The 108,502-nt window shown below is 44.8% G+C and carries 154 protein-coding genes and 11 pseudogenes (2 of these 165 cut by a window edge); 90 read left to right on the top strand and 75 right to left on the bottom strand.

Annotated elements, in window-relative coordinates; all coding sequences use genetic code 11:
* The 15 genes and pseudogenes from RS881_RS56020 to RS881_RS55950 form a co-directional block, all read right to left on the bottom strand.
* Positions 1-906 carry the 5' portion of a TonB-dependent receptor gene (locus RS881_RS56020; RefSeq protein WP_315818723.1) on the bottom strand. The gene continues 63 nt to the left of window position 1, outside the view, so 906 of the gene's 969 nt are visible here — the first part of the coding sequence; its start codon is at positions 904-906; the stop codon falls past the left edge of the window.
* Positions 907-988: 82 nt separating this feature from the next.
* Entirely contained in the window at positions 989-2,515 is a 1,527-nt protein-coding gene (locus tag RS881_RS56015) for a serine hydrolase (protein ID WP_315818722.1), read from the bottom strand.
* 20 nt (positions 2,516-2,535) lie between these two features.
* On the bottom strand, positions 2,536-2,760 hold the full coding sequence (locus RS881_RS56010; RefSeq protein ID WP_315818721.1) for a hypothetical protein: 225 nt from the start codon (positions 2,758-2,760) through the stop codon (positions 2,536-2,538).
* Positions 2,761-2,980: 220 nt separating this feature from the next.
* Positions 2,981-3,961 (bottom strand): DUF4097 family beta strand repeat-containing protein, encoded by a 981-nt coding sequence (locus RS881_RS56005; RefSeq protein WP_315818720.1) that lies wholly within the window; start codon positions 3,959-3,961, stop codon positions 2,981-2,983.
* Positions 3,962-3,999: 38 nt separating this feature from the next.
* Complete coding sequence (locus RS881_RS56000) at positions 4,000-4,164, bottom strand: hypothetical protein (protein WP_315818719.1); 165 nt, start codon at positions 4,162-4,164, stop codon at positions 4,000-4,002.
* Between the two features lie 10 nt (positions 4,165-4,174).
* Positions 4,175-4,546 carry a hypothetical protein gene (locus RS881_RS55995; protein WP_315818718.1) on the bottom strand — a complete coding sequence of 124 codons (372 nt, stop codon included), beginning with the start codon at positions 4,544-4,546 and terminating at the stop codon, positions 4,175-4,177.
* Positions 4,547-4,687: 141 nt separating this feature from the next.
* On the bottom strand, positions 4,688-4,930 hold the full coding sequence (locus RS881_RS55990; RefSeq protein ID WP_315818717.1) for a hypothetical protein: 243 nt from the start codon (positions 4,928-4,930) through the stop codon (positions 4,688-4,690).
* Positions 4,923-5,171 (bottom strand): RNA polymerase sigma factor, encoded by a 249-nt coding sequence (locus RS881_RS55985; protein ID WP_315818716.1) that lies wholly within the window; start codon positions 5,169-5,171, stop codon positions 4,923-4,925. Before RS881_RS55985 ends, RS881_RS55990 begins: the two co-directional genes overlap by 8 nt.
* Positions 5,164-5,442, bottom strand: coding sequence for an RNA polymerase sigma factor (locus tag RS881_RS55980; protein WP_315818715.1), 279 nt, complete (start codon positions 5,440-5,442; stop codon positions 5,164-5,166). The genes RS881_RS55985 and RS881_RS55980 overlap by 8 nt, the downstream gene beginning before the upstream one ends.
* A gap of 501 nt (positions 5,443-5,943) precedes the next feature.
* The gene (locus tag RS881_RS61325) at positions 5,944-6,135 is read right to left on the bottom strand and encodes an aldo/keto reductase (RefSeq protein ID WP_350340359.1); all 192 of its coding nucleotides are present in this window, start codon (positions 6,133-6,135) and stop codon (positions 5,944-5,946) included.
* 47 nt (positions 6,136-6,182) lie between these two features.
* Complete coding sequence (locus RS881_RS55975) at positions 6,183-6,944, bottom strand: aldo/keto reductase (protein ID WP_315818714.1); 762 nt, start codon at positions 6,942-6,944, stop codon at positions 6,183-6,185.
* A gap of 89 nt (positions 6,945-7,033) precedes the next feature.
* Positions 7,034-7,411, bottom strand: a complete 378-nt coding sequence (lptC, locus tag RS881_RS55970) for an LPS export ABC transporter periplasmic protein LptC (RefSeq protein ID WP_315818713.1) — start codon at positions 7,409-7,411, stop codon at positions 7,034-7,036.
* A gap of 203 nt (positions 7,412-7,614) precedes the next feature.
* Positions 7,615-8,915: pseudogene (bamG, locus tag RS881_RS55965) on the bottom strand (beta-barrel assembly machine protein BamG).
* 66 nt (positions 8,916-8,981) lie between these two features.
* A complete protein-coding gene (locus RS881_RS55955; RefSeq protein WP_315818710.1) occupies positions 8,982-9,638 on the bottom strand; it encodes a type III pantothenate kinase in 657 nt (218 codons plus the stop codon).
* A gap of 147 nt (positions 9,639-9,785) precedes the next feature.
* Complete coding sequence (locus tag RS881_RS55950; RefSeq protein ID WP_315818709.1) at positions 9,786-10,436, bottom strand: LON peptidase substrate-binding domain-containing protein; 651 nt, start codon at positions 10,434-10,436, stop codon at positions 9,786-9,788.
* A gap of 89 nt (positions 10,437-10,525) precedes the next feature.
* Here RS881_RS55950 and RS881_RS55945 point away from each other — a divergent pair, with 89 nt between their 5' ends.
* The 18 genes from RS881_RS55945 (at position 10,526) to rpiB (ending at position 20,002) form a co-directional block, all read left to right on the top strand.
* On the top strand, positions 10,526-11,068 hold the full coding sequence (locus tag RS881_RS55945; protein ID WP_315818708.1) for a glycosyltransferase family 2 protein: 543 nt from the start codon (positions 10,526-10,528) through the stop codon (positions 11,066-11,068).
* Between the two features lie 52 nt (positions 11,069-11,120).
* The gene (locus RS881_RS55940) at positions 11,121-11,300 is read left to right on the top strand and encodes a hypothetical protein (RefSeq protein WP_315818707.1); all 180 of its coding nucleotides are present in this window, start codon (positions 11,121-11,123) and stop codon (positions 11,298-11,300) included.
* A 103-nt stretch (positions 11,301-11,403) separates the two neighbouring features.
* Positions 11,404-11,967, top strand: a complete 564-nt coding sequence (locus tag RS881_RS55935; protein ID WP_315818706.1) for a glycosyltransferase family protein — start codon at positions 11,404-11,406, stop codon at positions 11,965-11,967.
* Positions 11,968-11,978: 11 nt separating this feature from the next.
* Positions 11,979-12,335, top strand: coding sequence for a hypothetical protein (locus tag RS881_RS55930; protein WP_315818705.1), 357 nt, complete (start codon positions 11,979-11,981; stop codon positions 12,333-12,335).
* Positions 12,336-12,379: 44 nt separating this feature from the next.
* Positions 12,380-12,985 (top strand): methylmalonyl Co-A mutase-associated GTPase MeaB, encoded by a 606-nt coding sequence (gene meaB, locus RS881_RS55925; protein WP_315818704.1) that lies wholly within the window; start codon positions 12,380-12,382, stop codon positions 12,983-12,985.
* Positions 12,985-13,134: a hypothetical protein gene (locus RS881_RS55920; RefSeq protein ID WP_315818703.1), complete on the top strand. Its 150-nt coding sequence runs from the start codon at positions 12,985-12,987 to the stop codon at positions 13,132-13,134. The genes meaB and RS881_RS55920 overlap by 1 nt, the downstream gene beginning before the upstream one ends.
* Before the next feature lie 239 nt (positions 13,135-13,373).
* Positions 13,374-13,577, top strand: a complete 204-nt coding sequence (locus tag RS881_RS55915) for a hypothetical protein (protein WP_315818702.1) — start codon at positions 13,374-13,376, stop codon at positions 13,575-13,577.
* 34 nt (positions 13,578-13,611) lie between these two features.
* Positions 13,612-13,998, top strand: coding sequence for a hypothetical protein (locus tag RS881_RS55910; protein ID WP_315818701.1), 387 nt, complete (start codon positions 13,612-13,614; stop codon positions 13,996-13,998).
* Between the two features lie 16 nt (positions 13,999-14,014).
* Entirely contained in the window at positions 14,015-14,674 is a 660-nt protein-coding gene (locus RS881_RS55905; protein WP_315818700.1) for a hypothetical protein, read from the top strand.
* Between the two features lie 362 nt (positions 14,675-15,036).
* Complete coding sequence (locus RS881_RS55900) at positions 15,037-15,438, top strand: histidine kinase (protein ID WP_315818699.1); 402 nt, start codon at positions 15,037-15,039, stop codon at positions 15,436-15,438.
* Positions 15,408-15,725 (top strand): LytS family sensor histidine kinase, encoded by a 318-nt coding sequence (locus tag RS881_RS55895; protein ID WP_315818698.1) that lies wholly within the window; start codon positions 15,408-15,410, stop codon positions 15,723-15,725. The genes RS881_RS55900 and RS881_RS55895 overlap by 31 nt, the downstream gene beginning before the upstream one ends.
* Entirely contained in the window at positions 15,722-15,955 is a 234-nt protein-coding gene (locus tag RS881_RS55890) for a hypothetical protein (protein WP_315818697.1), read from the top strand. Before RS881_RS55895 ends, RS881_RS55890 begins: the two co-directional genes overlap by 4 nt.
* A complete protein-coding gene (locus RS881_RS55885; protein ID WP_315824942.1) occupies positions 15,856-16,353 on the top strand; it encodes a LytR/AlgR family response regulator transcription factor in 498 nt (165 codons plus the stop codon). The genes RS881_RS55890 and RS881_RS55885 overlap by 100 nt, the downstream gene beginning before the upstream one ends.
* 255 nt (positions 16,354-16,608) lie before the next feature.
* Positions 16,609-17,190 carry a guanylate kinase gene (gmk, locus tag RS881_RS55880; RefSeq protein ID WP_315818696.1) on the top strand — a complete coding sequence of 194 codons (582 nt, stop codon included), beginning with the start codon at positions 16,609-16,611 and terminating at the stop codon, positions 17,188-17,190.
* A 199-nt stretch (positions 17,191-17,389) separates the two neighbouring features.
* Entirely contained in the window at positions 17,390-18,526 is a 1,137-nt protein-coding gene (locus RS881_RS55875) for a hemolysin family protein (RefSeq protein WP_315818695.1), read from the top strand.
* 89 nt (positions 18,527-18,615) lie between these two features.
* Positions 18,616-19,203, top strand: coding sequence for a twin-arginine translocase subunit TatC (locus tag RS881_RS55870; RefSeq protein WP_350340054.1), 588 nt, complete (start codon positions 18,616-18,618; stop codon positions 19,201-19,203).
* Positions 19,204-19,214: 11 nt separating this feature from the next.
* Complete coding sequence (gene tatC / locus RS881_RS61320) at positions 19,215-19,514, top strand: twin-arginine translocase subunit TatC (protein WP_350340053.1); 300 nt, start codon at positions 19,215-19,217, stop codon at positions 19,512-19,514.
* 32 nt (positions 19,515-19,546) lie between these two features.
* Complete coding sequence (rpiB, locus tag RS881_RS55860; protein WP_315818694.1) at positions 19,547-20,002, top strand: ribose 5-phosphate isomerase B; 456 nt, start codon at positions 19,547-19,549, stop codon at positions 20,000-20,002.
* A gap of 93 nt (positions 20,003-20,095) precedes the next feature.
* On the opposite strand, the gene RS881_RS55855 is transcribed toward rpiB, so the two are convergent.
* From RS881_RS55855 to RS881_RS55840, 4 genes are all read right to left on the bottom strand, one after another.
* Positions 20,096-20,596, bottom strand: a complete 501-nt coding sequence (locus RS881_RS55855; RefSeq protein ID WP_315818693.1) for a deoxyhypusine synthase family protein — start codon at positions 20,594-20,596, stop codon at positions 20,096-20,098.
* Positions 20,597-20,607: 11 nt separating this feature from the next.
* Positions 20,608-21,069 carry a deoxyhypusine synthase family protein gene (locus RS881_RS55850; RefSeq protein WP_315818692.1) on the bottom strand — a complete coding sequence of 154 codons (462 nt, stop codon included), beginning with the start codon at positions 21,067-21,069 and terminating at the stop codon, positions 20,608-20,610.
* 107 nt (positions 21,070-21,176) lie between these two features.
* Positions 21,177-21,629: a hypothetical protein gene (locus RS881_RS55845; protein ID WP_315818691.1), complete on the bottom strand. Its 453-nt coding sequence runs from the start codon at positions 21,627-21,629 to the stop codon at positions 21,177-21,179.
* 166 nt (positions 21,630-21,795) lie between these two features.
* A complete protein-coding gene (locus RS881_RS55840) occupies positions 21,796-22,164 on the bottom strand; it encodes a hypothetical protein (RefSeq protein WP_315818690.1) in 369 nt (122 codons plus the stop codon).
* A gap of 473 nt (positions 22,165-22,637) precedes the next feature.
* Between RS881_RS55840 and RS881_RS55835 the strand changes: the two genes are divergently transcribed.
* The 7 genes and pseudogenes from RS881_RS55835 (at position 22,638) to RS881_RS55810 (ending at position 26,511) form a co-directional block, all read left to right on the top strand.
* Positions 22,638-23,186 (top strand): acyl carrier protein phosphodiesterase, encoded by a 549-nt coding sequence (locus RS881_RS55835; RefSeq protein ID WP_315818689.1) that lies wholly within the window; start codon positions 22,638-22,640, stop codon positions 23,184-23,186.
* A gap of 238 nt (positions 23,187-23,424) precedes the next feature.
* Positions 23,425-23,781 (top strand): DUF2911 domain-containing protein, encoded by a 357-nt coding sequence (locus tag RS881_RS55830; protein ID WP_315818688.1) that lies wholly within the window; start codon positions 23,425-23,427, stop codon positions 23,779-23,781.
* Positions 23,756-23,997, top strand: a pseudogene (locus tag RS881_RS61315) (DUF2911 domain-containing protein). Before RS881_RS55830 ends, RS881_RS61315 begins: the two are co-directional and overlap by 26 nt.
* Positions 23,998-24,185: 188 nt before the next feature.
* Positions 24,186-24,652 (top strand): annotated as a pseudogene (locus RS881_RS61310) (DUF2911 domain-containing protein).
* A 20-nt stretch (positions 24,653-24,672) separates the two neighbouring features.
* Positions 24,673-24,786, top strand: a complete 114-nt coding sequence (locus RS881_RS62735; protein ID WP_527250369.1) for a hypothetical protein — start codon at positions 24,673-24,675, stop codon at positions 24,784-24,786.
* Positions 24,783-25,607, top strand: a complete 825-nt coding sequence (locus RS881_RS55815; RefSeq protein ID WP_315818685.1) for an asparagine synthetase B family protein — start codon at positions 24,783-24,785, stop codon at positions 25,605-25,607. The genes RS881_RS62735 and RS881_RS55815 overlap by 4 nt, the downstream gene beginning before the upstream one ends.
* Positions 25,544-26,511 (top strand): annotated as a pseudogene (locus tag RS881_RS55810) (asparagine synthase-related protein). The gene RS881_RS55815 and the pseudogene RS881_RS55810 overlap by 64 nt, the downstream one beginning before the upstream one ends.
* A gap of 35 nt (positions 26,512-26,546) precedes the next feature.
* Here RS881_RS55810 and RS881_RS55800 read toward each other — a convergent pair.
* On the bottom strand, positions 26,547-27,110 hold the full coding sequence (locus RS881_RS55800) for a hypothetical protein (RefSeq protein WP_315818683.1): 564 nt from the start codon (positions 27,108-27,110) through the stop codon (positions 26,547-26,549).
* A 237-nt stretch (positions 27,111-27,347) separates the two neighbouring features.
* Between RS881_RS55800 and RS881_RS55795 the strand changes: the two genes are divergently transcribed.
* From RS881_RS55795 to RS881_RS55770, 7 genes and pseudogenes are all read left to right on the top strand, one after another.
* On the top strand, positions 27,348-28,490 hold the full coding sequence (locus RS881_RS55795) for a cystathionine gamma-synthase (RefSeq protein ID WP_315818682.1): 1,143 nt from the start codon (positions 27,348-27,350) through the stop codon (positions 28,488-28,490).
* 10 nt (positions 28,491-28,500) lie between these two features.
* A pseudogene (locus RS881_RS61305) lies at positions 28,501-28,686 on the top strand (LysE family translocator); the annotation flags it as partial.
* Between the two features lie 178 nt (positions 28,687-28,864).
* Positions 28,865-29,134, top strand: a complete 270-nt coding sequence (locus tag RS881_RS55790) for a LysE family translocator (protein WP_315824940.1) — start codon at positions 28,865-28,867, stop codon at positions 29,132-29,134.
* A gap of 31 nt (positions 29,135-29,165) precedes the next feature.
* Positions 29,166-29,672, top strand: coding sequence for a DUF2400 family protein (locus RS881_RS55785; protein ID WP_315818681.1), 507 nt, complete (start codon positions 29,166-29,168; stop codon positions 29,670-29,672).
* Positions 29,673-29,682: 10 nt separating this feature from the next.
* The gene (locus RS881_RS55780; RefSeq protein WP_315818680.1) at positions 29,683-29,943 is read left to right on the top strand and encodes a DUF2400 family protein; all 261 of its coding nucleotides are present in this window, start codon (positions 29,683-29,685) and stop codon (positions 29,941-29,943) included.
* Positions 29,944-29,989: 46 nt separating this feature from the next.
* The gene (locus RS881_RS55775) at positions 29,990-30,145 is read left to right on the top strand and encodes a hypothetical protein (protein ID WP_315818679.1); all 156 of its coding nucleotides are present in this window, start codon (positions 29,990-29,992) and stop codon (positions 30,143-30,145) included.
* 121 nt (positions 30,146-30,266) lie between these two features.
* Positions 30,267-30,443, top strand: coding sequence for a RidA family protein (locus RS881_RS55770; RefSeq protein WP_315818678.1), 177 nt, complete (start codon positions 30,267-30,269; stop codon positions 30,441-30,443).
* A 47-nt stretch (positions 30,444-30,490) separates the two neighbouring features.
* Here RS881_RS55770 and RS881_RS55765 read toward each other — a convergent pair whose 3' ends face one another.
* The 8 genes from RS881_RS55765 to RS881_RS55730 all read right to left on the bottom strand — a co-directional run bounded on the left by RS881_RS55765 (position 30,491) and on the right by RS881_RS55730 (position 36,145).
* Positions 30,491-31,741 carry an outer membrane beta-barrel protein gene (locus RS881_RS55765; RefSeq protein ID WP_315818677.1) on the bottom strand — a complete coding sequence of 417 codons (1,251 nt, stop codon included), beginning with the start codon at positions 31,739-31,741 and terminating at the stop codon, positions 30,491-30,493.
* A complete protein-coding gene (locus tag RS881_RS55760; protein ID WP_315818676.1) occupies positions 31,645-32,865 on the bottom strand; it encodes a hypothetical protein in 1,221 nt (406 codons plus the stop codon). Before RS881_RS55760 ends, RS881_RS55765 begins: the two co-directional genes overlap by 97 nt.
* Positions 32,850-33,308, bottom strand: a complete 459-nt coding sequence (locus RS881_RS55755; RefSeq protein ID WP_315818675.1) for a carboxypeptidase regulatory-like domain-containing protein — start codon at positions 33,306-33,308, stop codon at positions 32,850-32,852. The genes RS881_RS55760 and RS881_RS55755 overlap by 16 nt, the downstream gene beginning before the upstream one ends.
* A 140-nt stretch (positions 33,309-33,448) precedes the next feature.
* A complete protein-coding gene (locus tag RS881_RS55750; protein ID WP_315818674.1) occupies positions 33,449-34,411 on the bottom strand; it encodes a TonB-dependent receptor domain-containing protein in 963 nt (320 codons plus the stop codon).
* A 610-nt stretch (positions 34,412-35,021) separates the two neighbouring features.
* On the bottom strand, positions 35,022-35,300 hold the full coding sequence (locus RS881_RS55745; RefSeq protein WP_315818673.1) for a hypothetical protein: 279 nt from the start codon (positions 35,298-35,300) through the stop codon (positions 35,022-35,024).
* Positions 35,301-35,406: 106 nt separating this feature from the next.
* Positions 35,407-35,658 carry a hypothetical protein gene (locus RS881_RS55740; protein ID WP_315818672.1) on the bottom strand — a complete coding sequence of 84 codons (252 nt, stop codon included), beginning with the start codon at positions 35,656-35,658 and terminating at the stop codon, positions 35,407-35,409.
* Between the two features lie 35 nt (positions 35,659-35,693).
* Positions 35,694-35,903 carry a hypothetical protein gene (locus RS881_RS55735; protein ID WP_315818671.1) on the bottom strand — a complete coding sequence of 70 codons (210 nt, stop codon included), beginning with the start codon at positions 35,901-35,903 and terminating at the stop codon, positions 35,694-35,696.
* Between the two features lie 32 nt (positions 35,904-35,935).
* On the bottom strand, positions 35,936-36,145 hold the full coding sequence (locus RS881_RS55730) for a hypothetical protein (RefSeq protein ID WP_315818670.1): 210 nt from the start codon (positions 36,143-36,145) through the stop codon (positions 35,936-35,938).
* A 210-nt stretch (positions 36,146-36,355) separates the two neighbouring features.
* Between RS881_RS55730 and RS881_RS55725 the strand changes: the two genes are divergently transcribed.
* From RS881_RS55725 to RS881_RS55710, 4 genes are read left to right on the top strand one after another with little or no spacing between them, the layout of a single operon-like run.
* The gene (locus RS881_RS55725) at positions 36,356-36,535 is read left to right on the top strand and encodes a hypothetical protein (RefSeq protein WP_315818669.1); all 180 of its coding nucleotides are present in this window, start codon (positions 36,356-36,358) and stop codon (positions 36,533-36,535) included.
* 16 nt (positions 36,536-36,551) lie between these two features.
* The gene (locus RS881_RS55720) at positions 36,552-36,698 is read left to right on the top strand and encodes a hypothetical protein (RefSeq protein WP_315818668.1); all 147 of its coding nucleotides are present in this window, start codon (positions 36,552-36,554) and stop codon (positions 36,696-36,698) included.
* Complete coding sequence (locus RS881_RS55715) at positions 36,688-36,843, top strand: hypothetical protein (RefSeq protein ID WP_315818667.1); 156 nt, start codon at positions 36,688-36,690, stop codon at positions 36,841-36,843. The genes RS881_RS55720 and RS881_RS55715 overlap by 11 nt, the downstream gene beginning before the upstream one ends.
* A gap of 17 nt (positions 36,844-36,860) precedes the next feature.
* Positions 36,861-37,571, top strand: a complete 711-nt coding sequence (locus RS881_RS55710) for a hypothetical protein (protein WP_315818666.1) — start codon at positions 36,861-36,863, stop codon at positions 37,569-37,571.
* A gap of 97 nt (positions 37,572-37,668) precedes the next feature.
* On the opposite strand, the gene RS881_RS55705 is transcribed toward RS881_RS55710, so the two are convergent.
* From RS881_RS55705 to RS881_RS55680, 6 genes are all read right to left on the bottom strand, one after another.
* Positions 37,669-38,235, bottom strand: a complete 567-nt coding sequence (locus RS881_RS55705; protein ID WP_315818665.1) for a sterol desaturase family protein — start codon at positions 38,233-38,235, stop codon at positions 37,669-37,671.
* Positions 38,236-38,401: 166 nt separating this feature from the next.
* Entirely contained in the window at positions 38,402-38,866 is a 465-nt protein-coding gene (locus RS881_RS55700; protein ID WP_315818664.1) for a polysaccharide deacetylase family protein, read from the bottom strand.
* Positions 38,867-39,044: 178 nt separating this feature from the next.
* Complete coding sequence (locus RS881_RS55695) at positions 39,045-41,018, bottom strand: glycoside hydrolase family 9 protein (RefSeq protein ID WP_315818663.1); 1,974 nt, start codon at positions 41,016-41,018, stop codon at positions 39,045-39,047.
* A 23-nt stretch (positions 41,019-41,041) separates the two neighbouring features.
* Positions 41,042-41,464 carry a hypothetical protein gene (locus RS881_RS55690; RefSeq protein ID WP_315818662.1) on the bottom strand — a complete coding sequence of 141 codons (423 nt, stop codon included), beginning with the start codon at positions 41,462-41,464 and terminating at the stop codon, positions 41,042-41,044.
* Complete coding sequence (locus RS881_RS55685; protein ID WP_315818661.1) at positions 41,461-41,973, bottom strand: serine hydrolase; 513 nt, start codon at positions 41,971-41,973, stop codon at positions 41,461-41,463. Before RS881_RS55685 ends, RS881_RS55690 begins: the two co-directional genes overlap by 4 nt.
* Positions 41,970-42,203 carry a hypothetical protein gene (locus RS881_RS55680; protein ID WP_315818660.1) on the bottom strand — a complete coding sequence of 78 codons (234 nt, stop codon included), beginning with the start codon at positions 42,201-42,203 and terminating at the stop codon, positions 41,970-41,972. The genes RS881_RS55685 and RS881_RS55680 overlap by 4 nt, the downstream gene beginning before the upstream one ends.
* Before the next feature lie 930 nt (positions 42,204-43,133).
* Between RS881_RS55680 and RS881_RS55675 the strand changes: the two genes are divergently transcribed.
* From RS881_RS55675 to RS881_RS55615, 13 genes are all read left to right on the top strand, one after another.
* Positions 43,134-43,316, top strand: coding sequence for a hypothetical protein (locus RS881_RS55675; protein WP_315818659.1), 183 nt, complete (start codon positions 43,134-43,136; stop codon positions 43,314-43,316).
* Between the two features lie 25 nt (positions 43,317-43,341).
* Entirely contained in the window at positions 43,342-43,476 is a 135-nt protein-coding gene (locus RS881_RS55670) for a GreA/GreB family elongation factor (RefSeq protein ID WP_315818658.1), read from the top strand.
* Between the two features lie 109 nt (positions 43,477-43,585).
* A complete protein-coding gene (locus RS881_RS55665; protein WP_315818657.1) occupies positions 43,586-43,972 on the top strand; it encodes a GntR family transcriptional regulator in 387 nt (128 codons plus the stop codon).
* 91 nt (positions 43,973-44,063) lie between these two features.
* The gene (locus RS881_RS55660; RefSeq protein ID WP_315818656.1) at positions 44,064-44,300 is read left to right on the top strand and encodes an aminotransferase class I/II-fold pyridoxal phosphate-dependent enzyme; all 237 of its coding nucleotides are present in this window, start codon (positions 44,064-44,066) and stop codon (positions 44,298-44,300) included.
* Positions 44,301-44,373: 73 nt separating this feature from the next.
* On the top strand, positions 44,374-44,928 hold the full coding sequence (locus tag RS881_RS55655; protein ID WP_315818655.1) for an aminotransferase class I/II-fold pyridoxal phosphate-dependent enzyme: 555 nt from the start codon (positions 44,374-44,376) through the stop codon (positions 44,926-44,928).
* Complete coding sequence (locus RS881_RS55650) at positions 44,913-45,050, top strand: hypothetical protein (RefSeq protein ID WP_315818654.1); 138 nt, start codon at positions 44,913-44,915, stop codon at positions 45,048-45,050. The genes RS881_RS55655 and RS881_RS55650 overlap by 16 nt, the downstream gene beginning before the upstream one ends.
* 75 nt (positions 45,051-45,125) lie before the next feature.
* Positions 45,126-46,430, top strand: a complete 1,305-nt coding sequence (locus RS881_RS55645; RefSeq protein WP_315818653.1) for a DUF3857 domain-containing transglutaminase family protein — start codon at positions 45,126-45,128, stop codon at positions 46,428-46,430.
* Positions 46,431-46,462: 32 nt separating this feature from the next.
* Entirely contained in the window at positions 46,463-46,735 is a 273-nt protein-coding gene (locus tag RS881_RS55640) for a hypothetical protein (RefSeq protein ID WP_315818652.1), read from the top strand.
* 41 nt (positions 46,736-46,776) lie between these two features.
* A complete protein-coding gene (locus RS881_RS55635; protein ID WP_315818651.1) occupies positions 46,777-47,193 on the top strand; it encodes a hypothetical protein in 417 nt (138 codons plus the stop codon).
* 360 nt (positions 47,194-47,553) lie between these two features.
* Entirely contained in the window at positions 47,554-47,769 is a 216-nt protein-coding gene (locus RS881_RS55630; RefSeq protein WP_315818650.1) for a hypothetical protein, read from the top strand.
* A gap of 17 nt (positions 47,770-47,786) precedes the next feature.
* The gene (locus RS881_RS55625; RefSeq protein WP_315818649.1) at positions 47,787-48,962 is read left to right on the top strand and encodes an aldehyde dehydrogenase family protein; all 1,176 of its coding nucleotides are present in this window, start codon (positions 47,787-47,789) and stop codon (positions 48,960-48,962) included.
* Between the two features lie 310 nt (positions 48,963-49,272).
* The gene (locus RS881_RS55620) at positions 49,273-49,665 is read left to right on the top strand and encodes a glutathione peroxidase (RefSeq protein ID WP_315818648.1); all 393 of its coding nucleotides are present in this window, start codon (positions 49,273-49,275) and stop codon (positions 49,663-49,665) included.
* Between the two features lie 19 nt (positions 49,666-49,684).
* Positions 49,685-50,200 (top strand): hypothetical protein, encoded by a 516-nt coding sequence (locus tag RS881_RS55615; protein ID WP_315818647.1) that lies wholly within the window; start codon positions 49,685-49,687, stop codon positions 50,198-50,200.
* 88 nt (positions 50,201-50,288) lie between these two features.
* On the opposite strand, the gene RS881_RS55610 is transcribed toward RS881_RS55615, so the two are convergent.
* Together RS881_RS55610 and dusB are read right to left on the bottom strand one after the other, a co-directional pair.
* Positions 50,289-50,975: a M28 family peptidase gene (locus tag RS881_RS55610; protein ID WP_315818646.1), complete on the bottom strand. Its 687-nt coding sequence runs from the start codon at positions 50,973-50,975 to the stop codon at positions 50,289-50,291.
* 466 nt (positions 50,976-51,441) lie between these two features.
* The gene (dusB, locus tag RS881_RS55605; RefSeq protein WP_315818645.1) at positions 51,442-52,308 is read right to left on the bottom strand and encodes a tRNA dihydrouridine synthase DusB; all 867 of its coding nucleotides are present in this window, start codon (positions 52,306-52,308) and stop codon (positions 51,442-51,444) included.
* A 314-nt stretch (positions 52,309-52,622) separates the two neighbouring features.
* Here dusB and RS881_RS55600 point away from each other — a divergent pair, with 314 nt between their 5' ends.
* The 4 genes and pseudogenes from RS881_RS55600 to RS881_RS55590 all read left to right on the top strand — a co-directional run bounded on the left by RS881_RS55600 (position 52,623) and on the right by RS881_RS55590 (position 54,969).
* Positions 52,623-53,102 carry a CPBP family glutamic-type intramembrane protease gene (locus tag RS881_RS55600; protein ID WP_315818644.1) on the top strand — a complete coding sequence of 160 codons (480 nt, stop codon included), beginning with the start codon at positions 52,623-52,625 and terminating at the stop codon, positions 53,100-53,102.
* A gap of 29 nt (positions 53,103-53,131) precedes the next feature.
* Positions 53,132-53,365, top strand: a pseudogene (locus RS881_RS61300) (hypothetical protein); the annotation flags it as partial.
* 12 nt (positions 53,366-53,377) lie between these two features.
* Complete coding sequence (locus RS881_RS55595) at positions 53,378-54,256, top strand: phosphatidate cytidylyltransferase (RefSeq protein ID WP_315818643.1); 879 nt, start codon at positions 53,378-53,380, stop codon at positions 54,254-54,256.
* 167 nt (positions 54,257-54,423) lie between these two features.
* Positions 54,424-54,969: a phosphatidylserine decarboxylase gene (locus RS881_RS55590; protein WP_315824939.1), complete on the top strand. Its 546-nt coding sequence runs from the start codon at positions 54,424-54,426 to the stop codon at positions 54,967-54,969.
* On the opposite strand, the gene RS881_RS55585 is transcribed toward RS881_RS55590, so the two are convergent.
* Complete coding sequence (locus RS881_RS55585; protein ID WP_315818642.1) at positions 54,966-55,130, bottom strand: HAD hydrolase-like protein; 165 nt, start codon at positions 55,128-55,130, stop codon at positions 54,966-54,968. The two genes, RS881_RS55590 and RS881_RS55585, sit on opposite strands and share 4 nt — an antisense overlap.
* A complete protein-coding gene (locus tag RS881_RS55580) occupies positions 55,117-55,320 on the bottom strand; it encodes an HAD-IA family hydrolase (protein ID WP_315818641.1) in 204 nt (67 codons plus the stop codon). Before RS881_RS55580 ends, RS881_RS55585 begins: the two co-directional genes overlap by 14 nt.
* A gap of 461 nt (positions 55,321-55,781) precedes the next feature.
* Between RS881_RS55580 and RS881_RS55575 the strand changes: the two genes are divergently transcribed.
* Positions 55,782-56,483, top strand: a complete 702-nt coding sequence (locus tag RS881_RS55575) for an SDR family oxidoreductase (RefSeq protein WP_315818640.1) — start codon at positions 55,782-55,784, stop codon at positions 56,481-56,483.
* A 76-nt stretch (positions 56,484-56,559) separates the two neighbouring features.
* Positions 56,560-58,170, top strand: a complete 1,611-nt coding sequence (locus RS881_RS55570) for a BatD family protein (protein ID WP_315818639.1) — start codon at positions 56,560-56,562, stop codon at positions 58,168-58,170.
* 81 nt (positions 58,171-58,251) lie between these two features.
* On the opposite strand, the gene RS881_RS55565 is transcribed toward RS881_RS55570, so the two are convergent.
* From RS881_RS55565 to RS881_RS55530, 8 genes are all read right to left on the bottom strand, one after another.
* Positions 58,252-58,737: a winged helix-turn-helix domain-containing protein gene (locus tag RS881_RS55565; RefSeq protein ID WP_315818638.1), complete on the bottom strand. Its 486-nt coding sequence runs from the start codon at positions 58,735-58,737 to the stop codon at positions 58,252-58,254.
* A complete protein-coding gene (locus RS881_RS55560) occupies positions 58,713-59,069 on the bottom strand; it encodes a response regulator (protein ID WP_315818637.1) in 357 nt (118 codons plus the stop codon). Before RS881_RS55560 ends, RS881_RS55565 begins: the two co-directional genes overlap by 25 nt.
* A gap of 9 nt (positions 59,070-59,078) precedes the next feature.
* Positions 59,079-59,375, bottom strand: coding sequence for a sensor histidine kinase (locus RS881_RS55555; protein ID WP_315818636.1), 297 nt, complete (start codon positions 59,373-59,375; stop codon positions 59,079-59,081).
* A 119-nt stretch (positions 59,376-59,494) separates the two neighbouring features.
* Positions 59,495-60,082 (bottom strand): histidine kinase dimerization/phospho-acceptor domain-containing protein, encoded by a 588-nt coding sequence (locus tag RS881_RS55550; RefSeq protein ID WP_315818635.1) that lies wholly within the window; start codon positions 60,080-60,082, stop codon positions 59,495-59,497.
* Positions 60,083-60,119: 37 nt separating this feature from the next.
* The gene (gene gldH, locus RS881_RS55545) at positions 60,120-60,515 is read right to left on the bottom strand and encodes a gliding motility lipoprotein GldH (protein ID WP_315818634.1); all 396 of its coding nucleotides are present in this window, start codon (positions 60,513-60,515) and stop codon (positions 60,120-60,122) included.
* A gap of 248 nt (positions 60,516-60,763) precedes the next feature.
* Positions 60,764-61,072 carry an endoribonuclease YicC domain-containing protein gene (locus RS881_RS55540; protein ID WP_315818633.1) on the bottom strand — a complete coding sequence of 103 codons (309 nt, stop codon included), beginning with the start codon at positions 61,070-61,072 and terminating at the stop codon, positions 60,764-60,766.
* A gap of 20 nt (positions 61,073-61,092) precedes the next feature.
* On the bottom strand, positions 61,093-61,638 hold the full coding sequence (locus tag RS881_RS55535) for a YicC/YloC family endoribonuclease (RefSeq protein ID WP_315818632.1): 546 nt from the start codon (positions 61,636-61,638) through the stop codon (positions 61,093-61,095).
* Positions 61,639-61,691: 53 nt separating this feature from the next.
* Complete coding sequence (locus RS881_RS55530) at positions 61,692-62,297, bottom strand: pseudouridine synthase (protein ID WP_315818631.1); 606 nt, start codon at positions 62,295-62,297, stop codon at positions 61,692-61,694.
* 331 nt (positions 62,298-62,628) lie between these two features.
* Between RS881_RS55530 and RS881_RS55525 the strand changes: the two genes are divergently transcribed.
* Entirely contained in the window at positions 62,629-63,573 is a 945-nt protein-coding gene (locus tag RS881_RS55525) for a UDP-3-O-(3-hydroxymyristoyl)glucosamine N-acyltransferase (protein WP_315818630.1), read from the top strand.
* A gap of 9 nt (positions 63,574-63,582) precedes the next feature.
* Here the strand turns inward: RS881_RS55525 and RS881_RS55520 are convergent, their stop codons facing one another.
* The 14 genes and pseudogenes from RS881_RS55520 to RS881_RS55460 form a co-directional block, all read right to left on the bottom strand.
* Positions 63,583-64,221: a LytR/AlgR family response regulator transcription factor gene (locus tag RS881_RS55520; RefSeq protein WP_315818629.1), complete on the bottom strand. Its 639-nt coding sequence runs from the start codon at positions 64,219-64,221 to the stop codon at positions 63,583-63,585.
* Positions 64,222-64,328: 107 nt separating this feature from the next.
* On the bottom strand, positions 64,329-64,610 hold the full coding sequence (locus tag RS881_RS55515; protein ID WP_315818628.1) for a hypothetical protein: 282 nt from the start codon (positions 64,608-64,610) through the stop codon (positions 64,329-64,331).
* Positions 64,598-65,980 (bottom strand): sensor histidine kinase, encoded by a 1,383-nt coding sequence (locus RS881_RS55510; protein WP_315818627.1) that lies wholly within the window; start codon positions 65,978-65,980, stop codon positions 64,598-64,600. Before RS881_RS55510 ends, RS881_RS55515 begins: the two co-directional genes overlap by 13 nt.
* Before the next feature lie 485 nt (positions 65,981-66,465).
* Positions 66,466-67,071 (bottom strand): hypothetical protein, encoded by a 606-nt coding sequence (locus tag RS881_RS55505; RefSeq protein ID WP_315825045.1) that lies wholly within the window; start codon positions 67,069-67,071, stop codon positions 66,466-66,468.
* A 12-nt stretch (positions 67,072-67,083) separates the two neighbouring features.
* Positions 67,084-67,317: pseudogene (locus RS881_RS55500) on the bottom strand (hypothetical protein); the annotation flags it as partial.
* Between the two features lie 109 nt (positions 67,318-67,426).
* Positions 67,427-67,810, bottom strand: coding sequence for a hypothetical protein (locus RS881_RS55495; RefSeq protein ID WP_315818626.1), 384 nt, complete (start codon positions 67,808-67,810; stop codon positions 67,427-67,429).
* Complete coding sequence (locus RS881_RS55490) at positions 67,780-68,436, bottom strand: carboxypeptidase-like regulatory domain-containing protein (RefSeq protein ID WP_315818625.1); 657 nt, start codon at positions 68,434-68,436, stop codon at positions 67,780-67,782. The genes RS881_RS55495 and RS881_RS55490 overlap by 31 nt, the downstream gene beginning before the upstream one ends.
* Positions 68,437-68,540: 104 nt before the next feature.
* The gene (locus RS881_RS55485; RefSeq protein WP_315818624.1) at positions 68,541-69,074 is read right to left on the bottom strand and encodes a Rossmann-fold NAD(P)-binding domain-containing protein; all 534 of its coding nucleotides are present in this window, start codon (positions 69,072-69,074) and stop codon (positions 68,541-68,543) included.
* Positions 69,074-69,436 carry an NAD-dependent epimerase/dehydratase family protein gene (locus RS881_RS55480; protein WP_315818623.1) on the bottom strand — a complete coding sequence of 121 codons (363 nt, stop codon included), beginning with the start codon at positions 69,434-69,436 and terminating at the stop codon, positions 69,074-69,076. Before RS881_RS55480 ends, RS881_RS55485 begins: the two co-directional genes overlap by 1 nt.
* On the bottom strand, positions 69,415-69,510 hold the full coding sequence (locus tag RS881_RS61295; RefSeq protein ID WP_350340358.1) for a hypothetical protein: 96 nt from the start codon (positions 69,508-69,510) through the stop codon (positions 69,415-69,417). Before RS881_RS61295 ends, RS881_RS55480 begins: the two co-directional genes overlap by 22 nt.
* Positions 69,511-69,649: 139 nt before the next feature.
* Positions 69,650-69,928: a 3-hydroxyacyl-CoA dehydrogenase family protein gene (locus RS881_RS55475; protein ID WP_315824938.1), complete on the bottom strand. Its 279-nt coding sequence runs from the start codon at positions 69,926-69,928 to the stop codon at positions 69,650-69,652.
* An 84-nt stretch (positions 69,929-70,012) separates the two neighbouring features.
* Positions 70,013-70,458: pseudogene (locus RS881_RS55470) on the bottom strand (3-hydroxyacyl-CoA dehydrogenase family protein); the annotation flags it as partial.
* A 146-nt stretch (positions 70,459-70,604) separates the two neighbouring features.
* Positions 70,605-71,021, bottom strand: coding sequence for a tRNA ligase subunit PheS family protein (locus RS881_RS55465; RefSeq protein WP_315818622.1), 417 nt, complete (start codon positions 71,019-71,021; stop codon positions 70,605-70,607).
* Positions 70,961-71,635: a tRNA ligase subunit PheS family protein gene (locus RS881_RS55460; RefSeq protein ID WP_315818621.1), complete on the bottom strand. Its 675-nt coding sequence runs from the start codon at positions 71,633-71,635 to the stop codon at positions 70,961-70,963. The genes RS881_RS55465 and RS881_RS55460 overlap by 61 nt, the downstream gene beginning before the upstream one ends.
* Before the next feature lie 167 nt (positions 71,636-71,802).
* On the opposite strand from RS881_RS55460, the gene RS881_RS55455 reads away from it, so the two are divergent.
* The 3 genes from RS881_RS55455 (at position 71,803) to dacB (ending at position 74,417) form a co-directional block, all read left to right on the top strand.
* Positions 71,803-72,069, top strand: a complete 267-nt coding sequence (locus tag RS881_RS55455) for a hypothetical protein (protein ID WP_315818620.1) — start codon at positions 71,803-71,805, stop codon at positions 72,067-72,069.
* A gap of 6 nt (positions 72,070-72,075) precedes the next feature.
* Positions 72,076-72,936 carry an arginase family protein gene (locus tag RS881_RS55450; protein ID WP_315818619.1) on the top strand — a complete coding sequence of 287 codons (861 nt, stop codon included), beginning with the start codon at positions 72,076-72,078 and terminating at the stop codon, positions 72,934-72,936.
* Positions 72,937-73,199: 263 nt separating this feature from the next.
* Positions 73,200-74,417: a D-alanyl-D-alanine carboxypeptidase/D-alanyl-D-alanine endopeptidase gene (dacB, locus tag RS881_RS55445; protein WP_315818618.1), complete on the top strand. Its 1,218-nt coding sequence runs from the start codon at positions 73,200-73,202 to the stop codon at positions 74,415-74,417.
* A 109-nt stretch (positions 74,418-74,526) separates the two neighbouring features.
* Here dacB and RS881_RS55440 read toward each other — a convergent pair whose 3' ends face one another.
* The 12 genes from RS881_RS55440 to RS881_RS55390 all read right to left on the bottom strand — a co-directional run bounded on the left by RS881_RS55440 (position 74,527) and on the right by RS881_RS55390 (position 82,275).
* Positions 74,527-75,321, bottom strand: coding sequence for a TIGR00266 family protein (locus RS881_RS55440; protein WP_315818617.1), 795 nt, complete (start codon positions 75,319-75,321; stop codon positions 74,527-74,529).
* A 161-nt stretch (positions 75,322-75,482) separates the two neighbouring features.
* The gene (locus tag RS881_RS55435; RefSeq protein ID WP_315818616.1) at positions 75,483-75,767 is read right to left on the bottom strand and encodes a hypothetical protein; all 285 of its coding nucleotides are present in this window, start codon (positions 75,765-75,767) and stop codon (positions 75,483-75,485) included.
* Positions 75,768-75,804: 37 nt separating this feature from the next.
* On the bottom strand, positions 75,805-77,262 hold the full coding sequence (locus RS881_RS55430) for an efflux RND transporter permease subunit (protein WP_315818615.1): 1,458 nt from the start codon (positions 77,260-77,262) through the stop codon (positions 75,805-75,807).
* A complete protein-coding gene (locus RS881_RS55425) occupies positions 77,145-78,977 on the bottom strand; it encodes an efflux RND transporter permease subunit (protein WP_315818614.1) in 1,833 nt (610 codons plus the stop codon). The genes RS881_RS55430 and RS881_RS55425 overlap by 118 nt, the downstream gene beginning before the upstream one ends.
* Before the next feature lie 180 nt (positions 78,978-79,157).
* Positions 79,158-79,256 carry a hypothetical protein gene (locus tag RS881_RS62475; protein WP_484557610.1) on the bottom strand — a complete coding sequence of 33 codons (99 nt, stop codon included), beginning with the start codon at positions 79,254-79,256 and terminating at the stop codon, positions 79,158-79,160.
* A complete protein-coding gene (locus RS881_RS55420; protein ID WP_315818613.1) occupies positions 79,217-80,104 on the bottom strand; it encodes an efflux RND transporter periplasmic adaptor subunit in 888 nt (295 codons plus the stop codon). The genes RS881_RS62475 and RS881_RS55420 overlap by 40 nt, the downstream gene beginning before the upstream one ends.
* A gap of 11 nt (positions 80,105-80,115) precedes the next feature.
* Positions 80,116-80,310 (bottom strand): hypothetical protein, encoded by a 195-nt coding sequence (locus RS881_RS55415; protein WP_315818612.1) that lies wholly within the window; start codon positions 80,308-80,310, stop codon positions 80,116-80,118.
* Between the two features lie 68 nt (positions 80,311-80,378).
* Positions 80,379-80,648: a TolC family protein gene (locus tag RS881_RS55410; protein ID WP_315818611.1), complete on the bottom strand. Its 270-nt coding sequence runs from the start codon at positions 80,646-80,648 to the stop codon at positions 80,379-80,381.
* On the bottom strand, positions 80,642-81,388 hold the full coding sequence (locus RS881_RS55405; protein WP_315818610.1) for a TolC family protein: 747 nt from the start codon (positions 81,386-81,388) through the stop codon (positions 80,642-80,644). The genes RS881_RS55410 and RS881_RS55405 overlap by 7 nt, the downstream gene beginning before the upstream one ends.
* On the bottom strand, positions 81,376-81,690 hold the full coding sequence (locus RS881_RS55400; RefSeq protein ID WP_315818609.1) for a hypothetical protein: 315 nt from the start codon (positions 81,688-81,690) through the stop codon (positions 81,376-81,378). The genes RS881_RS55405 and RS881_RS55400 overlap by 13 nt, the downstream gene beginning before the upstream one ends.
* Before the next feature lie 10 nt (positions 81,691-81,700).
* Positions 81,701-82,072: a hypothetical protein gene (locus RS881_RS55395; RefSeq protein ID WP_315818608.1), complete on the bottom strand. Its 372-nt coding sequence runs from the start codon at positions 82,070-82,072 to the stop codon at positions 81,701-81,703.
* Positions 82,069-82,275 (bottom strand): TetR/AcrR family transcriptional regulator, encoded by a 207-nt coding sequence (locus tag RS881_RS55390; RefSeq protein WP_315818607.1) that lies wholly within the window; start codon positions 82,273-82,275, stop codon positions 82,069-82,071. Before RS881_RS55390 ends, RS881_RS55395 begins: the two co-directional genes overlap by 4 nt.
* 331 nt (positions 82,276-82,606) lie before the next feature.
* Here RS881_RS55390 and RS881_RS61290 point away from each other — a divergent pair.
* From RS881_RS61290 to RS881_RS55320, 12 genes and pseudogenes are all read left to right on the top strand, one after another.
* Positions 82,607-83,250: pseudogene (locus RS881_RS61290) on the top strand (DUF502 domain-containing protein).
* The gene (locus tag RS881_RS55375; RefSeq protein WP_315818605.1) at positions 83,225-84,307 is read left to right on the top strand and encodes a zinc dependent phospholipase C family protein; all 1,083 of its coding nucleotides are present in this window, start codon (positions 83,225-83,227) and stop codon (positions 84,305-84,307) included. The pseudogene RS881_RS61290 and the gene RS881_RS55375 overlap by 26 nt, the downstream one beginning before the upstream one ends.
* A 146-nt stretch (positions 84,308-84,453) precedes the next feature.
* Entirely contained in the window at positions 84,454-85,539 is a 1,086-nt protein-coding gene (gene serC / locus RS881_RS55370) for a 3-phosphoserine/phosphohydroxythreonine transaminase (RefSeq protein WP_315818604.1), read from the top strand.
* Positions 85,540-85,556: 17 nt separating this feature from the next.
* Positions 85,557-86,785, top strand: a pseudogene (locus RS881_RS55360) (DUF1015 domain-containing protein).
* Between the two features lie 132 nt (positions 86,786-86,917).
* A complete protein-coding gene (locus RS881_RS55355) occupies positions 86,918-88,093 on the top strand; it encodes an IS4 family transposase (protein WP_315818602.1) in 1,176 nt (391 codons plus the stop codon).
* A gap of 453 nt (positions 88,094-88,546) precedes the next feature.
* Positions 88,547-88,840 carry an FG-GAP repeat domain-containing protein gene (locus RS881_RS55350; RefSeq protein WP_315818601.1) on the top strand — a complete coding sequence of 98 codons (294 nt, stop codon included), beginning with the start codon at positions 88,547-88,549 and terminating at the stop codon, positions 88,838-88,840.
* Positions 88,777-89,064: pseudogene (locus RS881_RS55345) on the top strand (hypothetical protein); the annotation flags it as partial. The gene RS881_RS55350 and the pseudogene RS881_RS55345, both read left to right, overlap by 64 nt.
* A complete protein-coding gene (locus RS881_RS55340) occupies positions 89,052-89,663 on the top strand; it encodes an FG-GAP repeat domain-containing protein (protein ID WP_315818600.1) in 612 nt (203 codons plus the stop codon). The pseudogene RS881_RS55345 and the gene RS881_RS55340, both read left to right, overlap by 13 nt.
* Positions 89,624-90,037 (top strand): hypothetical protein, encoded by a 414-nt coding sequence (locus RS881_RS61285; protein WP_350340052.1) that lies wholly within the window; start codon positions 89,624-89,626, stop codon positions 90,035-90,037. The genes RS881_RS55340 and RS881_RS61285 overlap by 40 nt, the downstream gene beginning before the upstream one ends.
* The gene (locus RS881_RS55330; RefSeq protein WP_350340357.1) at positions 89,950-90,558 is read left to right on the top strand and encodes an ASPIC/UnbV domain-containing protein; all 609 of its coding nucleotides are present in this window, start codon (positions 89,950-89,952) and stop codon (positions 90,556-90,558) included. The genes RS881_RS61285 and RS881_RS55330 overlap by 88 nt, the downstream gene beginning before the upstream one ends.
* 177 nt (positions 90,559-90,735) lie before the next feature.
* On the top strand, positions 90,736-91,173 hold the full coding sequence (locus tag RS881_RS55325; RefSeq protein ID WP_315818598.1) for an FG-GAP repeat domain-containing protein: 438 nt from the start codon (positions 90,736-90,738) through the stop codon (positions 91,171-91,173).
* A gap of 291 nt (positions 91,174-91,464) precedes the next feature.
* Entirely contained in the window at positions 91,465-91,797 is a 333-nt protein-coding gene (locus RS881_RS55320; protein WP_315818597.1) for a hypothetical protein, read from the top strand.
* Positions 91,798-91,937: 140 nt separating this feature from the next.
* On the opposite strand, the gene RS881_RS55315 is transcribed toward RS881_RS55320, so the two are convergent.
* The 3 genes from RS881_RS55315 to RS881_RS55305 all read right to left on the bottom strand — a co-directional run bounded on the left by RS881_RS55315 (position 91,938) and on the right by RS881_RS55305 (position 94,455).
* Complete coding sequence (locus tag RS881_RS55315; RefSeq protein ID WP_315818596.1) at positions 91,938-92,669, bottom strand: GyrI-like domain-containing protein; 732 nt, start codon at positions 92,667-92,669, stop codon at positions 91,938-91,940.
* 328 nt (positions 92,670-92,997) lie between these two features.
* A complete protein-coding gene (locus RS881_RS55310) occupies positions 92,998-93,477 on the bottom strand; it encodes a hydrolase (RefSeq protein ID WP_315818595.1) in 480 nt (159 codons plus the stop codon).
* Between the two features lie 99 nt (positions 93,478-93,576).
* Positions 93,577-94,455, bottom strand: a complete 879-nt coding sequence (locus RS881_RS55305) for a hypothetical protein (RefSeq protein ID WP_315818594.1) — start codon at positions 94,453-94,455, stop codon at positions 93,577-93,579.
* Positions 94,456-95,250: 795 nt separating this feature from the next.
* Here RS881_RS55305 and rplM point away from each other — a divergent pair.
* From rplM to RS881_RS55210, 19 genes are all read left to right on the top strand, one after another.
* Positions 95,251-95,694, top strand: a complete 444-nt coding sequence (gene rplM / locus RS881_RS55300) for a 50S ribosomal protein L13 (RefSeq protein ID WP_315818593.1) — start codon at positions 95,251-95,253, stop codon at positions 95,692-95,694.
* A gap of 13 nt (positions 95,695-95,707) precedes the next feature.
* On the top strand, positions 95,708-96,097 hold the full coding sequence (rpsI, locus tag RS881_RS55295) for a 30S ribosomal protein S9 (RefSeq protein ID WP_315818592.1): 390 nt from the start codon (positions 95,708-95,710) through the stop codon (positions 96,095-96,097).
* Positions 96,098-96,210: 113 nt separating this feature from the next.
* A complete protein-coding gene (rpsB, locus tag RS881_RS55290; protein ID WP_315818591.1) occupies positions 96,211-97,110 on the top strand; it encodes a 30S ribosomal protein S2 in 900 nt (299 codons plus the stop codon).
* A gap of 205 nt (positions 97,111-97,315) precedes the next feature.
* A complete protein-coding gene (gene tsf / locus RS881_RS55285) occupies positions 97,316-98,155 on the top strand; it encodes a translation elongation factor Ts (RefSeq protein WP_315818590.1) in 840 nt (279 codons plus the stop codon).
* A 197-nt stretch (positions 98,156-98,352) separates the two neighbouring features.
* The gene (locus tag RS881_RS55280) at positions 98,353-98,784 is read left to right on the top strand and encodes an RNA polymerase sigma factor (protein WP_315818589.1); all 432 of its coding nucleotides are present in this window, start codon (positions 98,353-98,355) and stop codon (positions 98,782-98,784) included.
* A complete protein-coding gene (locus RS881_RS55275; protein ID WP_315824936.1) occupies positions 98,712-98,897 on the top strand; it encodes a sigma factor-like helix-turn-helix DNA-binding protein in 186 nt (61 codons plus the stop codon). The genes RS881_RS55280 and RS881_RS55275 overlap by 73 nt, the downstream gene beginning before the upstream one ends.
* Positions 98,898-98,943: 46 nt before the next feature.
* Complete coding sequence (locus RS881_RS55270) at positions 98,944-99,495, top strand: hypothetical protein (protein WP_315818588.1); 552 nt, start codon at positions 98,944-98,946, stop codon at positions 99,493-99,495.
* On the top strand, positions 99,474-99,839 hold the full coding sequence (locus RS881_RS55265; protein ID WP_315818587.1) for a FecR family protein: 366 nt from the start codon (positions 99,474-99,476) through the stop codon (positions 99,837-99,839). Before RS881_RS55270 ends, RS881_RS55265 begins: the two co-directional genes overlap by 22 nt.
* Positions 99,840-99,978: 139 nt before the next feature.
* A complete protein-coding gene (locus RS881_RS55260; RefSeq protein WP_315818586.1) occupies positions 99,979-100,272 on the top strand; it encodes a hypothetical protein in 294 nt (97 codons plus the stop codon).
* Positions 100,273-100,393: 121 nt separating this feature from the next.
* Positions 100,394-103,381, top strand: coding sequence for a SusC/RagA family TonB-linked outer membrane protein (locus RS881_RS55255; RefSeq protein ID WP_315818585.1), 2,988 nt, complete (start codon positions 100,394-100,396; stop codon positions 103,379-103,381).
* A 17-nt stretch (positions 103,382-103,398) separates the two neighbouring features.
* Entirely contained in the window at positions 103,399-104,931 is a 1,533-nt protein-coding gene (locus RS881_RS55250) for a RagB/SusD family nutrient uptake outer membrane protein (RefSeq protein ID WP_315818584.1), read from the top strand.
* 38 nt (positions 104,932-104,969) lie between these two features.
* Positions 104,970-105,233: a RagB/SusD family nutrient uptake outer membrane protein gene (locus RS881_RS55245; RefSeq protein WP_315818583.1), complete on the top strand. Its 264-nt coding sequence runs from the start codon at positions 104,970-104,972 to the stop codon at positions 105,231-105,233.
* A 54-nt stretch (positions 105,234-105,287) separates the two neighbouring features.
* Entirely contained in the window at positions 105,288-106,166 is an 879-nt protein-coding gene (locus tag RS881_RS55240; protein ID WP_315818582.1) for a fibronectin type III domain-containing protein, read from the top strand.
* Positions 106,167-106,213: 47 nt separating this feature from the next.
* Positions 106,214-106,528 carry a hypothetical protein gene (locus RS881_RS55235; RefSeq protein ID WP_315818581.1) on the top strand — a complete coding sequence of 105 codons (315 nt, stop codon included), beginning with the start codon at positions 106,214-106,216 and terminating at the stop codon, positions 106,526-106,528.
* The gene (locus RS881_RS55230; protein WP_315818580.1) at positions 106,525-106,968 is read left to right on the top strand and encodes a fibronectin type III domain-containing protein; all 444 of its coding nucleotides are present in this window, start codon (positions 106,525-106,527) and stop codon (positions 106,966-106,968) included. Before RS881_RS55235 ends, RS881_RS55230 begins: the two co-directional genes overlap by 4 nt.
* 107 nt (positions 106,969-107,075) lie before the next feature.
* Positions 107,076-107,423 (top strand): hypothetical protein, encoded by a 348-nt coding sequence (locus RS881_RS55225; protein WP_315818579.1) that lies wholly within the window; start codon positions 107,076-107,078, stop codon positions 107,421-107,423.
* A complete protein-coding gene (locus RS881_RS55220) occupies positions 107,417-107,668 on the top strand; it encodes a hypothetical protein (RefSeq protein ID WP_315818578.1) in 252 nt (83 codons plus the stop codon). Before RS881_RS55225 ends, RS881_RS55220 begins: the two co-directional genes overlap by 7 nt.
* Positions 107,662-107,925 carry a T9SS type B sorting domain-containing protein gene (locus RS881_RS55215; RefSeq protein ID WP_315818577.1) on the top strand — a complete coding sequence of 88 codons (264 nt, stop codon included), beginning with the start codon at positions 107,662-107,664 and terminating at the stop codon, positions 107,923-107,925. The genes RS881_RS55220 and RS881_RS55215 overlap by 7 nt, the downstream gene beginning before the upstream one ends.
* Before the next feature lie 9 nt (positions 107,926-107,934).
* A protein-coding gene (locus tag RS881_RS55210) for a PorP/SprF family type IX secretion system membrane protein (RefSeq protein WP_315818576.1) crosses the window boundary here: on the top strand, positions 107,935-108,502 show its 5' portion. Its footprint extends 11 nt past the window's final position; only the first 568 of its 579 coding nucleotides appear in the window; the start codon lies at positions 107,935-107,937; its stop codon lies beyond the right edge, outside the window.

Below are 108,502 nucleotides of genomic sequence, written 5' to 3'. Positions count from 1 at the left end.
GTAAAATGCTATGGGATTGTAAGATTCAGTTTCTGATGCGCCCCTGGTTTTGAACCCATCGACTCTGTTGAGGCCATAATAACCGCTGAAACCCAATTTGCCATATTTGAAGCTGGCATTGGCATTGAGACTTGTATTGCCAATGGTGTTTTGGAAAACACCTATATTGCCATTGTAGCCTACCACTTTTTTCTTTGTGATGATGTTAATGATGCCGCCAACACCTTCGCCATCGTATTTGGCAGAAGGCGTAGTGATCACCTCAATACTTTTAATTAGGTTGGCAGGGAATGACTGCAGGGCCTCTTTCACGTTTTTGGAAAACATGGCGGTTTCTTTTCCGTTGAGTAATACTTTGTAATTACTCTGGCCGTTGAGTTGTACGTTGCCTTCGCCATCTACAGACAGGAAAGGGGTTTTACGTAAAACATCGGTAGCCATTTGTCCTGCATTGGAGGGATCAGCTTCGGCATTGTATATGAGTTTATCTTCTGAATGTTCAATGAGTGGACGGCGAGCGGTTACGGTAACGGCGGCCAAGTTTTGGCTGGAGGCACCTAATTGAATGGTGGGTATCTCAAGGAGGGCTGTGTCGCCGGTAACCTTGAATGGTAAGGATGCTTTTTCGGCAAAGCCGCTGTTGGAAGCGTAGATGATGTACTGGCCGGTATCTACTTTAGTGAATTCAAAACGGCCCTTGTTATCGGTAAAAATATTGCGCAGGGGCTTTTGCTGGTTGTTGATATGGTACAATCCAACAGTAGCAAATGGTAAGGCTTTGGTTTGTGCGCTATCCTGTACAGTGCCTTTGATAGTAATTTGTTTTTGCGCCCATACGGTGCTGGTAAGAGACGCAACGATCAGGCACAGGAATGTCCTGTACAAAGTTTGCTTTGTAAAATTCATGGCTATACTTTAAAGTTTGATGCGTTAGGGGGTAGAACTATTCCGCGATGGATCAATGCCAGGCTTTGGAGCTTGTGCTGTTTTATATAGCTAAATTATATAGTTGGACAATGGATTTGCTGTAATCTTGATCAATTGGCGCAATTGCTTGACGAAAGCGCCTAAGGAATTCTTTTGGCCTCGGTCTTGACCTTACCCTCGAACCAGATAAGTTTATCAAAGAGTCCCGATCTATTTCTTTTAAATTCAACTTTGTTATCCTTTTTAAGGCAGAGAACAGTTGTTCGGTTTCAGGGTAGGTAGTGAGTTTTTCGCTTCCATTTGGTTGTATCACAAGGCCAAGACCTTCTTTGATTATGGTAAGGGTATCACCAGAGGAAAAGACGTACTTTCCTACATATTGTTGCATCAGGCTATCAGGTAATCTGGCGGGCAGCATTGTGGGAATGGTTTGATTGGTTTTGGACCAATAATAAGTGCCAATGCCTACTTTGCCCAAGCCTAACTTATGAAGATTGCCGACTGAATCGCGTAGAAAGTCAACACATAGATAATCTTTATCAAAAAAGAAATTGTCCTTAGCCGAGGCATTGATGGTATACCTGATGCCTCCAGGGCGTTGGAAATAAAGTTGATTACCAACCTCTGTGATAATGATCAATTCATTGTTGACATTGTTGTATACGCCGGCATAGGTTTTCAGCAGCTTGTTGTCGAGTGTAATCTCCTTAAAGCTGTAAGGTTTTTCGATGGCCATGGCGGCCATTAACCGACTAAGGACCCCGATAGGTATTCTGGAATGTGAATTAAAAAGTGCTATTACAAATGCGTCTTCGTCAGGCAGGTAAAGTTCTTCTGAAACGAATCCGCTTACGGCTCCCCCATGCCTATAAGAGCGGCTGCCCTGGATATCTTGAATATGCCAACCATAACCATAAGGACTGTCCTGACCATTTTTCAGTTTAAAGGGGGTAAATGCCCGGTTCATCGTTTCTTTCTTCAGCAATATGTTTGCTTTGATGGCCTGATTCCACCGAAACATGTCTTCGGCGGTTGATTGAATACCACCGGAAGAATAGAGGGTATTCATGCTGCTGATCCTGTCGTTTACGATGCCAATTCTACCATTAATATAGCCTGATGCCTTATTCCTGATGACGGTATCAAGGGTGCAGAAGCAAGTATTGTTCATGCCTGCCGGTGTAAAGATATTTTCCTTCAGGTATTGGGCATAGGGCTTGCCCGATAGTTTTTCTACAATAAACCCCAGGAGGTAATAATTGGCATTATTGTAGTTCCACCGGGTGCCGGCAGAAAATTCAATGGGTTGGTTTTTGTAGCCATCCACCAGTTCATCAGGTGTTTTATTTTTTGCTTTTGGGTCTGGCTCGGAGGCCATGCCCGAAGTATGGGTTAATAAATGCTCAATAGTAACTGTATCAGTCAATACCTGGTAATTGGGCAGGTATTTTCTGATGTCATCTTGCAGTGAAATTTTGCCTTGTTCCACAAGTTGTAAAATGGCTACGGCGGTAAACTGTTTGGTTAAAGAACCAATGTGAAAGACCATATTCTCTTTCATGGACACCTCCAATTCCATATTGGCCATACCAAATGCCTTGCGATAGATTACCTGTCCTTTTTTGCTACCAGTATTACGCCCCCGGGTTCAGCGCTATTGGATTCGGATGCAATGAGCTTATCGAATGTTGCGGTCAACCCGGGTGAATTTGCCTGTGCATTGAGCGGCATTGTGTCTGCCAATAGTTTTTCGCGTGCCTCTGTTGTTTGAGCAAAAGCTGGGAAGGGAAGGCATAGCAATACCCGGTACAAAGCATTCTTTGTAAAAATCATGGCTATACTTTTAAAAGGATGGGGCAAAAGGGGAGCGGTTGGTAGCCGCTCCGATGTGGCTATAGAGTCGGGTTATGGCGAAAAAGCTAGTGAATATTACTTGAAGTCAACAGTGCAGGAATGGCAGGTAAGTTCAATACGTGTATGTTTGCCTTTAGTATCTCCTACGCTGCTGGTAAAATGGCGTGGGGCTACTTCACCAACTCCGGTGGTTCTGCTTTTAAATCCGGGACCATAACCTGCTACAGTGACTTCCTGCAATTTGGAGTTTGTTGTGCCATCGGCATCCTTCTTTTCTTCTTTTTTCTTCTTCTTCCTTTATTACCTCTTTTTGAAAGGGTGCAAATACGGTGGAGTAGTTCCCGATGAAGTCTACATAATAGTTCTTCAGGTTCTTTACGGGTAGTCGCACGTCGCCATATTTGTTGTTGATCTTAATGAGTGATACTTCGGGGCCAATGTTGCGGAACTTAATATCTACATTGTTTCCTTCGAGGTCAAAGCTATTGTTTAGTTGATCGATTTTTATACTGCCATATACTTTTCGGCCGTCAACTTTGTCAATGGCGTCAATAGTGTAACTATCTGCCTGGCTGCGTATGTATAGGTAGCTGCCTTTTTCATATTCAATGGTAGATGATTTGGAGTCCATGTCCAGGTCATTGATGTTTTGGGCCCGGAAAGTGCCATTGGTGAATTCTACTTCGGCTTTGTCGATATTACCCAGGTTGGCATTACAGTAATTACCGGTTAGTTTGAGGTCTTTGATATCCTGGGCATCGAGGGTACCGTTGTTTATTTCGAGCTTGGCTTCATCCACGTTCATACCAATGACTACATCACCATACTTGTTTTCAATGTCGAGCTTACAACCAGTGGGTACCAAAATGGTCATAGTGCGTACTGTTGCGGAAGCTTTAGATGAAAAACCTTTTACGGTTACTTCTTGCAGCCCACCCTGGTAGCCACCGATGCTTTGGGCAGGTGTAGCTGTTTTGGTCCTATGGGTATTGTGTTGTGCATTGACATATACATCATTGAAATAGGTGCCGCCGTTGGTCTTACTTAATTTGAGTGTTAAAGAGCCAGTGAGGATATCCACGCGGTTGCTAAAGGGTTTAATGTTAATACCATACTCTTCAAACCACTCTGCATCGGTTTTGTTTTTGCGACCACCAGCTGTGTCATAGACTAATTCCATTGTTACTTTGACCTTAGACTGATCCCAGCTTTTGATGGCTACTTTACGGGATGCGGTGACGATGCGGATAAGGGAACCTTTTGGGAGGGTACTTCCTGACTGATCTCTTTGGTAAGGGTTTGCTGGGCCTGGGTATTGGCGGTGCCAGCCATGAAGAAGGTGCCTGCCAACAGAAGGGCCGGAAAAAGTTTCTTGTTATTCATGCTTTTGTTTTTACAATTTTAAAAAGGCGGGGTTGGTTCTTTGAATGTCCGGGTAATGTTTGGCCCGGGTGTTCATTTTATTAATCTCTGATTGAAGCTCTTTCAGGAGCCAAAGTTTTTGTTGGTAAAGCTGAATGAGTTTGTCTACTACATTGTCATTCAGGCCATAGAGACGTACATCCTGTTTAACTTTTTTCTCCTCTCCTTCCAGGTCGAGCCATTGTTTTTTAAAGACATGGAAATAGCCTGGGCTTTCGGTATAGATGGGCGTGTTTTCCAGTTTTTTTACCTGATAGTTTATTATAGTAGTGTAGTTGTCTTCTATGGCTTTTAAAGGGGATATGGGTTTGGCATGTTTATTATTTTCTTCCTTTTTGGCCAACCTGGGGACAGTCCTGACATAAGTTTTAGGGGGTATATTTTTTTGCTGGGCTGTTCCTGTATGGACTCGTCATTTGCCGGGTTGAATGCAGTACCAGTAGATGAATCCACCCGGCCAGCCGGCTCCGGGCTTTTACTGTTATTATTGGTGTTGGCGGGTGGTCTGACTGCCATTTCGGGTTTTGCCGAGCGTTGTAACTGGTAGATCAATATGGATATGGCAGCCAGGATAACGGCGGCAGCTATCCATTTGGCCATTAAAGAAACAACGGGTTTTTAGCCACTTTCGTTTCGCGCTGAATATGCTTCCAGACTTGCGGGCGTGGAGGCTTTTCAGTATCCAGCTCATCGCGGTGATCAAAGAGGTATTTTTAAATTCATCCATGACGTACCAATTGTTTTAGTAACCTTTCTTTTAAGAGTTGCCGGGCCCGGTGATACTGGCTTTTGGAAGTAGACAAGGTTATTTCAAGGGCTTCGGCAATTTGCTGGTGGGAGTAGTTTTCAATGACATAGAGGTTGAAAACTTCCCGGCAGCCGCCCGGCAGGCCTTTGATCTCCTGGTGAATTTGTTCAAAACTGATGCCTTGCAACCAATTGTCACCTTCGGCATGGGGATCACTCATATACTCTTCTTCTACAGGTTGCCAGCGTATGCTTTTTTTTTACATGGCGTATACATTCGTTAACGATGATCCGGCGTAGCCAGGGTTCAAACAAGTGTTGTTCCCTTAGCTGGTGTAAACTTTTGAATGCGGTAATGAAAGACTCCTGTAAAATATCTTCGGCATCGGGGCGGGTACCAGTCATCCGTACACAAATACTGAACATTTTCTGCGCAAATTGTTCATAGAGTAAGGTCCGGGCTTCATCATCGCCCTGGCTTGCTTTTCTCACTATTGCCGTTAGTATGTGTGCTATTTTTTCCAATGCCGTTCTGATAATAAGAGGGAGGTACTGTAAAAAGGTTGGAAAGAAAGTTCAACTATTTTTCTGGCCCAAGGTACGAAGGAGGAGTGGCTCTGGGAGCAGGTACCGGGAGCCGGTTGCCAGTAACCGGTTGCCAGGGCATGGCAATAGCCTGGGGCTGGGGGATGATATTTCCCAGATCCCGTTTGTCGAGGATACCAGTTACGGGAAGCCGGGAAAGGGGAGAAGAGGCGCTGGTGTCTATGGAATACGGATGGGAAGGGGGAGGGTCTCTATAAAGTCTCTATAAGGTCTCAATAAGGTCTCGATAAGGGTGCCCAATATTTTGTAGGAAAGTGGCACCGGAAGGAGTGTTGGCGTTGGGGGTTAAAGTACCGCGACTTTGGTATTCAGATAACAAGACAAGCGCTATATATAAGATACGAAAAAAACCGCCTAAAAGCGGGTTTATGATGGTTAGGAACAGGACTATTTTTGGGCATCAGGAAAGCTCCAGGAATGGCTTGTTTTGGAGTATTTTTCGATTTTCTGCATCAAGTCATCGGTGAGTTTGGGTAAAATATCCAGGGCTTTGAGGTTTTCGGTGAGTTGTTCATTTTTGGTGGCGCCCAGGATGGCTGTGGTAACGTGGGGGTTTTTAACGGTCCAGGCGATGGCCAGGGTGGCGAGTGGAACCTCTATTTTCTTAGCCAGCTCGGCCAGTTTTTTTACTTTTTTAATTTGTCGTCCTGCAACCAGCGGTCTTTTAACCAGTCAAACCCGGCAATGGCCATCCGTGAACCATCGGGAATGCCTTCATTGTATTTGCCGGTGAGTAAGCCTGAAGCGAGGGGGCTCCAGATAGTGGTGCCCAGCCCCACCTGCCGAAAAACGGGGGTATAATCCTGTTCCATCCTGAAACGCTCGAACATATTGTATTGTGGCTGTTCCATGGTGGGGCCTATGAGGCAATACTGTTGTGCTACGCGGTGGGCTTCCATAATTTCGGCTGCGCTCCATTGGCTGGTACCCCAATAGAGAATTTTACCTTGTTGTATCAAGTTGTGCATGGTCCAAACCACCTCTTCAATGGGGACGGTAGGGTCGGGACGGTGGCAGAAAAACAGGTCCAGGTAATCTACCTGCAGTCTTTGCAAGGCTTCGTGGCAAGCTTCAAAGAGGTGTTTGCGGCTAAGACCGGTTTGGTTGGGCCGATTTGTTTTTCCCCGCCATCCAAAAATGCTTTGGAGGACAATACATAGGAGGTACGATCCCATTGTTTCTTTTTTGAGAATGCGGCCCATCATCTTCTCGCTTTCGCCAAGGGCATATACTTCGGCATTGTCGAAGAAATTAATCCCATTGTCATAGGCAATGCCCATCAATTCGTCGGCAATGTTGTCGTCTACCTGTTTGTGAAAGGTAACCCAACTGCCAAAGGATAGTACGCTTAGTTCCAGGCCTGAACGACCTAGTTTACGATATTCCATAGAAGATGATTTGAGGGATCAAAAATACGGAATACGAAATACTGGAGATAGCATCCAGGGACCAGAATCCGGAATAGGGAGGCGGGGGATTATTGTATGAACGTGGAGTCGGAGGTCAGAAAACGGCCGGTGGCCTGGTAGAACTCTTTCCAGGTGAGGTTTTGGGCTGCTTTTAATCCTGCGCCGGCGTGAAGGGTTTGGGTGCGTTGGTGAATGCGGGTAGGCACATTGGTATAAAATTCCTGTTTATTCTGATCCCACCAAAGTTCGGAGGTGCGCAAGGTGTCGCCGTTGACCATGCTGATGACGACCACGCTATCGCGGAGCAATACTTTACGTTCGTTTACAAAGTATTTGGCATACCGGGCATCGAGGATGCTTTCAATGCGGGAGGTAGTGTCGTAAAAATCTACATGGAGGGTTTTGGGGAATTCCATATAGGCTGAATCGGTGGTTCTGCGAAGCATAAAGGGGGCGGTGAGTTTGGCTTTTACAATGCCTTTTCACTGAAGTAGCTTTCTATTTGTTTGGCTTCTTCGAGTGTAACCTTTGTTGAAAACAGGTTATCTACGTCCCGTTGGTCATTCTCGCAAGCTGCCAGAACAAAACAGCAGCCCAGGAGAAGGGCTGCTGTACGAAGGAAATATGGTAAAGAATGCCTTTGCATGTATTAATCGTACTTATACTTCTGGAACCAAATATCGCTTAAAGATAATCCAATACCTACACGGAAAAAGCTTTCGCGTACGAGGCTGGTATTGTCGCCGCGGCGGCCAAATTCGAAAACGGCATTGATAACGGAAAATTGGTTGGTATAGGCGGGTTTGCGCATGGGGAGGCCTATGCCTGCCGAAAGGGTCCAGGTGGGTAGTTCCTGATCGACGCGGATATAATCCTTTCCGAATGCAAAGCCGGCGCGGTAGCTTACAAAGTTCCAATAGGATTTACCACCAGAAGGGGTAAGTTGCCCGCCAATCTTCATTTGCCAGGCGTCCTGTACTTTGTCTTTTTCACCAAAAAAGCGGTAATTACTCCATTTTTGTTGGGCATAGTCTACGCCAATCTGCCATTTGCCCAAGCGGTCGAAGAGAACACCGCCGCCAAAGGAAACGGGATAAGTTACATTACCTGCAATATCGTTTTGGCGGTATACGGAGTCAATACTTTGGGGTGCACCACTATTGGTATTGTATTCAAAAGTTTCGCGGATTATATCCTGGTGGCCATTAAATTTAGCCTGGACGTTGCCATAGGCGCCAAAGCGAAGCCAATGTTCTTTATTCAGCCGGGCGGTATATTGCACACCTGCGTTGACCAATAGGCCACCGTAATTGCTTTTGGTTTCGTGGTTGGATTTATAGAAATAAGCCAGGGTATCGAGGATGGCTTTTCGGGTGCTATAGTCTTTAGTACCAAACACATAGCCAATATTCACGCCCACGGTAAGATCTTTGGTGATGGCTACGCCTGTTCCGATATGGGCTTCATAGGCACCGCCATTACCTTCATACAGGGTGCTCACATCAAAAGTGTCGCCGGGAGTACCTAGGTAAAGGCGTTCTCCCTGTCCAATCTTGTAATTGATGCGTGTAAGGGGTCGGAGTCCGAGGTTTAATCCCCATCCACCGCCTTTTTTTAGGGGAAAGCCAGCTGAACGTAAGAAATATTGGGGCTGTAGGACGAGAATTTCCGGGCCGGATTATTGGCGCGTAAAGTCCTGTTTACATATTCTACTCCCAAGTCGAGGGTGGTAGCCTGCAAACGGCCATAGGAGGCGGGATTGATAAAATTGACGGTATTAAAATCGTAGTAAGCTGCAGATACGCCTCCCATACCGCGATTGAGGATATTTTGGCCGGGAACTACATCACCCAGTCCATATCGCGAGTAAGGTGAGTTTTCGGTTTGTGCCTGTGCAAAGGAGAGCCAACATAAGCAGACTATTCCTAACAGATTGATTTTCTTATACATTGTTGTGCTCACTAATGGCATAAAGGCCTTTATAGATTAAATTAGGGTCTGCAAATATCTTGTTTTTCAGATGATAGACAAAAAAGGGTGTATCACCCCGGTTAAGAGGACGTTAAAGTTCTTGTATTTTTCATCATAAAATTCTATTATTCCGTCGATTTCTTTTGCCATTCCAAGGATAACTCCACTCAGGATGTTGGTACGGGTATCGTAGCCAATGAGGGATAGATTCCAGTCTTTTTTGACCAAGGGGAGTTTTGCGGTGAAGGTATTCAGGGATTTAAACCGCATTTCCATGCCGGGTGAGATGGCGCCTCCGATAAATTCATGGAATTTATTGACAAAATTATAGGTGACAGCGGTGCCTAAGCCAATAACCAGGTTATTATTCCCGGGAAAGAGGTGAACGGCGGCTGATACCATGGCCAGGCGGTCGGCCCCAATATCTTCGGGTTTACCTACGGGGGTGGTGACGGGAAGTTTGGACTGATGATCGAGTTTATGGAAACGGGTAGCGGCTTTCAACATGGTTTCCATACCGGGATTGTGGTTGATTACGGAAGACAGGATGGATCTCGATGGCCGATATTGCTGTATCAGCTGTTGGATGGTATCATCCTGGTCGTTTTCCAATACCAGCAGGTCTTTCAGGGTATCCCCTTCAAATACGGCACATTTGAGCCTGGTATTGCCGAAATCAAAGCAAAGCGTTGTTTGGGACATATGGAATGCAAGGATACGGAAGAAAGTCGGAAAGTCGGGAAGACCGGAAGCCGGAAAGTGCGAAAGGCGGGTCCGGAAGGCCGGGTCCTGACGCCGGAATTTTGAAATAAGTCGCCTGCATCAGGAAGGCTGTAGATTGGAGGGCGATTAGATATCGATATCCAGATCGAAAGCCGAAAGGTTGCGAAAATGGCCATTGAGTTTTACTTTTTCTTTCAGTTGTTCCATTTCCATGAGCATGGGTAATACTTTTTGGAGGTGGCGCTTAATATATTCCTGGCGCTGCAATTCTTTCAAGAGTCCCAGGAGTTCATATTCTTCTTCGAGGGAAAGGCCGGCATGGTGGCCTACGTCGTATGTTTGTAACAGTTCTTCAGGTTTTTTGAAATCTTTGCTTATGTTGAGCATGCGGTGCAATTCTTTAACACCGGCAATAACTTTTTGCATGAGTAGGCGATTGCCGGCATCTTCATCATTGTCGGGATAGTTAACGATGGCGCCGCTATAGAGTTTGTCGGGGACGGTTTTGATCACCTCCAGCACGCGAAACACTTTTAGTCCTTGTGTTTTGACATCCATTTCACCATTGTCGTAGGTTTGCACAATATCGGTAAGCTGCACGAGGGTGCCCATTTCCTGTAAACGATTGTTTACCACCGTAGGTATCCCAAAGGGTTTTTTACTTTCAAAAGATTCTGTGATCAGCTGTTTATACCTGGGTTCAAAAATATGGAGGTGTACTTTTTCGCCCGGGAAAACTACAATGCCCAATGGGAAGATGGGAATGAAATTAGTCATGTTACAAAGTAACGAAATCGATCAGCGTTAAAAAGCACAAATCGGCAGTTTGAAATGCCTATTTTTATGATTTTTGTAAAAAGACATGCATGTCATTTTTATCGGTTGTAATTATTACGTTTAACGAGGAAAAAAATATAAAGAGATGCCTGGAAAGTGTTCAGTCTGTGGCTGATGAGGTAATAGTGGTGGATTCTTTGAGTACGGACGGAACGAAAAGGATATGCAATGAGTTTGGGGTGCGTTTTATAGAACAGGCATTTTTGGGTTATATAGAACAGAAAAATTTCGCCCTGGACCAGGCATCTCATGACCTAGTATTGTCTTTGGATGCAGATGAGGCTATCGATGAAGTGCTAAAAGGGGCTATTTTACGGGTGAAACAGGAAGGTGTTGCTGCAGACGGTTATATTATGAGCCGCTGCTCGAATTATTGTGGGAAATGGATCAGGCATGGGACCTGGTACCCGGACAGAAAATTGCGCCTGTTTAACCGACAAAAAGCCCGCTGGGGTGGGGTAAACCCGCATGACAAAATAGTATTGGGCGCCGGTGCCCGGACGGGGCGGTTAGGGGGATATTTTACATTATTCTTATTATACTTTTTCCGAACATATTGCGCAGCTCAATAAATTTACCAGTATACAGGCCAAAGCGATGTATGAGCAGGGTAAAAAGTCTTCGGTGCTGAAGCTGCTGTTGAGCCCGGCAGCTGCCTTTTTATCGGGTTATATTATCAGGAGGGGCTTTATGGATGGAATTGCGGGGTTGATGATTGCCAGGTCGGTATCGTACCAAACCTTTGCTAAATATGCCAAATTGCTGGAATATCAACGTAGTGAGACAAAAGTGAATCCTCAATAGTCAATGGTCAATAGGCAATGGAGTTGCAAGGTTATTAGTTCAATTATTCAGTGGTAGGTAATTTTTAAGATTAGTTGAGATACATTTTAAATGTTATTATTTCATGACGATCAGCGGATTTAGTTTTGTACGAAATGCCACGAAGCTCTATTATCCGGTAAAGGAATCCATTGAATCCATTTTACCGATCGTGGATGAATTTGTTATAGCGCTTGGGAAAGGGGATGCTGATGACCATACCTTAGCGGAAATACAACAAATTAAATCTGAAAAGATCCGGATCGTACATACGGAGTGGGACCTCCAGACGTATACCCATGCTAGTGTATATGCGCAACAAACAGATGTAGCAAAAAATGCCTGTAAGGGCGACTGGTTGTTTTACCTGCAAAGTGACGAAGTGATCCATGAGAAATATTTGCCGTTGATCAGGGCGCGATGTGAGGAATTGCTGGAAGATAGAGAGGTGGAGGGGTTGCTTTTCAAATACCGGCATTTTGGGGGAATTATTCGCGGTATATGGTTTCGCATTCCTGGTATCCCAAAGAGATCCGTATCATTCGTAATGACCCCACTATTCATTCCTGGAAGGATGCGCAATCGTTCAGGCGTATTCCTGATTTTGACGGGAAGAATTATTTCCAGAAGCAAAATACATTTAAGTTAAAAGTGGCCAGTGTGGATGCGATGGTATATCACTATGGCTGGGTAAGGCCGCCACGACTGATGCAGAAGCGAAGAAAGTCTTTTGCTGCTGATATACATGGTGAAGTGAGGGCCGGAGAGATATTTGAAAGTCAGGAGGAAATATTTGATTATGGAACAAGGGCTCGATTACGACCATTCAGGGAAACGCATCCTGTAGTAATGAAAGATTTTATTAAAAAGTTTGATTGGGCCGACCAGATAGGTATTAAACCGCCCCAGGGCATGGAACAAAAGCATGACCGGGTAAAGTACCGGTTATTGACGGCTGTGGAAGAGTCCTTGCTGGGCGGGGAGCAGATTGGGGATTTAAAAACTATTCGTTACTGAAAAGATAAATGATGGGTAGGCAGGCAAATACGAACTGGGAGCAATTGTTACGGGGCATACGGCAGCAGGCTGTAAAAGAAATTGCCAGGGGTATTTCGCTTGTGGAAAATGAGGCAGCGGGTTATGAAGAGTTGTTGTTATCGCTTCCAGTCCTTCACGATACAAAGATCATTGGTATAACAGGGCCGCCGGGAGCCGGAAAAAGTACGTTGGTTGACGCCTTGATCGGTACGGTGAGTAAGGATGGGAAGAAAGTAGGGGTATTGTGTGTTGACCCTTCATCGCCCTTTAACCTGGGTGCTTTGCTTGGCGACAGGATACGGATGAGTGAATGGTACAATGATCCGAATGTGTTTATCCGCTCCTTAGCTACCCGGGGTTCGCTGGGAGGGTTGCATCCTAAGATCATAGAGATCACTGAACTGCTGAAGGCAGCGGACTTTGACTATATAATTGTAGAAACGGTGGGGGTTGGCCAGAGTGAGATTGAAATTGCCGGGCTGGCAGATGTAACAGTGGTGGTAATGGTGCCAGAGGCAGGAGATGAAGTACAAACAATGAAAGCGGGGCTGATGGAGATCGCTGATATTTTTGTGGTCAATAAAGCGGACAGGCCGGATGCGAACCAATTCGTAAAAACCTACGATTAATGCTGGCGCCAGCATTTAATAATCACCAGCGAGAAGTGCCGGTATTTAAAACGGTGGCATCCCAAAAACAGGGTATTGCTGAATTGTATGCCGCTATTAATATATTACTACAAGAGGAAAATGACGATACGAAAAAGCCTGGCTGTTGACAGAAAGGGCTTATTACTTGGTGCAGCAAAAGCGCATGAAAGATGTCCGGAAAGACCTTTTGCAGCAAACGATATTGGAACAGCTGCGGGATGGCAAGTTTAATTTGTACCGATTAGTTGAAGGAATATAGAAGTCTGAAGCCCTCTCTTAATTTTCACCGCTCCATTTAATATGTTTACCGAAATGGTTTTACCGCCCATGCAAGGGTAGGTAGTTTTGACTTATAAAATTATATGTCATGAAAAAGTTATTAACGGTAACGGTATTGGTTGCCATCATTATGCTGAGTGGTTGCCTTTCGGCGGTGCACCCGCTTTTACGGAAAAGGACCTGGAATTTGACCCCAAGCTGGTGGGTTCGTGGCAGGCGGATGGGATTGATGAGGTTTACACTTTTCAACAGGGAACGGCTGAAAGTTTTGAAAGGTTTCCGGAAGAGATAAAAGGGTTGGCCTCAAGGCGTATGTACTTACGGTAATGGGGCGGGAATCGAAAGAGGAAAAGAGGAAATATTATGTATTTCTGGCACGTATTGGAAAACATCAGTACCTGGATTACTATCCGATAGAAACAAAAATGCAAAAGAAGTATGCTGCATTTTACAAATCATCTTATGTAAGGATGCACAGTTTTTTCCGTTTGCTATCAGGTGAATACGGGAATAGCATAAAGATCGGGCAGTTTGCCGACAGCTATCTTCAGAAGCTGATTGAACAGAAGCAGATACGTATCCGGCATGAGAAGAAGATAGATGGCTCTTATGTTATTACTGCCCCAACGGAGGAGTTGCAACAGTATGTGGCTAAGTATGGGGATGTAGATGAAGCCTTCCAGGACAATAAGACTTTTACTAAAATACAATAACACCTAAACCAATTATATGGTAAAGATATTTTTGCTGATCAGTAGTTTCCTGCACCCGGGATTGATACAAGTATCGGGTATTAACAGTCTTCAACCGGTTACTACTTATGAAACCATCGTTGCCGACCAACGTATCACGGGTACATGGACAGCTGGCGAGGAAGAAGTAGTGATTGAAAGATTGCCTAATAGCAAGATCCTTAAAGAAGATGGTAGTAATGAAAGGAAGTTGCCTTTAGGCGAAAACGACAAGGAAGTCAGTTTCTACTCAAAAACTTATGCGGTAACGATTAAACAACATAACATAGCCTATATTATGCTGGGAATGCTTACCCGTATCAATGGCCAGCTATACATGGATATCTTGCCGTTGGGAGCTAAGGACGGAGCAAATGATAGTGGCTTTGAATTTTCCAACTATTACCTGCCTGTTTTCAATATTGCCAGGATCGATTTTACAAAGGATGGCAAATTGTCTATTAACTACCTAAACGGTTCATTTATCAAAGAGCAGGTAATCAATGGAAGGATACGGTTGAAGCATGAAAAAGACCGTGGTTTTGATACTTTTCTGCTCACTGCTTCTTCTTTTGAACTGAGGCAATTCCTGGAAAAGTATGGCCCTGATGAAAGGTTGTATAGTGAGGCGGGTACAACCGTTTTAACCAGAAAATGATAATGGTATGATGGTAAACAAACGTCGCTGGTTCTATCATCCTTTTTCCGGTTAATGCAGCACCTGGTTTTCTGGGTGCTGTCTTTCGTGGTATTTGTGCAGTTATTTAAAACGGGAGTGAGGACCGAAAGGATAGATCTTATTTATACAGGGCTGTTCCATGCCACGATTATTCCTGTGGTTTATATTAATCTGGGAGGGCTGCTTCCACGCCTGGCCAATTATCGTTATTGGCGCTTGTATATGGTAGGGGTTATTTTATTGGTTGTACTGTTTAGTTGGTTGAATTATAGTTTTTCCAGGACTGGTCGAAATACCTGCTGCCCAATTACTTTTTCATATCCTATTTTACGGTTTGGGAAGTGGGGCTTTTTTGTGGTGTACCTTGCTATTACTTCGTTGTTGAAATTGTCGCGGTCATGGTTTGTGGTGAACGATTTGCAACACCGTTTGCTGCAAATGGAAACGGAGAAGGTGCAGATAGAGTTGAAGGCATTGAAAGCGCAGGTAAATCCTCATTTCTTTTTAATACGCTGAATGGTATTTATTCGCTGTCGCTGGATAAAGACGATCGTTTGCCACAAACTGTATTGCAGCTTTCGCACTTGATGCGTTATTTTCTGTATGAATCAGGTGATGACCTGGTGCCGCTGGAAAAAGAATGGCAGGTAATGGAAGATTATATTGCCTTACAGGAAATCCGTTCCAACGAAAAGTTGCAGCTGGAAAAAGGGTGGAAGGAGAGATCAGGGATCAGCGTATAGCTCCGCTCTTATTAATAACTTTCCTGGAAAACGCGTTTAAGCATGGAGCCAAGGGAAATACAGGGAGGGTTCATATCAACCTATTATTGCAGGTATTGCCAAATAAACTCCAATTTGAGGTGCAGAATACACGCGGAAAGGTAGATGAAGTGGCAAATACAGGTTATAAAGGAGTGGGCCTTGAAAATGTACGGCGCAGGTTGGAATTGTTATACCCGGACAGACATGTTTTAATGACGCGGGAAACGGCCGAAGACTTTATTGTTACACTTGAATTGCAGGTATGAGTAACTTGTATAAATGCCTGGTGGTAGAAGATGAACCGCTGGCGCAGAATGTGCTGAAAAATACATTGCCGGTCACCCCCTGCTGGAGCTTGCTGGTATTTGTGGGGATGCCCTGGAAGCACAGAAATGGCTGGCTCGGCAAGATGCTGCTATTGTATTCCTGGATATTAATTTGCCCCGGTTGTCGGGAATCAGTTTTATTAAAAGTCTTTCGCAGCCTCCGTTGGTAATCTTTACAACTGCCTATCCCGAATTTGCTGTTGAAGGGTTTGAGTTGAACGCGGTGGATTACCTGGTGAAGCCTTTTTCCCTGGAACGATTTCTCAAAGCCATTAATAAAGCAATGGAAAAGTTGGAACGAAAGACTCCTGGGGATACAGCTGCCGCCACGTCCATCTTTATTAAGGCCGATAAGAAGGTGTATAAGGTAAACTTTGCGGATATTCTGTATATCGAGGCATTGGACGATTATGTGAAAGTGGTTACGACACAAGGGCATTACCTGGTACATGATACATTAAAAAGCCTGCAGGAGGAATTGCCGGCAGGTTGGTTCATACGGGTGCATAAAAGTTATATCATCGGGGGAATAAAATTGTCTTTATTGAAGGCAATTATATCAAGATAGGTGACTGGGATATCCCCATTGGGGCTTCGTACCGGGAGGAGGTGTTTGCCAGGCTGAAAATATAGCTTGAGGGGCGGAAGGTGGGAAAGTCCGGAAGACAGAAAGTTGAGAAGAGGGTTAGTCAGTTAACCTGGGAAACGGAAAAGCCCGTAAACACCACTGAGCGGCCCTGCCTTGCTTGCTGACTTTCGGACTTTGTTGACTTCCTGACTCTCTTTCCGATTTTTGGCTTTCTTTGCAGCTTTATTTTACGCTATGCCCTTTAATCCAGGCAATAAAATATTAATAATTACTGCACCCTCTGGTGCCGGCAAGACATCGATCACCCGGCATTTGTTGGCGCATTTTCCTCAATTGGCTTTTTCTGTATCTGCGGCTACCCGAGGGGCGCGTGGTAATGAAAAAGATGGTGTGGACTACTATTTTATGGGTGTGGAGGATTTCCAGGAAAAGATTCGCAACCAGCAGTTTGTGGAGTGGGAAATGGTATATGAGGGCAAATATTATGGTACTTTGAAGTCGGAATTAAGCCGGATATGGGGTAACCACCAGGTACCGGTGCTGGATATTGACGTAAAAGGAGCCATTCATGTACAGCAGCAATACCCCAATACAACCCTGTCTGTTTTTATAGAACCTCCTTCCGTAGATGAACTAAAGCGGCGCCTCGAATCGCGGGGTACCGAAACGGCCGAGAGCCTGCAGGCGCGGGTCAACAAAGCCTCTTATGAGATCTCCTTCAAGCATCATTTTCACCATATTGTGATCAATGCCGAGCTGAAAAAGGCACGGGAAGAAGCAATGGGTATTGTGCGGGATTTTCTGGCCTTAAAATAGTAATCTTTCTCAATAAGTTATGTAATCCATCGTTCTTTTTATAAATTCGTATCCCAAGTATGAGTTTAGTTGTCATAATAGCCATTGTGTTAGCGATCTTGTTCGTCGCTTATTTTTCGGGTATCGAAGTGGCGTTCACATCCGCTAACCGGTTGAATATTGAGCTGAAGAAAAACAGGGCTCCAGCAGCAGTTTGTTATTGAGTAGTCTTTTCGAGAATCCCTCTCGTTTTATTGGCGTTAATATTGTTGGGTTTAATTTTTTCCTGGTAGTAGCGGTACTGCTGGGAAGTGCCAGTTGGAATATGGCGATTCCCTGGAAGCGGTTCGACAGTTATGTGATGGCTTACCTGGTGCCGTTGCGAATGTTTCTGGAGATCGTGCTTTCCTGGTTACTGATCATAATTCTGGGTGAGTTTATCCCCAAGGCGATATTCCGGGCAAAGGCTGATAGTTTATTGTCTTTTGCTGCCCGTACGGGATTGCTGGGGTTATGTGACCAGTTGTTTAATTGGGCCAGTGTAACGGCGGTAAAGATCTCGGTATTTGTGCTCAATATCATTTTTGATATGCGCATTGATAAAAAGAAGCCTCCTTTTTCCCGGGCCGACCTGGAGCAGTTCAATACACAGAACAATGAGCATCATAACCAAAGCCAGGACCTGAAGGCGGAGTTGTTTGAAAATGCACTTTCCTTGCCAAAGGTTAAGGTGCGGGAATGTTTGGTACCGCGGAAAGAGATAGAGGCGGTAGATATTAAAACGACTGTGGAAGAGGTGCGCAAAACATTTGTAGATACGAAGCTGAGTAAATTGGTTGTATATGATGGGGATATTGACCATATCCTGGGCTATGTGCACCAGCTGGGGCTTTTTAAAGGGCCAGCCACTATAAAAGACATGTTATTGCCTATTCCGGCTATTCCGGAAAGTATGAGCGCCACGGACTTGATCACGAAGTTCAGCAAAGAGCGGAAGAGTATTGCCTGGGTGGTGGACGAATTTGGTGGTACAGCTGGCATTGTTACCATGGAAGACCTGCTGGAGGAGATCTTTGGGGAAATCAAGGATGAATTTGATGTAGAGGAGTTTGAGGATAAAAGGGTTTCTGAAGACGAGTTTATTTTGAGCGGCAGGCTGGAACTGGATTATTTAAAGGAAAAATATGGGCTTGAGTTTCCCGACCAGGATTCGGAGACCCTCTCTGGTTTTATCATTCAGCAGCATGAAACGATCCCCAAGCTTAGGGAGCGTATTATCATTGGGGATTATGAATTTGACGTCATGAGTGTGAGTGATACCCGAATCGAGACGGTACGGTTAAAGATACTGAAATGACCGTTGTAGCTGACTGGCAACCAGTAATCTACTCAATCACTTCATATTAACAAGCTTTCTTGACCAATCCAACGTGATAACACGTACATTTGCCCCGCTTTTACCAAGATTTTATTATACCAGTATTAGTCAATGGCGTTATCGTTTTTAACAAAAGGAAGGCAGACAATCCGGAGATGACCTTTATAGATCACCTGGAAGAATTGCGGTGGCATATCATGCGATCTGTGCTGGCCATTCTTATTGGTGCTATTGTAGTGTTTATCTACATTGATTGGATATTTGATACCATTATAGCGGGACCACTGCAGGCTAATTTTTACACATATTCAGCGCTTTGTAAATTCAGCCAATGGGTAGGTGCTGGCGACTCGCTGTGCCTGCCACCCCCTAAAGTAGCAGAGTTGCAGACAACTACTTTCGGCGCCTCTTTCATGAGCAGTATCACGATTGCTTTTGTTGGTGGTTTTATATTTGCTTTCCCCTATATATTCTGGGAATTCTGGCGTTTCGTAAAACCAGCCCTGAGTCCCAAGGAGTTGAAAAGTACCCGGGGGCGATCTTTTTTGTTTCCATCTTCTTTTTCCTGGGGATATGTTTTGGGTATTTTCTGCTGGCCCCTTTCACTTTTAGTTTTCTGGCCAATTATACGATTGGTACCAAGGCGATCCTGGTAGCGCGGCCTACGTTGTCGGACTATATGGAGAACCTGGTTGATATTATTATAGGTTCGGCACTGGCTTTCCAATTGCCGGTGGTGTCGTATGTTTTAACGCGGATAGGGCTTATCACTCCTAATTTCCTGAAAACTTACCGGAAGTATGCGTATGTAGCGATCCTGGTAATTGCGGCTATTATTACTCCTTCACCAGACTGGATGAGCCAAATGATCGTTTTCATTCCACTGGCCATACTGTATGAGTTCAGTGTTTTGATTTCCAAACGGGTATATAAGCGGGAGCAGGAAAAAGCTAAGAGGGACTGGTAATTCTAAGCGTATTAAATTTCAATAAGTTAAGTATGTTATCTTCTTTCGACCTCTCTAAGCCAATTGCTATTGGCAGTGACCATGCAGGTTTTGAATACCGGGTAGCCTTGGTAAAATGGCTCAATGAAAAAGGGTACCAGGTAAGTGATATGGGGGTATATGAGAATAAATCGGTGGATTACCCCGATTATGCGCACCCAGTAGCTGAAAGCGTGGAGAAAGGGGAAACGGCTTTTGGTATTTTGCTTTGTGGTAGTGCCAATGGGGTATGTATAACGGCCAATAAACACCAGGGTATCCGGGCAGGGCTGGCTTTCCAAACGGATGTAGCGCAGTTGATCCGCCAGCATAATGATGCTAATATTATCTGCATTCCCGCCCGATTTGTAGCCTTGGAATACGCCAAACAAATGGTCGGTATTTTTATCAATACGGCTTTTGAGGGTGGGCGCCACCAAACCAGGGTAGATAAGATAGCCTGCAGTTAATTTGATAATTAGGTAATTCGATAAATTGAAAATGCCTCAGTTTGTAGTCACTACAAGCTGAGGCATTTGCTTTATATATCTTTTATTAAAGTATTACCAACCCAGGAGGTAGGCAAAGATCAGCGGCGCTACAATGGTAGCATCGCTTTCTACAATGAACTTGGGGGTATTGATATCCAGTTTGCCCCAGGTGATCTTTTCGTTGGGTACTGCACCTGAATAGGAGCCATAAGAAGTGGTAGAGTCGGAGATCTGACAGAAGTAGCTCCAGAAAGGAACATCATGCCATTCTAAATCCTGGTACATCATGGGCACTACGCAAATGGGGAAATCGCCGGCGATGCCTCCACCGATCTGGAAAAAGCCAACACCTTTGCCGCCGCTGTTCTGGCGATACCAGTCGGCCAGGAATACCATATACTCAATACCATTTTTAACGGTGGTTGCTTTCAATTGGCCTTTGATCACGTAGCTGGCGAAGATATTACCGGTGGTACTGTCTTCCCAACCTGGAACGATGATGGGGATGTTCTTTTCGGCAGCAGCTACGATCCAGCTGTCTTTGGGATCAATTTCATAATGTTCTTTTAACACACCGCTGAGTACTACCTGGTATAAGAATTCGTGGGGAAATAACGTTCGCCTTTGGCTTCGGCATCATTCCACACTTTTACCAGGTGTTTTTGTAAGCGACGGAAGGCCTCTTCTTCTGGAATACAGGTATCTGTAACACGGTTGTAATGATTTTCCAGCAGGTCCCACTCGTCCTGGGGAGTCAGGTCGCGGTAATTGGGTACGCGCTTATAACTGTTATGGGCCACCAGGTTCATAACATCTTCTTCGAGGTTGGCACCTGTACAGGATATGATCTGTATTTTATCCTGGCGGATCATTTCGGCCAGGGAAATACCCAGTTCTGCCGTACTCATGGCGCCTGCCAGGGTAACCATCATTTTGCCACCTTCGAGGAGGTGCGTTTCATATCCTTTGGCTGCATCGATCAGTGCTGCAGCGTTGAAGTGACGGTAGTGATGTTGGATAAACTGGGAAACAGGTCCTTTAGCCATGATAATTCAGAATTTTTGTGGCGGCAAAGTTAGTATAAATAAACAAAAGGTGAGCTGCCTATGGCAACCCACCTCTCTCTTTCCAACTAAAACCAACTTAAACTGTTTTATATCACTGTTTTCTTTTCTTTCTTGAACACTTCCCATCCGGCTGATCCATTTGATTTTAATATCAGGTTTTGATCGCCATTCTGGAGTGTGATGTAATAACTTGTGGTGTTATTGGATGCCATTTCAAACAGGTCGGTGATCCAATATTGGCCATAAGTTTTCTTCAGGTCGGCCAGTAAATTGATAGGCAACTGGGCAGAGATGATATTACGGGTTACGGCTGTAAGGTCACCTTCTTTAGAATAATAAGCGAACATTACCTGGTCGTTCAGTTTGAAAGTAGCCTTGGCGAAATCTTTGTTGCTTTCCCAGCTTACATCCTGGGCTCCGGAAAAGTCTTTCTTAAAGGCATTGATTACTTCCTGGCTAACTGTTTCGGCGAAATGGGCAAAGGAGGAACTGATACCTACTGTTAACATTAAGGCCCATACTAACATCATCTTTTTCATAGTAAATATTTTATGTGAATTATGTTGATTGTTTTTCCGTCGCCTCTCTTTCAAATTTCCTACACTATATACGACGCAGGTTTTTTTCAAATGTTACAACTTAGCGGATAAATTCTTTTTTTTTTTTTAAAAAGGTATAGGTTGCCACTACTATAAGCTTCCAATACTACCCGTGTTTTTCATTTTCCAGGCTTACTACATAGCTGGTTTCGCCAGCCTTACTGTACTCAATGGCGTCCTGCAATTGGTACCCATCGTAATTATTATGGAGGCTTTTGAGAATGGCCATGGGTAGGGCGGCTGTTGTAATATAACGGCCCATAGCCAGGAGTTTACCATCTTCTTCGAAGAATGCATTGACCTGTTCATTATTATATACAAACTTGGCATGGTACAACGAATGCTCTTTTAAGGATTGCCAAACTATGTACTGTGCGCCGGTAAATTCTTTTTCCAGGGCAGCTTGTAATTGAGGGCTTACTTTTTCTCCATTACCAGGAGTAATTGCATAACTAAATACACTGATCAACATCAACAGTGCAACAAAAATTTTTTCATGACTTTACTTTATTATTGGTTTAATGACTAATGGCTTTGATTAAGCCAGCACAAAAATAGTGTTGCCGTTAGTTCGTGTCAAGTGAATAGTGATTAGTGGTGGCCAATGTTAAAGCAGGTTAAGGATTGTTGTTGAATGTTAGTGTTCTAATGAAGCGGTGGAATGATGAAACATTTACTGGGTAAGGGTTTCCGGCGATAGATAAAACATCATTCAAGAATAAGTTAAGTCAATGTTAAGGAAATAACTGTTGTTTACGGGATCACATGATTCACCAAAAGAGGGGATGCTTTATCACACGAAGATGTGATGGAAATGATGGCTTTTCAATGAGATAAAATGGTTTACCATTCATCACAAAATTTTAACTCTTTTAAGAAACCTTTTGATTCTGAAAGCCTGTTAAAATACTGTAAATTGTATCGTAATTGATTCAATACACAGGCTTTGTGAATTATCTGGCGCATGCATACCTCTCATTTAATATTCCAGCCGTACTGGCAGGGAATCTTATCAGCGATTTTGTTAAAGGCAAAAAGCAATTTGATTATCCGGCCAGCGTGCATAAGGGCATTGTTTTGCACAGAGCTATTGACCAGTTTACCGATGAGCATGTTGAAACGGCTATCGCCAAAGAGATCTTCAGGCCTCAATACCGGTTGTACAGTGGGGCCTTTGTAGATGTAGCGTATGATCATTTTCTGGCCAATGATACAGCCCAATTTACGGGCAATAGGTTGTATGAATTTTCTCAGGAAGTGTACCAGGCATTGGACCAATTTGTACCCCTTTTCCCGGCTCCCTTTCGAGCTATGTATCCTTATATGAAAGAACAGAACTGGTTATATGGCTATCGGGAGCACCAGGGAATTGCGAACAGTTTTCAGGGATTGGTGCGCAGGTCGGCCTACCTTACTGAAAGCCGCACTGCTTTCCAACTCTTTGAGGACAATTACGATGCTTTGCAGGCGTGTTATGCTCGTTTTTCCCTGCCTTAAAAGCTTTTGCGTTTACCACGCTGGAGAGCCTGGATAATAAAAAATAGTTTAATCTGTTTTTAATCATTTTGAATGGGGGTAGCAGCCGGCCGGCAGGTCCTATTCGTATATTAGTTTGCCGGTTTGGTTAGTCGGCAGCAGATTACCCAAACAGGTGATGTGTAGCTTCCGGTTATCCTTTAAAAACCATTAGGTTCCATCGTAATCTGTTATTTTTGCCGCTTAAAGAATGAAGGATATGAAGGAAGTGAAGCTCCTGTTTTTGCTGCTAATATTTTGGGCCTCAAGCTCCCTGGCCCAGTTGAAATTGTCGGGAATTGATAAGTCGCCCATGGATATGGCGTATTATCCGGTCAATTACCCGGTTTTGAAGATTCAGAATAAGGTGAGTGAGCCTTTAATGGCGCGGGTTATTTATAGTCGGCCGCTAAAGAACGGGCGTTCTGTGTTTGGAGAGCTGGTAGAGTATGGGCAAATTTGGCGGCTTGGTGCCAATGAAGCTACAGAAATAGAATTGTACAGGGACGTAAAGTGTGGTACAGATACGAAACTAAAAAGGGCGCTATACGATGTATGCGATCCCTTACCAGGATAAATGGACGATCATTTTCAATAAGGAAACAGATAGTTGGGGAGCATTTCAGTATGATTTTAAAAGGATGTGTTGAGGGTGGATGTACCAACGCAAAAGGTTCCGGAATCGGCCGAAGCTTTTACGATGCAATTTGAGAAGGACAGTAGTGGTCTTTGCCTAGCCATTATGTGGGACAATGTAAAAGCACAGGTTCCTTTTAGTTTTCAGCCTAACTGATCTATTGTTATTTTATTCATATATGCACAGATCCAGTAAATACCACGGCTTTTATTCTGATTGGCTTATGCGGTTTGTTATGGGCATGTGAGCAAAAGTCATCTTCGGGCAGTAACCAGGTTACTATTAATCCGGCCATTGGCACACCCACCGACAAGCAAGTGCCATTGGGGGTTGATAAATCTCCCATGGATATGGCTTATTTTCCGGTGGATTATCCCAAGCTTAAAATGTCGGGCAATGCAAAGGAGCCATTGGTGGCCCGGGTGATCTATAGCCGGCCCCAAAAGAGTGGACGGGCTATTTTTGGGGATGTTCTTAAATATGGGCATACCTGGCGGCTGGGTGCTAATGAAGCTACGGAAATAGAGTTTTTAAAGACGTAATGATTGACAAGCAAAAGGTGCAGAAAGGGCGATATGTACTTTATTGTATTCCCTATGCAGATAAGTGGACGCTCATATTAAACAGTGACCTTTTTACCTGGGGCCTTAAAATAGATTCTGTCAAAGACGTTCATAAGTTTACTATTCCTATCAATAGAACGAATTACCCCTTTGAAGTATTCACCATGGAGTTTGAAAAATTGGGTGAAGGCGCTGAGCTGATCATGGAATGGGACAGCGTCCGGGCTAAATTGCCTTTTACCTTTTAAGTGTTGTATCTTAGGCCTCTATGTGTGGAATTGCCGGAATAATAGGAGCCAGCCCGGCTCAGGCTTCGGTAGCGCGTATTAAACGCATGACGGATGCGCTGGCACATCGTGGTCCCGACGGAGCAGCTCATTGATTGCGCCGGGTGGTTGCCTGACCTTGGGGCATCGCCGGTTATCGATCATCGACCTAAGTGACGAGGCAGGACAACCCATGCATTACCTGGGGCGCTATACCATTGTATTTAATGGAGAGCTCTACAACTACCGGGAGTTAAAAGAAATACTACAACATAAGGGTTATCAATTCAGGTCACAGTCAGATACAGAAGTGATCCTGGCTTGCTATGATGCCTGGGGCGTTGATTGTTTGCAACAGTTTGATGGCATGTTTGCCTTTGCAATCTGGGATGAAAAGGAGCAAATGCTGTTTGCGGCCCGTGACCGCTTTGGAGAAAAACCTTTCTACTATTATAGGGATAAAGAGCAGCTCTTATTTTCCAGTGAGATGAAAGGCTTGTGGGCTGCGGGTGTAGAGAAGAAGATGAACGAGAGGATGCTGTTCAACTATATTACGCTCGGCTATATACAGAACCCTCAAAATGCCAGCGAAACGTTTTATGAGGGGATCCAAAAGCTGGCAGCCCGTTGTTATTTGTTGTATGATGCCCGCAAAACAACGCTGTCGCAACATAGTTATTGGGATATTGATATTACACAACCCAGCCGGCCAGTTGATGAAAAAGCGGCCATTGAGCAATTGGGTTCCTTTTTGTCCATATCGGTTAACCGTCGGTTGCGGAGTGATGTACCGGTAGGAACTTCTCTAAGTGGGGGCTGGATAGCGCTTCGGTATTGGCTTGCATTCACCGGGCTGCTGAAAGGCCTGGGGTCATGCAAACTTTCTCGGCTGTTTTTCCTGGTTTTGCGCGTGATGAATCGGCACAAATCGCCTTAACGGCGGGCCATTTTGGCGTTCACAATCACCAGGTTCAGCCGGATGCAGATAGCCTGATCGAAGATTTTGAGCGTATCTGCTACCATCAAGAAGAACCATTCCAATCGGCCAGTATTGTAACGCAGTACAAGGTATTTGAACTGGCGAAAAGGAAGGGTGTAACGGTGTTGCTGGATGGGCAGGGGGCTGATGAAATACTGGGAGGCTACAGCAAATATTATCCCTGGTATTGGCGGGAGTTATACCGGCAAAACAAGGCCTTGCTGCGTAAGGAACTGGCGGCTGGGGCAGGTCAGGGAGAAGGATGGGGCTGGAAGGATAAGCTCGCGGCCAGGTTACCTCATTTTGCCGAATCCTGGCTGATAAAACAACGAAGCCGGCAACAACGAAAGCAGAAGGACCTAAGTCCGGAATTTATTGACGCCTTTGGTATGTCGCATTATGCCGTACCGCATGTACCCAGTTTAAATGGGGTGCTTTATTATAATACCTTCCTGAATGGACTGGAAGAGTTATTGCAATATGCCGACCGCAATTCCATGGCGCATGGACGAGAGGTGCGGCTTCCATTTCTGAACCATGAGCTGGTAGGCTTTATTTTTCGTTGCCGCCGGGGTTTAAAATACGGAATGGATTTAGCAAATGGGTGTTGCGTAAAAGCATGGAGCCCTTACTACCATCTCCCATTGTATGGCGCAAGGAAAAGGTGGGTTTTGAGCCACCGCAGGCCTTGTGGATGCAGGATAAACGACTGGTGGCTTATATCCGGGAGGCGCAGCAAGTGCTGGTAGAAAAAAGGGTGCTGAAACGATCTGTACTGGATAAAAAAATTCAGCCGCAGGAAACCCATGCGGCTGAAAACTTCGATTGGAGATACCTGGTGGCCGGAACGTTACTACGATAGACTAGGGAATGGCTGAAACCCGCCCGGCCTCCCGGCTAACCTTTCTTGTATTTCTCAAAAAGTTGTGTATTACCTGATTCGTCTACTTTCAGGGTAAACCAATGTTTGCCGTCTTCCATTTTTACGTAATAGGTAACCTCATTACCGGAAGTAACTTCTGTAACACCAAAGAGGTTCTTTTTAGGGTTCTCTTTTTTGAGTTTGTTGAAGATATTCAAAGGCAGCAATTGGGGTGAATAGTAGCGTAAAGAGCTCAACATATTCCCTTCTTTGTCATAATTTACTTTGGAGCGAATACCTGCACTCACAAAGGAAACGGTGAAATAGTTTTCTGTCTCATCCCATTTTACCTCTTCGGCCTGGGTAAATGTTTCTCGGAAAGATTTCAGAACCTTTTCATTGGGATCGAAAGCGTAAGCAGCGGCTCCTAAAAGAGCTGTGCAAATGATCATTAATACTTTTTCATGGCTATACTTTTTATTAGGTGAACTATGTAATGATGAATTACGACTCAAATGTAATAGGAAGAACATATAGAAAGCAAGCCAATTGGTAAGGGCGGAAGGTTCATGATAAGCAATACGAAGGATTTCGCACATTGGGTGGTTTTGTAAGGTGTGCTGGATTGGGTGAAATGCAGTGCTGTACAGGGTTTCAGGAATGTTACACCTTATTTTTGGTTTAAGGTTAAGCTTCTGTTAAACTGGAAATCCGGAATTGTAAGTGGATAATCAGGAGAAGTTTTAAGAGTTATTCATGGAGAGGGAAAAGGTATTGGTATCAGTAAGGGATAATTCTGCATCTTTGTATCGTACATTTACTAATATTAAGAAATTATGAAGCCAGCAACGAAGTTTATACATGCCGGAGCCGAACCTGATCCTTCTACGGGTGCGATTATGACGCCCATCTACCAAACATCTACTTATGTACAGGAAGCACCTGGAAAGAATAAAGGGTTTGAATATGCCCGCTCACAAAACCCTACGCGTAAAGCGCTGGAAGAAGCGTTGGCTATTATAGAAAATGGCAAGTATGGCCTGGCTTTTAGCAGCGGTGTTGCAGCTACGGATGCCGTGTTGAAATTGTTAGCCCCAGGTGATGAAGTCATATCGGGCAATGACCTGTATGGAGGTACTTATCGCTTGTTTACAAAGGTGTTTGAAAAGTTTGGTATCCGTTTTCGTTATGTTGATATGACTGATATTTCGGCTATTGCCGCGGCTATTACGCCGAGCACGAAACTTATCTGGACGGAAACGCCTACCAATCCATTAATGAATATTACAGATATAGGAGCGGTAACAGCTTTGGCTAAACAGCATCAAATACTAGTGTGTGTTGACAACACATTTGCTTCACCATATCTGCAAAACCCGTTAGACTTTGGAGCAGATATTGTAATGCACTCTTCAACAAAATACCTGGGTGGGCATAGTGATGTAATACAGGGTGGGCTGGTGATGAATGACGCGGGCTTGCGTGAGCAATTGTATTTTATTCAAAAAAGCTGCGGAGCAGTACCCGGCCCTATGGATTGTTTCCTGGTATTGAGGGGGATCAAAACTTTGCATGTTCGTATGCAACGTCATTGCGAGAATGGCGAAAAGATTGCCGCTTTTCTGCGGCAGCATCCAAAAGTAGGTAAGGTATACTGGTGTGGCTTTGAAGATCATCCCGGCTATGCGGTTGCTAAAAAGCAAATGCGTGGCTTTGGCGGTATGATGAGCTTTACGCTGAAAGATGATAGCGTGGAAAAAGCGATGAAAGTATTGTCATCGACCAAAATATTTTCCCTGGCAGAAAGCCTGGGTGGAGTAGAGTCGCTTATTAATCATCCCGCTTCTATGACGCATGCCTCGATACCCAGGGAAGAAAGGATCAAAAATGGCCTGAGTGATTCTTTGATCCGCCTGAGTGTAGGCATTGAAGATCTGGAAGACCTGGTATTGGATCTGGAGCAGGCCATTGGTAGCTAAAACTTATACTATGATACCTATTAATGAACTGTTGCTCTTTGCCCTGGCGGCATTGGTATTGGTAATCAGCCCTGGCCCTAATATGATCTACCTTATTTCACGTTCCATTACGCAGGGGCGCAAAGCGGGCCTTATATCCCTGGCAGGTGTAGTATGTGGATTTTTATTCCACATTATATTGGTGTCTTTTGGGCTTACGGCCATATTGTTTGCTGTTCCTTATGCTTATACCATTCTTAAGACCATGGGGTGTTGTACCTGCTTTATTTGGCCTGGCAGGCCATTAAACCAGGCAGCAAAGGTGTTTTTGAAGCGAAAAAGGACCTGCCTGATGACAGTACGGCCAAACTGTTCCGCATGGGCTTTTGACGAATGTGCTCAATCCCAAAGTGGCGGTATTCTATCTATCGCTTTTCCCGCAGTTCATTAAACCGGCCTATGGTCATGTGCTTACACAAAGTCTAACACTTGGTGTTACGCAGATGTTGATCAGCTTTACGGTTAACTTCCTAATTGTGCTATCTGCTGCAAAGGCGGCCGTATGGTTTGCCAGCAAACCGCAATGGGTAAGGGTTCAAAAATGGTTTATGGCCAGTGTGCTTACGGCCCTTGCCGCTAAAATGGCGCTGGATAAAGGAAAATAAGCAGGAGCGGACAATAACAGATATTTGCAGCATGAGTGGGAAACCTAAGGACCTGTCGGAATTCTTTAATAAAAAAGCTAGTGAATACAACCAGCCTGATTTTATCAAGGCTGATCCGATCTGTATTCCCCATCTCTTTAGTAAAAAGCAGGATATTGAAATTGCCGGATTGTTTGCAGCCATTTTTGCCTGGGGCAACCGGACTACCATCATCAAGAAGTCGAAAGAGTTGCTGGTGTTAATGGACAATGCGCCGCATGATTTTGTGTTGCATCATACGGAGGAGGATCTGCGCAGGCTGGAAGGATTTAAGCACCGCACATTCAATACGACTGATCTCTTGTATTTTATCAGTTTCCTGCAACATCATTACTCAAAGCATCCTTCGTTGGAAACGGCTTTTACGCAATGGATGTTGACAGGGGATGAAACGATTGAACAGGCGCTGATAGGTTTTTATCATTATTTTTTTCTCTCGAACATATACCCAACCGTACCCGCAAGCATATTGCTTCACCCGAAAAAATTCTTCCTGTAAACGGCTTAATATGTATCTCCGTTGGATGGTGCGTCGTGACAACCGGGGCGTTGATTTTGGCATTTGGTCTGCAATAAGTATGGCTCAATTGGTATGCCCCATAGATTTGCATGTAGCCCGGGTCGCAAGACGTTTTAAGTTGTTGGAACGGGCACCTGTGGATTGGTTGGCTGCACTTGAGCTTACGAACTATTTAAGGAAGTTGGATAAAAACGATCCGGCTAAATATGACTTTGCACTGTTTGGCCTGGGGGTGATGGAGAAGTTTTAGCTAGCTGGAGGGGGCCTTCTACATTGGTAATCTCAAAAACTTGTATATGAAAAAAACAACCAGTCAGGCAATCCACCTGTGTTGCTTGCTACTGCTTTTGGTTTCTGCCAGCGTTAAAGGGCAGGAGAACAATATTAAAAAGAGAAATTCAATTGGGGGAATGGAACCCAGGATACAACAGCCGGGTATGCGCAGGCTGTGAAAATAGATAACGTGATCTATATATCAGGCACTGTAGCCAGAAATGTAACTCCCGAAGGTATTAAACAGTTATATGAAAGGTTGGAAAAACGCTGCAACACTATGGCGCTACTTTTCAGAATGTGGTGAAGGAAAACTTGTATACTACGGATATAGAAGCGATGAAGCAATATAACCAGGCTCGTAAAGTTTTTTACAAAGGTGATTTTCCGGCTGCTACCTGGATGCAGGTAAACCGGCTTTATATGCATGATGCCAGGCTGGAAGTAGAACTGATTGCTCATTTGCCCAAAAAATAACATGTGTGTATTGTTGCTGTAGGCAATAAAAGGGCTGATCAGTTAGTTCAACCCCTTGTAGTCACAAAAGAAAACCATCTGTTAGAACATAAACAAATTATTCCTGCCTCCCACTTTCTGTGGTGCAGGTGCTCGAAATTGCGGATATTATACGTAAAGGTGAGCAGGAAATACCGACGCAGAACGGTGGTTTGATTATCCTGGATATAGTTTTCGCGGGCTACCCGGTTTACACTGATATTCTGGTTTAAGAGATCATATACAGATAATTTAAGTTGCCCTTTATCGTCTTTGAGAAACAGGTAGTTGACACCTCCATTCCAGCGCAGGTTACTTTTCCGAACGCCTAGTGCTGTTTGGGGATTATAGCTGTAGTCGATAGAACTTTCCCATACAAAATGTTTGGGTAAACGTACCACTACTTCCGTACTGGCGTAATGGGTGATTACTTCCAGGTTGGGATAAATTCCGTCAGTATACTGGCTTTTGCTCCAGCTAATAGAATAGCGCTGGTTGATCTCCAATTTGTCTTTGAAATTAAAGGCGATGTAAGATCCTGGTTGCAAACGCCAGTTCTTTACTTCACTGCGGTTATTATTTACGATCACTATGTTCTGATTGTACTCTCCAAAGAAATTACCTCTTAAAGAAAGTTGCCAATTGCTTTTGAACTTAAACTGTTTACTTACGCCCACACTGGAAGAGAGGCGCCATACGCCATCTAGGTTGATGGGGCGGCTAATTTGAACGCCTTTATTGTCAATCATGCGCTCTCTGATCACGGCATTATCGCTGATGCTTCCGTTGAAATAAACATTATAGTTCATGTTCCTTTTAGTGTCGTACTTGTTGTAGTATAAGTTGAGGTTGTGTGATTGTGTAGGCTTGAGGGAAGGGTTGCCCAACTGCTGATATAAGGTATTGGTGTTGTCGACTACGGGCTGCAAATCGGTGGCCTGGGGTTCTTTTACGTTTACATTGTAACTGAAGGACCACTCTTTAACATTGATATTAAGAGCAGGCAGTACATAGTTGAAACTCTGTTTGATCGATGGGTTTTTGGCGAATTCGTTATCTATATCGAGTGTTTGATACGAGATACCAGGCATAATATTCCATTTCTTGATCTTCCAGTTGAGCAGGGTGGTGATGGTAGAACGGGTTCCGCTGCGTTTTACTGCATTGGAGAGGGTAGGGTTGATCACATCATAAGCATCGCCCGATGCGCCTTTATTGTAGGTGTCGAGTATATCATTGTCTTTGAAGTATTCGGTGTTGCCCGAAAATTTGAGGCCCAATGATTGGGTAATTGGTTCATCGTAGTTGACGGTGAGGCTGGCGCGGAAATTTTTGCATCCCGGTCACGCAATTGGTTTAAGGTACGTTTAGAGGATGCTTTATAGAAGGTATCAACAATATCATTGAATTGGTTCTCTGCTGAGTTATTAATAGAAAATCCGTGGCCAATATTCAATGCTCTTCTTTTTTTCCTGAAACTGCGATTGTAATACAGGTTATGGGTATACCCAACGTCATTGGTATTGATGTGCTGGTTGTTGTCGCTTTCGTTGAGTAAGGGCTCATAATTGCTGCCTGCGGTAGAATTGAACAAGCGCTCGGATTGGTTCTTTCTAAAGCTGACCATGGGGACAAAACGAAGGTTAGAAAAGGAGTCTAATTTCCAGCGAAGACTACCTCCCATGCGATGGGTGTATTCGTCGGATTCCTGACGGGTCTTATTCCGGGTAGTTAAAGCTGTATCTCCGAAAAACTGTTGGATATTGCTTAATTGATCTAGCCGGGAATTGTTTTGGCCATAGAAGTACTGAAGGTTGAGGGTTACATTTTTGCCAAACTCATTGTTGATATTGATCCCTCCGCCGGTACTTTTGACAATGCCCTGGCCCATACCGCCAAATGAAACACCATTTAATGAATAGCCTCCGTCTGAATTGATGTTTATACTGTTTACACCAGCCCGTCCAAACCCGCCTGTTTTCATCACATCGGATATGCCAAAGCCTGCCCTGTTAAGATTGTTGGTAAATCCCAGTAAGCTTATTTGAAAGGTATCACGAAACATATTGACGATGCCCCCTGCCTCGTAGCGGTTGTCGGTACCTGCGCCGGCATAAGCTTTTCCAAACCATCCCTGTTTAATACTTTTCTTTAACCGAAGGTTGATCACCTGACCCAGTTGGCTTTTGTTGATATCAGGGTTTTGATCCAATTGGTCTTTGTCATCGGCTACCTGTACTTTATCTATAATGTTGGTCGGAAGGTTACGGCTGGCTACTTTGGGATCGCCTCCAAAAAAGTCTTTCCCATCTACCATAATGCGGTTAACAGCACGGCCGTTTACGGTAATATTCCCGTCTTTGTCTACATCCACGCCGGGTAACTTTTTCAAGAGATCTTCCACCAGCGCAGTGGGTAGGGTTTTAAAAGCCGAAGCATTGAATTCGATGGTATCTTTTTTACGCTCACTGGAGGGCGTTCGGCGGTGACGAGTACTTCTTCCAGGGACTGGGCGTCATTGATCAATTTAAAGGTGCCCAGGTCTAATTGGGGCTGTGTGGCTGTAAGCTCAAATTCCTTCCTGACTACCCGGTAGCCGGAAAAGGAGATCACCACCCGGCACAATACGTTCAGCGGCAGGCCGGGTACTTTAAATGCCCCCTGTGCATCAGTTAGGCGGTAAGTAATAATGGAAGTGTCTTTAGCCTTAAAAACGGTAACGGTGGCCAGGGAAAGGGTTTGCTTTCCAGATGAATCCGTTAGTTTCCCAAGAATGGAACCTTTGTCCTGGGCTACTGATTTGGTTATAGTTACCATAAAACAAATAGCGAGTAAAATATATCTCATACGGGAGTGTTACGAAGTTCCCGTAATGTTACGAATAGTTCGTAACATTCTCCTAAATAATTTATAATCCTGGTATAAAATATTGTTAGGAGGGTATCAAGTAGGGTGAAAAACAAGAAGTTGTGTAGGCGTAGGTATTATTATTTCCCAAATTGTTTTAGGTTATAGACAAAGCTAACCAGGAAATATTGTTGTAAAACCTTTACCTGGGTATCTTCAATATAGGTGGGGGTAATGGTGCGGAAAATACTGGTATTTTGTTTCAGGAGGTCATAGATAGCGAGGCGAATTATTGACTGTCTGTCTTTAAATAATTGATAGTTGACTGCCATATGCCACATGGAAACGCCTTTTGGGAAGCCCGGGGCCGTACGGCTATTGTAATTGTATTGGAAATTGTGTTCAAGGATCAGCCGTTTAGGCCAGTTGAAATACAAGCTCATGGTAATGGCCTTGTTGATGTTTTCGGTTGGCTGGCTTTGTTCAATAGAATACCGGGTATCATTATACCGTATAATAAAAGCGGGCATTAAGGTGATGAGCTCTTTAAAAGTATAGGTAAGGCCAATACGTTGAGAAAAGCTATAGGTTTTTGTGATATTTTCTATTTTATTGGTGTATGAAACATTCCTGCTGTAATAACCACCGTTGCTTAGCATAAGGCGGAAAGACCAGTCTTTCTTTTTCCAACTCCGTGTGAAGTTTGTATTGTAAGTGAGGCTATAGTTACCATTGCTATTTATTGGTTTACTGATCTGTATACTGTCGAACCAGGTTTCGTATACTATCTGGTTGGTGGCGGTGGTGAAACCCAATCCCGCATTCCAAAAGGTTTTACTGTTATATTGCTGAACGCTGATATTGAGATTGTGATAAAAGGAGGGCTTGAGGTTGGGATTACCCAGCATAAGGTACAAGGTGTTTCTGTTGTCGGGTACTGATTGTAATTGATCTATGGTGGGTTGCTGGCTTCGTCCGCTATAGTTAAGATTAAGATTGCCGGTTTTGCTGAACCGGTAGCCAATATTGGCGGAAGGAAAAATGTTGGTAAAACGTTGGGCCAGGTTGCTTTTGTCGGCCTTTGATTCGTTTTCCTGTTCCAACCATTGCAGGCCCGCGCCAATTGATCCATTGATTTTTCTGTGTTGTAATTGAACAACAGGTTGGGCATGTGCGTGCGGTGATGATTGCGTACAATATTGCTGTATACTGTATCGGGTATGTCATATTGCATAGTAGTGGGGTTGTACCGGTTGGTAGCCTTGTTGTTGTGACCAAGGCCGTTTGTATAATTATACAGTAATACGACGTTTAATTTTGTGGTGATAGGTTCTATCCAGGAAGCTGTCAGGTTGAGCTGTGTATTATCTCCCGTTGTATGGCCTTGTTGGTCCAAGGTGTCTTTTGTGGTGCCTCCATTGGTTTTGTAGAAAACAGTTTCGCCTTTATTGGTATCGAAAGCTTTGTTATTACTATTGGCATAATTTAATCCAAGTGTAAAGCTTCTTCCTTGCTTTTTTAACCGGCGGCCAAAGAACGCTTCAAAGCCATTATTCTTATCATTTGATTGACTGATAAATGTATTGATGGTTGTATTAATGGTTTCCCCTTTTGTGCTGGTGGATTGGGCATTATTGTTGGTGGGGGCCTTTGTGCGACCTGTGTTGTAAAATGCATTCACATACACATCCGTCAGGCTATCGGGTTTGTATTCTATATTGATGTTGAGGCGGTGGTTATTATTGGCTGTCGTACTTTGGGTGACAGAGTTGTAGAAAAAGTGGTATCGGGCAGGATATTTTGTCTGCGGGCGCTGATTGAGTTGACCATATTGCTATTGCTGTAAAAGTAACTGCCATTTACGCGCAACTTTTTGCTGAACTCATTGCTGAAGTTGAGACCGGCTGCCTTGGTTTCGGTAATGCCGCTGCCTCCGCCAGCAAAGCTGCTGGTAGGTTTGCTAATAGAAAAGTCACCACCAGAAAAACTCATGCGATTGGTATTATTGGCATAACCAATAAAATTAAGTTGTAATGGGCCGCTGAAATAGTTAAGGCTGGCACCGGATTCGTACCTTTTATCGGACCCATAACCTGTGCTAGCCCGGCCGAAAATGCCTTTTTCTTATCTTTTTCAGGGTGAGGTTAATGGCCTTATCCTCGTTGCCAGTAGTGGTTTTGTTAAATTGTGCTTCCCGGGTTTTAAAATCAACAATTTGTACTTTATCAATGATGTCGCGGGGAAGGTTTTTGGAGGTGATCTTAAAGTCGCTGCCAAAGATGTCTTTCCCATCCACAGTGATCTTGGACACTTTTTTGCCATTCACTGTGATATTCCCCTCTGCATCCACCTCTACACCTGGTAATTGTTTTAATAGGTCCTCTACTACACCATTGATGGGGGTTTTAAATGAGCCGGCATTGAATTCGAGGGTATCTTTTTGATCATAATAGGCGGCCGTTGTGCGGAAACGATCACCTCCTCCATTTCAGCATAGGTCTTTCGTAACTGGACGGTGTTGATAATTAGCTCTTTGGTTTCGGGTGCAATAATGAAATCCTGGGTGTAGCTACGCAGGCCGCTATAGGAAACCATTACACGACAGGGTTTTGCCTGGGGTATTTCTTTTACCAGGAACTCACCTTTTTATTGGTAATACCATAAGTAATAAGGGAGGAATCGGCAACGAGGAAAACAGAAATGGTAGCTGCTTCTACCGGCTGGCGGCTGGCTGAGTCAATAACCGTACCTTTAAGGCTGGCATAACGGGTTCGTTGTGCCTGCAGTTGCGAAAATAGGAATAAGGTAAACACAATAAGGCCTGCAATAGAACGCATAATTCTACCGGATAAGATAGGTTCTGTTGCAATTGAGGACCTTACTTAAAAATACTCATTTTTGGCAGAACAGGATAACATAATCTTGGTGCAGCAGGAGCTATCCGCCGAATTTAACATTCGGCCGGTTGAGCATTATGAGGACTGGATGGGGAGCTGGCTGCGGCCATTAATTACCTCATTCAAACCAACTTTCCGGGGCTGGTCAATATGCTGTACCGGCTTGATGTAAGTGAGCCCCGCCTGAAGCAGCTGCTGGCGCAGGAGACCGGCACCAATGCCGGTGAACTGATTGCGGCCCTGATAGTAGAGCGGCAATTGGAAAAATCAATACGAGGAGCCGGTTCAAGGCTTCAAACGATATTCCCGATGACGAAAAATGGTGAATAATTCCTAAGTTCGCCCAATGAATCTGATTGAGGTTAGCAGCCCCCGTACAGCCCGCCAATTCATTGACCTGCCTAAGGTGTTATATAAAGACGATCCAAATTGGATCAGTCCACTGGACAATGAAGTGGAAGCGGTTTTTGACCCCTTGAGGAATGTTTTTTGAGCACGGTGTATGTACGCGCTGGTTGCTACAGGATGAAGAAGGTCAGCTCATTGGCCGTATTGCCGCATTCGTGAATTATGAAAAAGCCTATAAGCACCCTCAGCCTACAGGCGGAGCCGGTTTTTTGATTGTATCAATGATGTAAAAGCAGCCTATCTTTTATTGGATACCGCCAAGGCCTGGTTGCAGGCTCATGGCATGGAAGCGATGGAAGGCCCTATCAATTTTGGCGAGAATGACAAATTCTGGGGCTTGCTCATCGATGGCTTTAAGCCGCCTAGCCTGGGCATGAATTATAACCCACCTTATTATCAGCATTTCTTCGAATCGTATGGATTTGAAAAAGTATATGACCAACTTACTAATTACCTGGATATCACCGTGCCGTTTACTGAGCGATTTACTAAGATAGCGGATTGGGTAATGAAAAAGCCAGGCTATTCATTCCGGCATTTCGATAAAAGGCAGTTCAACAAGTATGCAGCAGATTTCAGTGAGATCTATAATGATGCCTGGAGCACATTTGAAAATTTCGCACCTATTGAAATGGGCGTTATTAAAGAATCCTTCCGGCAGATGAAGCCAATCATGGACGAAAGGATTATCTGGTTTGCTTATTACAAGGAGGAACCCATTGGTTTTGTATTGTGCATGCCTGATGTAAACCAGGTATTGAAGCATGTAAATGGTAAGCTTAATCTTTGGGGAAAACTTAAGTTCCTGTGGTATAAAAAAACAACTACTATTGACCGTCTGCGTATTATTATCTTAGGTTGTAAAAAGAAATACCAAAACCACGGTATTGAATCGGCGCTTATTCGTACGCTCCAATTGGAGGTAGTACCAAAAGGTATTGTAAAGGGGTTGAATTAGCGTGGGTGGGTGATTTTAATGATAAAATGCTGGCTATCCATGCTGCTACCGGCGCCAAGCTGGATAAGGTGCACAGGACTTATAAAAAGTATTTTGATCACCTGAACTTTAGCTGGTCTACTTTTTCTTTATCTTCTTTCTCTTTAGTAAGGTCGAACATGGTGCCAAATACCTTGTCCCACAGGGTGGTACTAACACCATATCCATGATGCTCATCTTTATAATGGTGCAGGTGGTGGTTGCGCCATAAGGGTTTCATCCATTTAAAAGGGGGATTCCAGGCGTGGATGGCATAGTGCATACTGCCATAAATAAGATAACCCAATATAAAGCCCGGGAAAAAGAGAAAGGCATATTGCTGCATGGCCAGGTACATGAGGCCAAAGATCGCAGAGGAGATGATCAGGCTGGGTACAGGGGGCATAAAGAGCCTTTCTTTGTCGCGGGGAAAATGATGGTGATTGCCATGGAGTACATAAATGAATTTCGTGGCACGGGGGCTTTCAGCAATCATGTGAAATATGTACCGGTGCATGATGTATTCAAAGAAGGTCCAGAAAAATATGCCTGCTGCAAAGACAAGTGCTATCGTCCAGCCGGTAAAATTCCATTTATTGGCAGAATACCAGGGAGGCCGGCAAATACTGGCAGGTATATGCCCCAAATGATGAGGGGGTGCGTTTTTGTAAGCATTTCCAGGTACCGGTTCCTGAATAATTGGGCTTGTCCTTTGTTATGAATTTTTTCAAATTGCATACCCCGGATTTATAATGAATTTACGACAAAAATAGTTTATCGATTTCCTGGTCAGCTTTATCAGACTTGTAAATTTATTGGGGAGCTAGTAATTGATCGATCCTTACCATTGAATAACCGGCCTGCTTGAGGTATTGAATTAATTCACCGAGGCGGTTATAGAGTTTATCGGTTCTTTGGGGAGCAGTTCCAATGTGTAGAAGCAGGATAAAGCCATTGAATGCTGATGGTGATTGTTGCCCAAAGTTGTATATGGACTGAAGAATATGATCGCTGCTGCGGTAATTTTTCAGGTCAGGGGTGGTATAATCGGCATGGCTAATAGTGCCGGGGGTATAGTTAATGAGTTGAAAACCTTGCCGTTTTGACCAGGAAACAATGGAATCATTGTACCATTCATAGGGTGGCAGGAAATAGGGAGCTTCTTCTTGCCTGATGCCAAAGCTATTCATAACGGCATAGTTGTGCTGGAGGTCTGCATCAAATTGCTGCCTGGTTACCAGTAGGCTGTCGCGCCGTTTCCAGTCGCAATACAACAAATGCTGGTCGCTGTGCGCCCCAGGTAATGACCATCCTTCCTGAGCTGCCGGATGGTTTCGGCAAAGGTAGGTTCCCGGTAAAAGCGGCCAGTTAAGAAGAAAGAAGCTTTGATATCTTCTTGCTGCATTATGCGGATAATGGCGCTGCCACCATCGGCAAATTCATCACCTGTAAAAACTAATGCCAGTTGCTTTTTATTGATATCCCCCGCGTAATGGCTTTGTTTTGCGGAATGACCTTATGTTGTTGGGTAGGTCCGGCTTCACCAACGGCTTTATTGGGACCTGAGTAGGCGTTCGGCTTTACTTTTTTTTTAAGTGATTTGAGTGATTCCTCTCCGCTGGAGCGGATGGTTGTGCCTCTTTCTTTAGCTGCCAGCAGGTAAATGAGTGAGGCTGTACCATCCATGGTGGGCTCATTGGTACTATAATCACCATAGTCGTCATGATAAACTACCAGGCTGCTCTGAAAAGCGGCATATTCATCAGGCTCATTGAGGGTAATGCCGATCAGGTTTTTATAAATATTGCCATATACAGGGCCATCAACCAGTCCACCATCAATGGGATATTGTTTTAGATGGGTAAATGCCGAATGAGGGTCCAGGGGCGTATCACCCCAGGCTGGTAATCCGTACACCATACTGGTGCCCCAGGGATTGCAACCGAATAGCCAATCAAAATTGGCCTGTTCCAGTTCCAGGTATTGCGTGTCGCCTGTCAATTCGCGGTACCAGTAGCATTGGATAGCAAAAGAGGTGGTCAGGTTATTGCTACACCAGATGAAAGGGATACCCCGGTAAAACGCATTGTTCCTGGCTTTCTGCCAAACCTTTTCAATGCCTTGTTTATAGTATTCAATGAGCTCTCTCCTTTGTCTTCCTTCCAGTTGTTTGGCCAATTCATAATGCCCCAGGTTAATAAAAGGGTACCATTGATAATGGCGGGCAGTATCTCCACCCAGCCAGGGAGTTATTTTTTCTATCCTGGCATATTGGACCCCTTCTTTTAAAATGACGTCATCAGATGCACCGCCGGTTGTGCGTTGCATATTGCGAAGGCTGGCTGCGGCCAGTTCCATATCGTCGGTCCAGTTATCTTCTTCATAAAAATAGGGCGACCGGCCGGGGGCGGTTTGACATACACCTGGTTTTTGAATACCTAGCTGCCAGGCCGAAAGGGCCCTTTGTTGCAGTTTGAGTTTATAGGCCGTATCTTCCTGCAGCATGGTTTGGTAACCGAGGGCAAAGGCACTCGCAAATTTGCCGGCAGTAGAAGCTACACCGGTAGCCCGGTTCTTATATTTCAACAAGCCTTGCGGTTGTCCGGTGGCAAAATAGACAGGCCGTTCATATCCTTTACCATAAAAGCTATCTTCTTTAGGAATGCGCATACCGGCATGATCGCGATCGTCGGCCAGCTGGTTGAACATCCAATCTTCACGGGGATGCATTTTTAATAACCAATCGAGGCCCCATTTGGCCTCATCCAAGACATCGGCACGGTTATTTTTACCGGTCAGCCCATTGGCCTGGTATTCATCTCCAAATACTTCCGGGAAATCGCGGTAAGCAGCCAGCAGGTGCCAGGTAGCATTGGCTGAAGTTGTAACATATTGTAAATAGTCGGAAGCGTCATGCCATCCGCCGGAAACATCAATATGGGTACTATCTGGCATGGGGCCATACATGGTATAACCATCATGGGTATGGCAGGAATCTTTCAAAAAGGGATTGAAACCACTTCGTTGCTGGCGCATGTAGCGCAGGCAAAAATCGGCGGCACCTTTGTACACATCCTCGCCAATGGTAAATTCAGGCGAAATGGCATCACCGGCTTTTACAATATAACGGCCGGGCTTTTTTAGCCGGCTAAAATTCAGGCGGTAGGTTTGAGCAAAGGGCCCATATGGACCGCTGGCTGGTCCCGTATTGCCTTTCAACACCGCCGCCCCGGTAGATACTTCTATCACATAGAAGGAGGCAATGATTTGATCCTGTTTACCACACCAGATGGCTGTTTTTGGACCGTTGGTCTGATAACCCAATATATTGATGCGTATCCAGGAATTGGCTTGCTGTTGCTTTGGCGAAAAAGAAGTAAGGGGATGGCTTATGATCAGCAATAAGGCAATGCAAAAAAATGCAGGCAAAACTTATTCATAGTGGGGTTGCTTTATTGGTCCTGGTAATTAAGCTGAAACTTCTTTAGGTTGGGCCGGAATTTCCGTGGGCGCGATAGCTCATACTGGTAAATGATATTGCCTGTTTCCTTGAAAAAGGGATATCCCACCTGTTCATACTCATACTTGTTATCATTCAGGACGCCATCGCTGTTCACATAGATCACTCCGCTAAGCATAAACTCTACTTTATGCTCAAAGTCCACGATATAAGTTACATCGGTCAGGAAACCGTACGACCAGCCGGTTTTGTTAAAGGCCCTGATTTGCGGTGGTATATGACCTCGCCCAGCCTTAAAGAAAAAGAATTTGGTATAGCTTTCAAAGAATTCCGTGGTATCGTATCGGGGAAATTTACTTTCATAAGGTAGTTTGGACATATAACGGTAGAGGAGTTGATAATCATCCCCGGTCAATTTAAACCGTTGTTGTGGTTTAACCGATTCTGGAAAAAGTACTGATTGAGCCACCTGCTGCAGGTCTTCCAGCGGCATATTATTATGGGTGGTAAAATCCATAGGTGCATTGATGAGGCTATCGTCCCGGTTGAGGTGTCCTTTGCCGACCAGTATTTTTTACTAAAGTCAAATAGTATTGTATTATAGGTTGCGGGTTGCTCATAAATCAGCTGCCCGTTTTGCATAAAGCGGATGGCGTTTGTGTGCTGGTTTTGCTCTTCATTCATTGTTACAAAGCGGCGGGTGATGCGGCTGTCTTTATAGCCCTTTTGCCAAAGTTTTTCATTGAGGCTTTGTTGTCCAACAAATTCATAGAGGCGGTTGTAAGCATCATTGTCACTTACCAGGAAGATCTTCCTGATGTATTGCGCTACAGAGGGCAAGCCGTTGGCCGCGGATGTATCGGTCCATACGGTTGTTTGCCGATCATAACTGCTATCGGTAAGCATGGGCGTATATTTGTTCACACCGGCTTTTTTAGTTCATTCAGTTTTTCCAGGGCGATGAAAGCCGTAGGCATTTTTACCATGGATGCCGGGTTAAAATACCGGTTCCTGTCTACGTTCAGGTAATAATGCTTGAGTTGCGGGCGGTTGTTTTTGTCGCGGTTGATTTGGGTGTAGATTAGTTGGTACTGAAAGCTGTCGGGTTTGTTCAGTACATTCAACAAGGCAGGAGAGGCCTGTTGACGCAGCAATTGATCTAACCAGGGATCGGTTTTTGCTGGCTATGGGTGTGAAAACAAAGCAATAAGCAGGTATATGCTGCAAGAAAACGTTTCATAAGAGTAAGATACGAAACGCTGGTGTTTTATGATGCTTTTAACACCAAAGCCCTATAATATGGCTATATCTGTCACCTTTGTTTTATTTTTGCTATCTTTATAACATGTCAGGTGCACACAAACATAAATATGCTGTATACTTCAAGCATCAATTGCTTGAAGCACAGACTTATTGTGCCTGCCTGGTGTTCAATTTCGGAAAGAAGTCTAATTATTATCCCACCTGCAAAGACTTTCATAATTAATCCCCGGCCTTTTCATACTACCCGGGCTGGGGTTATGCGCTATTAACTTATTGAATACCCATTGCTTCAATCCTCATTGAAGCTGGTGATTTTAATTTCATTGGCAACTGTTGACAGGCTACGCTCATTATGGCGAGTATAACCTTACGGGCATAGGTAATTGCTTAAAGGTATAAACTTCTGTATGATTGGGCTGCAGGTCTGCCTGCATGTAAATAAGCTGCCAATTCAAAAGGTGGATCATGGCAAAATATCAAGATTTGGGTGCAGGTAGTAGGATGATTTTTCTGCCGCTTGTATTGCTTAATGCAATAATCATTAAGCAAGGGTTTATTGGCAGTGAAAATTGGTTATGGTTATTGTTACTATCGATACCCTTGCTGTTACTGGGAACGATGAAAAACCAAGAAGAAGTCTTCAGGAGGTATAGAACGAACTCCTGTAATGCGCCGCTTGCGTTATTCCTTCGAATCTGATCTGCGGGAGCGGCGGGTCAGGAGACATGAGGTATCGCAATATATCCGATACAAAGTTTTTCTAGGAACAGATAGTCCGGCAATTTTTAGTCGGTAGATTAATTATTTTAAAATGATAAACAATGCAAAAGATAAGTACTCAGCTTGTACTCAGGCTGGATGATTACAAATTATTGACATCTTACCTCAATAGCTGGCATGGCAATACGCTGGTAGAGCGTAATAGTACGCAGGAATTGCAGGCTGAACTGAAACGGGCCAGGTTGGTAGATAAAGATGATTTCCGGCGGATACCGTCCGGTTGAATTCAAGGTGAAAATAAAGGCCGATATGAAGGCGCGGAAGGTTTCTGTGGTGGCGCCCGTAGGGGCTGCCTTGATTGGCTTCCGCCAGGGACAAAAAGTAAGCTGGCAGGTACCAGCTGGCAAAAAAACATTTACTATCCTTGAAGTCATCAATGAGTAGTAAAATGTTATAAGGGGTGGCTGTGCCGCCCCTTTGTGTTTAAAGTAGGCACTTATCTCTTCTTTGGACTACCTTTGTGCCACTTCATAAACAAGTTAAGTAGTCCAGCATGCTTCCATTTCAAACACTTATTATTGTTGATAAAACAATCCCTACACCCATATACCAGCAGGTTGCCAACCGATTGGTGAGCCTGATCCGGGAAGGCCTTATCAAACCTGGAATTGCCTTACCTGGTAGCCGGGAAATGGCAGAGCTATTACAACTGCACCGCAAAACCATTGTGGCTGCTTATGAAGAGTTGCGTGCGCAGGACTGGATTGAGACCATTCCGCGCAAAGGTGCTTTTGTAGCGCAAAACCTGCCCGAAGTAAAACCGCGCAAGTTTACCCAGGGGCTTAGTTTGCCAGCCTATGCAGGCGGTACCGGGTTTAGCTTTAATGGACAGCTTACTTTTCCCGTTGCAAGCACCGCCTTGACGAAGCAAAATTCATGATCAATGATGGGCTGCCAGATACACGCCTGGCACCTATGGATGCTTTGTTAAGGGAATACCGGAGCCTGGTAAAAATAAGACACTGCTTACGATGATTGAAAGGCCTGATCCTGCCGGTGTTTATACTTTGCGAGATGCTATGGTATCGCACCTGTCGTCTACCAGGGGATTGAATATACAGGTCACTAATGTAATGATGACCAGGGGTGCCCAGAAGGCTATTTTCCTGGCAACCCGCCTGCTGATACAGCCTGGCGATTATGTGGTAGTAGGTGAACCCAACTACTACCTGGCCAATATCCTTTTGAGGAGGCCGGAGCACGATTAATTAGAATCCGGGTCGATGAACAAGGGATGGATATTGAAGCGCTGGCAACCGTGTGCAGAAAAAGAAAATACGCATGGTATATGTAATTCCACACCATCATCATCCCACTACTGCTACCCTTAGTGCGGACCGCAGGATGCAGCTACTGGAATTGGTGCGGCAATACAAACTAGCGGTAATTGAAGATGATTATGATTTCAGTTTTCATTATGATTCTGCGCCCATCTTGCCTCTGGCCAGTACCCAGCATGGAGGATGTGTTATTTACATAGGATCGGTTACCAAAGTATTGACGCCTTCGGTGCGCGTTGGATTTATGATTGCCCCGGAGATCTTTATCAAACAAGCCACTTACTTGCGACGGATGATCGATTCCCGGGGCGATAACCTGATGGAAGCTGCTCTTGCCAATCTGATGAAGAACGGCGATATCGGACGTCATATAAAAAAATCAAATAAGATATATCTCCAACGGCGGGATTTTTTTGTTCGTTGCTGGACCAAAACTTACCAGGGATCATTCAATACCAAAAGCCTGCAGGTGGGATGGCTATCTGGACCAAGTTCCATCCCCAGTATTCATTGCCCGACATTGCTTCCCGAAGCTCCGGTATGGGTTTGTTCATGAATGATGGTAGTTCCTACAACACTGGGAAAACCAACTACAATGCTCTTCGCCTGGGTTTTGCCTCTTTCAATGAAAAAGAGATGCAGGAAGTCGTTCGTATCCTGGTAAAAGCAGCCAGCTGATAGGAGTTATTTTGACAGCGCTTTTAAATCCTGCTGGAAAGCTATAATTTGTAACCCAATTTTAACCCCTGCACCATGAATTTGCTTTTTCGGGCTTTGTTGATTCTTAGCCTGTTGCCCGTAACCCTGGCTAACGCACAAAACAACAAACCCCGTCTGGAAAAAGAACCCACGTGGGTTACTGTTCATTCACCGGCTTATACCAATACGCAACTTGACCAGGAAGCAGAAGGTGGTTATGTAGACTTGATTTTGGATAAACAGGTATCTGTTGGGCATCAGTCTACCTATTACAAACGTGCCTTCCGGATCATTTCCGAATCGGGCGTACAGAATGCCTCTGAAGTAAGTGTAGGATTTGACCCTTCTTATAGCCAACTCATCTTTCATTCGATCAACATAATTCGTGGCGTCGAAAAGATCAATAAGCTGCAACTGTCGAAGATTAAGACGATTCAGCAGGAGCGCGAACTTAACCGCTTTCTGTACAACGGCTCCCTGTCGTCTGTTCTTTTTCTGGAAGATGTGCGTAAAGGGGATATCATTGAATACAGCTATACTATTAAAGGGTTCAATCCTGTATTCAAAGGCAAGTATGCCGACATGCTGACTACCAGTTTTGATGTGCCGATGTATAACCTGTATTACCGGATCATAATGCCCCAAGCGCGTACACTCATTATCAAAAACAGTCTGATCGACCTGCCCTGTACTACGGTGCAAACACCCCATGAAACCGTTTATGACTGGAAGCTGGAAAGGATCCCCGCATTGCATCTCCAGGATCGGGTACCTGGTTGGTATGATCCCTATTCGATGGTAATGGTTAGTGAATACAAAGATTGGAAAGAAGTGAATGACTGGGCCTTCCAACTCTTTCCTTTTGGTGATAAATTAGCGGCTCCTTTACTACGAAAGATGGAAGAAATAAAGAAAGCCGATACTTCCGTAGAAAAACGTATCCTGGCTGCCCTACGTTTTGTACAAGATGATGTGCGTTATCTGGGCATTGAAATGGGTGATCGTTCGCACAGACCGCACCACCTCGACAAAGTATTTGCGCAGCGGTTTGGCGATTGTAAGGATAAGACCTATTTGCTATGTACCATGTTGCGGGCATTAGATGTTGAAGCATATCCTGTATTGATCAGTACCTCGTATAGAAAAACATTAAAGACTGGTTACCTACGCCAACGGCTTTTGATCATGCCACAGTTTGCATTCGTTACAAGGGGCAGTCTTATTGGTTCGATCCTAGCATTTCTTATCAGCGTGGTAAACTCCGCGATATTAGTTACCCCGATTACCAATATGGCCTTGTTATTGAATCAGAAACTAGTGGACTTACGGCCATTCCCCCTCAGAATAATAAGGGGTTAATAGATATCAAAGAAGAATTCAGTATACCCGGTATGTCGGGAGCTGCGCGACTTACAGTAAAAACTACCTATTCCGGCTCTTTTGCCGATGATATCCGGGGCGATTTCAACAGCAGCAGTTTGTTTGAGATGCGTAAAACATTCCAAACATTCTATTTGGGCTATTTTGAAAAGGCTACTATTGACAGCCTTACCTATACAGATGATGAGCAAACCGGTAAGTTTACGACGCTGGAATACTATACCATCAAAGATTTCTGGGAAGAAGAGGGCGGACTCAAAAAAGTTATTTCTCTCCTTTTGTGATCAATGGTCTATTGTAAAAGCCCAAGGATGTTAACCGCACCATGCCTTTTTACATTACCCATCCGGCCAGGTACCACGAAGAGGTGATTGTGAATTTACCGGAAGACTGGAATTTTACAGAAATGATGGAGGAAATGAAATGTGCTGCTTTTTCCATGCGTGGCCAGGCTAAGTATGGCGGGCGAAAGCTAAAACTGAAATATGAATATGAAAGCCTGAAGGACCATGTATTGCCTTCGGAAGCCACTGCCTTTTTCAAGGAATACGAATCTTTTGAAGAAAATCTTAGCTACAGTCTCAGTAAAGGTGATGGATCAACTACTTTTAAAGACAATTCCGTTAAAAAGATAGTGGTGGTAATGCCGGTTACATCATCATTGCCATCTTGCTCATCAGTGGCGGCATATTGTGGTGGACTCAAAGACGTTGAAGGCATTGCTTGTAAATGGTATCAGTAATGCCTGCCATTCGTTTTAAGTTTTCCTTAAGAATGATCTCCTGTAATAGCAAACGGCGGTTCCCGGCAAGTTATTCCTGAATATCACCAGGTTGTTGGTAAGGCCAATGCGAAACCATCTCATTGTGTAGCGTTATCTCTACAAGACAAATAAGCACCGCTATATTCTTCCATAGGTGCCCAAATTTTTGGCATTGTTTTTAAGCATATTTAAGTCTACTTATGCTATTGGTGAAGGTAAGGCAACTGAGGGCAGACCTGTACTTTCACCAATTTTTGCCCTACGCCAACCCGGTGTCTATAAATATTCTCCTTCCCCGATTCACATGGGCAGTCAGTTCCCTCATTTATATGTCAAATAATGAGTAATTTCAAGGGAGATATGCCAATGAGTACCGAACGGCTAACCGATGCGCTGCTGCTAATGCGCCATTATTATGATAGTGGTGTAACCCGGCCTTACAGGTTCCGGAAAGAACAATTGTTGCACCTGAAAAAGGCCATGCTAAACCATGAAAAGGCATTACATGAGGCCCTCTACGCCGACCTTAAAAAAGTCCCGAGGAGAGTTGGGTAACTGAAACAGGCTTCCTGTTGAGTGAGATCCATGTAGCGCTTAAGGGGTTAAGCGCCTGGATGGAGCCTGAGCGAGTTGGGACCAACCTGGTTAACTTGCCTTCATCCAGTTATATATTACGTGAGCCACTTGGCATTGTTTTGATCATGGCGCCCTGGAATTATCCACTACAATTACTGTTTACACCCTTGGTAGGTGCTATGGCTGCTGGCAATTGCATCGTGCTTAAACCCAGTGAATTTGCTCCTGCTACTTCGGCTGTCATGAAGCAACTGATTGAAGAAACATTTCCCAAAGAATATATCCTGTATGCGGAAGGCGATGGAGCTACTGTGGTTTCTGCCATGATGCAGCAGTTTCGCTTTGACCATGTCTTTTATACTGGCAGTACAACAACTGGCAGGATCATTTACCAGATGGCAGCTGAAAAGCTTATACCCGTAACCCTGGAACTGGGTGGTAAAAGCCCCTGTATTTTGGAAAGTGATGCCAATATCAAGGTGGCTGCGCGGCGGATAGCAGTGGCCAAATTCTCCAACGCAGGACAAATGTGTGTAGCACCGGATTATGTGTTGGTGCAACGAGCGGTATACAATCCTTTCCTCGATGCCATGAAGCAAACCCTGCAGCAATTCTTTACTGATGACCCTGCCACTAGCTATAATTATGGGAAGATCATCAACCAAAAGCAGTTTGACCGGTTAACTCAATTAATAGCAGGCAATAAGGTAGTATATGGTGGACAGATTGATGCCAATAATTTGTATATATCCCCCACTTTAGTGGAACAACCTGCTCCTGACGCAACCATTATGCAGGAGGAAATTTTTGGGCCCCTTTTACCGGTTATTCCTTTTGATACCCGGGAAGAAGCCAGGGCCATTATCAACCGGCACCCCAATCCATTGGCCTTTTATATTTATTCGTCCGACAGTAAAAAACAAAAGACCTGGATAGAGCAGGTACCTGCTGGGGGCGTATGTATCAATAACAGCAGTTGGCACCTCACCAATTACCACCTGCCATTTGGCGGGCGAGGAGCCAGCGGCATTGGCGCTTACCATGGCCGCAATAGCTTTGAAACTTTCAGCCATCGAAAGGCTGTGATGAAAACACCTACCTGGTTTGATCCGGCGATTAAATATCCACCCTTCAAAGGCAAATTGAAATTGTTTAAATGGATCATCCGCTAAATAATGAGCGAGAGAAATAGATATCGTAGGCTTAAAAAAATGTTGACCTTCTTGTCAATATTGGTATTGATTTTCATTATCTATGTAGCCTATGTTAACAGAAATACAACCAATATGAATCTGAAACAAAAAATATCCAAAGCCGTGTACCCTTTGTTTATGGGTGTTACCCGGCTGATAGGAAAAACAATAAAACCATGAATAATGACCAGGGAGTAATTGCTCCAAAATCTGTCTATGACCTGACGATTACTCTAAATACCGGACAAGCTTTATCACTATCGTCGCTGCAAGGAAAAAGGTATTGCTGGTGAATACGGCCAGCGACTGTGGCTATACAAATCAATACGAGGACCTGCAAAAGCTATATGAAACGTACAAGGACAAGTTGGTCATTATTGGTTTTCCGGCCAATGACTTTCATGAACAAGAAAAAGGCAACGATGAAGAAATAGCGCAGTTCTGTAAAGTCAATTTCGGCGTTAGTTTTCCACTGGCAAAGAAAAGCGTTGTGATCAAGTCACCTGAACAGAACCCTGTATTTGGCTGGCTTACACATAAAGCGCTGAATGGCTGGAATGAACAGGAACCTTCCTGGAATTTTTCCAAATACCTGGTAAATGAGCGGGGTGTGCTTACACACTATTTTGATCCTTCCGTATCACCCACGAGTAATGTAGTGATCACTGCTATTGCTAAGTAAGAATACTAAAACCAATACCATGCTTACCAAAACAGATATTGAAAAGTATTTTATGGCCGAAAAGCAGGTGAGCCTTATTTTCTTTATTATCGGTATTGTCGCTGTGGCATTGGCCCTGGTATTTTTCTTCGTATTGCGCACCCAACTCTATAAAGGGGCTGCCATCCCTTTATTATTGGTGGGGGTAATAGAATTAGTAATTGGTTTTTCCGTCTATAAAAGAAGTGATGGCGACCGCCTTCGCAATGTGTATGCTTATGATATGAATCCCCAGCAATTAAAAGAGCAGGAGTTGCCCCGTATACAAAAAGTGGTAAAAAACTTCACCCTCTATAAATGGGTCGAGATTGCCCTGCTTATTACGGGCATTGTATTGATCGTGCTGTATCGTGCCAGGCCAGAGAAAGCATTTTGGGTTGGTTTGGGCATCACTTTAGCTGTCCAAACGCTGCTTATGCTGGGTACTGATTATTCGGCCGAAAAGCGGGCCAAGGATTATTCTTCAAAACTGGAAGCATTTGTAAAAACCACCTGACTTGTTAGTGAATCCTTCGGACGTAATCGCTGGCCTTCCCACATCAGACCTCCTGGTTCTGATCTCTGCTACCCGGACTTCTCGACTTTTACTGCAGCTTCTCTTGCCTATCCAGTAGTGTAACTGTTTCTTTGATCATATTGCAAACCCGGAAGTAAAAGCCTTTGTCTACTTTATCAAATGTATCGCTGGGTTGGTGATAGTCCGGATGATCTTCCACTCCGAAATAGAGGTAGGGGACTTTGGCCAGGTGGAAAGGGTAATGGTCCGATTGGTTGGTCCAGTCATTATGACCTTCTTTAGGCGTGTCGTGCCCAAATGAAATGTTTACGCTGGTCAACGGTTTAATACTGTCAACATATTTTATCAGAAAGGGAGAATGATAGGTGCCGCTCGCATAAATTTCATTTTTGTCATTGCGGCTAACCATATCCATATTTACGTTCAACAGCAGCTTTGTACTGTCTATCGGCAAGTGCTTCACAAAATAACGGGAACCGATTAGCCCCTTTTCTTCGGCATCAAAGAAGGCCAGGATAAAGGAGTGTTTAGGCGGATTTTGTTTAAAATAACGGGCAAGCGCCAGCAGGCAGGCAGTGCCTGATGCATTGTCGTCGGCACCAAAATAGACCTTATCTGCTTTGGTGCCCAGGTGATCATAATGGGCTGATATAACATAATATTGATCGGGATAGAGGGTGCCGGGAATAATGCCCATAATATTTTTCCAGTGGCGGTTGATGACTTGTTTTCCAAAGGGAAGGACTGGAACCACCCACTATCTGTTTGCTTCAGTTGCAACGAATCCAATCGTTTGGTAATATAATCCTGCGCTAATGCATTACCGGCAGAGCCTGTTTCGCGTCCGCCCAATGCTTTTGAAGACAGGTAAGCCAGGTCATGGATAAGGGTTGCGCTGTCCAAACTGGCGGCTATTGATGTTTTCTTACTTCCATCCGGATTCTTGCTGGCTTTGTTTTTACAGGCAACTACCAGCAGCTGCATGACCAGGACAACAATAACTGTTTGGGTGCAACGCAATAGCATATAGAGGAATTTGTATAAAGTTAGAAGGGAAAATCCAATCAAAGGAGGATTTCTGGTCTACGGCTATAAACAGCCTTAATAAGCGCATTCTTCCAGCTGTCCTGAGGAGAAACTGGCCACCTGACGTTCAGGTACCATTCCGGCAAAGGCTTTCTTTACTTCCTCCAGCACTTCTTCTACCTCTTCTTTTGTTTTTACGGTAACCAGTCTGGTACGATATTCTTTAATATGGGGAGACCTTTGAGATAATTGGTATAATGGCGGCGCATTTCAAAGATGCCAACAATATCACCTTTCCATTCGATGGATTTACGCAGGTGTGTACGGCAAATTTCTACCCGCTCTTCGATCGTTGGTAAGGGAAGTATTTCGCCTGTTTGCAGGTAATGTTTGATTTCCCGGAAAATCCAGGGATAACCGATGGCTGCGCGGCCAATCATGATACCATCTACTCCATACTTGTTCTTATAGGCCAATGCTTTTTGAGGCGAATCAATATCACCATTCCCGAAGATGGGAATTTGGATACGTGGATTGTTCTTGATCTTAGCGATCAATGACCAGTCGGCTTCTCCTTTGTACAGTTGGGCGCGGGTGCGACCATGTATAGTGAGCGCCTTGATACCCGTATCCTGCAACCTTTCGGCTACTTCTTCAATGTTTTTCGTATTGTCGTCCCAGCCCAGGCGGGTCTTAACCGTTACCGGCAAGCTGGTCGATTTAACTACTGCGTTGGTAAGGCGAACCATCAGGTCCACATCTTTCAATACACCGGCGCCGGCTCCTTTGCAAACTACTTTCTTTACCGGACAGCCGTAATTGATATCTACCAGGTCAGGCTGCACCGTATCAACGATCCGGGCACTTAATGCCATTGCTTCTTCATCGCCACCAAAGATCTGAATGCCAAATGGTCGTTCAAATTCGGAGAAATCCAGCTTTTGTCTGCTTTTGATCGCATCACGTATCAGCCCTTCACTGGATATGAACTCACTGTACATCAGATCTGCGCCATTTTGTTTGCACACATACCTGAATGGTGGGTCACTCACATCCTCCATCGGAGCAAGTAATAACGGAAAATCAGGCAATGATATGTGACCAATTGATGGCATAATAAAAGTGCAGCGGTTACCCAATATGATGCGGGAACAATTATCTTCGCATCGCGTATCTTGCGGTGCCCGGAGCGGCGGCAAATTTACATACTAATATTCGTTTATACCAGTTTATGATCGGTCATTTACGCATAAAATCACCTTGGAAGCAACTGGCTATTTTGCTGGCCTTTCCCCTGGTATTGGTTCTGGCTGGGATATTTGACAATTCTCAGCCGCCGAAGATGGATTTGGCTGATCCTCAAGTTATTAACAGCTTGAAATGGGCTCAAGCCTTTTCTTCCCTTATCCTGTTCGTATTGCCTACGTTTTTATTTGCTGTATTCACCTTCACCGGGAAATACACTTATTTCTTAGGATTTAAAAAGGCCGAGCAACCTAATATGTATGTACTGGCTGCTTTTTGCATTCTTTTGGCCTTCCCTTTTGCCCTATGGTTGGGAGAGCTTAACCAGCAGATTCCCTTGCCGTCTTCGATGGTAGAATTGGAAAATAAGGCGTCCGGACAAATGGAAGCTTTCTTTAAATCAAATAAGCCCATTGATGTAATTATCAATGTGATCGTCATCGGACTATTTCCTGCTGTTTGTGAGGAACTTTTCTTCCGGGGTGCTTTACAACGTATCCTGATACAGCTTACCCGCAACCCCTGGGTGGGCATCATCCTTACCGGCTTTCTGTTTTCGGCCTTACACCTGCAATTCCAGGGCTTCTTTCCACGCATGTTCCTTGAGTAGTACTCGGTGTTTTATATTGGTACAGCGGTAGCTTATGGACAAGCATCCTGGCCCATTTTGTATACAACGCAACACAGGTAATCGCAGTTTCCTTTCAACCAAAATTAGCCAATACCAATCCCGAGGGGCCATTACTTGTTTCCCTTGTTAGTGGTGTAGCCGTGTGGGCTATTTTGTGGTATTACCGTCGGCAATCGACCATTACTTATTCCAAAGTGTACCGGGTTGATGACCTTACCCCTACCAACCAATTTATTGCATAACCCTTTCCACTCATGGCACTTAACCTGGCTACGTTAAAAACAAGATCACTTACAGCTGTCATCTTTGTGGTGGTTATGCTGGGCGGCTTGTTATGGAGCCATTGGAGTTTTTTACTCCTCTTTACTATCATTCATTTTGGTTGCTGGAGCGAATACCAGCAACTCGTTGGTAAAATAGACCCCGAATATACTACCATCACTCCCTTGCATAAATACGGGGTACGGATTGCCGGCTGGTGCATCATGCTCTATTTTACCAACAATGCCTATAATATTGGCGACTTTTCCCTGCATGCCATTGGCTGGTGGGTAGGCCTTATTTGTGTATTCATGTTACCCATAATCGAGCTTTTATTTGCCGGTAATATCCGCTTAAAGAATATCTGGCTCTCGGCATTGGGCCTCCTGTATATTTCCTTAAGCTGGGGATTGATGATGGACCTGCGTTCTTATGGTATTATATACAAAGGCCAATCCGTTTTTCTTGATTTAGGTTACATTCTGCCTTGTGGTCTTATTTTTTCTATTTGGATCAATGATACAATGGCTTATATCGTGGGATCGCTCATAGGCAAAACACCTTTTTCGGCCATCTCTCCCAAAAAGACCTGGGAAGGAACTGTTGGAGGCGCCATACTATGCGTGGTAGTGATTTCTCTCTTGGGCTGGTTGATAGGACGCTTTCGGGTGATTGATTGGGTAGCCATTGCTTCCATTGCTGCTATTGCAGGGACTGCCGGCGACTTGCTGGAAAGCAAGCTCAAACGCATGGCCAATGTAAAAGACAGCGGTACGCTTATGCCTGGTCATGGCGGTTTTCTTGACCGGTTTGATTCACTATTGATAGCCACCCCCTTTGTTTGGCTGTACGTGGCAATCTTTATGAAATAGGCTATCGACAATCCCATAATTCCTAATTACTTACATTTGCAATCTTAACTCATTCTAAATGACCATTCACAAGGAAGGATATAAAAGCATTCTCATTACAGCGATCATCTTTGCTGTCATAAACCTTTATCGTTTTACTTTATCAGCTATAGCCTGCCCTGGCTTAGCTGGCTCATCTTTATTGTAACCCTGGGACTGCTCTTATTTATTATTTCCTTTTTCAGGGTACCCAACCGCCAGCTTACCAAGGGGAAAACCTGGTTATTTGCCCGGCCGATGGGAAAGTAGTGGTAATTGAAGAAGTATTCGACGAAGAATATTTTAAAGATAAAAGATTACAGATATCCGTTTTCATGAGCCCTGCCAATGTACACCAAAACCGCAACCCGGTTTCCGGTGAAGTGGTATACAATCAATACCATAAAGGAAAGTACCTGGTAGCCTGGCACCCCAAGTCCTCTACTGAAAATGAAAGACACTCTATAGTGATCCGCAATGCTAAGGGTGAAATTCTGGTAAAACAAATTGCCGGTGCATTGGCCAAACGCATCATTAACTACCTCACCGTTGGGCAAAAGGTAGAGCAAAGTGCTGAATATGGGTTCATTAAATTCGGTAGCCGGGTAGATTTGCTATTGCCTATTGGTACCAAGGTAAACGTAAAGCTCAATGAAGTGGTAAAAGGCGGGGTAACCGTATTGGCCACCTTCTAAAAAATGGTTTCCAACTCCCGTAAGGAATGTACTGTATAAGTGGGTTTCACTTCTGCCGCAACATGCAGGTGATTCACAAATACCTGGTCAATGCCCGCATTGATGGCTCCCTGAATGTCCACCTCTACACTATCGCCCAGCATAATACTATGCTGAGGCAAGGCCCTTTGCTTTTTGGAAAGCATAATCAAAGATCTCCTTATGAGGCTTTAAACTGTTGCTGCCTTCGGAAGTGATCACTTCAATGAAGTATTTATCTATGCCGCTGTTCTTTAACTTGCTATGCTGGGTACGCTCAAATCCGTTGGTAATAAGGTGTAGCTTATAACCTTTGCCTTGCAGGTAATCCAAAATTTCGATGGTATGCGGAAACAACAAGTTGCGTGAAGGCAAAAGGTCCAGAAAACGTTCCCCATCTGCCGCGCCAGCTTTTCATCTCCTATTTTAAAATCCAATAAGGTAAGCCACATCCTTTTCCAGCGCAATTCATCCACCTTTATATACCCATTTCGGTATCGGGCCCATAATTTATCATTGTGCACCAGGTAACTTTTATGGAACAGGTCAAAATCATGTATCCCCTGGTATGCAAAGCCAGTTCTTCATATATATCTGTCAGCGTTTTGCGGCTGTTGGCTTCAAAATCCCACAGGGTATGATCAAGATCAAAAAAGAGATGCTGGTATTTCATGGCGCAAAAGTACGAAGTCCAAAGCCAGTGGTCAGGTATCTACTGTTAAATTGAACAAAACACAAAAAAATCCTACTTGTTGGCTTCAGACTTCTGCTTGCAGAGCTCTACCTTCGTACTTATGAACGTTGTTATTACAGGCGCTTCCAAAGGATTTGGCCGGTCATTGGCCGAACAATTTGCTTCTCTGGGACACAATCTCTTTATCTGCTCCCGAAGCGAAACAGCTTTATATAAAACAGTGGAAGACATTTTGCTATATTACCCGGATATCCAGATAAAGGCCAATGCATTTGATCTTTCTATTAAAGAACAGGCCAAGGCTTTTGGCAACTGGGTATTGGGTTTTGGATTGCCTATTGATGTGCTGATCAATAATGCTGGTTTGTTTGATCCGGGAAGTGTACACAATGAACCCGAAGGAACACTGGAGCATATGCTCGATGTAAACTTGTTCAGTGCCTATCATGTAACCCGTACCATACTTCCGCGAATGATGCAACAAAAAAGCGGGCATGTGTTCAATATGTGCTCCATTGCCTCCTTACATGCTTATAATAATGGCGGCGCCTATAGCATCAGTAAATATGCATTGGCTGGTTTTTCCCGTAACCTGCGCGAAGAAATGAAACCCCATGGCATAAAAGTAACTGCTGTCTATCCCGGCGCAGCCTATACAGATTCCTGGGCAGGGAGTGGCGTAGACCCTAAACGCATCATGGAAGCGAGGGATATTGCAGCTATGGTATATGCTGCTTCTCAACTTTCGCCCCAGGCTTGTGTGGAAGACATCATTTTGCGCCCACAACTGGGTGATTTATAAACAACTGCAACCGCTCATCCTTTAACTGACATTTAACGTATACAAATCCGGGAAGGCTTGGCAGCAAAATTTATATTTGTCTACCGGCGTAAAAACTGTTATTATTAAAGGAAAACTACATACTTTACTTTTGTGGGTTTGCCTGTTAAGTTTGCAGTGGGCAAATGGGCAGGTTAAATTCTATACCCAGGTCAATGAATCTGTTATTCAGTTTCCACAAACCTTTCAGGTCCAATATATAATTGAAGGCTCCAAGAGTGTGCAAAATTTCCAGGTTCCGGAATTTGCCGATTTCAGGGTAGAAGGCACATTCGATTACCAGAATACCACCAGCATCCAGGCGCAAACCAAGCAATTACTAGAATCTTATACCAAGATCGTGATCCTTTCTCCTCGTCGTAGTGGAAGGTTTACAATACCTGGCGCCATGGCCATTGTTGATGGCAAGAAATTGCGTTCGGCTTCTGTTAAGGTGCTTATACAAAGCACCGGATTGTCATCCGTAAATACAGGCAGGGATGAAGAGGTAGATATGGAAAACGCTACCGAATTACAACCGGGCGAGGATGTAACCGAAGAGATCCACAGAAATTTCTTCTTGCGTACCGAATTAAATAAAACAAGCTGTTATGTGGGTGAGCCCGTGATGGCGGTATACAAAGCTTATTCAAGGCTTAGTACCACTGCTCAAGTAGTGAAAAGACCTTCCCTGAATGGGTTTAGTGTTATTGAAATGGTCGACGGCTATGATAATAAGCAAGAAGTGGAGATGTACAAGGGCAATGCTTACTATGTAAATATCATCCGCAAAGTACAGCTGGTACCTTTGCAGGAGGGTAGTTTTACATTGGACCCTGCCGAAGTGGAAGGAATGATCCATTTCAGGAAGAAGGATGCTGCCACCGGGGCTTGGGAACCGGCCAACTATCCCGTTGCTGTTAGTTCTCCACCGGTTGAACTTACCGTTAAGTCATTACCACCTGCCAATCAGCCCGTGCATTTTACAGGTGCAGTAGGTAAGTTTTCAATTGCTGTTAATGCACCCAATATCCCCATTCGCCAAGGCGATCTGGTTAAGATACAGGTGGTTTTGTCTGGTACAGGTAACCTCAATCTGCTTACTGCCCCTGTTGTAAAATGGCCCCGGGGTGTGGATACAGCCGATCCTGCTGTAAAGGAAGATGTAAACAAATATGTTTATCCCCTCACCGGCACCAAAGAATTTGAGTATTCTTTTGCCGCGCCCGATACCGGCAATTGTGTGATTCCCGCTATTGAGTTTCCTTATTTTGACCCCGATCAGAAAGTCTATAAAATAGCCGTAAGCAAGCCCCTCACTATGGAAATCAAGGCTGCTGCCAGTAAGGCCGAAGTGCAGGAGCGCAATGAGGCGTTGGTACAAGGCAATCAAACCGGTATTCCTAAGCACCTGTATTTTTTTGCGGCCATTGTGTTGGGTATTGCAGGATGGATATTTTATCAATCCTGGCAAATCAGGAAAAGTAAGAGACTGGCAAAACAAGCACCCCCACAGCAAGTAATCCCTGTACCACCCGTTCAACAGGAGATCAATCCCGATGAATGGCTGGCAATGGCCCGCGAGGCTTTGCAGCAAAGCGATAAAAACGCTTCTGCCAGGAGATACAAAATGCCTTATGGAAGATGGTCGCTACAAAATGTGCAGTAAATCCTTCTGCATTGAATAAACAGCATATAGCCGAAGCCTTGACTGCCAAAGGGGTGTCTGTTGATACCATTCATAGCTTGCTTACTGTGCTGAACGAATGTGAGTGGGCATTATACACGCCCGGCGAACAGGTAGAGGATATGAAGCGGATATTTTACGAATCGCGGACATTATTACAGCAGTTACAAAAAGTATAAGGCTATTCGGTGTATTTGTAGCCCACCCTCTTACGGAGTGAAAATATTGGGGATTGCGGCTATCTGTTTCAAAATACTTCCGGAAATTAAGGATGAAATTATCAATGGTGCGGGTAGTTGGATAAACATTATAACCCCAAACAGTTTGAAGAATCTTTTCACGGGGTACCACCTCGTTTTTGTTCTCAATAAGCAGCTTCAGTAACATGGCTTCCTTCTTGCTCAATTGTATCCGTTCACCTGCCTTGGTAGTGGCCTCCTGTGCCTTAAAATCAACCACATTACTGCCAAAACTATAAGTATCGCCTACCGAGTCCTTATCCCGCATTTTCTTATTCTTGTCAATCAGTTTTTGGACACGTAATAACAACTCTTCCAGATTAAAAGGCTTGGTGAGGTAGTCATCAGCTCCCTTTTTAATCCCAGTACCCTGTCCGAACTGGCATTTTTGGCACTGAGGATAAGGATGGGTACTTCATTATTTTGCACCCTGATCGTTTCTGTAACACTGATCCCATCCAATTCGGGCAACATTACATCCAGTATGAGCAGGTCAAAGTATTCATCCTGCACCTTTTGTAAGGCCTCACTACCCGTAAAGGCAGAGGTTACTTCATACCCTTCCAGTTCCAGATTCAGCTTTAGTGCCTCATGAAGGTTTTCTTCATCTTCCACCAATAAAATCGAGGGCCTTGTACTCATGGTCTGTATTTACTTAGCAAAACTAACACTAAAGTTACAGCCGGTGGGGTTATTATCCATTACCCGGATACTTGCTATGTGATCTTTTGCAATTTTATGACATAGGTACAAGCCCAGGCCGGTGCCTTTGGCTGTACGTGTATTTTCATTGCCAATTCGGTAGAACTTTTGAAACACTTTGCTCTTTTCCTCATCCGGAATACCCGGCCCCTGGTCGATGATCTCCAATAACACCTGTCTGCCCGTTTCCTGCAGTTTACATTGTATAGGCGCTTCTTTGGGCGAGTACTTAACGGCATTCTCCAACAGGTTATTTACCAATATCTGGAGCAGAAGCGGATCGCCATTAATATCTATTTCGGGTAGGAAGGTCGATTGCCATTGACGCTCGGGAAAGCGATTTCTGAAATCCGTAAAACAAGATTTTACCAGCTCCGAAAGATCCAGCTCTTCATTGGATCTCCGGTATCGCCCCCTTCCAATTGGGCCGATACCAGGATATTATTGACCAGGTTGTTCAACCGGTTTACTTCCTGCACAGTCATGTGCAGTAATTTTTGTCGCTTGTTTTCCTCCAATGCATGCTTTTGAAGCGTTTCCAGGTTCAGCTTGGCAACCGCTATGGGCGTTTTTAGTTCATGCGTCACGGTCATCATGAAGTTTTGCTGCTGGTTCTGAAAGCTTAATTGGCGGCGGAAAGCCCTGTATACAAACAAGGCGCCTACTAGCGTAAGGGCCAAAAAGGTAACCCCTTCGCCGATATATTGCGTCGTTTTACGCTTCTTTTCTGCATTGATTTGGTCATACCGGGTCTGATAACCGGGGTCATCCAGTTTCAATTCATTCAGCTTGTAGTTTGTCATCTGCCGGTTCTGGTTTTCCAGGGCAATAAACCACCAGATAAGTGCGGCTATAATATACAATAGCAGGAACCAATAAATGGTACTGATGAAGTAAAGTCTTTTTTTTGGCGGCAACTTCCATGTAGTAATATCGGTTGGCTTGGGCAGCATACAGGCGGCAGTACAATGCCAGCTGCTGATGAGCTCCCTATTTGGCTTTTTCTACCCGTATGCCTACATTCATCACATACTCCAGCGGATCTTCGCGCATAATATTGGCAAGGCGAAATCGATAATTACCAGCATTTGGCCTTTCAAGAGCGGTAATAAGGATACGGTGCTCAAAAATATCATCCATGCCCGTACCCAGCCATCCTTTGCTATCCGTGGCCAGCGCCAGTTCTGGCAAAGCGAAGTTTTTAGTGACGCTATCCGGCCCTTGCATACTCATACTTACCCAGATATTTTTATACCGGTAGGCATCTGTATGCCTGATTACCAGGTAAACATCATAAATACGGGAAGTGTCTTTGATCTCAAAGTTGATCTCGGGCTTAAACTGGCTACTCCAGGCATGGTTGGGGATGGCTATATTTTTTTTCAAATACGTCTACCGTGGTACAGGAAGTTATAGCAAAGAGGCCGGAAATAAGTAGGGAGAAGGGTAGTATAGTAAATGAGCGTGTCCTTTTCAATGGAAATTATTTTTACAAATATAAGCATCAGCCCAAATGGTGCAAGGGTAGGCTAGCGGTAAATACCTGGTAGCTAGTGGCAAACACCAGGGTTCACATTCAACCTCCACCAACAACTCCCGTTCCCCACTCGCCACTAGCTATTTACCACTTGCTCCTATAATACATTAAGCACCTGCTCCTTAGCCTTCTCCATTTCATCTTTCATCAAAACCACACATTTTTGGATGCTTGAATCATAGGCTTTGGCGCCAGTGGTATTAATCTCTCTTCCGATCTCTTGCAAAATGAATGACAATTTCTTGCCCTTGTTTTCATCCTGCTCTCCCAGGATGGATACAAAGTAGTCGCAATGATTTTTTAGACGTACCTGCTCCTCCGTAAGATCGATCTTTTCAATATAATAAATAAGCTCCTGTTCCAGGCGGTTGGGATCATAACTCTCTTTACCAACATTATCTTCCAAAACTTTTACCAGCCCTTCCCTTATTTTTGCTTGCGCAGCGGCTCCAGCAAAATCACTTCCTCCTGTTGTTTGCGAATATTGCTGATCCGCAATAGCAGGTCTTTCTCCAATGCCTTACCCTCTTCCTGACGGTGTGTATTCAAGTTGTGAATTGCATTTTCTACTACCTTTTCAAATGCCTGCCACTCATCGGGCGTTAAGGTTTCACCAGTCGGTGTTATTACTTCAGGTAATTTAATAAGTGTACTTAAAATATGAGCCGGATCAAGGTCGAGTGCCTTTGACAACTCTGCAATGGGCTTATAATATGCTTTGGCAAGATCTGTATTGATGCTAACTGGCTTGGCAGCTCCACTTTCTTTAAGACTAATGGTACAGTCAACAGTTCCCCGGCCCAGTTTTTTGGATAATATAGCACGGATGTCAAATTCAAAGGGTTTTAAGAATGCGGGCATTTTTAAAGACAGCTCGAATTGCTTGCCGTTCAGTGATTTTATATCCACTAGGAACGTTTTATCGCCTACTGTTTGCTCTGCCCTTCCAAAACCGGTCATAGATTTCAGCATATTATGGATTTTGCAGCAAGGTAAGGAATTAGTTTATAGTTGTTAGTGAGCTTTTAAGAGAATAGCGATGTATAGACATCCGAACGGCTTAAAGCCCGCATCTCTCCAGGCAGTAATCCATCGATGGTAAGTCCCTCAATCCGGTAACGGATAAGACGAAGGGTAGGAAAGCCCACCTGAGCTGTCATTTTACGCACTTGCCGGTTTTTACCTTCCTTAAGGATAAGCTTTAACCAGCTATCAGGAACATTTTTGCGGTAACGGATCGGGGGATTACGTGCCGGCACAGCCGGTGCGTTGTCAAAAACGGTCGCCTTACATGGTTTTGTATGGTAGGGTTTCCCATCAACCGTTATTACTACCCCCTTTTCTAATTGCTGAATAGCTGATCCTTGTTTCCCTTCTTCTAAATCCCCAATACCCCCTTCTACCTGTACCCAGTACTCCCGTTCATGTGCAAACCTGGGGTCCAGTAACCGGTGATTAAGTTGTTTATCATTGGTAAGAAGCAGTAAACCTTCACTGTCATAGTCTAACCTGCCTATGGCGTATACATCCGTTGGAACAGGAAACAATTCTTTCAATGTTTGTTTACCGCCTTCCGACGTGAACTGCGATAGTACCTGGAATGGTTTGTAGATAATGAAATAACGAAGCATAGCTAAAAGAAAATCTCCCGGTGAACCGGGAGATTTATTATGTGGATGGGTTAGTAAGTACCGGGAAATAAATTTCCCTACACAATATTAAAAATAATTTTTTCTATCTGGAAAAAAATCTAATAAATTTTATGCACATTTTTTTAATGCTGTGGAAATCCTCGCCCCGGTCCGGGTTTTTACAAAAATTGAATGGTCTACTACATTTCGTTAAGCCTTTCATCTTTGTATCCTCCAATTTATCATTCCTTGCAAACATTGATCGCCACTGTATTTGAATAAGCTTGCTATTGTTCATTGTTTGCACACTACCTTTGCGCAAATTACAACTATGAAATTCCCCACTCCGATAGCTGTACAGGAAATCGCTCAACTGATAGGTGCAAAACTGGTAGGTAATGTAAACGGGCTTGTAACCGGCATTAACGAAATACATAAGGTAGAACCCGGTGACCTGGTATTTGTGGATCATCCTAAGTATTACGACAAGTGCATTCAGTCTGCGGCCACCTTTATCATTATCAATAAAGAAACCAGCTATCCCGAAGGCAAGGCCCTGTTGATCGTAGAGCAGCCTTTTGAGGCTTATCAAACCCTTGTCCGCCGTTTCCGCCCCTTTGAACCCGCAGCTAAGATGATCAGCGATTCGGCTGTGATAGGCGAAGGCTGCTATATAGCCCCCAACGTATTCATTGGGCACCATGTAACTATCGGTAAGAACTGCCGGCTATTCCCCAATGTTACCATATTGGACCATTGCGTTATTGGCGATAACGTAGTTATCCAGGCGGGTACCGTAATAGGATCCGATGCTTTTTATTACAATACTAAAAAGGACCGTGAGGTATGGTACAAGCGTATGGAAAGTGGTGGCCGCGTAGTGATTGAGGATGATGTAGAGATCGGCGCCGGGTGTACCATCGACCGTGGTGTAAGCCATGATACACGCATTGGGAAGGGTACAAAAATGGACAACCTCATTCAGGTTGGTCATGATACTGTGATAGGCAAAAACTGCCTGTTTGCTTCACAGGTGGGCATCGCTGGAGCTACCACTATTGAGGATGGAGTAGTATTATGGGGCCAGGTAGGGGTGTCCAAGACACTCACTATTGGCGCCAATGCCGTAGTGATGGCTCAAAGTGGGGTTCGTGCTTCTATTGAAGGCGGAAAAGCATACTTCGGTTCCCCGGCAGAGGATGCTGCTATGAAAAAGCGCGAATTCGTATGGATTAAACGCATACCGGAAATCTGGGAGAAATTGAAGGGACTGTAATAAAAAATATTATGAACTGAATTTGGCAAGGAACTCATCCCGTTTCCGGATAGAAACCTCAATGGCGGTGCCATCTTCCATTTCAATATAACCACCCCTTCCCCGGTGGTATTTTTTGACAAAATGATGGTTGATGATATGCGAATGATGGATACGGGAAAACTGTTCCTTGCTTAGAAGGTCTTCAAATTCCTTCAAGGTCTTGGAAATCGTAACCATCGTTCCATTCTTGAAGTGAATAATGGTATAATTACTTTTGGCCTCCAACCGTATACAATCTTCTGTATTAACAAATACCAATCCATCTAGCGTAGGTAGTGCCAGTCTTTGGAAAGTTTGCTTAGGCGTATACAGATTATAAAAGAGCGTATCGATCCGTTTGTGCATGTTTTTGGTATCCAACCGATTTGCCGCTTTCTGCACTGCAGCCTGTAAATCCCTGATATTGACAGGCTTTAATAAATAGTCCAAGGCCGAGTACTTAATGGCATTAATCGCATAATTATCGAACGCAGTAACAAAAATTACCTCAAAATCAATGGGCGACAGACTGTTCAACAAATCAAACGCATTGCCATAGGGCATTTCAATATCCAGCAATACCAGGTCGGGCTGCGTTGCGGTAATTAATTCCCCCTGTTTTGGCACTGTCGGCCGTACCAACTATTTCAACAACCGGGCAATACCTTAATAGCAATTGCTGTAAAATATTAATATTATTGGGTTCATCATCTATAAGAACAGTTCTGATCATATTAACTGAGTTTAGAAAGCAATTTGTGAGGAAAATAGATCGCGATCCGGGTACCTGTGGGCGCTTCCAAATCATCGGCTTTGTCTATTATTTCAATCGAAACCGGTTCTGAATATTGCCGGTTCAAAGCCTTAACCCTTTCAGCAGCCAGGCTCATGCCTTTAGATTGGTATTCCACATGCATTTTTGACCTGAGCTGCCAGGCGGTTTGCCGTCCAATGCCATTGTCTTCTACAATACATAAAACTTGGTCAGCCAGCCGGCGGAATTTTATTTCAACCAAGCCCCTTCCATCTTTTTATGCCTTATGCCATGCCGGATGCTGTTTTCTACATAGGGCTGTAAAATCATACTGGGCAAATAAGTACTATCCTTGTCAATTCCCTCATCTGCTACAATATGGTAATCGAATGAATGCCCAAACCGCATTTTTTCCAACTCAATATAACGTGTAAGGTATTTGATCTCTTGCGCAACCGAGATAGTGCCTTTTGCTGCGCTGTCCATTGTTTGCCGGATTAGGTGTGCAAACTCTGTAAGGTACTGGTTGGTTGTTTCCAAGTCATTATTGATGATAAATGCCTGGATAGAATTTAAACAGTTGAAGATGAAATGAGGGTTCATTTGCGATAGTAATGCCAGTTGCTCCAATTCATTGATCTTTTGTTGCAAACTTACTTTCTCCCTTTCCCGCCGTCTTACTATGCTAAAGCGCCAGGCTACCAACATGGCTGTTAAGCCAATGGATAGCCCTATTACCATTATTTTGAACCACCAGGTTTGCCAATAAGCTGTTTCTATTAGAATAGGTATTATGGCTGCATTACTAACCACCCCGAATTTATTAATGGCCAACAATTCCAGTTGATAATTGCCCGATGGTAGGGAAGGGTATTCCAATTGGTTCTGCCTGGTTGAATCCCAGCTATCCTTCAACCCCCTTAAGCGGTAGCGGTACAGGATATCCCCGCCCGATTTGAAAGAGATTCCCGCAAATTCGATCTTGAAGTTATTGTCATTATACGTCAGTTGATACCCTTTTTGCATAGCTAGCGATCGGCCCGATACCGATATATCCAAAACCCTTAGCTCACAGCGTGAATACTCCGGGACCTGCTTTTCATCAAAACTCGTAAGCCCGGCCGGAGATCCTACGTATACCTTATTGCTATCTACATAAATTGCATTGATAATATTGGATGGAAGACCATCGGCCATGGAATAATGGTGAATGGAATAGCCGGGCTTGCTCAGATCAATTTTGTTGACGCCCTTATCTGTGCCTACCCAAAGAAAATTTTTATAGGCAAATAGGCTTCGGCATATATCGCTGGAAAGACCTTCTTTCGTCGTTAGGTGCCGCACAACTTGGTTTCCTTTTATACCAATAATACCACCTCCAAAAGTGGCCACCCATAAACTCCCATCGGCGGATTTGGCAAAACAGGCTATGCGGAAGCGCAATGCAGGCATACTATCGCCAAAATAATAGGCCGATTTAGTGGAGTTTACCCTGTGCAAACCATCTACCGAACCAATATAATATTGACCATTGTAGTAACTAGCAGCTGTGGTACGGTAGGGCCATATCGTATCTAATACCTGCAAATCTTTTTCCCGCACCCGGATCGTGTGCCGCGCCGAACCAACCAATAAGGTATCTTTTTCCCATCTCCTCAATGGATTTTATGGGCATAATATATTTATAAAGAGTACCAGCACTGCTACGCTTATAGAGAAAAAGATCAAACCCCATGAGCAGGTTGCCCTGTCTGGTTATTTTCATACATGTTACCCTGTTGCTGGCAACTTGAGATGGCGATCCCGAAAAAGGTTTATTAAAATCCACCGAGTCAATGGTTGATCCGGCAACCGCATACATCCTATTAAAACCTGCACCTGCAAGAATTTTCCCTTTATCATTTTCCAGGCAAAAATACTTCTGACGACTTATTCTTTTTGAAAGAGAGCGTTTTAAAATTGCGTGATACCAGTTTGAATACCCCTCCCCGGCCGTACCAAACCATATGTTTTTTCAAAGTCAATAAAGGTGCTGTTGATCTGTTTTTCTTTTAGAAAAACTTCCTCAAATCGTCCAAAGTTGAGGGTATCTACCATCCACGCCCCTTCATTACTCGCTAAAAGATTGACTGGAATTGCGTTTTAGCCGTATTCAGCCTAAAATAAACGCTATTGGGCTCTGCCGGACATTCAACAACTTTTACAGTCCCGTCAATCGCATGAAGAGTGGTAAACGTTTTGTTAAGAGGGAGAGGCTGCGGTTCACTGTGAAAGGGCAAGCCCGTTAAATGATCGTCAGCCAATATAAAAAGCGAGTCGGTCGTTGATAGTATTAGCCCCTTCCGGTCTAAAAAATTAGGACTTGCAAAATAAAAAATCCTGCCATACCTATCCAGGTTAATGAATTTTGCCTTTCGGGTCTGTAGCACATAGGAACAATACCCAGGAGTAGCCAAAAAAATATTGTCCTCTATATCTCCGTTGATAGCAGTTATTACAGTACTTAGTTTCACTTTAGCTAGCAGGCTATCGTTGGCGGCAGTATAAATTTTCCCTTGAAGATAGTAGCAAATAGTGTTTTTGAATGGGGCTATCCATACCCTGCCATAGTGATCGGCATATAACTTTAATATTTCTGTCTCTGGCAGACCGTCGGCCGTGGTAAAATTCTTGAAATGCGTACCATCGAAACGACTTAACCCAGCTTCCGTAGCAAACCACATAAACCCATCTTTATCCTGGCATATATCATATACAGTCGAGCCGGCCAGCCCGTCCTTGGTATTATAGGATACATAACTATACACTTGCCCTTGCAGGTAAGGAGGTAAGCACAAGCCACACAATAAATGGAAGAAATAAAGAGGAGTAATCGGTAAAACAGGCAATCTTTTGATGGTAAGGGATAGAGCCCTTACTATCAAAAATAATAAATAGGGAAGGTTGGGTTTGAGTTCAGCAGCCGGCATTAATTTCGCACAAGGTTTTGGTCAGGTTAGGCTGGCTCAAGATAAATAAAAAAACCTTTTTGCAGCGGGTTGGTAGCGCTTAAGATTTTACTAATAAGGAAATTTAATCTCACTCATATTCGTAATTATAAGGCAGCAGTTCGGCCAATTTTTTCCAGGCCCAGTAACCTGTATTAATGACTCCATATTGCTCATAAAAATACCCGTTCTCCTCAATCACAAAACCATCCGATATATCTAGTAAGGTAACCTGCATACGTGTATTGGCGGGCAACTTAAATTCCTGCAGAAATTTTACCTCAGGAAATACTGTCTTATAACTAACCCGGTAGCGACCTTGCCAATTAATATTCACATCACTGCTATCTGCTACATATTGTTCCCCGTCATATAAAGCATTAATGATTGTCCCTTTGACGCTTTTGGGGTCATCATCCAGCTTTTCTATGATAAAGCCCTCTTCTATGACCGAGCTGTCATAAAGCGATCGCATGAAATGAAGCCGGGAACCCAGGTAGGTCTTTGCCCGGTTTTTTTCCAGATTGCAACAACCGCTGCACTGCTATCTATTTCCTGGAAAAAGGGATAACCCGTGTATTGGCTGATATTGGTATTATAATCATAGCTGAATGAGTCCAGTTGGTAACGGATCGTATACCCCAATTCATAATTGGTGATCACCAGGTCTTCTTTGGCTGTTACCTTTAACCGGTTTCGCTTCTTCGTATAGAAAAACCGCAGCGCCTCTGGGTTCTTGATAATGCATTGACCGGCATTCGGTGTGGTACCAATAAATTGATCAGTAAAAAAGGAACCATATTTGGCCAACCCATCTGCTACTTCATTACTCGCTACAACCGCTACCTCGGCCATCGCTTTGTCTTCCTTAACCAACTCAAAAACCAAAGTATCCGCCATAGGTTGATTACTACTAATGCGTAAAATCCCCTTATTATAACCCATATAGGAAATAATAAGATCGTACCCACCATTGGGCAAACGCATAAAGAACAAACCTTCACTATTCGTGATCTTTCCGTGAGTCGTATTTTGACAAAATGCAGAAGCGCCGGTCAACGGCTGGCGGGTTGCTGAATCAATTACCTTTCCCAGCACCACAAAATCCTTTTGTTGTGCAACAGCAACTGTACAAATAATTGTTAAAAAAAGAGCGGCAATGGTCTTTTCATGAGGGAACTATTGGTACTGTATATTAACGATTTTTAACCAGAGAAAGTATAACTGCAACTACTTTGCCAGTTATAAGGGCTGCGGATGCAACAAGTAATTAGCACATGCTTTTTGAATACTTTGTGATAATGGCGTAAAGGAAAACCCTGGTAAAGCCTGCAATAATTTGTGATGTTCAAAATAAGTCCTGCTCTGTGCAATGCGGGCACTTTGTTCTGTGAGTAAGGGCTTTTGCCGGAAAACAGCGACTTGAATTTTTCCATCCGCCAAGCCACCTCTCCCAGGAATGGCGTAGCCTCCCGGCTGGGCAGCTCATTATTAAAACCTTCGGCAATCGTATTCAGTAATTGCCTGAACGACCAGTTATCGGCATTGACTATAAAACGCTCGGCACTAATACTGCTATTCATCAACAATACCGCAGCCTTGGCAACGTCCTTTACATCTACAAATCCATTTACCCCATTCGTATACCAGGGAAACTCCCGGAAACTATTCTTGAATATGGCACAACTCGATGTATTCCAGTCTCCATAACCAAGTATCGTGCTCGGATTGAGCACCACTACATCAAACCTTCTCCCATACCCCTCCAAACTTCCCGCTCGGCATGGTATTTACTGATGGCATATTGTGTATTCAGCTTGCTATGCTGCCATTTTTTGGTCTCTGTAACCCGGTCACCGCTGACTGTTCTGCCAAGGGCTGCTACAGAACTGATGTGAACAAAACGCCGTACATTTTTTTCCAGCGCCATATTAACCATATTCGCAGTGCCGTCTATATTAATATTGAACAGCTCCTTTTTCTCCTTAGGATCAAAAGAGACCTTGGCGGCCGAATGGATAACTGCTTCTACTCCTTCCATGGCCTCGTCCAGCGATACAATATCCAGGATATCGCCCTCTATCCATTCAACCTGCCCCAATGTGCCGGCAGGTATAAAAAAGGAAGTTTGGTACTACGGCGTAAGGCCCGTACCTCATATCCTTGCTCCACCAGCTCCTGGATGATATAAGCCCCCAGAAAACCAGTGCCCCCGTTAAAAGTACTTTAGTTGACAAATTGATGGGTTAATACGGTGAAAAGTTAACAGGTCAATAGTTAAGTGCCGGGCTGGCCTTATTCCCTTTTAAACCTGTTAACTATATTGATAATACCCTTTTTTTGTTTTCCTTCCCAGCTCATGCCTGTCTACCCGTTCTTTCTGAAGCGCCGATGGCTGTAAGCGGTCTGGACTTCCCAGCTGTTCGTATACAGAGGAGCTAACCGCATAATTCACATCATTGCCAATGAGGTCCATCAACCGGAAAGGCCCCATTTTAAAACCGGTGGCTTCCAGCAAGGAATCAATGGTCTCAAAATCACTAATTCCTTGTTCTACCAGTTTCAGCGCTTCGAGGTAATAGGGCCTGGCCACATGATTCACAATAAAGCCAGGCGCGTCTTTGCACAAAACAGGTGTTTTGCCCAGTTGCCTGGCCAGCTCAATAATACTTTGTATCGTGCGTTCATTACTGTAGGGCGTCGTTACAACTTCCACTAGCTTCATAACAGGAGCGGGGTTAAAAAGTGCATGCCGGCCACCCGTTCCGGGCGCATCACTTGCCGGGCTATATCCGTAACAGCTAATGAAGAGGTATTGGAAGCAAAAATTACTTCACTATGGTTGATTTCAGCCAGCTGGTTGAAGAGTCCTGTTTTAATGGAGGTTTTTTCAACTATAGCTTCTATAACAATATCGGCCAGGCAGTCATTAATATCGTGTGTAAAAAGCAGGTGCTTAAGGGTGGATGCTTTTTCTTGCGCGGTTATTTTGTTCTTTTCCACCAGTTGCTGAAGACTAACCTCCAAGCCATCCTTGGCTTTGCCGACCATCTCCTCATTTACATCATACAGGATTGTATGAAATCCTTTCTGTGCCGCTATTTGGGCAATACCACTTCCCATGGTACCCGCACCGCAAACACAAACTGTTTGAATTGTATGATCCAAGATGATATTGATTTACTGGATTTCCGGGTTACCTATAATTATGCGGCTAAAAATCGGCTTCATCATACCGCGGCAGCAAATGCTGTCTACTGTATGCTACGCTATATCGCACTCGTAAACTGCCGCAAAAACCGTACATCGTTTTCACTGAAAAGACGGATATCATTAATGCCATATTTAAGCAGGGCAGGACGCTCAATGCCCATACCAAAAGCAAACCCTGTGTATTTATTGGAATCGATCTTGCAATTTTCCAATACCTTGGGATGTACCATGCCACACCCCAGGATCTCCAGCCAGCCTGTACGTTTACATACAGCACAACCTTCGCCGCCACAGATCTGGCATTGAATATCCATTTCAGCACTTGGCTCAGTAAAAGGAAAATAACTGGGGCGGAAACGTATTTTGATATCCTTACCATACATTTCCTGTACAAAGAAGTACAAAGTTTGCTTCAGATCGGCAAAAGATACGTTTTCGTCAATATAGAGCCCTTCAATTTGGTGGAAAAGCAATGGCTCCGGGCGCTTACCGTTTCATTCCGGTATACACGACCGGGACAAATGATCCGTATAGGCAACGGATTTTGCTCCATAGCCCGTATCTGCGTATTGCTGGTATGCGTACGCAATAGCCAATCAGGTTTTTGCTGAATATAAAAAGTATCCTGCATATCCCGGGCAGGGTGGTGCTCGGGCAGGTTAAGTGCGGTGAAATTATGCCAGTCATCCTCGATCTCAGGACCTTCTGCTACAGAGAATCCAAGCCGTTGGAAGATGCTGATCACATGATTCAGGAACAAATTGATCGGGTGCCTGGTGCCAAGTGGCAGCGGATCACCCGGTAGCGTTACATCAATACCCGAAGCTGCAGCAACAGTGTTGCCTTCCAATTGCTCCTTCCAGGTATCATATTTACTTTCTGCCAGTTGCTTGAATTCATTCAGTACCAGCCCAAATTCCTTTCTCTTGTCGGCTGCCACATTTTTCATTTCCGTAAACAGGTTCTTCACAATACCCTTCGTTCCGAGAAATTTAATACGGTATGCTTCCAGCGCATCAGCTCCGTCAGTTGCCAGCTTCTCAATTTCCTTCTTATAAGCGGCAATCTGTTGTAACAATTGTTCCATACCGGCAAAGATAATGAACCAAGTCCGAAAGTCGGAAAGTCCGGAAGCCCATCAGTATTTCACTCCGGGGCTTCTTTTCAGGGTTTTGACCCTTTCACCATCCAGACTTGCTGACTTTTCGTCTTTCCGACTTCCAGTCTTCCCGACTTTCTAACTATCTTGCGCCCATGTCGGATATCTTTAATATTGCTGATTTCCTGGAACCTGTAAACCGGGCCGTACTCTCACAGGATGAATCATATAAAGATGGGCAGATGGGAAAAACACTCCTGGTTTATGAAGAGGAAATGCCCGATCTGACCATGGTGGATATAATATTGGTAGGCTGTGGCGAAACCAGGGGGCGGGTATTCCTCCATCCCAACAACTGGCGCCCGATTGGATTCGGTCCGAGTTTTATCAACTCTTTTTCTGGCACCAGAACATTTCCATAGCCGACATTGGCAATATTAAAAGGAGCCTCTCTCAAAGATACCTATGCCGCCCTCAAAACCGTCCTGGCCGAATTGACCGCTGCTGGTAAAATGGTGGTCATCCTGGGTGGTTCCCACGACCTTACCCTGGCTCAATATGGCATGTATGCCGATCAGAAAAGAGTTATTGACGCCGTTTGTATCGATGCCCTTATTGATCTATCCATGGATTCCCTGCAGCGCGACCAAAATTTCCTCATGGAAATGCTCACCGGCGAACCCAATTTTATCCGTCATTACAACCATATCGGTTTCCAGAGCTATTATGTACATCCCCACATGCTCGAAACCATGGATAAGCTGCGCTTTGATTGCTTTAGAGTAGGTACCGTGAAGGAACAAATTGATGAAATGGAACCCGTTATCCGTAATAGCCAGCTCCTCAGCTTTGACATTTCGGCCATTGCCAATGCTTTTGCCCCCTCCAATACCATCACTCCCAACGGCTTGAATGGCGAGGAAGCTTGTATACTGATGCGTTATGCCGGTATGAGCACCCATCTAAGCACCATTGGTATATATGGCTATCTTCCTTCAAAAGATAAGGAGCAATTAACCGCCAAACAAATTAGCCACATGTTGTGGTACCTCATAGATGGTCGCAGTCGCGGTAAGCGCGAGGCCCAAATGGAAGAAAAAGAAGCCTTCAATGAATTTCACATAGCCTTTGCTGAAATAGAATCCGTATTTCTACAAAGCAAAAAAACAGGCCGTTGGTGGATGCAATTACCCGATAAAAAATTTATCCCTTGTTCCTATAAAGATTATTTACTGGCCGGCCGTAATGAAATACCTGAAAGATGGTTACGTGCCCAGGAAAGAGAATAGGAAATGGGGTGTCCCTTTTTTCCTTCCATGCCTATGGAATTTTGCCATTCCTGCATTTCATAAATCCACCAACCTGTTCCGTACCTTGCGGGATACACACATTGGTGTATATTGGGTTATGAAAAAAGCACTGGCTATCTTCTTCTCCTGATGCTGTTTTTGCGGCCTGTTCTCCGCAGAAAGCTATTAATAAACAAGTACATCAATCTATCCTGCAGGATCCAGGAATTAGCAAGGCCCATATTGGCATCAGCCTTTATGATGTGGCCGACAATAAATACCTGTACAACTACCAAGGCGATAAATATTTTGTGCCCGCTTCCAATACCAAGATCGTTACTTGCTTTACCGCCATGAAGTACCTGGGCGACAGCCTTACCGGCCTACGCTACCTGGAAAATGATACGGCCATTTTCCTCCTGCCCACTGCTGACCCCACCCTACTACACCCCGAATTCAAAAAGCAACCAGTAATAGAGTTCCTCCAAAAATCAACCAAGAACCTCTATATCACCGACCAGGATTGGAAAGACAGGGCCCTGGGTGCCGGTTGGAGTTGGAGCGATTATAATGAAGACTATATGGTAGAGCGGAGCCCGCTCCCAGTATTTGGCAATATCGTCCGTTGGGTGCAGGAAGCCGGCGAGGGTACCCAAAACGAAGATCCCCTCTTTGGCCCCACTCCATCTGTATACTCCATTCCCGAGGTAGATTGGAAAGTCCGGTTCAATATTGATACTACCCGGAAATCCTTCAATGTGGAGCGCGAGCAGGCTGCAAATGTTTTCCACATCACCCAAGGCACCGAGAAAAAGAAAGAACAGGATGTACCTTTTGTTACCAATGCCCTTCAATCAGCCCTCGAACTATTGCCCGATACCGTTCATAAGGAAGTGACCTACAAGGCCTGGAAAACAACCCGCAACCTGCAACCAATGATCCGTAGTCAGCAATCAATCGCTGTTCATTCCCAGCCAACCGATTCTATGCTGAGGCCAATGATGTATCGCAGTGATAATTTTTATGCTGAACAATCCCTGCTTATGGTGAGCAACCAAAAATTGGGAATCATGAGCGACCGTTTAATTATTGACACCTTGTTAAAGAGCGACCTGGCCGACCTGCCACAAGCACCCCGTTGGGTGGATGGCAGCGGGTTAAGCAGGTACAACCTCTTTACACCGCAGGATTTTGTAGCCATCCTTAATAAAATGCGTTTACAGTTTGGGATGGTTCGCCTCAAAAATATCTTTCCTACCGGGGGAACAGGAACTTTGCGCAACTTTTACAAAAAGGATACCGGGTACATTTATGCCAAAACAGGCTCTTTGTCGGGCGTATTGGCTTTAAGCGGCTACCTCTATACCCAAAAAAATAAGCTGATCGTCTTTTCCGTACTCATCAACAACCACAATGCCAATCCCACCGATCTGAGGCGCAGCGTGGAATCCTTTCTTACCAACATCCGCAATAAATATTAAAAGACCCTAGCGCATAAAGAAAGCCCGTTATGCAATACCGCACAACGGGCTTTCAATTATCGAAGCAAAAAGTTCTCACGTCTCGCCTTTCACGTCTCACTGCTCACCACTACTTCCATCCATCACCATCCAGCATATTACCCAATCCACCTAAAATGCTGCCTTCCTCTTTTCGCTTATAAGTGCCATAAGCCAATATGCGGCCGGCAAGGCGGCTGATGGGCAGCGTTTGTATCCAAACCTTACCAGGCCCACGCAAGGTAGCAAAGAACAACCCCTCACCACCAAATATGGTATTTTTAATACCCCCTACAAACTGGATGTCGTAATTAATATTCCGGGTATAAGCTACAAGACAGCCCGTATCGATCCGTAAAAATTCACCCGGCTGCAAGGTCTTTTCAAATACGTGGCCACCAGCATGAACAAAAGCCATCCCGTCGCCCTCCAGCTTTTGCATAATGAATCCTTCTCCACCAAATAACCCCGTTCCCAGCTTCCGCTGCAATTCAATCCCGATCGAAACACCCTTGGCGGCACAAAGGAAGGAATCTTTTTGCGCAACGATCTTGCCCTCATACTTCGACAGGTCCAGCGGAATGATCTTACCAGGATAAGGAGATGCAAAACTTACCCGCTTCTTGCCCTGACCCACGTTTGTAAACGCCGTCATAAACAAGCTTTCACCAGTAAGGATGCGTTTACCAGCCGACATCAGTTTGCCCAGCAAACCTTGTTGTGGCTGTGAGCCATCTCCAAACATCGTTTGCATCTGAATGCCGTCATCCATCATCATAAAGGCCCCACTTTCCGCCACCGCTGTTTCGTTGGGGTCCAGCTCTACTTCCACATACTGCATCTCCTCACCATAAATGCGATAATCTATTTCATGATTCGTTTTCATATTAATAGCTAATTGTTTTGTTTCAAAATTAATGGAACAAGCCCATTTTGTTAATACTTAATAAGTAGCAAAAATGGGAAATATTACAATCACCTCCCCCAAAAAAATAAGGGTTTAGCCCATTCGCTAAACCCTTATTATAAAATGCAATCAATTGATGTTTAGAACCAGCTTCCTATAAACGCTTCGTTAACACGCTTGTTGGAGAGTTTTCTCTGGCGACGTACTTTGTCAAACCGGTACACGATCATCGTAACCACCATCAACGGCATGAACAATACCGTGAGCGGGGAATGCCAAGGAACGAGACCCACTTGCCACCATACATCCTGCGCATTGGTCTTCTCAACCTTTCCGCAATCAGATACATACTGGGCACGATCACCAGCGTCATGAAGAAAGCAAACGCCAAACCAAAGATGATTGTCCATGATAAGGGCTTCCAAAACACCGCATTGTCTCCTCCGAAGAAGATATTTGGATTCAGTTCCGAGAACATTTTAACAAAATCAATATTGAATCAATGGCCAGCGGTATCAACCCAAGGATAGCTGCCACCGCTGTTAACAATACAGGAATGATCCGCGTTTTCCCTGCCTGGATCACCGCTTCCCGTGTCTTTACACCCCTGCTACGCAACTCATCAGCAAATTCAATCACCAGGATCCCATTCTTCACCACAATACCTGCCAGCCCCACAATACCAATACCCGTCATTACCACCGATACTTCCATGCGCGTAATACCAAAACCAAGCAATACCCCGATCACACTAAAAATGATCTCAGTTAAAATGATCACCGATTTACTGATCGAATTGAACTGGATTACCAGGATCAGTAATATCAGGAACAACGCAATTACCAGTGCCTTTCCAAGGAAGGCGCCTGTTTCAGCCTGCTGCTCCCCTTCACCCGTTTGACGAATCGTAACAGTAGGCGGCTTCTTTTTGAAATCGGCAATATGATCTGCAAGCTCTTCATTCACAGCCGTAGGCGTAAATCCTTGCGATAACAATACATTCGAAGTAAGCGTGATCATTCGCTTCTGGTTCTTGCGTTTTACACTTCCCAGCGTACTCGTATAATCAAGCTTAACCAATGAACTGATGGGAACATGCTTTAGTTGACCTCCCGAAGCCATATCCTGGAACGTGATGTTCATATTCATCAGGTCTACCAGGTTTTTCCGTTGATACTGCTCATTGCGCAATTGGATCTTATACTCATCCTCTCCATCCTTTATCTTCGATACCTCCCGCCCAAAAACTGCCGTACGGATAGCCATACCGATTTGTGCAGAAGATACACCCTCCATCAAAGCCCGCTCCCTGTCAACCGTGAGCGTAATTTCAGGATTCGTGAGGTCAATGTCCATTTTTAATTCTTCCACACCTGGCGTCTGGATACTATCCAGGTAGTTCTTTAAGGCAACCCCTGTTTTGATAAGGTCATCAAAATTCTCACTCGCAATTTCAATATTAATAGGTGGTTCAGTAGGAGGGCCACCCTGTTCCTGGTTAACAGATAACTCTGCACCGGGAATTCCCTTTACTACCTTACGGATCTCATCCAGGTAGGGAGCTGTCGATTTGCCATGCCTCTTTTCAAACTCTACAAACGACACCTGTATACGCCCCAGTTCCGGCCTTGTACTCCGGTCACCACTCATTGGGTCACTGGCGCCCACCGCAATATTGGTGATCACACTTTCCACTACAGGATTCTCTTTCCCATTTTCCATACCCAATACCTTGTATACACGTGCTTCCAAGGTTTTGGCCACCGAATCAGTATAATCCACATCCGTACCTACTGGCAACTTCAGGTACACATACACTTGGTTCGGGTCACCCGTTGGGAAAAACACCACTGGTACATTCCGGGCGCCAAAAACATAAAAGAAAAGATCAGCAAGCCAAATGTGGCCAATAACAACCATACCGGTCTCCAGCCTTTCAAGGCCCAGCGCAATAAAGTTTCATAATGCCCCATGATCCAGGGAAGCGCACGATTCTGAAAACCGTGAATGATACCTTCCAATACAAAATGATTTAACAGGATCAACAGTACAATGAAAATTAAGAGATTGCCAAGAAAGGTATACCCGGTTATATCCAATATAATGCCTACTCCAAGCGCTATCCATAAAAAGGGCTTCCTGAAAATGTCCAGCTTCGATTTCTTCTGATCACCTTCCGGGTGATTCATAAAGTCCACCGCAAATACCGGGTTCATGATGAAAGCCACTATGAGAGAGGCGGTTAAAGTAAAGATCAGCATCGTGGGAAGGTAGATCATGAACTTACCAATGATACCCGGCCAGAACAAAAGCGGTATAAATGGCGCCAGCGTGGTTAATGTACCAGCCAGTACCGGAATGAATACCTCCCCCGCAGCCATCATAGCCGATCGCTCGGCATTGATCTTCCCTTTCGATTGCACAAAGATCCGGTGCGTATTCTCAATCACCACAATCGCATCATCCACAATAATACCCAGCCCAAACAACAGCGCAAACAGTACAATGAAGTTCAACGTTACATGCGACCCCACGATCAGGTCTGCAGCCGGTAGGAAAATGAAAGCCACAAACATACTCAGCGGAACCGATAAGGCTACAAAGAAGGCATTCGTAACACCCATGAAGAACATGAGGATGATCAATACCAGTAGGAAGCCAATTACAATCGTATTTACCAGCTCATTAAATGAAGTTCGCGTAGCCTTACTCAGGTCACCTGTAATCACTACATCCAGGTCCTTGGGAAACTGGTCTTTCTTCATTTCATCTACCACCTTCTTAATATCATCCGAGGTTTCGATCAGGTTTTCCCCCGCACGTTTAATAATGTTCAGCGTAATTACATTCTTTCCGTTCAGCCGCGCATAACTTTCTTTTTCCTTGATCGTATCCTTGATCGAGGCAATATCCTTCAGGTAAATGGGAGCCCCCTTCGTATTCCGGATGATCACCTTCTCAATGTCAAAAGCCGTTTTAAATTGCCCCTTCAATTGCAGGTTACGCTTGGTTTCACCTACATCCAGCAAGCCGCCGGAGATATCCATATTTTCACGCGATACCGCATTGGCAATGTCGTCAAAGGTCACCCCCGCACTCTGCATCCGGTAATTATCTACATTGATCTGGAACTCCCGTTCAGGGGCACCCACCAGGTCTACCCGGTTGATCTGCGATAATTCTTCCAGCCTGTCCTGCAAATCATCAGCATATTCCTTCAACTTCACCACATCATAATTACCACTCACATTCACATACATGATCGGTTGATCCGAAAAACTCACTTCCATTGTAGAAGGTTCCTCTGTAAGGTCTGTCGGCAGGTCCGGCTTCGCTTTATCCACCGCATCTTTTACCTTTTGTAAGGCCACATCTGTTTTTACATCTGTACCAAACTCTACCGTAATCGCCGAATAATCCTGCACCGAAGTACTTGTTACCTTATTGATCTTGGCACCTGTAATACCCTTGATCTGCTTTTCAATAGGTTGCGTAACCAGGTTCTCAATGTCTTTAGGCGAATTACCTACATAGATCGTTTGAACATAGATCGTAGGAATTACAATATCGGGAAACTGCTCTTTGGGCAGCGTAACAAACTGGTATACACCGATCATGCTCACAATCAGCATCATCAGGTAGATAGAGGTCTTGTTTTTATACTCCAGGTGGTAGGCCTGAAATGCTTAAACTTCCCCGTTATATTTTCCAGAACACTCATAAGATTGATTTAAGAATTGTTGAATCGCCTTAACCGTCTTTATTTATATTCCTCTTTCGGACTTCCGGACTTCTCCGTCTTTCCGACTTCCCCTCTATTTTACTTCCGTAGTGAGTGATTGCCCGTCATACAACCCCTGGAAACCTTCTACGATCAGTTGATCGCCTGCTTGCAAACCTCCTTTAACTTCCAACTTGTCGCCGTACGACTCGCCAATCGTGATGGCTTTTTCCTCGCTACCAGCTTATCCTTCTCCTTTACGGCTACCATTACAAACTTGCCCTTTTCATCACTTTGGATCGTGGCCACCGGTATCGTGATGACATTTGGAGCAGCATAATCCTGTATGCGCACCATGGCCAGCTGATTGGGGCGAAGTTGCTTGCCGGCTGGTATCCTGCCTTCTACATAGAAGGCTCGTGTATTGGGGTCAATGATCTTACCAGCTACATTGATCTTGGTTCTAAGTGTATCGTTACCCAATTCAGGGAGAGTAATTAATAAATTGCTGCCTACACCTACACGGCCAAGGTAATTTTCAGGTACCTGCGTTACCACCTTTAAGTCATTTGTGTTTACAATCCGGATAGCCGGCCTGTTGGGGTCCGCCGCCGCCGATTGAGCGCTGAACAGCTCACCCACTTTAATATTCACCTGGTCTGCTACCCCACTTATTTCTGCATACACATTCGTCATATCCAACGTCTCTTTAGCCAGATCGATCTGCTTATTCATGTTGTCCAGATCATTCTTGGCTTTCAGCAAGTCTATTTCGGCACCAATCTTTTGATCCCACAGGTTTTTACGACGGTCATAGGTCGTTTGCAATAGACTTAACTGCACCTTTAACTGCTCAATTTGTTGCGTAGCAGTGACATCATCAAGCTTCAGCAACAATTGACCCTTACGAACATTGTCACCCTGCTTTACATAAATACCCTTTACCTGGCCACCTATACCACGAGGGCTCACATACGCAATATTTTGCGCATCAATACTTCCCTTCAGGTCAATATAATGAACGAAGTAACCCGGCTTCAACGAATTAAGCGTTACCAGCTTGGTTTTTCTTCTTTTACAGCACTGGTGTCAAGCCTGCCGATTTGCGCTTCCAGCGAGTCAATTTTAATATTTATATCTTTTTGCTCTTTCTTCAGTGTTTCCAACTCAGTCTTTTTCTTCGCCAGGTCCTTTTTGCCGTCTGTCGTTGCACCACAGGCAGCCAGCACCAGTACCAGGGCGATCACGCTTAATCTATACATCGTTTTCATGATTCGTTATTTAAATGCTATTAATTAGGTTGTTAAGGTTTGCGTCAAAGCTTCCCCGTTGCTCGTAAGTATTCAATCTTGGCTACTACTGCATCGTATAGAGAAGAGAAATAATTATTCTGTGCCGTTTTAAGCTCCGCTTCTGCATTCGTTACTTCCAGGTTTGATCCCAACCCTCGTTCGTATTTCAGTTTTGCCTGGTTATATACCTGCTCAGCCAGCTCCATATTCTTTTTCTGCTCAGTCATTGTCACCAAAGCATTGTGCAAGCTGATCTGTGCTGTATCGATCTCCGTTTGGATCTTGTTCACCATATCAGCCTTGGTGGTCTGCGTTTGTTCCAGCTCAAGTCGTGCCTTTTGATCTTGGCGTCTTTCGAGAAACCATCAAAAATGGGTACGTCTATCCGCAGCCCGATATAGGTCGACTTAAACCAGGCTTCCCCACCCTTAAAGAAATTAAACTTATTACGCTGTGCATTCTGGCTGTATGAACCTGTTAGAGAAACAGTAGGTATGTATCCCATTTGGTACCGTTTGATATTGTACTGGTTCAGTTTTTCCGTAGTTTTCAACAATTGGTACTCCTTCCTGTTCTCATAACTTGCACTGTCTCCGGAAAGTAGGTCTTCCTTAATACTGGCCTCACTTACCGTATCCGTTAAGTTCAATACTTCTTTAACCGGCATACCCAACAGGTATTTCAATCCCACATTGCCCGTTTTTAACCGGTTCTCAAGCTTCAACTTGTCTGTACGCAGGTTCGATAAATTAACCAGTAACTTATCAACGTCCAGCTTTTCCTGGAATCCGTTCTTGTACATCTCCTCCGTATTGTGCAACAGTGTCGATGTCCGGGCTATGTTGATGTCAAATACTTCGAGCTGCTTTTTGCCTACTGCCAGTTGATAATAGATCTTATATACATTAGCCTTGATCATTTCTTCAGTAACCGCTGCATTCAGGCTGGCATAGTCCATGGCGGCATCCCGCGCCTGCAGCCCCACAAATACCTGTCCGTCAAACAATAGCTGTTTAAGTTCTACCCCATACAATACATTGTACCGGGTACCAAACTGTACCGGTATATACGTGCCCGGTTGGTTAAAAAATTCCCCGGTATCAACTGCGTGGCGATATCCATGTAATTGGTGCCAGATACAAACCCATTTAGTGAGGGTAATGCGGCCGATGTTACATCACGGTTCGTCTGCAACTGTATCTTAATATTGGTCAGCGCATTTTTTACCTGACCGCTGTTTTTGAGCGCATATTCAACAGCTTGCCGCGCCGATAGCGCATGTTGTTTTTCCTGCCCTATGGACATTTGAACGGTTAGGCCCGCCAGGAGTAGCAATAGTAGGCTTTTACTTCGTCTTACCTGATAAGGTCTCATGTTTTGCTTGTTTTAAACGTTCTTCTTTATATTTTACGATCAGCTTATATCCTTTTAGAGAGGCCAACCCATATACATAATGCTCTATGAGCTCTTTCGATACATCTGCCAGGCTGTATTTGCCAGGAGGATAGAGATCCACATTAAAAGGGATCATCAACGATTCCAGGCGGAATTTGGAAAGAACTTCTACATTCAGGTCTTCCCGGTATAACCCCTCTGCAAGGCCTCGTTCCATATTGTTGCGGATAACCTGCAATAAGAACTTATTCTTATGCTCCATGAATTTCTGGAATCCCCGGAAATGAAATTTTTCCAGGTCGTAGATTAACATAGGATTCATATTGCGGAACTGCTCCAGCAGCCGGTCAATCGTAAAAAGATCTCCTGCACCGCATCTTGCGCATCAGCAATTACACCCGCACAATCCTGCTGCATATGGTTAATGTCCGCCACTACCACTGCTTCTACCAACTCATCCTTATCCACAAAATACTGGTAGATCGTCTTTTTACTCATGCCCAACGCATTGGCAATATCATCCATGCTTACACTCCGGATCCCGTACTTCGTAAACAGCTCTTCTGCTTTTGCCGGATCCGCACTTTCGTATTTGGTTCTGGTATCATATTTTCAGGGCGTAAAACTAGGGAAACTTTTTCGTTACGAAAGTTTCCATGCCCTTTTTTTACCACCCGTACTAAATAATTAGCAAACAGTTGTTCGTAGGAAGCAGCAGAAATGCGCCCAGGGAGACCAGGCTACCATCTCTTGGCGTTCTATAAATCAATGAGTGTTAAGAAAAAGAGACCAATAAAAATAATATCAGGCAGGCTCGCCCCACACCTGTAATTTTGCCCCAAATCATTGTTGTAACATGAAGACTAAGCAGGTATTGAAAAAGTTTTTTCAATATTTTTTGCAGGGATTGATCATCCTGGCACCCATTGCCATTACTATATATGCAGTAACAGCCCTGTTCAATTTTGTGGATGGCATATTGCCTAGCCTCATACAAACCGTATTTCCACATTGGATAGGCACCAATAGCGAAGGCCTTCCCAATAAAATTCCCGGTTTGGGATTTGGACTGGTGATCCTCATTGTAATCCTGGTGGGCTATATTTCCTCTTCATTTATAGTAAGCCGATTAGTTGATTTGTTCGATAAAATACTCGAACGAACCCCTGGAATAAAACTCATCTACAGTACCATAAAAGATTTTTTGAAGCCTTTGCAGGTAATAAACGCAAGTTCGATAAAGCCGTACTCGTAAGCGTAGAATCTGCTGATGTTTGGCAAATTGGCTTTATCACCCAACAGGAACTGAACGAATTTGGACTTCAAGAACATGTAGCGGTATATGTTCCCCAATCTTACGCTTTTACAGGCCGCCTCTATTTTGTAACCCGCGAGCGTGTAAGGCTACTGACCGATATAAGCTCTACCGATGCTATGAAATTTGCTATCTCCGGTGGTGTTACCCACATCGAAGATGATCATGAGGAAAAAACTAACTGAAGCTGGCCTTCCCCAACCATGTAATCAGCCACTGGTTGATTATGGCTATTTTAATACCAGGCAAGCGCATTGCCGATTCACGATTGCCGATATGAAAAAGATCATCTTCATCACTCTCCTTCTGTCCACATCCTACTCCTCCTTCTGCTGGGGCTTTTATGCCCACCGCAAGATCAACTACCTGGCTGTTTTCCTACTGCCACCCGAAATGATTGTCTTCTACAAACCCCATCTTCATTTTCTTAGCGAACATGCCGTTGACCCCGATAAGCGCCGTTATGCCTTACCCATTGAAGGCCCACGTCATTACATCGATATAGATCATTATGGCACCTATCCTTATGACTCCCTGCCACGCCAATGGAAAGAGGCTGAAGCAAAATACTCAGCCGATACCCTGATGCAATATGGCATCGTTCCCTGGTGGATACAAACCATGTTGCACCGGCTGACCGCTGCTTTTAAAGAAAAGGATCAAATAAAGATCTTAAAATTGTCGGCCGATATTGGTCATTATATCGGCGATGCACATGTTCCCTTGCACGTTTGCAGCAACCACAATGGCCAGCATACCGGTCAGCAGGGCATTCATGGCTTCTGGGAATCCCGTATACCCGAATTACTGGCCGATAAAGAATGGGATTTCTTGATTGGTAAGGCTGCTTATTTGGACGACCCCGGTAATTTTATTTGGAACAGGGTGTTGGAAAGCGCTGCTGCATCAGATACCGTTCTCCGATTTGAAAGCACCTTGAACAAGGAATTTCCCGTCGATCAGAAATTCGCTTTTGAAGACCGGAATGGCATTATTACCCGCCAGTATGCCCAGGCTTATTGCCGCCAGTACAATCGCCGCCTCAACAATATGATCGAACGGCGCATGCGCCAATCAATTTATGCCGTAGCCTCATTTTGGTACACTGCCTGGATCAATGCCGGCCAGCCCGATTTGAAACACCTCGCCAATAAAAACTTTTCCCAGGCCGATTTACAAGAGTTTGAAACCCTCAACCAACAATGGAAAAAGGGAACAGTTAAGGACAGGTACTGCGACTGATGATATAATAATTATTTAGTCTATTAATGAACTGGGGAATTTGACAATTCCGCTCACCAGCAACTGGAAGCTCATATCTGGCAACCGGAAACCAGAAACTATTAGTACCTTTGCCCTTCTTTTTTAACAGTGAAATTAATCGAGCCGTGAAATCAGCGATCTACAACTTCAATTCAGGCCCCAGCATTTTGCCCCGCACAGTCTTTGAACAAGCTGCACAAGCAATTCTGAACTTTAACAATACCGGTTTATCCATCTTGGAATTGGGTCATCGTACCGATCACTTTCAAGCCGTAATGAACGAAGCCATCGCCCTGGTAAAGGAACTGATGCAATTGGATGCCGATCATGAAGCATTGTTCCTTCATGGTGGAGCCTCTACCCAATTTTTCCAGGTACCCATGAACCTGCTGAATGATAATGAGATAGCAGCTTACACTGATACCGATATTTGGGGTGCTAAAGCTATTAAGGAAGCGCTCCTTTATGGTCATGTTGAAGTAGTGGGTAGTTCAAAAGAAGCCGGCTATAATTACCTGCCCAAACAACTCGTTGTACCAAAAACAGCCAAATACCTGCACATCACTTCCAACAATACCATTTATGGTACCCAGTGGCAGGATATGAACCCATTTTATGAGGCTGGTGTACCCCTCGTAGCCGATATGAGCAGCGATATCCTGAGCCGTACATTGGACTTCAATAAATTTGACCTGATCTATGCAGGCGCTCAAAAAAATGTGGGCGCTGCCGGTGTAAACCTCGTTGTGGTGAATAAGAACATGCTGGGTAAAGTAGATCGAAAGATCCCGACTATGATGGATTACCGCAACCATATCGCCAACGGTTCCATGCTTAATACCCCGCCCGTATTTGCTGTTTATGTGTGTATGCTCACCCTGCGCTGGCTCAAAGAGCAAGGAGGTGTACCCGCCATTGAAAAGATCAACAACCAAAAAGCGGCACTACTGTACAGCACCATCGACAAACTCCCGCTTTTCAAAGGAACTGCTGCCCTGGAAGACCGTAGCAAAATGAACGTTACCTTTGTAATGGACGATGTTGAACTGGAAAAAGAATTCCTGGCCCTATGTAAAGAAAACGGTATGGTAGGTGTGAAGGGATACCGTACCGTAGGAGGCTTCCGCGCTTCCATTTACAATGCCATGCCATTGGCTGGCGTACAGGCCCTGACCGATCTGATGAACGATTTCGCTCAACGTAAAGGATAATTCACAACAAACTATTTATGGCATCCATACAACCATTTAAAGCATTACGTCCTCAACCCGAATTGGCCAGCCAGGTAGCTTCCCGCCCCTATGATGTATTGAATTCCCTGGAAGCCCGTGAAGAAGCAGCCGGTAATCCCAATTCATTTCTCCATATTACCAAGTCCGAAATTGACCTGCCCGAGAATACCGATATTCATACACAAGCTGTCTACGACAAAGCAAAGGAAAACCTGGCCGCTTTTATCCAGCGCGGTATCCTATTCCGGGAAGATAAACCTTGCTATTATATTTACCAGCTCGTCATGAATGGCCGTAGCCAAACCGGACTGGTAGCTGCCAGCTCAGTAGATGATTACGAAAACGATATTATAAAAAGCACGAATTTACCCGTCCTGAAAAAGAACAAGACCGCATCAATCATATCAAAACCTCAGGGGCACAAACAGGTAATGTTTTCCTCGCTTATAGGAATGTGACCGAACTAGATCAACTTATTGAAGATTGGAAAGCCGGTCACCATCCCGTATACAATTTCACTGCCAGCGACAATATCAGCCATACCATCTGGGTAGTAAACAATGATGCGATCATTAAAAGCATCACCGATATTTTTGCCACCGTAGTACCTGCTACCTATATTGCCGATGGCCACCACCGTGCAGCTTCCGCCGCCAAAGTGCGTAAAGCCCTTGGTCAGCAAGCCACTCCCGAGGCCAACTACTTCCTAACTACTTTATTTCCTTCCAACCAGTTGTACATTATGGACTACAACCGGGTGGTCAAGGACCTGAATGGTCTTACTGAAGCTGAATTACTACAAAAGCTTGCTGCCGATTTTACAGTCGAAAAAATTGCCGCTCCCCTGGCTCCCGAAAACCTCCATGAATTTGGGATGTATACCAAAGGACAATGGTATAAACTCACCTCCAAAGAAGGCACCTACACTTCCGATCCCATAGGTGTATTGGATGTGTCCATCCTGTCCAACAATATACTGGACAAACACCTGGGTATTAAGGACCAACGTACCGATAAGCGCATAGACTTTATAGGTGGTATCCGTGGACTGGGTGAATTGGAGAAAAGGGTGAATAGCGGCGAAATGGCCGTTGCATTTAGCCTGCACCCTGTTACCATTCAGCAGTTGTTTGATATTGCCGACAGTGGCAATGTAATGCCTCCCAAAAGCACTTGGTTTGAACCTAAGCTTCGTGATGGACTCCTTACGCATTTAATTGGATAAACAATATTACACTCGCTCGCCTTCCCGCCAAGTGGCGGGATGAGCCTATTTGCAAGCTTCCGGCTTGCCCTTTACAAGGGTGGGTCGCCTTCCAAAGGCTATTGTGTACCCACAACTAATAGCTTTGTGACTATGAATCAAAGCAATTATAATTACTTATTCGGGGATAAACGAATAGAGCGTCGCGGGGAACAATTACTAAGTTCTTTATTTCGAGCAGGTTATAGTAGTATTCAATCGATATCCAATAGTCGTGCAGAACAAAAAGGATATTATCGTTTTTTAAAGAATGATAAAGTACAAGAAGACCTGTTGATCAGGGAGATGGTAGAGCGTTGCGGTAAGGTAAGTGCTGGCAATGTAGTTTTATCGATACAGGATACCACCGAGATCAATCTATGTGATCATAGTGGACGGATCCTCTATGATGAGAGTCTTGGTCCGATCAACGATACGATAAGAGGGATAGGCTTTAAGTTACATCCGAGCCTGGTAATAGATGCCCGAACGAGCTATCCCTATGGGTACTCGGGTATTGAGGTGTGGTCCAGGGAGCATCAGAGACAGGAAGTGTCGCATTATGTTCAGCAGCGCATGAGTGTATCAGAAAAGGAGAGCCAGGTATGGGTGGATTCCAATGAACAGACTTACAAGAGCCTGTCGGCAGCCCAGGCAGTGATCATTATTCAGGACAGGGAGGGCGATTTTTATGAACAGTTTGCCATGGCTCCCCAGGATGGCAAGTTCTTTTTGCTGGTACGCAGCAACCATAACAGGCGGCTGGAACAGGGTGTAAAGCTTTGGGATCATATAGAGGGATTGCCCGTAGCGGGTCATTATAGGACAACCATCAGCTATCAGCATAAAGACAAAACCAGGAAAAAGAGGGAGGCTGACATAGCCGTAAAAATTGGCAAAGTAAAGTTAAAGAAGCCTCATAAGAAGGCAGCGTCCATGCCAGGGTCATCGGTACAGTTAACCGTAATAGAGGCGCGGGAGGTAAACACAGACTTTGCAGACCCGATATTATGGCGTCTATATACTACCTGGCCGGTAGAAGACTTTGAACAGGCCCATACGGTGATAGAATGGTACAGATGCAGGTGGTTTATCGAGGAGGTATTTAAAGTGCTAAAAAGGAATGTTTTAATATTGAAGGCAGTGAGCTGGAAAGTGGTTGGAGCATCCGCAAACTTACCCTCATGCTGCTGGACACGATCATTAAGTTGTTTCAGATGTCAATTGCCTACGGTATGGAGGAAGGGGATAGTCCTGATACGGGAACAATGTTTGAGGATGAGGAAGTAGCGTGTTTGGCAAATATCAATAAAAAGGTACAGGGCAAAACAGAGAAACAATCAAATCCCTTTCAGCAGCAAAACTTAGCCTGGGCATTTTGGATATTAGCACGACTGGGGGATGGAAAGGATATGCATCCCAAAGAAAACCAGGGTTTAATACCCTGATAAATGGACTAACTAAGTTTTACACCATTTATCAGGGATATGCTTTACAAAAAGATGTGGGTACACAATAGCCTTCCAAAGGCGGCTCACCCTTGTAATTTTACCTCGCTCTGCGAACCCCCTGGTCCTTGACAGTACCCCTCCTCCAATCCCCTAAATCTAAAAATCAAGGTTCAGACAATTAAGCTTATATTAGTTTAAACGATTACTGCTGCTATGAGCCGCACCAACCACTACATTGCTGGGATCACCAGCCTTTGCTTTAGTATCATACTCCTGGCAGCTTGCCGTTCCCGTGAACAAACACTCCCCGGTATTTGAAGTATTAGAGCATACACGTACTGGCCTCAGCTTTACCAATAAACTCACCCCCACCAATACCATCAATATGCTGAAGTATATGTACTTCTACAATGGCGCAGGAGTGGGGGCCGGCGATTTTAACAACGATGGGTTGATTGACCTCTTTTTGCAGCCAATCAGCAGCCCAATAAACTATTCCTTAATAAAGGCAACTTACAGTTTAGAGATATTTCTGCCGAGGCCCATATCCCCGGCGATACAGCCTGGAGTACCGGCGTTTCCGTAGTCGATATTAACAACGATGGCTTATTGGATATCTACATTTGCCGTGTTGGTAATTATGAATCACTCCAAAGCCGTAATCAACTCCTCCTTTGCGAACGCATTGAAAAAGGCATTCCCGTTTACAAAGAAGTGGCTCAGCTTTATGGCCTCGCATTCTCGGGCTTCAGTACACAAGCTGCTTTTTTGACTTCGACCTGGATGGCGATCTCGATATGTACCTGTTGAACCATTCCCTGCGCTACAACAATACTTTTGCTGCTCGCCATACCTATGCCAATACCTATGACTCCCTTTCCGGAGATCGCATGTACCGGAATGATAATGGCCATTTTTCCGATATTACCCGTCAATCCGGTATCAATAGCTCCGTCATTGGCTATGGTTTGGGGATTGCTGTATCCGATATCAACCTCGATGGCTGGCCCGATCTGTATATCGGTAATGACTTCCATGAGAACGATTACCTCTATATCAACCAAAAGAACGGGACCTTCAAAGATGAGCTCACCAACAGCATCATGCATACCAGCCAGTTTTCCATGGGTGTAGATGTAGCCGATATCAACAACGATGCTTACCCCGAGATTATTTCTATGGACATGCTGCCATCAGATCCCTATATTCTTAAAAGGTCCCTGGGTGAAGACGCATATGATATCTTTCATACCAAAATAAAACATGGTTATAATTACCAGTATGCACGCAACACACTTCAACTCAATAGACGCAACGGACAGTTTAGCGAAATAGGAGTGTACGCAGGCGTATATGCTACCGATTGGTCTTGGGCCCCCTGTGGATGGATTTCGACAACGATGGCTTGAAAGACCTCTTTGTGTCCAATGGTATTCCCAAACGCCTCAATGATATCGACTATGTCAATTATATCTCCAACGATGAGATACAAAGAAAAATAAGAGCCGGTGAGATCCAGGAGAAAGACATGGCACTCATCAATAAATTCCCGGAGATCAAATTGCCCAATCGCTTTTCCATAATACAGGGAATGCTGCTTTTGACGACCAGGGTAGTAGAATTGAGAACGACAGGCCTACTTATTCCAATGGAGCCGTGTATGCCGATCTTGATAACGATGGCGATCTTGATATCGTGGTCAACAATATTGATGAACCGGCTTTACTATACCGCAATACTGCCAATGATCAGAAAACCAAACACTTTCTTTCCATACAATTGAAAGGGCCAGCCAATAATGTAAATGCCGTGGGCGCAAAAGCCATTCTTTTTGCTGATCGAACCATCAGAACCTATGAAAAATTTGCAGCTCGGGGTTTCCAGTCATCCATGGAAATACCCCTCCATATTGGACTCGATGCTACCGAGGTAGATTCCATGTTCATCATTTGGCCCGATAATACTTACCAACCCATTCACTGGTCCGATACCAACCATATTACCCTTACCTATAGTCCCGGCACCTTGGCAAAATTTGATTATACCAACCTTACCGGCGCCTATAAAAATACCTTATTGCCTGTCGTTGATATTACCAATACCGTGAATCTCCTGTACCGTCACCAGGAAAATCATTTTGTTGAGTTTGACCGAGAATTATTGATACCCCACATGAATGCTGCCGAGGGGCCAGCCCTGGCTGTAGGCGATATGAATGGCGACGGCCTGGAGGATGTTTTCCTCGGTGCTTCCAAAGGAAAAAAAAAGCGCGCTCTTTCTCCAAAACCGTACCGGCCGGTTTGAAAGATCCCTGCAACCTGCATTAGACAATGATAGCATCTATGAAGATGTAGATGCTTGTTGGGTAGATGTAAACAATGATAAACAGTTGGACCTTGTAGTAGCCAGCGGGGCAATGAATACTATGGCCAGGACCCCATTCTCCTGCCCAGAGTATATATCAATAATACGAAAGGACACTTGACTAAGCTGGCGGACGCTTTTACCGATCTGTTTATGACCGCTTCCTGTGTACTACCGTATGATTTTACTGGCGATGGCTTTGTAGACCTTTTTATAGGTGGTCGCGCTTTTCCCTATGAGTACGGCCGTATTCCCCGTTCTTACCTTTTGGAAAACGACAAAGCTGGCAGGTTCAAAGATGTAACAACCCAATACGCCCCTGGCCTCCTACAACCCGGTTTGGTAACCCAGGGCAAATGGGTTGATATTGATAAAGATGGCGATCAGGATTTACTCCTTACCCTGGAGTGGAATGGCATTGCTGCTTTTATGAATGACAAAGGAAAGTTTACCCCCAATGGATCACCGAAAAGAAAGGTTGGTGGAATTTCATCTTGCCTGTTGATATTGACCGCGATGGTGACATGGATCTGGTGGCCGGTAACCTGGGATTGAATAGCCGGTTGAAAGCATCAGCCAAAGAACCCGTGAAAATGTATTACAACGATTTTGATGACAATGGTAGGAAGGAACAAGTGTTGACCTATTTCCTGCAGGGCCGTGAAATTCCTTTTGCCAATAAAGACGAACTCCAGCGTCAACTGCCTGTATTGAAAAAGGTTCCTTTATGCCGGCGATTTTGCCAAGGCATCACTAAGCGACATCTTTACTGCCGAAAAGCTGGAGAAGGCCGAACTATTCACCGCCGATTATTTTTCCAATGCCATCTTCCTCAACCAGGGCAATATGCAGTTTACCCTGCAGCCTCTGCCCTGGCAGGCGCAGCTAAGTTCCTATCGCGATGCAGTGGTCATCAATGCCAATAATGATTCTTTACCCGATATTTTGCTGGGTGGCAATTTCTATGACAACAATATCCAAATGGGAAGGTATGATGCTGATATGGGTACCATCCTGGTGAACAGGGGGAAAGGAGTTCTGGAGCCGGAAAATATCAATGGCCTCCCTGTGAAAGGGCAGGTACGCCACATCAGTAAAATTAAGATTGCAGGTAAAGAGGCCCTCGTGCTGGCCAGGAATAACGATAGCACCCTTGTACTCCGGTTTTCTGATAAATGATTTTATTCAAAACCTCCAATCAAAGCAAAAGATGGCCAATTGCCGATTCACGACTGCCAGTTCACCATTGCCGCCTCAAAACACCGGATAATAGATCCTTGTCACCCATTTACTGGAGTCAGCCTGCTGAATCCTGTCCGTCACCAGCGATTCAAAGGGAATGGCGGGTGAAACCAGCCGATGGTCCGACATGTATTTTTCCAGTTGATGAAAGCCATTGCGTATAGTGCCTGGCCCCCGTTTATTTCAGTAACCAGTGCATTGCCCGGCACCATTCGTTTGAAAGCAAAGCGGTCTGTACTATTGATTACTTTATTAACCGGCAGCCCTACCATTACTTCTACTTGCGTCCCGCCTGTTTTTCGTAAATGTACCATCGGTGGATTGGTCACTTGGGCCCCTGCTTTGTTGATGTATTGCTGTAGTTGATTGATTAACCTGTAGATGTTGGCTTCATCTGGCTCCTGATTGAGCGTTTGCCTTGTCATGACCAACAAGCTGTCCGTAATCTTGCTGCGTGTCACCCGGATTTGGTAGATATTTTGTTCGTCACTTAGGAAGTAGGCCATTTGTTGCAATAGATTCGTCATATCCATTTGTAACTTCTTCGCTTCCCGTAGTTGCCCCCTCCTTTTAATGGGGTTGAGGCTTGATTGCAATTGATAGTCCCATGAAATTTTGATCGAATCATTTCCATAGGGCATCATCGACAACATCCCACTGCTCGTATCTCCTTCATGATCTACCAACATGTCTACACCTGTAAGATAGATATGCCTGGCTTTAAAAATTCGTCCATTGAGGTGATAAGCATCTCCTGTAATACTCGCCTGTCCACCTGGCCACCAGCCTGCCCATTTACTGTTGTCCAATAAAAAAGGTTGTGCTGCTTTTGATTGACGGGTACCAATGCCATCACCGATTTTCGGATCGTCGATGGTATGTATAGATAGGGCAGAACAAGGTAAATAATTCCCCCAAGACGATGGCAACAACTAATCTAACCATAACCTTCAATTAAGCAATACATGATTGAATTGGTGTATTATCCTCCGCTTCTAAATGCTGTGTCCTGTATGTTATGCTACATCCTTCTGATGATCAATAATAAACTGGATGATCTCTTCCAACGGCACATTGATCCTCGACAGAGCATCCGTAATATCATCCCGGTTTACCTGGGCGGCAAAGGAGGGGTCTTTAATTTTTCAATACACTTTTTACATCCATACCTTCATAGCGAATGGGCCGTATGAGTGCCGATGCATGAATAAGGCCCGAAAGCTCATCAAACATATAGATCATTTTATCCATCGTATTATTAGGCTCTACACCAAAATAACGTGGTCCGTGCGAGGCGATACAATGAATAACTTCCGGATCTATATGGCGGCGTTCCAATTCTTCTATGATTATGCGGCAATGGTCATTGGGGTGTTTTTCCCAGTCCGCATCGTGCAGCAGGCCAGCTAGTTCCCATTTTAAGGCTGTCGTAGCATCAGCTCCTTCCCGTTCCAGTGCCCAGGCCTTCATCACCGCTGCCACTTGTTTCATGTGTAGCCGCAGCCGTTCATTTGGTACCCATTCTTCCAATAATTGATGCGCCTCCTCATTGGGCATTAGTTTACCCGCATCTGCCGGATCGCCAAAAACATTCCTGCCAAGATTATAAATTGCCATTCCGTAATATTAAGAAAGCCGGGAGAGCTTTCCAAATAACCGGGTAGTACTTATAGTGAGCTTCTTCGTATAGAAAAATTTCTAGACCTATTTCCTTCCTCATGCAATTCCCAATCCATCCACCTCCCATTCACCATTTCGCGTCTCATTACCCGAAGCAGATCGCGGTTCCCCTACAATCACTTTTACCAGCGCCAGCGCCCCGCCAAAAGCTACCATCCCATTCTCCTCACTTAACCTATTCAGCCTTCGCCGTTTTCGTTTGCTGGTAGCTTCCTTCGGTACATTGTCCAGTCGCGCGTAAAGCAATACCCCCAAAGCTAAAAACATAGTATAACCTGCAGGAATGCTATTTCGGTAACTAAACCGCAATTCCTCAACCGGCTCCTTAGTATTGGGAATCCGTTCAGTGGCCCAAAATTCGTTTACATAATGTCCATTTTCGAAATCTATAACTGCCCCTCCGCAGATCAGCTGAAGATGTTCTACATACTTAGGAGCCGTAATATCTTTCGTAGGCTTGAATCCAGGTACTTCAATAAATATTTCACCCTTCAATGGGTCCGTAGTTATTTCAATCCCAGGCGCAAAAACATCCTGTAAGGACAGATGACGGTTAAACTGAAAACCTTCAAGCATTGAAAGGTTACCCTTGTAGGCCATTCGTTCCCCAAGTCGGTTTTCCTTGTCCTGTTGTACCATCTTCAGCAACTCCCGGTTCATCCGGCTGCTCAGCTTACCGTCTGCTATAGGAAATAACAAGCGAGCTAAAGCCCCGCGTAAGATCTGCCCGGTGTGAATGCTCGTTTTAAACTCTGCCGCATTTTGCATCGTGGCCAGGTAAGTAGGCTTCGTTTTTACCTGCTCACCCGTCACCCTCGACTTTTTCCTGACCAATGCCCCATCATCCGGGTGTTCATAAAAAGTTAACTCATCTATCGTTCCCTTAATGGGCATTATGCCTATTTGCCTGGCCATCCAAGGTAGTTTTAGTTGTTATCCTGCTTCGCAAAATCCTTCCCCGGCAAGTACGAAAAATGGGAACCCCCGGTTTCTAAATTTATACAAATAAATGCAGGTGACAAATTGGCGGTAATTAAGCCGGGCTCAGGAAGAAGTAGGAGCATAATAAAGCATGGCACCTCAGTAGAATAGCCGCAGATCACCCGTCTTTCAGCCGTAGATCATCCATCTTTCAAGTAAACTGATCATAAACTTAAAGTAAACCGGAAGTAAACTTGAAGTAAAGTGAAAAGGTGATTTTCGGTGCAAACTGGCTGGCAGGGCAGCCTGGAGGAGGAGAAAGGAACAAATATCGTTGGTAGATCGAAGCCATAGATTTGCACATTTTTGATAGCATAAAAATACTGATAAAATGTCATATTGGGCCCGCTTCTACCCTGATTTAATCTTCAAAAGCCCTGAACAATCCCATTTAGTAGAGGGCTGTAATTGAAATGCTGTATTCTCGCCTTCCCCTCCTCCTGCATCCCTGCCTTCTTCACCTCCCATTCTGTATGCTGTCTCCTGTCTTCTGTATTCTTGTATTTCCCTTCCCAAAATCCGCCATCCACGCACCTTTCACCCCTCCTCTAAAATTAATATGCAAAATATTTATTGAAAACCAATGCTTTGCGCGGGTGCGATGAAAAATAACTTCCCGTATTTATTGTTTATCGACTTACATCTCCCTACCTTTGCACCCCATTTCATTCCACCGGGTTGGCGGTGGGCCCTCCTCAAGAGGGATAACATTAAAAAAGAACAAACAAAATGAGCAAATTACATTTCACTACAAAGCATGCGAATGCGGCTACCGTAAAACACAACTGGTATGTTGTGGATGGTACCAATCAAACCGTGGGACGCGTGTGCGCTAAAATAGCTGCTGTTCTTCGTGGTAAGAACAAGGCCTATTATACGCCACATGTTGATTGCGGAGATTATGTTATCGTTATCAATGCCGAAAAGGTAAAGTTTACCGGTAACAAAATGGAAGATAAGGAATACCTCACTTTCTCAGGTTATCCTGGTGGTCAAAAAGCCGAAGTAGCTAAAGACCTGCTCAAACGCAGGCCCGAATTAGTGGTTGAGCGCGCAGTTAAAGGCATGTTGCCTAAAAACCGCCTCGGTCGCAAAATGTACAAGAAATTATTTGTGTATGCCGGCGACAAGCACGAACATGCTGCACAAAAACCTCAACCATTAACTTTCTAATTGTAAATATTACATGGAAAAGCAAAAAAACGCCGTAGGTCGTCGTAAAGAAGCTGTGACAAGGATTTTCCTTTCCAAAGGAACCGGTAAGATCACAGTCAACGACAAAGACTACAAAGAATATTTTTCACTGGTATACCTGCAAAATCAGGTAGAACTCCCTTTGAAAACAGTTCAATCCCTCGACAAATTTGATGTAAAGATCAATGCAGCCGGCGGTGGTGTAAAAGGACAAGCAGAAGCTGCCAAGCTGGGTATTGCCCGTGCCCTGGTAGAACTCAACGCTGAATTGCGTCCTTTACTGAAAGCAGCAGGCGTTCTGAAACGTGACCCCCGTTCTGTTGAACGTAAGAAATTTGGTCATAAGAAAGCCCGCAGAAGCTACCAGTTCTCTAAACGTTAATATATACAGGCTGAAAGCTGCCAGCTACTGCCTGATGGCTTTCAGTTTCTATAAGAAACACTATCTAAAATTGCTAACGGCTAACAGCTAATAGCTAAAAGCTAAAAATAAAAATGGAAAATAACACTTCATTGCAACAGCAACTCCTGGAAGCTGGTGTACACTTTGGTCACCTGCGGAAGAAGTGGAACCCCAAGATGTTGCCTTACATCTTCGCCGAGAAGAAAGGTATTCACATCATCGACCTGAATAAAACTACTGAACACCTGCAGGAAACCGCAGCTGCCCTCAAACAGATTGCCCGCAGCGGTAAAAAGATCATGTTCGTAGGTACTAAAAAACAGGCGAAAGAAATCGTTACCGAATGCGCTAAGAAGATCAACATGCCTTACGTTACCGAGCGTTGGTTAGGTGGTATGCTTACCAACTTCAACACCGTTCGTAAAAGCGTAAAGAAAATGCAAAGCATCGACAAAATGCTGGGCGATGGTAGCGCAGAAAGCCTCACCAAGAAAGAAAAACTCACACTCGGCCGCGACCGCGATAAAATGGATAAAGTACTGGGTGGTATCGCTCAACTGGGCCGCGTACCTGCCGCTTTGTTCATCATCGATATCGGCCATGAGCACATCGCGCTCGCTGAAGCTAAACGCCTCGGCATCCTTACCTTCGGTATGGTGGATACCAACTGCGACCCCAATAAGGTTGACTTTGCTATCCCTTCCAACGATGATGCTACTAAATCAATCGCAATCATCACACAATACATCACTGCTGCAATCGCTGAAGGTCTGGCTGAACGTCAGGCTGCTAAAGACGAAGAAGTAGAAGAAACAACAGACGACGAAAAAGAAAGGAAAGCAGCACGCATCCAGGCTGAAGCAGAAGCCGAAGCAGGCCGGGGCGGTCGTGGTGGCGCTCCCCGTGGTCAAGGTGGCCCCGGTGGTGGCAGCGGTCACCAAGCTAAACGCCGCGTTCCAGGTGGTGGTGGTCGCAGAGGCGGCGGAAGATAATTCCTCCCAATCATAACCATTTTAGAATCCAGAATTCCGAGTCTCACCATTCTGAATTCTGGATTCTGACTTCTTGGCAAAGACGAATAGACCGTTTAGCTTAATAATTTAGTAACTGAAATGCGTGCGCCGCAGGATTTTTGTGAAGCATTTTGCATGAACGCATTTTCAAATCTTCAAATTATCAATTTTTCAAATTAATCTTATGTCTACTGTTGCTATTACAGCCGCTGATATTAACAAATTGCGCCAGATGACTGGTGCCGGTATGATGGACTGCCGCAAAGCCTTAACTGAAAACAATGGCGATTTTGAAGCTGCTATTGACTGGCTTCGTAAAAAAGGCGCTAAGGTTGCTGCCCTCCGTGGTGATCGTGAAGCGAAAGAAGGTGTAGTATTGGCTAAAACAACTGCCGATAACAAAGCTGGTATCACCCTTTGCGTAAGCTGTGAGACCGACTTCGTAAGCAAAAATGCCGACTTCGTTGCCTTTGCACAAAGCATCATGGATGCTGCTGTTGCTGCCAACGTGAAAAGCATTGATGAACTCAATACTGTTGCCATCGGCGGTGCTAAAATTGCCGACCTGGTAAATGATAAGTTAGCTTCTATCGGCGAAAAGATCGGTATCACCAAGTTTGAACGCGTTGATGCTGATTATGTAGCCTCTTATATTCACGGTGCTAACCGCATCGGTGTACTCGTAGGTTTCAACAAACCCGCTGCCGAAGCTGGTAAAGACGTGGCTATGCAAATCGCTGCCATGAATCCTGTAGCCGTTGATGCTGACTCTGTTCCTGCTGCTACGGTCGACAGAGAAAGAGCCATCGTTACAGAACAGATCAAGAACGATCCTAAAATGGCGGGTAAACCCGATGAAATGATCGCTAAGATCGCAGAAGGTAAACTGAATGCATTCTTCAAAGAAAGCACACTCACCAGCCAGCCTTTTGTAAAAGACAACGGAAAAAGCGTAGGCGACTACCTGAAATCTGTCGACAGCAGCCTGAAAATTACCGAATTCAAAAGAGTAGCTTTAGGTTAATCACTTTATTGCGAAGGTTTCATTACCAATACAATACATTGAAAAGGGCGCCTAAGCGCCCTTTTTATTTTCATTATCTCTAGACTACCCCTAAAATAGTTGCTAAATCGTTTTTCTATTAACATTTTATTGCTAAATTTATATGCTGCTCATGCTAACAGAATTGCTTTAACTAACTGATTCAACACTACTGCTGAATGAGCGATTATTGTTTGCACCATATTATTGCCGGTATCCGCAACCGAGACCGCGCACTATTCTCCGATCTGTTCGACAGGTATTCACACACCATGTACCTGATTGCACTGGATATTCTCAAAGACCATGAACTGGCACGCGATACCGTCCAGGAAGCATTCCTGAAACTCTGGGAAAAGTCTGATACCATCCATATCCAAACCTCTATCAAAAGCTACCTTTTCCGTACCTCCGCCAACCTGGCCATTAATAAGTACAAGAAAGAAAGCCGCATCGTACACCAGAATGAATTACACGTTATTATAGAGCCAAAGGCACCCACCGAAAACAGAGCCGAAGAAAAGAATTTGAACAATACATCCACCATGCCATCGACTCCCTGCCCCCCCAGTGCAGAAGGGTTTTTACACTCAGCCGCTTTAGCGACATGAGCCCTCCCGATATTGCACAACACCTCAATATCTCCATCAATACCGTCTATACCCATCTCACCATGGCTATCCGGATTATCAAAGAGCGGTTGAAAAAGAAGAACTTTTTTTAACAACCACTAATTGTACCCTTTTCCTTATTTGTCTTATATATACACAATGCACGAGCAGCACGAAAAACTGGAACAAATACTGGCTTCACTTGAACAGCCGGATAATACCTCTTTGCAGGATCAGATCCGGCAATGGATGGATGCCAGTGCCGAAAACCGTGCCTACTATGAAGAAGTAAAGCGTATTTGGTTTACCGGTAATGAACCAGGAGATATGGAATATGATATCGAAATGGAAAAGAAACGATTCTTCAACCGTGTTGACGGTGAAGCGCCGGTAGCACCCATCAAAAAGATCAACTGGTTCCCGAAGATCGCAGTAGCTGCCATACTCTTGATCGCCGCAGGTATAGCTCTTTGGAAAGGAATGTTTACAGGAGCTGATTCCTTTAAGTCCATCCAAACTGCCCGGCTGGAAAGAGATAGCATTGTACTCGCAGATGGTAGTAAAGTATTCCTCCATGGAAGCTCACGCCTGCGTTATACCGTGCGTATGAATGGCCCCCAAAGAGAAGTATGGCTGGAAAAAGGAGAAGCATTTTTGATATCGCCAAAGACCCAGCACATCCATTTGTTGTGCACATCGACAGTGCTGTAGTAGAAGTGTTGGGTACCAGCTTTGATGTGCGCATCACCAATAACACCGTTTCCGTTGCCGTGGCTACCGGTAAGGTTGGTTTTACAGGAAGCAACAAACGGGTAAAGGCCCTGCTAAACCCCGGATTAATGGGCATGTATGCAAATGGTGATTCATCTATTCGCATAACCCAAAACAGCAACCAGCTGGCCTGGAGAACCGGCGAAGTGAAGTTTTCCAATTCACCCTTGCCCGAGGTACTGGCTACTATCGAACAAGTCTATGAAGTGGGCGTCGACATGGCCCCCTCACTAAATAAAACAAGAGTCACAGCTACCATCAATAACCTGTCACTCGAAAAATAATGACACTGTTGCAGGCTAGCCTTGATATCAGCTTTACAAAGCTTGACAGCATGACCTATAAAGTTCGCCCAGCCCGGTAGTACACCCTTTACCGCGGCATTCCGATTCAATTTTCACTTTCTTATTAAAACTAACTGTTATGAAGCAATTTGTACACCTCGTACATGGCCTTCGCATGCCCTTACCTGAACGGGCTGCATTCCTTACTGTCATCATCTTTTTAACGGGGTTATTCCCTGCCCATGCCAATGGCAACCAGGACCTGCTGGAACGGCGCATTACCATCCAGCTTTCCAAAGCACCCCTCACCGATGCCATACGGCAAATAGAATCAGCATCCCATACCAGCTTCTATTTTGATCAAAAGATCCTCGATGGCAGAACCGACCTCATCACCTTGGATGTAAAAACACCACCCTTAAAAAAGTATTGACACAGGTATTCCCACCCGCCAAATACGATTTCTTTCAACTGGAAGCACAGATCGTAGTTAAACTCCGCCCTGTTAGGAAACCCCCACCCCTAACACCGATAAAACACCGCCTGCCGAAATATTGATCACCGGTACCGTCAAAAGCGAAGCCCTCAACCAACCACTATCCGGCGTAACCGTTACCGCTTTGCCAGCCAATAGATCAGTAGCTACCGATGTCAATGGATTTTTTCGTATCCAGGCAAATCAAGGCGATTCAATCGAATTTACCTATGTTGGTTACCAACGTCAGGTAATTCCTATTCGTGAGCGGATTGTCCTGGATGTATCCCTCCAGGCCACACAGGGCGGATTGAACGAAGTAGTAGTCGTGGGCTTTGGTAAACAGAAAAAGATCAGCCTCGTAGGCGCCCAATCCACCGTTGATGTCGATGAACTCAAACAACCTGTAGCCAACCTAAGTACTACCCTCGCCGGCCGCATTGCTGGCGTGGTAGGCGTTCAGCGTTCCGGTGAACCAGGAAGAAATGGCGCTGATATCTGGATCCGTGGTATCTCCACTTTCAATGCTTCCAATGAAGCACGACCCCTTATATTGATAGATGGCGTTCCAAGAGATATCAATAGCCTTGATCCCGAAGATGTTCAATCCGTCACCATCCTAAAAGACGCCTCTGCTACTGCCGTATATGGCGTACAGGGCGCCAATGGCGTGATCCTTATCAAAACAAAAAGCGGTAAGGCCGGTAAAACTTCCTTCAATGTAAACTATAATGAAGGTTTCATGACCTTCACCAGGATACCCGAACTCACCGATGGTATCACTTATATGAACCTCACCAACGAGGCCATGAAAGCCAGTAATATCCAACCCAAATATTCACAGGAATACATTGATAAAACTGCCTCCGGCGAAGATCCCTATGTATATCCCAATGTGGATTGGATGGATGCCCTCTTTGATAAATGGTCCCACAATAGGCGCCTCAATCTTAGTGCACGCGGTGGTTCCGAAAGAGCCAATTACTATGTATCCCTGGCCTATTATGATGAAAAGGGTTTTCTTAAAACCGATGGCCTGGAAAGCTACAATACCGATACCCGTTTTCGCAGGTACAACTTTACCAGCAACCTCAACCTGCAGCTTACCGGTACCACCCGTTTTGAACTGGGCATACAAGGTTATATCACCAATGGCAACTATCCCGGTATAAGCTCGTCCGATGCTTTTGCACAAGCCATGCAGATCACCCCCGTCCTATTTCCCGTGATGTATCCCGGCGACTATGTACCTGGTCAAAGCTCCAATGGCGACCAGCGCAACCCCTATGCAGATATTACCAAACGCGGCTTTCAGTCAACCTATGGCAACCAGTTGTACACCAATGGCCGCCTTACACAAGACCTGGGTTTTTGGTTACCCGGCTTATCGGTTACTACCATGTATTCCTTTGATACCTATAATTCACAAACACTCAGCCGTACCAAAAGAGAAGATACCTACTATGTAGACCAGGTAAATCCACGCAAACCCGATGGATCACTCAACCTACTGCAAACCTGGCAGGGCAATAACTCACTGGCCTATAGCAATGCTACTTCTGGCAACCGCCGCTTCTATACCGAATCGGCTGTTAACTATGACCGCGATTTTGGCGATCATCATGCCAGCGGCATGTTGCTCTATAACCAAAGTGATATGACCAATGCTACTGCTGGCGACCTGGTTAGCTCAATTCCTACCAGGTACCGTGGACTGGCTGGCCGTACCACTTACTCCTGGAAGGACCGCTATTTTGCTGAGTTTAACTTTGGTTACAATGGCTCAGAGAACTTTGCTCCCAATAGCCGCTTTGGATTCTTCCCTTCTTTTGGCCTTGGGTGGATCGTTTCTTCCGAGAAATTCTTCAAACCATTACGCAATGCCGTTCAGTTCCTCAAAATACGTTTCAGCGATGGACTGGTAGGTGCGGGTAGTGGTGGCCGCCGTTTTGGCTACCTCACTTTTGTCAACAGTGGCGCCGCAGGTTATACCTATGGTACCAATCGCGGTGGCCGGGCAGGTGTGGAAATATCTGATTATGGAACAGAGATCACCTGGTCCGAAGCACGTAAGATGGACCTGGGTATTGAGTTCAAAACTTTCAACAACAAGATATCCGTCATTATAGATTTCTTCAAAGAACACAGAACAGGTGTATTCCTTCAGCGTGGCAGCTTGGCCAATTTCGTTGGCCTTACCAACCGCCCCTGGGGCAACCTGGGTATCATCGACAACAAGGGCGTTGATATGACCATTGAAACCGCTCCCATGTATGTAGGCAATCTGGCTATATCCATGCGTGGCAACTTTACCTATAACAAAGACAAGGTGATTGAAAATGATAACCCCACGCCCAAATACCCCTGGATGGAACGCAGGGGCCTCAACTACTTGTCGCGATTTGGCCTCATAGCAGAAGGATTGTTTCAAAGCGATGATGAGATCAGCAAAAGCCCCAGATCTTCTTACGGCCCTGTACGTAAAGGCGATATCAAATACAAAGACCTCAATGGCGATAATATCATCGACTCCTATGATCAAACACGTATTGGCCGTGGCGATGTACCAGCCATCGTATATGGCTTTGGATTCAATTTTGAATGGGACAGAAAAATATACCTCAGTACTTTCTTTCAGGGCGTATCACAAGCCGATAGGCTGATCTCAGGAGATGGCATTGTTCCATTTTCCAATAGCATCGGTGCCGATAGAAGTAACCTGTATGCCATTGCCACCGACCGCTGGACAGAAGAGAACCCAAATCCTAACGCATTTTATCCCCGCCTAGGTTATGGCAATGCCGTTAATGCCAATAATATCCAGGCCAGTAGCTGGTGGGTGAAGGATATTAGTTTTCTGAGATTGAAAACAGTGGAGTTGGGATACCGGCTCAATGTAAACAAACTTCAGGCAATTGGTATTAAGACGGCTACTCTTTTTGCACAAGGCGTTAACCTCCTTACGTTCAGCAAATTCAAGTTGTGGGATCCGGAACTCAACACGTCCAATGGTACCTCCTATCCCAATGTGATCACCATTTCTGTTGGCTTACAGGCCTCTTTCTAAAAATACAACACTGCATTATGAAAAAGATTCATTTCCTCTATATAATCCTGGCAGCAGCTATTGCCATCAGCTCCTGTAAAAAAGGGTTCCTCGACCAGGTGCCCGATGACCGCCTTACTACAGATGATATTTTTGAAAGCCAAAATACTACACTCGACTTCCTGGCCAATGTATATAGCTATATTCCCGATGAAGGCAACCAGCGTTTTGTAACCAGCGGAGGCGCTGGCCCTTGGATCGCGGCTGCCGACGAAGGCAAGTATACCTGGGATTTTGTAAGCAGCAACAATATCAACCTGGGCTCCTGGAATGCTACCACTGGCTTTGTAGGGTCTTTCTGGCAGCGATATTACCGCGGCATTCGCAATGCCTCTTATTTTATGAACAATGTGGCTAAGTGTGTTGAACTGGGCCCTAAGCTCATTAAACAACATGGCGCCGAAGCAAGGGCCTTGCGCGCTATCTTTTATTTCTATCTCATTCGTATATACGGCCCTGTACCCCTCACAGGGGAAAACCCCATTTCGCCCGACGCTTCCTTTAATGATGTACAACTAGCCCGCAACACCTTCGATGAATGCGTAAATTATATTATTACTGAGTTGGATAAAGCAGCCCTTGATCTGCCTGTTAAAATGCAAGGAGATAACAAAGGCCGCATTGACCAGGCCACCGCACATTTATTCAAACAACAAACCCTGTTGCTGGCTGCCAGCCCCTTATTCAATGGCAATCCGGATTATGCCAACCTGAAAAATGAAGATGGCAAGGCCCTCATGCCAGCGCAATACGATGCCAATAAATGGAAACTGGCTGCCGATGCTGCCAAATCATTCATTGATAAATACGTTCCCACTTACTTTACTCTTTTTACCGATAAAGATGCAGCGGGTAAGGTAAGCCCTTATTTATCCTGCCGCAATGTGATGCTCAATGACTGGAATGATGAATGGATCTTTGGCCGTCCCTCCGCATCCATTGGTACCATTCAATACGACAGAACACCCTACCATGCAGGTGCTGCCAATGAAGCTAAAGGCGGCGGTGGCTTGGGTGCTACACAAAACATCGTAGATGCCTTCTTTATGGCCAATGGACAGAGTCCCTATAATGATGATGGAACCATCAATCCTCAATCCGGTTACCTGAATACAGGCTTTAGCAGCTTTAAAGCCCCTTATGATGTACAAGCCCGTCAAACCCATAATATGTGGGTAAACCGTGAGCCCCGGTTTTATGTAGATATTACTTACGACAATAGTCTTTGGCTCAATACCAATACCGGCAATATTGTAACCACTGTACAGTATTCGGGCAATTCCGGGGTGAAAAATACCGGTAGCGATCACAGCCCCACCGGCTATATTGTTCGCAAGAATGTGGCCCTGGGCAACTGGAGCAATGGCAACCGCGCCTTGGTACTACTCCGCCTGGCCCAGGTATTCCTCGATTATGCGGAAGCCCTTAATGAGGCCGATCCCGGCAATACACTGGTATTGTATTACCTCAACCAGATCAGGGAACGCGCGGGTATTCCCTATACGGCGTAGGCGCCGATCCATTGCCAGTACCGGCAGGTCAGGTCGCTATGCGCAATGCCATCCGCAAAGAACGCCGTATTGAACTGGCTTTTGAAAGCACCCGCTACTTTGATACCCGCCGCTGGAAAATTGCCGAACAAACCGATAAAGGCCCCATGTATGGCCTTAACATCAATGCCGATGGAACTGCTTTCTATAATGTAGTGCCTTTTGAAACAAGGGTATTTGAAAAGAAGCATTACCTGTTTCCCATACCACAAGGTGAAATTGATGTAGATAAGAAACTTGTACAAAATACAGGATGGGAATAACTGTTTGCACAGCACAGAGGAATATACAATTTGAATGCATTAAACCCTTCAAACATGAACAACCGAACGATCAAAATAACCTGTTTTACAATATTGATGTTGTTTTCTATACAGGCAGCAGCACAAGATATTATTTCTTATGGCGGAACACTTACCGTATCACAGGATAACCCCGGCGGACCGGGTGGAGGAGAAGGCTCCTTGAAGCTCATCGATAACAACCCAAATTCAAAAATATATGTAGGGGGTGTTGCCCTGCCTTGGTATATGCAATGGCAATGCACCAACCCGGCCAGGGCCGCACAATATGTACTTACTTCAGGTGGTGATGCCCCTACCCGCGATCCTAAGAACTGGCAACTAATGGGCTCCAATGATGCAGCCAGCTGGACCACCCTTGATACACGTGCCAATGAAGTATTCAGCGGTCGTAACCAGGCCCGTATTTTTGATGTGCCTGCCGCAGTTCAGGCTTTGTATAAATATTATCGGGTAACTATTTCCGCTACCAATGGAAGCTCCGCCTTCCAGCTGTCCGAATGGCGCTTATTGGAAGGATTGCCACCTGCGCCACCTACGGCACTAGCTGGACTAGCCACGGCAGGTTCCGAAGTGCTATTGAGCTGGGAGGACAACGCACCCAATGAAAGTGGTTTTGAAGTAGAACGATCCGAAAACGGTGTCGACTTTATTAAAGTAACTACCACCCCAGCCAATCAATTAAATTATGCTTCCACCGGTTTATTGGTGAATACTCCTTACCAGTTTCGCGTAAGGGCTATCAATACCTATGGCAACTCGGCCTGGTCCAATACCATTGTAATACCCACCCTCAACCAAAGCGGTATCCTGACCGATGTAACAGATGATGGCGGAATACTGGCCGTTTCAAAAGACAATGATGGGGCCCCACAGCCAATGAAGGATCATTAAAACTGATCGACAATAGCTATAGCACCAAGTTCCTGATCTTTGGCGCCATGCCCACAGATGGTTACTGGGCACGATATCGCGCACAAAATCCATGGGTCGTTACCAAATACACCATCACCACCGGTAATGATGCCGCTGGCCGTGATCCCAAAACCTGGAAATTCCAGGCTACCAACGATACCCTGGGTACCTGGACGGATCTGGATACCCGCACCGGCGTTACCTTACCTGCCCGCTCCACAGGCTACACCTTTGCATTCGCCAATACCAACCCCTATACCTATTTCAGGTTGCTCGTTACACAGAATGGTGGCGATGGTGGTATCATGGGCCAGATCAGCGAATGGAAATATGGGGCATGAGTCCCAATGCCCCCAAAGTACCCGCCAACCTCGATGTAACAGCAGTAACCTTTACTACTGCCACTTTAAAGTGGACCGACAACTCCACCAACGAAACCGGCTTTGAAATAGAAAGATCAGAAGATAGCCTCAACTTTGAAGCTGCCGGTACTGCAGCTGCCAATGCAACAACGTATGAAGTGCCCAACCTGCTGGGCGGCTTTAAATACTACTTCCGTATCCGCGCAGTGAATGCTGCTACCAAATCCATCTGGAGCAAAATAGTGGATACCATTACAGATTATGATCCCAACCTGCCCCTTACACCACGTAACCTGCAGGGGGCTCCACTATCCGAAACTGCCATATCCCTTACCTGGGATGACCGCTCGAACAATGAAACCGGCTTTGAAATAGAACGCTCCGTGAATGGCATTAATTTCATTCCCTTGCCAGCGTAGCGGCAGAGATAGAAACCCATACCGATAACGGCCTGAACCTCGCCTCCCGGTATTATTACCGCGTAAAGGCCAAAAACACGTTTGGTAACTCTTATTACAGCAATGTTGTGACCGTGATCACACAGGGTAAGAATACAGCACCTACATTGGATGCCATTACCAACAAAGACATCTGTACTACCGATTCCACGTTCACATTTGATCTTACCGGTATCACACCTGGCGCCGAAGCCTGGCAATTGGTTACCCTGGCAGTCACCAGCTCCGATGCCACCTTATTCGATGAGCTGTCCGTAACACCCGTAGTAAATGGTAAGGCCCAGCTTTCTTATAATGCTGCTAAAGGAGGTACTGCTATCATTACCGTCAGGGCACAGGACAATGGCGCCACCTTCAATGGAGGTAACGATACCTATACCCGCACCTTTACAATAGTGGTGAACCCCTCGTGGTGAATATTGCTTCGGATAAAGGCCTGGTAATTCCACGACTGGAAACTGCCCACCTTACCGCTTCCGGTGCAGATAATTATACCTGGACAGCAGCCCATGGTATTGTCAATGGTCGGCAATCATCCATACTTACAGTAAGGCCCACCATCAACACGCCTTACACAGTACTGGGTATCAACGACCGGGGTGTAAGGATACCGCTACCGTTACCATTCAATTACAGGGCAATTACAACCTCGATGTGGTAAATATCATAACACCCAATGCCGATGGTAAGAATGATCGCTGGGTGATCTGGAATATCAATGCTTTTCCCAATAACGAAGTGAGAGTAATAGATAGGGCCGGCCGGGTGGTATTTACACAGAAGAATTATATGAACGACTGGGAGGGCACATACAACGGCTCCCCATTGCCCGAAGGTGCTTACCTCTATACCATTAAACTGGGTCCAGGCATACCTTCTTCACAAGGCGTATTAACCATTATTCGCAACCGTAAATAAGCAATACAAATGAAACAACTATATAAACTCAGGCAAATCATCCGCACACTATCCATTGCCTTGACTGCGATCCTACTTGGTGGTAAAACAATGGCCCAGCAAAACCCCTTTGCCGCCAGCTATTTCCAAAACCAATACCTCGCCAATCCAGCCATGGTAGGCGGCGATAATAAAATAAAAGCTGGTGTGGGCTACCGCCGTCAATGGGCAGGCATATCCAATAGCCCCTATAGCTTGTACGCCACCGGCGAATACAGCAGCGGCAATAAAATAAACCTGGGCATTACCGTGTACAACGATAACGCAGGTCTGCTCAATACCAGTATGGCCATGGCTACCTATGCTTATTACCTGCCTGTAACCAACAACGGTGGACGGGTCCATCTGGGTATTTCTGCCGGAGCCATGAACCGTCGAATTGACTTGAAGAACTTCAATGGTGATCAAGGGGATGTACTACTTACAGAAGGAAATAATATCCGCTTCGACGGCAGCATTGGGGTGGCTTACACCGATAAGCAGATCACCGTGCAGGGGCCTTTCCCAATATCGTCACCTACTTTAGAAAGGAAAACGA

The organism is Paraflavitalea speifideaquila, assembly GCF_032395985.1.
Classification (GTDB): domain Bacteria; phylum Bacteroidota; class Bacteroidia; order Chitinophagales; family Chitinophagaceae; genus Paraflavitalea; species Paraflavitalea speifideaquila.
This window is presented reverse-complemented; position numbering and strand designations above follow the sequence as displayed.

Excerpts from the sequence above, each read along its gene's own strand:
- RS881_RS55675 (WP_315818659.1), top strand. The coding sequence starts at position 43,134 with ATGCAAAAGATAAGTACTCAGCTTGTACTCAGGCTGGATGATTACAAA.
- RS881_RS55245 (WP_315818583.1), top strand. The coding sequence starts at position 104,970 with ATGCGCAATGCCATCCGCAAAGAACGCCGTATTGAACTGGCTTTTGAA.
- RS881_RS55800 (WP_315818683.1), bottom strand. The coding sequence starts at position 27,110 with ATGTGCGAAATCCTTCGTATTGCTTATCATGAACCTTCCGCCCTTACC.
- RS881_RS55375 (WP_315818605.1), top strand. The coding sequence starts at position 83,225 with ATGATCATGAGGAAAAAACTAACTGAAGCTGGCCTTCCCCAACCATGT.
- RS881_RS55985 (WP_315818716.1), bottom strand. The coding sequence starts at position 5,171 with ATGAGTGATCCCCATGCCGAAGGTGACAATTGGTTGCAAGGCATCAGT.
- RS881_RS55945 (WP_315818708.1), top strand. The coding sequence starts at position 10,526 with ATGTCATTTTTATCGGTTGTAATTATTACGTTTAACGAGGAAAAAAAT.
- RS881_RS56000 (WP_315818719.1), bottom strand. The coding sequence starts at position 4,164 with ATGAATAACAAGAAACTTTTTCCGGCCCTTCTGTTGGCAGGCACCTTC.
- RS881_RS55440 (WP_315818617.1), bottom strand. The coding sequence starts at position 75,321 with ATGAAAACGAATCATGAAATAGATTATCGCATTTATGGTGAGGAGATG.
- RS881_RS55305 (WP_315818594.1), bottom strand. The coding sequence starts at position 94,455 with ATGGCCAGGCAAATAGGCATAATGCCCATTAAGGGAACGATAGATGAG.
- RS881_RS55775 (WP_315818679.1), top strand. The coding sequence starts at position 29,990 with ATGAAAAAAACAACCAGTCAGGCAATCCACCTGTGTTGCTTGCTACTG.
- RS881_RS55230 (WP_315818580.1), top strand. The coding sequence starts at position 106,525 with ATGAGTCCCAATGCCCCCAAAGTACCCGCCAACCTCGATGTAACAGCA.
- RS881_RS55785 (WP_315818681.1), top strand. The coding sequence starts at position 29,166 with ATGAGTGGGAAACCTAAGGACCTGTCGGAATTCTTTAATAAAAAAGCT.
- RS881_RS55525 (WP_315818630.1), top strand. The coding sequence starts at position 62,629 with ATGAAATTCCCCACTCCGATAGCTGTACAGGAAATCGCTCAACTGATA.
- RS881_RS55745 (WP_315818673.1), bottom strand. The coding sequence starts at position 35,300 with ATGAGTTTTTCTGGTGGTGACTTTTCTATTAGCAAACCTACCAGCAGC.
- RS881_RS55735 (WP_315818671.1), bottom strand. The coding sequence starts at position 35,903 with ATGGTTTCCTATAGCGGCCTGCGTAGCTACACCCAGGATTTCATTATT.
- RS881_RS55730 (WP_315818670.1), bottom strand. The coding sequence starts at position 36,145 with ATGCGTTCTATTGCAGGCCTTATTGTGTTTACCTTATTCCTATTTTCG.
- RS881_RS55850 (WP_315818692.1), bottom strand. The coding sequence starts at position 21,069 with ATGGCTAAAGGACCTGTTTCCCAGTTTATCCAACATCACTACCGTCAC.
- RS881_RS55955 (WP_315818710.1), bottom strand. The coding sequence starts at position 9,638 with ATGTCCCAAACAACGCTTTGCTTTGATTTCGGCAATACCAGGCTCAAA.
- lptC (WP_315818713.1), bottom strand. The coding sequence starts at position 7,411 with ATGCTTCGCAGAACCACCGATTCAGCCTATATGGAATTCCCCAAAACC.
- RS881_RS55535 (WP_315818632.1), bottom strand. The coding sequence starts at position 61,638 with ATGCTGAAATCTATGACCGGTTTTGGAAGGGCAGAGCAAACAGTAGGC.
- RS881_RS55455 (WP_315818620.1), top strand. The coding sequence starts at position 71,803 with ATGTCGGATATCTTTAATATTGCTGATTTCCTGGAACCTGTAAACCGG.
- RS881_RS55670 (WP_315818658.1), top strand. The coding sequence starts at position 43,342 with ATGAAGGCGCGGAAGGTTTCTGTGGTGGCGCCCGTAGGGGCTGCCTTG.
- RS881_RS55650 (WP_315818654.1), top strand. The coding sequence starts at position 44,913 with ATGGGTTTGTTCATGAATGATGGTAGTTCCTACAACACTGGGAAAACC.
- dusB (WP_315818645.1), bottom strand. The coding sequence starts at position 52,308 with ATGGAGGATGTGAGTGACCCACCATTCAGGTATGTGTGCAAACAAAAT.
- RS881_RS55780 (WP_315818680.1), top strand. The coding sequence starts at position 29,683 with ATGTATCTCCGTTGGATGGTGCGTCGTGACAACCGGGGCGTTGATTTT.
- RS881_RS55575 (WP_315818640.1), top strand. The coding sequence starts at position 55,782 with ATGAACGTTGTTATTACAGGCGCTTCCAAAGGATTTGGCCGGTCATTG.
- RS881_RS62735 (WP_527250369.1), top strand. The coding sequence starts at position 24,673 with ATGTGTGGAATTGCCGGAATAATAGGAGCCAGCCCGGCTCAGGCTTCG.
- RS881_RS55630 (WP_315818650.1), top strand. The coding sequence starts at position 47,554 with ATGAGTAATTTCAAGGGAGATATGCCAATGAGTACCGAACGGCTAACC.
- RS881_RS55890 (WP_315818697.1), top strand. The coding sequence starts at position 15,722 with ATGAGTAACTTGTATAAATGCCTGGTGGTAGAAGATGAACCGCTGGCG.
- RS881_RS55990 (WP_315818717.1), bottom strand. The coding sequence starts at position 4,930 with ATGGATGAATTTAAAAATACCTCTTTGATCACCGCGATGAGCTGGATA.
- RS881_RS55910 (WP_315818701.1), top strand. The coding sequence starts at position 13,612 with ATGGGGCGGGAATCGAAAGAGGAAAAGAGGAAATATTATGTATTTCTG.
- RS881_RS55615 (WP_315818647.1), top strand. The coding sequence starts at position 49,685 with ATGCTTACCAAAACAGATATTGAAAAGTATTTTATGGCCGAAAAGCAG.
- RS881_RS55250 (WP_315818584.1), top strand. The coding sequence starts at position 103,399 with ATGAAAAAGATTCATTTCCTCTATATAATCCTGGCAGCAGCTATTGCC.
- RS881_RS55665 (WP_315818657.1), top strand. The coding sequence starts at position 43,586 with ATGCTTCCATTTCAAACACTTATTATTGTTGATAAAACAATCCCTACA.
- RS881_RS55430 (WP_315818615.1), bottom strand. The coding sequence starts at position 77,262 with ATGGTTGTTATTGGCCACATTTGGCTTGCTGATCTTTTCTTTTATGTT.
- RS881_RS55905 (WP_315818700.1), top strand. The coding sequence starts at position 14,015 with ATGGTAAAGATATTTTTGCTGATCAGTAGTTTCCTGCACCCGGGATTG.
- RS881_RS55260 (WP_315818586.1), top strand. The coding sequence starts at position 99,979 with ATGAAGCAATTTGTACACCTCGTACATGGCCTTCGCATGCCCTTACCT.
- rpsI (WP_315818592.1), top strand. The coding sequence starts at position 95,708 with ATGGAAAAGCAAAAAAACGCCGTAGGTCGTCGTAAAGAAGCTGTGACA.
- RS881_RS55915 (WP_315818702.1), top strand. The coding sequence starts at position 13,374 with ATGAAAAAGTTATTAACGGTAACGGTATTGGTTGCCATCATTATGCTG.
- RS881_RS55410 (WP_315818611.1), bottom strand. The coding sequence starts at position 80,648 with ATGGTGAACAAGATCCAAACGGAGATCGATACAGCACAGATCAGCTTG.
- RS881_RS55595 (WP_315818643.1), top strand. The coding sequence starts at position 53,378 with ATGGCACTTAACCTGGCTACGTTAAAAACAAGATCACTTACAGCTGTC.
- RS881_RS55725 (WP_315818669.1), top strand. The coding sequence starts at position 36,356 with ATGCTGTACCGGCTTGATGTAAGTGAGCCCCGCCTGAAGCAGCTGCTG.
- RS881_RS55340 (WP_315818600.1), top strand. The coding sequence starts at position 89,052 with ATGTACCTGTTGAACCATTCCCTGCGCTACAACAATACTTTTGCTGCT.
- RS881_RS55320 (WP_315818597.1), top strand. The coding sequence starts at position 91,465 with ATGCAGTTTACCCTGCAGCCTCTGCCCTGGCAGGCGCAGCTAAGTTCC.
- RS881_RS55425 (WP_315818614.1), bottom strand. The coding sequence starts at position 78,977 with ATGATGCTGATTGTGAGCATGATCGGTGTATACCAGTTTGTTACGCTG.
- RS881_RS55355 (WP_315818602.1), top strand. The coding sequence starts at position 86,918 with ATGAATCAAAGCAATTATAATTACTTATTCGGGGATAAACGAATAGAG.
- RS881_RS55975 (WP_315818714.1), bottom strand. The coding sequence starts at position 6,944 with ATGGAATATCGTAAACTAGGTCGTTCAGGCCTGGAACTAAGCGTACTA.
- RS881_RS55830 (WP_315818688.1), top strand. The coding sequence starts at position 23,425 with ATGAAGGAAGTGAAGCTCCTGTTTTTGCTGCTAATATTTTGGGCCTCA.
- RS881_RS55845 (WP_315818691.1), bottom strand. The coding sequence starts at position 21,629 with ATGAAAAAGATGATGTTAGTATGGGCCTTAATGTTAACAGTAGGTATC.
- RS881_RS55460 (WP_315818621.1), bottom strand. The coding sequence starts at position 71,635 with ATGGAACAATTGTTACAACAGATTGCCGCTTATAAGAAGGAAATTGAG.
- RS881_RS55560 (WP_315818637.1), bottom strand. The coding sequence starts at position 59,069 with ATGAGTACAAGGCCCTCGATTTTATTGGTGGAAGATGAAGAAAACCTT.
- RS881_RS56005 (WP_315818720.1), bottom strand. The coding sequence starts at position 3,961 with ATGGAATTAGTCTATGACACAGCTGGTGGTCGCAAAAACAAAACCGAT.
- RS881_RS55390 (WP_315818607.1), bottom strand. The coding sequence starts at position 82,275 with ATGGATGATATTGCCAATGCGTTGGGCATGAGTAAAAAGACGATCTAC.
- RS881_RS55235 (WP_315818581.1), top strand. The coding sequence starts at position 106,214 with ATGCCCACAGATGGTTACTGGGCACGATATCGCGCACAAAATCCATGG.
- RS881_RS55280 (WP_315818589.1), top strand. The coding sequence starts at position 98,353 with ATGAGCGATTATTGTTTGCACCATATTATTGCCGGTATCCGCAACCGA.
- RS881_RS55720 (WP_315818668.1), top strand. The coding sequence starts at position 36,552 with ATGAATCTGATTGAGGTTAGCAGCCCCCGTACAGCCCGCCAATTCATT.
- RS881_RS55795 (WP_315818682.1), top strand. The coding sequence starts at position 27,348 with ATGAAGCCAGCAACGAAGTTTATACATGCCGGAGCCGAACCTGATCCT.
- RS881_RS55550 (WP_315818635.1), bottom strand. The coding sequence starts at position 60,082 with ATGCTGCCCAAGCCAACCGATATTACTACATGGAAGTTGCCGCCAAAA.
- RS881_RS55935 (WP_315818706.1), top strand. The coding sequence starts at position 11,404 with ATGACGATCAGCGGATTTAGTTTTGTACGAAATGCCACGAAGCTCTAT.
- RS881_RS55505 (WP_315825045.1), bottom strand. The coding sequence starts at position 67,071 with ATGTGGTTTGCTACGGAAGCTGGGTTAAGTCGTTTCGATGGTACGCAT.
- RS881_RS55920 (WP_315818703.1), top strand. The coding sequence starts at position 12,985 with ATGCTGGCGCCAGCATTTAATAATCACCAGCGAGAAGTGCCGGTATTT.
- RS881_RS55640 (WP_315818652.1), top strand. The coding sequence starts at position 46,463 with ATGTCGGGAGCTGCGCGACTTACAGTAAAAACTACCTATTCCGGCTCT.
- gmk (WP_315818696.1), top strand. The coding sequence starts at position 16,609 with ATGCCCTTTAATCCAGGCAATAAAATATTAATAATTACTGCACCCTCT.
- RS881_RS55645 (WP_315818653.1), top strand. The coding sequence starts at position 45,126 with ATGAATTTGCTTTTTCGGGCTTTGTTGATTCTTAGCCTGTTGCCCGTA.
- rplM (WP_315818593.1), top strand. The coding sequence starts at position 95,251 with ATGAGCAAATTACATTTCACTACAAAGCATGCGAATGCGGCTACCGTA.
- RS881_RS55395 (WP_315818608.1), bottom strand. The coding sequence starts at position 82,072 with ATGAATCCTATGTTAATCTACGACCTGGAAAAATTTCATTTCCGGGGA.
- RS881_RS55655 (WP_315818655.1), top strand. The coding sequence starts at position 44,374 with ATGGTATATGTAATTCCACACCATCATCATCCCACTACTGCTACCCTT.
- rpiB (WP_315818694.1), top strand. The coding sequence starts at position 19,547 with ATGTTATCTTCTTTCGACCTCTCTAAGCCAATTGCTATTGGCAGTGAC.
- RS881_RS55530 (WP_315818631.1), bottom strand. The coding sequence starts at position 62,297 with ATGCTTCGTTATTTCATTATCTACAAACCATTCCAGGTACTATCGCAG.
- RS881_RS55310 (WP_315818595.1), bottom strand. The coding sequence starts at position 93,477 with ATGGCAATTTATAATCTTGGCAGGAATGTTTTTGGCGATCCGGCAGAT.
- RS881_RS55715 (WP_315818667.1), top strand. The coding sequence starts at position 36,688 with ATGTTTTTTGAGCACGGTGTATGTACGCGCTGGTTGCTACAGGATGAA.
- RS881_RS55495 (WP_315818626.1), bottom strand. The coding sequence starts at position 67,810 with ATGCGATCGCTTTATGACAGCTCGGTCATAGAAGAGGGCTTTATCATA.
- RS881_RS55950 (WP_315818709.1), bottom strand. The coding sequence starts at position 10,436 with ATGACTAATTTCATTCCCATCTTCCCATTGGGCATTGTAGTTTTCCCG.
- RS881_RS55660 (WP_315818656.1), top strand. The coding sequence starts at position 44,064 with ATGATTGAAAGGCCTGATCCTGCCGGTGTTTATACTTTGCGAGATGCT.
- RS881_RS56015 (WP_315818722.1), bottom strand. The coding sequence starts at position 2,515 with ATGGCCAATATGGAATTGGAGGTGTCCATGAAAGAGAATATGGTCTTT.
- rpsB (WP_315818591.1), top strand. The coding sequence starts at position 96,211 with ATGGAAAATAACACTTCATTGCAACAGCAACTCCTGGAAGCTGGTGTA.
- RS881_RS56010 (WP_315818721.1), bottom strand. The coding sequence starts at position 2,760 with ATGATTTTTACAAAGAATGCTTTGTACCGGGTATTGCTATGCCTTCCC.
- RS881_RS55240 (WP_315818582.1), top strand. The coding sequence starts at position 105,288 with ATGAACAACCGAACGATCAAAATAACCTGTTTTACAATATTGATGTTG.
- RS881_RS55755 (WP_315818675.1), bottom strand. The coding sequence starts at position 33,308 with ATGAGATATATTTTACTCGCTATTTGTTTTATGGTAACTATAACCAAA.
- RS881_RS55635 (WP_315818651.1), top strand. The coding sequence starts at position 46,777 with ATGCCTTTTTACATTACCCATCCGGCCAGGTACCACGAAGAGGTGATT.
- RS881_RS55270 (WP_315818588.1), top strand. The coding sequence starts at position 98,944 with ATGCACGAGCAGCACGAAAAACTGGAACAAATACTGGCTTCACTTGAA.
- tsf (WP_315818590.1), top strand. The coding sequence starts at position 97,316 with ATGTCTACTGTTGCTATTACAGCCGCTGATATTAACAAATTGCGCCAG.